General features: G+C 60.1%; 101 protein-coding genes and 2 pseudogenes (2 of these 103 cut by a window edge). 58 read left to right on the forward strand and 45 right to left on the reverse strand.

The features are described 5' to 3' along the window. On the forward strand, positions 1-745 hold the 3' portion of the coding sequence (locus IPM16_10635; GenBank protein MBK9123558.1) for a polysaccharide biosynthesis tyrosine autokinase. 980 nt of this gene lie to the left of the window's left edge; 745 of the gene's 1,725 nt are visible here — the last part of the coding sequence; its start codon lies beyond the left edge, outside the window; its stop codon occupies positions 743-745. Positions 746-824: 79 nt separating this feature from the next. Here the strand turns inward: IPM16_10635 and IPM16_10640 are convergent, their stop codons facing one another. Continuing rightward, a complete protein-coding gene (locus IPM16_10640; GenBank protein MBK9123559.1) occupies positions 825-1,532 on the reverse strand; it encodes a hypothetical protein in 708 nt (235 codons plus the stop codon). Positions 1,533-1,744: 212 nt separating this feature from the next. Between IPM16_10640 and IPM16_10645 the strand changes: the two genes are divergently transcribed. The 15 genes from IPM16_10645 to IPM16_10715 all read left to right on the forward strand — a co-directional run bounded on the left by IPM16_10645 (position 1,745) and on the right by IPM16_10715 (position 18,027). Next, entirely contained in the window at positions 1,745-2,725 is a 981-nt protein-coding gene (locus IPM16_10645) for a glycosyltransferase family 2 protein (GenBank protein ID MBK9123560.1), read from the forward strand. Next, a complete protein-coding gene (locus IPM16_10650) occupies positions 2,726-3,856 on the forward strand; it encodes a glycosyltransferase (protein ID MBK9123561.1) in 1,131 nt (376 codons plus the stop codon). Further along, positions 3,843-4,820, forward strand: a complete 978-nt coding sequence (locus IPM16_10655) for a glycosyltransferase family 2 protein (GenBank protein MBK9123562.1) — start codon at positions 3,843-3,845, stop codon at positions 4,818-4,820. Before IPM16_10650 ends, IPM16_10655 begins: the two co-directional genes overlap by 14 nt. Next, positions 4,817-5,626 carry a class I SAM-dependent methyltransferase gene (locus IPM16_10660; GenBank protein ID MBK9123563.1) on the forward strand — a complete coding sequence of 270 codons (810 nt, stop codon included), beginning with the start codon at positions 4,817-4,819 and terminating at the stop codon, positions 5,624-5,626. The genes IPM16_10655 and IPM16_10660 overlap by 4 nt, the downstream gene beginning before the upstream one ends. 4 nt (positions 5,627-5,630) lie before the next feature. Beyond that, complete coding sequence (locus IPM16_10665; protein ID MBK9123564.1) at positions 5,631-6,395, forward strand: FkbM family methyltransferase; 765 nt, start codon at positions 5,631-5,633, stop codon at positions 6,393-6,395. 9 nt (positions 6,396-6,404) lie between these two features. After that, a complete protein-coding gene (locus IPM16_10670) occupies positions 6,405-7,541 on the forward strand; it encodes a glycosyltransferase (protein MBK9123565.1) in 1,137 nt (378 codons plus the stop codon). Next, complete coding sequence (locus IPM16_10675; protein ID MBK9123566.1) at positions 7,534-8,673, forward strand: glycosyltransferase family 4 protein; 1,140 nt, start codon at positions 7,534-7,536, stop codon at positions 8,671-8,673. The genes IPM16_10670 and IPM16_10675 overlap by 8 nt, the downstream gene beginning before the upstream one ends. Next, on the forward strand, positions 8,664-9,803 hold the full coding sequence (locus IPM16_10680) for a glycosyltransferase family 4 protein (protein MBK9123567.1): 1,140 nt from the start codon (positions 8,664-8,666) through the stop codon (positions 9,801-9,803). Before IPM16_10675 ends, IPM16_10680 begins: the two co-directional genes overlap by 10 nt. Beyond that, on the forward strand, positions 9,800-11,140 hold the full coding sequence (locus IPM16_10685) for an O-antigen ligase family protein (protein ID MBK9123568.1): 1,341 nt from the start codon (positions 9,800-9,802) through the stop codon (positions 11,138-11,140). The genes IPM16_10680 and IPM16_10685 overlap by 4 nt, the downstream gene beginning before the upstream one ends. Before the next feature lie 31 nt (positions 11,141-11,171). Continuing rightward, positions 11,172-12,323, forward strand: coding sequence for a glycosyltransferase family 4 protein (locus tag IPM16_10690; protein ID MBK9123569.1), 1,152 nt, complete (start codon positions 11,172-11,174; stop codon positions 12,321-12,323). Between the two features lie 100 nt (positions 12,324-12,423). Further along, positions 12,424-14,166, forward strand: a complete 1,743-nt coding sequence (locus tag IPM16_10695; protein ID MBK9123570.1) for a carbamoyltransferase — start codon at positions 12,424-12,426, stop codon at positions 14,164-14,166. A 320-nt stretch (positions 14,167-14,486) separates the two neighbouring features. Further along, positions 14,487-15,410 (forward strand): glycosyltransferase, encoded by a 924-nt coding sequence (locus IPM16_10700; GenBank protein MBK9123571.1) that lies wholly within the window; start codon positions 14,487-14,489, stop codon positions 15,408-15,410. A 32-nt stretch (positions 15,411-15,442) separates the two neighbouring features. Next, positions 15,443-16,066 carry a sugar transferase gene (locus IPM16_10705; GenBank protein MBK9123572.1) on the forward strand — a complete coding sequence of 208 codons (624 nt, stop codon included), beginning with the start codon at positions 15,443-15,445 and terminating at the stop codon, positions 16,064-16,066. Next, a complete protein-coding gene (locus IPM16_10710; GenBank protein ID MBK9123573.1) occupies positions 16,054-16,824 on the forward strand; it encodes a hypothetical protein in 771 nt (256 codons plus the stop codon). Before IPM16_10705 ends, IPM16_10710 begins: the two co-directional genes overlap by 13 nt. A gap of 75 nt (positions 16,825-16,899) precedes the next feature. Continuing rightward, positions 16,900-18,027: an aminotransferase class I/II-fold pyridoxal phosphate-dependent enzyme gene (locus IPM16_10715; protein MBK9123574.1), complete on the forward strand. Its 1,128-nt coding sequence runs from the start codon at positions 16,900-16,902 to the stop codon at positions 18,025-18,027. Positions 18,028-18,070: 43 nt separating this feature from the next. On the opposite strand, the gene vanZ is transcribed toward IPM16_10715, so the two are convergent. The 3 genes and pseudogenes from vanZ to IPM16_10730 all read right to left on the reverse strand — a co-directional run bounded on the left by vanZ (position 18,071) and on the right by IPM16_10730 (position 21,550). Then, positions 18,071-18,469: a VanZ family protein gene (vanZ, locus tag IPM16_10720; GenBank protein MBK9123575.1), complete on the reverse strand. Its 399-nt coding sequence runs from the start codon at positions 18,467-18,469 to the stop codon at positions 18,071-18,073. A 303-nt stretch (positions 18,470-18,772) separates the two neighbouring features. Next, a pseudogene (locus IPM16_10725) lies at positions 18,773-19,875 on the reverse strand (IS3 family transposase). 85 nt (positions 19,876-19,960) lie between these two features. Continuing rightward, complete coding sequence (locus IPM16_10730) at positions 19,961-21,550, reverse strand: ISL3 family transposase (protein MBK9123576.1); 1,590 nt, start codon at positions 21,548-21,550, stop codon at positions 19,961-19,963. Positions 21,551-21,646: 96 nt separating this feature from the next. On the opposite strand from IPM16_10730, the gene IPM16_10735 reads away from it, so the two are divergent. From IPM16_10735 to IPM16_10760, 6 genes are all read left to right on the forward strand, one after another. Continuing rightward, complete coding sequence (locus IPM16_10735; protein MBK9123577.1) at positions 21,647-21,901, forward strand: PqqD family protein; 255 nt, start codon at positions 21,647-21,649, stop codon at positions 21,899-21,901. Further along, positions 21,873-22,331 carry a lasso peptide biosynthesis B2 protein gene (locus IPM16_10740; protein MBK9123578.1) on the forward strand — a complete coding sequence of 153 codons (459 nt, stop codon included), beginning with the start codon at positions 21,873-21,875 and terminating at the stop codon, positions 22,329-22,331. The genes IPM16_10735 and IPM16_10740 overlap by 29 nt, the downstream gene beginning before the upstream one ends. Before the next feature lie 13 nt (positions 22,332-22,344). Then, complete coding sequence (locus IPM16_10745) at positions 22,345-24,294, forward strand: hypothetical protein (GenBank protein ID MBK9123579.1); 1,950 nt, start codon at positions 22,345-22,347, stop codon at positions 24,292-24,294. 413 nt (positions 24,295-24,707) lie between these two features. Continuing rightward, entirely contained in the window at positions 24,708-25,442 is a 735-nt protein-coding gene (locus tag IPM16_10750; protein MBK9123580.1) for a hypothetical protein, read from the forward strand. A 181-nt stretch (positions 25,443-25,623) separates the two neighbouring features. Beyond that, on the forward strand, positions 25,624-26,352 hold the full coding sequence (locus IPM16_10755; GenBank protein MBK9123581.1) for a class I SAM-dependent methyltransferase: 729 nt from the start codon (positions 25,624-25,626) through the stop codon (positions 26,350-26,352). A 20-nt stretch (positions 26,353-26,372) separates the two neighbouring features. Beyond that, positions 26,373-27,560 carry a nucleotidyltransferase family protein gene (locus IPM16_10760; protein MBK9123582.1) on the forward strand — a complete coding sequence of 396 codons (1,188 nt, stop codon included), beginning with the start codon at positions 26,373-26,375 and terminating at the stop codon, positions 27,558-27,560. A 732-nt stretch (positions 27,561-28,292) separates the two neighbouring features. Here the strand turns inward: IPM16_10760 and IPM16_10765 are convergent. The 3 genes from IPM16_10765 to IPM16_10775 form a co-directional block, all read right to left on the reverse strand. Beyond that, positions 28,293-30,173 (reverse strand): recombinase family protein, encoded by a 1,881-nt coding sequence (locus IPM16_10765; protein ID MBK9123583.1) that lies wholly within the window; start codon positions 30,171-30,173, stop codon positions 28,293-28,295. 165 nt (positions 30,174-30,338) lie between these two features. Then, positions 30,339-30,605: a hypothetical protein gene (locus IPM16_10770; GenBank protein MBK9123584.1), complete on the reverse strand. Its 267-nt coding sequence runs from the start codon at positions 30,603-30,605 to the stop codon at positions 30,339-30,341. Between the two features lie 617 nt (positions 30,606-31,222). Further along, positions 31,223-31,426 (reverse strand): hypothetical protein, encoded by a 204-nt coding sequence (locus tag IPM16_10775; protein MBK9123585.1) that lies wholly within the window; start codon positions 31,424-31,426, stop codon positions 31,223-31,225. Between the two features lie 34 nt (positions 31,427-31,460). On the opposite strand from IPM16_10775, the gene IPM16_10780 reads away from it, so the two are divergent. The 9 genes from IPM16_10780 to IPM16_10820 all read left to right on the forward strand — a co-directional run bounded on the left by IPM16_10780 (position 31,461) and on the right by IPM16_10820 (position 41,403). Continuing rightward, positions 31,461-32,957 (forward strand): SAM-dependent DNA methyltransferase, encoded by a 1,497-nt coding sequence (locus tag IPM16_10780; GenBank protein MBK9123586.1) that lies wholly within the window; start codon positions 31,461-31,463, stop codon positions 32,955-32,957. After that, on the forward strand, positions 32,950-33,267 hold the full coding sequence (locus tag IPM16_10785) for a DUF4258 domain-containing protein (GenBank protein ID MBK9123587.1): 318 nt from the start codon (positions 32,950-32,952) through the stop codon (positions 33,265-33,267). Before IPM16_10780 ends, IPM16_10785 begins: the two co-directional genes overlap by 8 nt. Beyond that, on the forward strand, positions 33,267-33,494 hold the full coding sequence (locus tag IPM16_10790; GenBank protein MBK9123588.1) for a YgiT-type zinc finger protein: 228 nt from the start codon (positions 33,267-33,269) through the stop codon (positions 33,492-33,494). The genes IPM16_10785 and IPM16_10790 overlap by 1 nt, the downstream gene beginning before the upstream one ends. Before the next feature lie 35 nt (positions 33,495-33,529). After that, positions 33,530-33,757: a type II toxin-antitoxin system MqsA family antitoxin gene (locus IPM16_10795; protein ID MBK9123589.1), complete on the forward strand. Its 228-nt coding sequence runs from the start codon at positions 33,530-33,532 to the stop codon at positions 33,755-33,757. A gap of 52 nt (positions 33,758-33,809) precedes the next feature. Beyond that, the gene (locus tag IPM16_10800) at positions 33,810-35,165 is read left to right on the forward strand and encodes a restriction endonuclease subunit S (protein MBK9123590.1); all 1,356 of its coding nucleotides are present in this window, start codon (positions 33,810-33,812) and stop codon (positions 35,163-35,165) included. 8 nt (positions 35,166-35,173) lie between these two features. Beyond that, a complete protein-coding gene (locus IPM16_10805; protein MBK9123591.1) occupies positions 35,174-35,926 on the forward strand; it encodes a DUF4145 domain-containing protein in 753 nt (250 codons plus the stop codon). 85 nt (positions 35,927-36,011) lie between these two features. Next, positions 36,012-37,241: an AAA family ATPase gene (locus IPM16_10810; protein ID MBK9123592.1), complete on the forward strand. Its 1,230-nt coding sequence runs from the start codon at positions 36,012-36,014 to the stop codon at positions 37,239-37,241. Between the two features lie 18 nt (positions 37,242-37,259). Then, entirely contained in the window at positions 37,260-37,862 is a 603-nt protein-coding gene (locus tag IPM16_10815) for a DUF4276 family protein (GenBank protein ID MBK9123593.1), read from the forward strand. A gap of 70 nt (positions 37,863-37,932) precedes the next feature. Beyond that, complete coding sequence (locus tag IPM16_10820; GenBank protein ID MBK9123594.1) at positions 37,933-41,403, forward strand: type I restriction endonuclease subunit R; 3,471 nt, start codon at positions 37,933-37,935, stop codon at positions 41,401-41,403. An 18-nt stretch (positions 41,404-41,421) separates the two neighbouring features. Here IPM16_10820 and IPM16_10825 read toward each other — a convergent pair. The 13 genes and pseudogenes from IPM16_10825 to IPM16_10885 all read right to left on the reverse strand — a co-directional run bounded on the left by IPM16_10825 (position 41,422) and on the right by IPM16_10885 (position 55,142). Continuing rightward, positions 41,422-41,652, reverse strand: a pseudogene (locus IPM16_10825) (sulfatase-like hydrolase/transferase). Between the two features lie 3 nt (positions 41,653-41,655). After that, positions 41,656-43,287 (reverse strand): FAD-dependent oxidoreductase, encoded by a 1,632-nt coding sequence (locus tag IPM16_10830; GenBank protein ID MBK9123595.1) that lies wholly within the window; start codon positions 43,285-43,287, stop codon positions 41,656-41,658. Positions 43,288-43,294: 7 nt separating this feature from the next. After that, positions 43,295-44,080, reverse strand: coding sequence for a carbohydrate ABC transporter permease (locus IPM16_10835; GenBank protein ID MBK9123596.1), 786 nt, complete (start codon positions 44,078-44,080; stop codon positions 43,295-43,297). Between the two features lie 73 nt (positions 44,081-44,153). Then, on the reverse strand, positions 44,154-45,092 hold the full coding sequence (locus tag IPM16_10840) for a sugar ABC transporter permease (protein MBK9123597.1): 939 nt from the start codon (positions 45,090-45,092) through the stop codon (positions 44,154-44,156). Positions 45,093-45,156: 64 nt separating this feature from the next. Further along, on the reverse strand, positions 45,157-46,425 hold the full coding sequence (locus tag IPM16_10845) for a sugar ABC transporter substrate-binding protein (protein MBK9123598.1): 1,269 nt from the start codon (positions 46,423-46,425) through the stop codon (positions 45,157-45,159). Positions 46,426-46,564: 139 nt separating this feature from the next. Next, a complete protein-coding gene (locus IPM16_10850) occupies positions 46,565-47,608 on the reverse strand; it encodes a LacI family DNA-binding transcriptional regulator (GenBank protein ID MBK9123599.1) in 1,044 nt (347 codons plus the stop codon). A gap of 266 nt (positions 47,609-47,874) precedes the next feature. Continuing rightward, a complete protein-coding gene (locus IPM16_10855) occupies positions 47,875-49,254 on the reverse strand; it encodes a dipeptidase (GenBank protein ID MBK9123600.1) in 1,380 nt (459 codons plus the stop codon). Positions 49,255-49,264: 10 nt separating this feature from the next. Then, a complete protein-coding gene (locus IPM16_10860; GenBank protein ID MBK9123601.1) occupies positions 49,265-50,623 on the reverse strand; it encodes an amidase in 1,359 nt (452 codons plus the stop codon). Beyond that, positions 50,620-50,814: a hypothetical protein gene (locus IPM16_10865; protein ID MBK9123602.1), complete on the reverse strand. Its 195-nt coding sequence runs from the start codon at positions 50,812-50,814 to the stop codon at positions 50,620-50,622. The genes IPM16_10860 and IPM16_10865 overlap by 4 nt, the downstream gene beginning before the upstream one ends. Then, the gene (locus IPM16_10870) at positions 50,811-51,560 is read right to left on the reverse strand and encodes a carbohydrate ABC transporter permease (protein ID MBK9123603.1); all 750 of its coding nucleotides are present in this window, start codon (positions 51,558-51,560) and stop codon (positions 50,811-50,813) included. The genes IPM16_10865 and IPM16_10870 overlap by 4 nt, the downstream gene beginning before the upstream one ends. A 142-nt stretch (positions 51,561-51,702) precedes the next feature. Beyond that, positions 51,703-52,569, reverse strand: a complete 867-nt coding sequence (locus tag IPM16_10875) for a sugar ABC transporter permease (protein ID MBK9123604.1) — start codon at positions 52,567-52,569, stop codon at positions 51,703-51,705. 89 nt (positions 52,570-52,658) lie between these two features. Beyond that, entirely contained in the window at positions 52,659-54,008 is a 1,350-nt protein-coding gene (locus tag IPM16_10880) for an extracellular solute-binding protein (GenBank protein ID MBK9123605.1), read from the reverse strand. 90 nt (positions 54,009-54,098) lie between these two features. Then, positions 54,099-55,142 carry a LacI family DNA-binding transcriptional regulator gene (locus tag IPM16_10885; GenBank protein ID MBK9123606.1) on the reverse strand — a complete coding sequence of 348 codons (1,044 nt, stop codon included), beginning with the start codon at positions 55,140-55,142 and terminating at the stop codon, positions 54,099-54,101. Positions 55,143-55,272: 130 nt separating this feature from the next. Here IPM16_10885 and IPM16_10890 point away from each other — a divergent pair, with 130 nt between their 5' ends. The 3 genes from IPM16_10890 to IPM16_10900 are packed head-to-tail and all read left to right on the forward strand — an operon-like array spanning position 55,273 to position 57,720. Next, positions 55,273-56,142: a hypothetical protein gene (locus IPM16_10890; protein MBK9123607.1), complete on the forward strand. Its 870-nt coding sequence runs from the start codon at positions 55,273-55,275 to the stop codon at positions 56,140-56,142. Next, complete coding sequence (locus IPM16_10895) at positions 56,142-56,474, forward strand: hypothetical protein (protein MBK9123608.1); 333 nt, start codon at positions 56,142-56,144, stop codon at positions 56,472-56,474. Before IPM16_10890 ends, IPM16_10895 begins: the two co-directional genes overlap by 1 nt. A 4-nt stretch (positions 56,475-56,478) precedes the next feature. Next, entirely contained in the window at positions 56,479-57,720 is a 1,242-nt protein-coding gene (locus tag IPM16_10900; GenBank protein ID MBK9123609.1) for a mandelate racemase/muconate lactonizing enzyme family protein, read from the forward strand. 12 nt (positions 57,721-57,732) lie between these two features. Here the strand turns inward: IPM16_10900 and IPM16_10905 are convergent, their stop codons facing one another. Beyond that, positions 57,733-58,398: an RraA family protein gene (locus tag IPM16_10905; GenBank protein MBK9123610.1), complete on the reverse strand. Its 666-nt coding sequence runs from the start codon at positions 58,396-58,398 to the stop codon at positions 57,733-57,735. A gap of 616 nt (positions 58,399-59,014) precedes the next feature. Between IPM16_10905 and IPM16_10910 the strand changes: the two genes are divergently transcribed. Then, positions 59,015-59,635 (forward strand): hypothetical protein, encoded by a 621-nt coding sequence (locus IPM16_10910; GenBank protein MBK9123611.1) that lies wholly within the window; start codon positions 59,015-59,017, stop codon positions 59,633-59,635. Positions 59,636-59,976: 341 nt separating this feature from the next. Beyond that, on the forward strand, positions 59,977-60,222 hold the full coding sequence (locus tag IPM16_10915) for a hypothetical protein (GenBank protein ID MBK9123612.1): 246 nt from the start codon (positions 59,977-59,979) through the stop codon (positions 60,220-60,222). 525 nt (positions 60,223-60,747) lie between these two features. Here the strand turns inward: IPM16_10915 and IPM16_10920 are convergent. Continuing rightward, positions 60,748-60,900, reverse strand: a complete 153-nt coding sequence (locus IPM16_10920; protein MBK9123613.1) for a hypothetical protein — start codon at positions 60,898-60,900, stop codon at positions 60,748-60,750. Between the two features lie 36 nt (positions 60,901-60,936). Beyond that, positions 60,937-61,533, reverse strand: a complete 597-nt coding sequence (locus IPM16_10925; GenBank protein MBK9123614.1) for a hypothetical protein — start codon at positions 61,531-61,533, stop codon at positions 60,937-60,939. A 168-nt stretch (positions 61,534-61,701) separates the two neighbouring features. Here IPM16_10925 and IPM16_10930 point away from each other — a divergent pair, with 168 nt between their 5' ends. From IPM16_10930 to IPM16_10970, 9 genes are all read left to right on the forward strand, one after another. After that, complete coding sequence (locus tag IPM16_10930) at positions 61,702-62,763, forward strand: LacI family DNA-binding transcriptional regulator (protein ID MBK9123615.1); 1,062 nt, start codon at positions 61,702-61,704, stop codon at positions 62,761-62,763. Between the two features lie 125 nt (positions 62,764-62,888). Then, positions 62,889-64,187 carry a carbohydrate ABC transporter substrate-binding protein gene (locus IPM16_10935; protein ID MBK9123616.1) on the forward strand — a complete coding sequence of 433 codons (1,299 nt, stop codon included), beginning with the start codon at positions 62,889-62,891 and terminating at the stop codon, positions 64,185-64,187. A 90-nt stretch (positions 64,188-64,277) separates the two neighbouring features. Continuing rightward, the gene (locus IPM16_10940; GenBank protein ID MBK9123617.1) at positions 64,278-65,183 is read left to right on the forward strand and encodes a sugar ABC transporter permease; all 906 of its coding nucleotides are present in this window, start codon (positions 64,278-64,280) and stop codon (positions 65,181-65,183) included. Beyond that, positions 65,180-66,055 (forward strand): carbohydrate ABC transporter permease, encoded by an 876-nt coding sequence (locus IPM16_10945; GenBank protein MBK9123618.1) that lies wholly within the window; start codon positions 65,180-65,182, stop codon positions 66,053-66,055. Before IPM16_10940 ends, IPM16_10945 begins: the two co-directional genes overlap by 4 nt. A gap of 28 nt (positions 66,056-66,083) precedes the next feature. Then, positions 66,084-67,187, forward strand: coding sequence for a hypothetical protein (locus IPM16_10950; protein MBK9123619.1), 1,104 nt, complete (start codon positions 66,084-66,086; stop codon positions 67,185-67,187). Between the two features lie 54 nt (positions 67,188-67,241). After that, a complete protein-coding gene (locus IPM16_10955) occupies positions 67,242-68,573 on the forward strand; it encodes an amidohydrolase family protein (GenBank protein MBK9123620.1) in 1,332 nt (443 codons plus the stop codon). A gap of 82 nt (positions 68,574-68,655) precedes the next feature. Further along, on the forward strand, positions 68,656-70,155 hold the full coding sequence (gene glpK / locus IPM16_10960; GenBank protein MBK9123621.1) for a glycerol kinase GlpK: 1,500 nt from the start codon (positions 68,656-68,658) through the stop codon (positions 70,153-70,155). After that, the gene (locus IPM16_10965) at positions 70,140-71,561 is read left to right on the forward strand and encodes an NAD(P)/FAD-dependent oxidoreductase (protein ID MBK9123622.1); all 1,422 of its coding nucleotides are present in this window, start codon (positions 70,140-70,142) and stop codon (positions 71,559-71,561) included. The genes glpK and IPM16_10965 overlap by 16 nt, the downstream gene beginning before the upstream one ends. Continuing rightward, positions 71,558-72,793 carry an FAD-dependent oxidoreductase gene (locus IPM16_10970; GenBank protein ID MBK9123623.1) on the forward strand — a complete coding sequence of 412 codons (1,236 nt, stop codon included), beginning with the start codon at positions 71,558-71,560 and terminating at the stop codon, positions 72,791-72,793. Before IPM16_10965 ends, IPM16_10970 begins: the two co-directional genes overlap by 4 nt. Positions 72,794-73,100: 307 nt before the next feature. Here IPM16_10970 and IPM16_10975 read toward each other — a convergent pair whose 3' ends face one another. Together IPM16_10975 and IPM16_10980 are read right to left on the reverse strand one after the other, a co-directional pair. After that, positions 73,101-74,330, reverse strand: a complete 1,230-nt coding sequence (locus IPM16_10975) for an alpha-L-fucosidase (protein ID MBK9123624.1) — start codon at positions 74,328-74,330, stop codon at positions 73,101-73,103. Between the two features lie 533 nt (positions 74,331-74,863). Beyond that, positions 74,864-75,058, reverse strand: coding sequence for a winged helix-turn-helix domain-containing protein (locus tag IPM16_10980; protein ID MBK9123625.1), 195 nt, complete (start codon positions 75,056-75,058; stop codon positions 74,864-74,866). 79 nt (positions 75,059-75,137) lie between these two features. Between IPM16_10980 and IPM16_10985 the strand changes: the two genes are divergently transcribed. Next, positions 75,138-75,881 (forward strand): hypothetical protein, encoded by a 744-nt coding sequence (locus tag IPM16_10985; protein ID MBK9123626.1) that lies wholly within the window; start codon positions 75,138-75,140, stop codon positions 75,879-75,881. A gap of 13 nt (positions 75,882-75,894) precedes the next feature. On the opposite strand, the gene IPM16_10990 is transcribed toward IPM16_10985, so the two are convergent. Genes IPM16_10990 through IPM16_11015 form a run of 6 tightly spaced genes read right to left on the reverse strand, consistent with a single transcriptional unit; the run spans position 75,895 to position 82,876 of the window. Next, positions 75,895-76,623: an RraA family protein gene (locus IPM16_10990; GenBank protein MBK9123627.1), complete on the reverse strand. Its 729-nt coding sequence runs from the start codon at positions 76,621-76,623 to the stop codon at positions 75,895-75,897. Between the two features lie 2 nt (positions 76,624-76,625). Then, positions 76,626-78,413: an FAD-dependent oxidoreductase gene (locus IPM16_10995; protein MBK9123628.1), complete on the reverse strand. Its 1,788-nt coding sequence runs from the start codon at positions 78,411-78,413 to the stop codon at positions 76,626-76,628. Next, positions 78,401-79,897 (reverse strand): FAD-dependent oxidoreductase, encoded by a 1,497-nt coding sequence (locus IPM16_11000; GenBank protein ID MBK9123629.1) that lies wholly within the window; start codon positions 79,895-79,897, stop codon positions 78,401-78,403. The genes IPM16_10995 and IPM16_11000 overlap by 13 nt, the downstream gene beginning before the upstream one ends. Positions 79,898-79,914: 17 nt before the next feature. After that, the gene (locus IPM16_11005) at positions 79,915-80,817 is read right to left on the reverse strand and encodes an aldo/keto reductase (protein MBK9123630.1); all 903 of its coding nucleotides are present in this window, start codon (positions 80,815-80,817) and stop codon (positions 79,915-79,917) included. Next, entirely contained in the window at positions 80,814-81,845 is a 1,032-nt protein-coding gene (locus IPM16_11010) for an Ldh family oxidoreductase (GenBank protein MBK9123631.1), read from the reverse strand. The genes IPM16_11005 and IPM16_11010 overlap by 4 nt, the downstream gene beginning before the upstream one ends. Further along, entirely contained in the window at positions 81,845-82,876 is a 1,032-nt protein-coding gene (locus IPM16_11015; GenBank protein ID MBK9123632.1) for a Gfo/Idh/MocA family oxidoreductase, read from the reverse strand. Before IPM16_11015 ends, IPM16_11010 begins: the two co-directional genes overlap by 1 nt. Before the next feature lie 120 nt (positions 82,877-82,996). On the opposite strand from IPM16_11015, the gene IPM16_11020 reads away from it, so the two are divergent. The 7 genes from IPM16_11020 (at position 82,997) to IPM16_11050 (ending at position 90,150) form a co-directional block, all read left to right on the forward strand. Further along, positions 82,997-83,704 (forward strand): FadR family transcriptional regulator, encoded by a 708-nt coding sequence (locus IPM16_11020; protein MBK9123633.1) that lies wholly within the window; start codon positions 82,997-82,999, stop codon positions 83,702-83,704. After that, complete coding sequence (locus IPM16_11025) at positions 83,701-84,591, forward strand: dihydrodipicolinate synthase family protein (protein ID MBK9123634.1); 891 nt, start codon at positions 83,701-83,703, stop codon at positions 84,589-84,591. The genes IPM16_11020 and IPM16_11025 overlap by 4 nt, the downstream gene beginning before the upstream one ends. Before the next feature lie 53 nt (positions 84,592-84,644). Beyond that, a complete protein-coding gene (locus IPM16_11030; protein MBK9123635.1) occupies positions 84,645-86,276 on the forward strand; it encodes an ABC transporter substrate-binding protein in 1,632 nt (543 codons plus the stop codon). A 165-nt stretch (positions 86,277-86,441) separates the two neighbouring features. Then, positions 86,442-87,401, forward strand: coding sequence for an ABC transporter permease (locus IPM16_11035; GenBank protein MBK9123636.1), 960 nt, complete (start codon positions 86,442-86,444; stop codon positions 87,399-87,401). Positions 87,402-87,489: 88 nt separating this feature from the next. Beyond that, on the forward strand, positions 87,490-88,293 hold the full coding sequence (locus IPM16_11040) for an ABC transporter permease (protein MBK9123637.1): 804 nt from the start codon (positions 87,490-87,492) through the stop codon (positions 88,291-88,293). A gap of 1 nt (position 88,294) precedes the next feature. Continuing rightward, the gene (locus tag IPM16_11045; GenBank protein MBK9123638.1) at positions 88,295-89,386 is read left to right on the forward strand and encodes an exo-alpha-sialidase; all 1,092 of its coding nucleotides are present in this window, start codon (positions 88,295-88,297) and stop codon (positions 89,384-89,386) included. Continuing rightward, positions 89,386-90,150: a hypothetical protein gene (locus IPM16_11050; protein MBK9123639.1), complete on the forward strand. Its 765-nt coding sequence runs from the start codon at positions 89,386-89,388 to the stop codon at positions 90,148-90,150. The genes IPM16_11045 and IPM16_11050 overlap by 1 nt, the downstream gene beginning before the upstream one ends. A 27-nt stretch (positions 90,151-90,177) precedes the next feature. Here the strand turns inward: IPM16_11050 and IPM16_11055 are convergent, their stop codons facing one another. From IPM16_11055 to IPM16_11110, 12 genes are all read right to left on the reverse strand, one after another. Beyond that, a complete protein-coding gene (locus tag IPM16_11055; protein ID MBK9123640.1) occupies positions 90,178-91,455 on the reverse strand; it encodes a S8/S53 family peptidase in 1,278 nt (425 codons plus the stop codon). Between the two features lie 37 nt (positions 91,456-91,492). Next, positions 91,493-93,871 (reverse strand): tetratricopeptide repeat protein, encoded by a 2,379-nt coding sequence (locus tag IPM16_11060; protein ID MBK9123641.1) that lies wholly within the window; start codon positions 93,869-93,871, stop codon positions 91,493-91,495. Between the two features lie 280 nt (positions 93,872-94,151). Then, positions 94,152-96,470 carry a CehA/McbA family metallohydrolase gene (locus tag IPM16_11065; protein MBK9123642.1) on the reverse strand — a complete coding sequence of 773 codons (2,319 nt, stop codon included), beginning with the start codon at positions 96,468-96,470 and terminating at the stop codon, positions 94,152-94,154. Between the two features lie 59 nt (positions 96,471-96,529). Continuing rightward, positions 96,530-97,633, reverse strand: coding sequence for an exo-alpha-sialidase (locus IPM16_11070; GenBank protein MBK9123643.1), 1,104 nt, complete (start codon positions 97,631-97,633; stop codon positions 96,530-96,532). A 44-nt stretch (positions 97,634-97,677) separates the two neighbouring features. After that, positions 97,678-98,745, reverse strand: coding sequence for a zinc-binding alcohol dehydrogenase (locus IPM16_11075; protein ID MBK9123644.1), 1,068 nt, complete (start codon positions 98,743-98,745; stop codon positions 97,678-97,680). Further along, a complete protein-coding gene (locus IPM16_11080; protein ID MBK9123645.1) occupies positions 98,742-99,791 on the reverse strand; it encodes a Gfo/Idh/MocA family oxidoreductase in 1,050 nt (349 codons plus the stop codon). The genes IPM16_11075 and IPM16_11080 overlap by 4 nt, the downstream gene beginning before the upstream one ends. Positions 99,792-99,807: 16 nt before the next feature. After that, a complete protein-coding gene (locus IPM16_11085) occupies positions 99,808-100,728 on the reverse strand; it encodes a sugar phosphate isomerase/epimerase (GenBank protein MBK9123646.1) in 921 nt (306 codons plus the stop codon). After that, on the reverse strand, positions 100,725-101,555 hold the full coding sequence (locus IPM16_11090; protein ID MBK9123647.1) for a carbohydrate ABC transporter permease: 831 nt from the start codon (positions 101,553-101,555) through the stop codon (positions 100,725-100,727). Before IPM16_11090 ends, IPM16_11085 begins: the two co-directional genes overlap by 4 nt. A 35-nt stretch (positions 101,556-101,590) precedes the next feature. Next, positions 101,591-102,409, reverse strand: coding sequence for a sugar ABC transporter permease (locus IPM16_11095; protein ID MBK9123648.1), 819 nt, complete (start codon positions 102,407-102,409; stop codon positions 101,591-101,593). Positions 102,410-102,626: 217 nt separating this feature from the next. Then, positions 102,627-103,838 (reverse strand): extracellular solute-binding protein, encoded by a 1,212-nt coding sequence (locus IPM16_11100; GenBank protein MBK9123649.1) that lies wholly within the window; start codon positions 103,836-103,838, stop codon positions 102,627-102,629. 248 nt (positions 103,839-104,086) lie between these two features. Then, positions 104,087-105,022: an ROK family protein gene (locus IPM16_11105; GenBank protein MBK9123650.1), complete on the reverse strand. Its 936-nt coding sequence runs from the start codon at positions 105,020-105,022 to the stop codon at positions 104,087-104,089. After that, complete coding sequence (locus IPM16_11110; protein MBK9123651.1) at positions 105,019-105,588, reverse strand: SIS domain-containing protein; 570 nt, start codon at positions 105,586-105,588, stop codon at positions 105,019-105,021. The genes IPM16_11105 and IPM16_11110 overlap by 4 nt, the downstream gene beginning before the upstream one ends. A gap of 200 nt (positions 105,589-105,788) precedes the next feature. Here IPM16_11110 and IPM16_11115 point away from each other — a divergent pair, with 200 nt between their 5' ends. Next, positions 105,789-106,817, forward strand: coding sequence for a LacI family DNA-binding transcriptional regulator (locus IPM16_11115; GenBank protein MBK9123652.1), 1,029 nt, complete (start codon positions 105,789-105,791; stop codon positions 106,815-106,817). A gap of 143 nt (positions 106,818-106,960) precedes the next feature. Continuing rightward, positions 106,961-107,644, forward strand: coding sequence for a hypothetical protein (locus IPM16_11120; protein MBK9123653.1), 684 nt, complete (start codon positions 106,961-106,963; stop codon positions 107,642-107,644). A 295-nt stretch (positions 107,645-107,939) separates the two neighbouring features. On the opposite strand, the gene IPM16_11125 is transcribed toward IPM16_11120, so the two are convergent. Both IPM16_11125 and IPM16_11130 read right to left on the reverse strand, forming a co-directional pair. After that, positions 107,940-109,328 (reverse strand): phosphatase PAP2 family protein, encoded by a 1,389-nt coding sequence (locus IPM16_11125; GenBank protein ID MBK9123654.1) that lies wholly within the window; start codon positions 109,326-109,328, stop codon positions 107,940-107,942. Between the two features lie 184 nt (positions 109,329-109,512). Further along, on the reverse strand, positions 109,513-112,191 hold the full coding sequence (locus tag IPM16_11130; GenBank protein MBK9123655.1) for a hypothetical protein: 2,679 nt from the start codon (positions 112,189-112,191) through the stop codon (positions 109,513-109,515). Between the two features lie 214 nt (positions 112,192-112,405). Here IPM16_11130 and IPM16_11135 point away from each other — a divergent pair, with 214 nt between their 5' ends. The 3 genes from IPM16_11135 to nosZ all read left to right on the forward strand — a co-directional run. Further along, on the forward strand, positions 112,406-113,113 hold the full coding sequence (locus IPM16_11135) for a Crp/Fnr family transcriptional regulator (GenBank protein ID MBK9123656.1): 708 nt from the start codon (positions 112,406-112,408) through the stop codon (positions 113,111-113,113). A gap of 98 nt (positions 113,114-113,211) precedes the next feature. Next, positions 113,212-113,883, forward strand: a complete 672-nt coding sequence (locus IPM16_11140; protein MBK9123657.1) for a Crp/Fnr family transcriptional regulator — start codon at positions 113,212-113,214, stop codon at positions 113,881-113,883. 147 nt (positions 113,884-114,030) lie between these two features. Next, positions 114,031-115,343, forward strand: partial view of a Sec-dependent nitrous-oxide reductase gene (gene nosZ, locus IPM16_11145; protein ID MBK9123658.1) — the 5' portion only. Its footprint extends 679 nt past the window's final position; 1,313 of the gene's 1,992 nt are visible here — the first part of the coding sequence; its start codon is at positions 114,031-114,033; its stop codon lies off the right edge, out of view.

Genomic DNA, 115,343 nt, shown 5'->3' on the forward strand with positions numbered 1-115,343 from the left:
CATGCGCTCGGCGGCCCGCAAACGCACATACATCATCACCAGTGCCCAGCCTCAGGAAGGCAAGACCGTAACGGCGGTCAACATCGCGGCCACGATCGCGCAGTCGGGGCTGCGTGTGCTGCTGATCGACGCCGACCTGCGCCGGCCGCGCGTGCATGAGATGCTCGGGCTGGAGAATCAGGTGGGCCTGACGACGCTGCTCTTCGACGACCCGGTTGCGTCCGAAGTCATCAAGTCGGGCGAAGACGCCGGGCTGACGCCGGCGTTCTTGCAGTGTCTGCAGCCCAGCGGGGTCCCGGGCCTGCGCGTGATGACAAGCGGTTTCGTGCCGTCCAACCCGTCCGAGGTGCTCGGCTCCCGCACGATGCGCAGTTGGTTCGAGGTGATGTACAACGCGGCCGCCATCGACGCGATCGTGATCGACACGCCGCCATGCCTTGCTGCAGCAGACAGCATGGTCCTTGCCGTGAGCTCAGGCGGCAGTGTCGTGATCGTGTTAGATGCTGGAACGACCCGGCGTGGGGCGGCCGTGCGCGCGAAGGAGCAGTTCACCAAATTGGGCATCGAGCCGGCTGGGGTGATCGTCAACCGTCTCAACCCGCGCGACGAAGAGTACGGCTACTACTACGGCTACTATACGTCCGACAAGCCCAACACCCAGTCGCGGCGCCCGGACACGATGTCCAAACGGCCGGACACGCTGTCACGGCGGCCGGCTGCACCGGAGACGCAAGCCGGACGGTAAGCGCGCACAAGCCCGCAGCACATGACGAGGCCGCCTTGATTGGCGGCCTCGTGCGTTCCGTGTAGCGATCTGCGTTGGATTACTTCGGCGCGGGGACCGGCAGCAATGCCGGCGTCTCGCCCCCGAAGTTCACCTCGCCGAACAGTGGGATGTTGACCGGACCGCGCAGGCTCTCGCCGACGCGCAGGGCAGCGACGACAACGCCGTCGACCTCGATGAAGTCGCCGTTGTCCGTATCTTTGTTCTTGAACTTCAAGACGGCTTTGACCGGCTTGAGGTTGGCGGGAACGACCGCGGTCAGGTTCGGCTCGGTGTTCTGATCATCGGTCACAAAGAACACGTATTTCTGCTTGTTGCCGAACGCGTCGCGTAGGACGAGTTTCGCCTGCAGGTTGGGCAGGCCGGACACGTCGTTCAGGCTGGGCTGGAACCGGATGACATCACCCGCCTTGACCTTGACATCGGACAGGTCGACCGATGTCTTGAGCACCGTGTTCTCTCCCGCGCCCGAACTGATGAACGTGAACGAGCAGATGTACGGCGGCGCGGCGTCACAGCCGACATCGTCGCCGGCAGCGTTCTTGACTGTCCAGCCCGCAAGGCTGGGAGCGGCGCTGGAAGTGCCTTCGGTCAAGCCGACTGAGAAGTTGTAGTTAGGTGGCATCAGGTAGGCGATACCGGTAAAGGTGATAAACGTGCTTGACGTGCCTTGCGGCTGGCCGACGATGCCAATCCGGAGGTAATACTCACCGGGGTTGAGCGTCGCTAGCGATCGATTTGAGCGCAATTTCGAGGCAATCGCGTATGCCCGACAGTTAGTGCTTCAGCAATACCAGCTATTCCCATTCCTAGCCAACTGGATTAAGTCAAACCAGATCGATGGCGCTGCGCCCCGCAGACCTCGGACCATACGACCTCCGAGAATGACTCACATCGGTCACACTTTTCGAAGAGTCAAGGCGAAACTGCTTTCAATTAAACGTCGGTTCGATTAGTGGCATGCCCCCGTACATTTCGGTAGTAATTTGTACTTTCAATCGAGTAGACCTCTTACGGAAGGCTCTGGAGAGTCTCTCAAGACAAGATTGTGATGCCAATCGGTACGAGGTTATCGTCGTTGACAACAACTCGACAGACCTCACAGGTGAAATGGTGAGAAGCTGCTCTGCGCCGTTCGATGTACGCTACGTATTGGAGACGACGCAGGGCCTCTCCCACGCACGCAATCGAGGATGGAGAGAGGCACAGGGCGAATATATCGCCTATCTCGATGACGATGCGATCGCACCGCCGCATTGGCTGAGCCTTGCATCACAGATCATTGAGGCGCATAGGCCCGCGATGTTCGGTGGTCCAGTGCGTGAATTCACCGAGAAGGATCCGCCATTCTGGTACAAGCCATCTTACATGGTAGCTCTCGATCTAGACGAACCCCAAGTCCTCGGACCGACATATCTAGTTGTTGGATGTAATATGTTTTGCTCGAGGCGGATACTCGAACTTACTGGGGGATTCCACCCCGACCTTGGAATGCTTGGCAATCGAATCGGCTACGCGGAGGAAGACTTTCTCCAAAGCCAAATCAGATCGTTAGGCGGAGACAATGTTATCTTTGGACATCCTAACCTGTATATAGGGCATCTTGTTCGGTCGGAAAAGCTTACGTGGCATTGGATCATGCGCGATGCATGGTCGAAGGGGCGATATGCATGGAGACATCGAACACTTCAGTCAGGCGTTACTGTTATCACGCTTTCTTCGAGAGCAGCCCATTTCCGCTCGGCTGTGTTCAACACACTGAAGGCACTTTACGCAGCGGGTATAGGCGTATGGTTTCGCGACACAGGCCGATTTCAGTTTCCTCAGAACTACTTGTTCGAAAAGCTCCGGGTTTACTTGTTCATGATCGGCTATCACTTCGGAGCAGCAACATCCAGAGCGCGCGACTCGAAACGTCCAAACCTGCTGAACCTCGTCTAAATGGTGCGCATCCTCTACTTCCAATCGCATCCTGTATTTGGAGCTACGGAGAATTATCTAGCGCAGCTCGCCGAAGGCGTCGTCCGGCTTGGCCATGAGGTTCATTTGCTGCACCCGGATCATCCTGATGCGATTGCCGGTTTTGGTCACCTCCCAGCCGACGTCGTTGTTCTGCACAGGACGCAGACACAACAGACCAATGCATCTGTCGTCTCGTTGGTCAGGTATTGGAGCGGCGAAATCCGGCGGCTGCACCCTGAGATTGTCCACGTGAACGACCCATCGATCACAGGCGTACTCGCTGCGCGGCTTGCAGGCGTACGAAACATCGTCGTCACACATCATACGCCGGAGCTGAAAAGACGCTACAACACTCTAGGCAGGTTGCTAGAATGGCTCGCGTTCCGGTTCACTCGTCGGGTGATTTTCACCAGCCCGCAAAGCTTGGAGGCCGGAACGCAGTCGGATCGCATCCCGCTTGCGAGGGCGCACGCGATCCCATACGGTCTGGACTCCAAGTGGCTGGTTCCCGTCTCGTCGGTACAACGTGTGCGATGCCGAACAGCGCTCGGCGTTACAGGCGACGAACTACTGATTGTCAACCCGGCGCGGCTTGCAAGACAGAAGCGTCAGGACCTCTTGATACAGGCGGCTAGGCGTGTCGTCGACAAGTTTCCGCAGTGCCGATTTGCGATCGCAGGTGAAGGCGAGCTACGGACGGAGATCGAGCAGCTCATTCACGAATACCAACTTGTCGATCATTTCCGTTTGCTAGGGCATCGGCAGGACATTGTTGACGTCATCACCAGCGCTGACATCGTCGTAATGACCAGCGATTTTGAAGGCCTGTGTTATGCCGTTATCGAGGCAGCCGCCCGCGAGGTTGCGGTCGTTGCCACCGCTGTCGGTGGGATGAGATACTCAGTGTCCGACGGCGTCACGGGAAAACTTGTCCCTGCAGGAAGCGTAGATGAGATCGCTGCAGCCCTTGTTGAGCTGGTCGAAAACCCCCAGCTGCGACGGAGCTTTGGCATCAACGGCAGACAAAGGGCGGTCGAGTTGTTCAGTCTTGAGCGGATGATTACCGATACGGATGCAGTCTATCAGGAATTGCTGAGTGAAGACCGTTAGCCTTGATGTCGACAAGTCGTTGACCACCCCCCTCGTCAGCGCGATCATCGCTACGTATAACCGCCGCGACTACGTGTGTGTCGCCATCGACAGCGTACTTGCACAGACGTACCCGAGTGTCGTGTTGATCGTCGTGGACGATGGCTCAACCGACGGAACTGGCGACATGCTGCGCGAACGCTACGAAGATCGCATCCGTTATGTCTATCAGGCCAATCAGGGGCGGTCCGAGGCGCGCAACCACGGCATGCGCCTTGCCGCCGGCGAATACATCGCCTTTCTCGACTCGGACGATCTCTGGGAGCCGGACAAGCTCACGCGGCAAATCGCGTTCATGCGCGAGCATCCACATTATGGGATGACTCACACATTCACGTCGATCATCGACTCTGCCGGGGTCGGGGTGCCGGCGGACACGGCTGTGCGCTTGCAGGTGCACGGGGCCGGCCTGCGTTCCGGTTACGGTTACGAAGCGATGACGCGCCAGTGCACGATGTTTCTGTCGACGGTGGTCGTCCGTACCGAAGTTGCGGCAAGAATTGGTGAGCTTGATCCGTCGATACCCGCGTTTGAGGACTGGGACTGGTACCTGCGTGCGGCGCTTGAGACAGAGATAGGGACGCTCGCGCAGTCCTTGACGCGCTATCGTCGGCATGAAGGCAATTCCACCATGACCGAGTTCCTCTGCGGAGAGCGCGCGACGTCGCAGAAGCATCTGCGGCTGTGCGAAGACCTGCCCGAACCTGTCCGGTCGCGGGTCCAGCGCAACCTGTACGTGCATCTGGCCAGCGTGGCCTACAAAGAAGATGACCCGGACACATGTGCCGAATACATGCGCAAGGCCGCACAGTTTGACCAGCTCGTGTACGTTCGACCCCCGAACCTGCGCTACAGTGTGGCCGCGTTTGCGCCGCGCGCGCTTGTACGCCGGCTCAGACTGCTTAAACGATCGGTAGCTTCGTGACACTCACGTCCAATAATCCATCTCAAGGACTGACCAATCAGCAGCACGGCCACCCAGAACGGATCGTGCCGGACGAAACCGCCCCCGGAATCGTCGCAATCCACCTGAAGCGCTACGACTTCGCCCGCGGGTACGTCGCCGGAAAGCACGTTCTCGATGTCGCCTGCGGCGTGGGCTACGGATCGCACTATCTGTCTGAAGCCGCGGCATCGGTCACTGGCCTTGACCTCGACACGTGGTCCGTCGAATACGCCCGCGAGCGCTACGGCGATCGGCCGAGTGTCACGTTTGAGGTGGGCAATGCGCTCGATATGCCGTTTGAGACTGGACAGTTTGATGTCGTGTGCTCATTCGAGACGATAGAGCACGTGCAGGACGCGGATGCGTTTCTGCGTGAGGTCCTTCGGGTGCTGAAGCCCGGCGGGGTGTTCATTGTCTCAACTCCGGCCGCTCGGATCAGCACTCAGCGGCCAGACAACCCCCATCACGTGCAGGAGTGGTCTCCGAAGGATTTTGAACGCCTGCTTCGGAATTACTTCGCCGATGTGACGATTTACAGTCAGGCGAGGCGGACCACCCGGCTGGCGGAAGTCCTCAGGCGGCTCGACGTCTTCAAGCTGCGCGCACGGGTTCCGTTAGCGGTAACTCGTCAGGTTGCTGCGAGTGCCGGCGTCCGCACAATGGGCGATGTCGATCTGAACGACATTGAAATCCGCAGCGGGGTCGTTGAAGGGGCCAGCGAGTCCGTGGTAGTGTGTCGGCGAACTGGTGACGACACTCCGTATCTCTACGAAACGTTAAGGTGAGGCTGTGAGCTTGCGCAAGAAGATTCAGTACATCCTGTTCTCGATACGCTTATTCAAGAACTGGTGGGGAGCAGCTAGGCGCGCACTTGCGAACGAGCCGATCACACTACATATCCTGAGGGACGGCACGGTATTACACTCTAGTGACGACGTATTGGTTGTAATCGATGAGATCTTTGACAATCAGACGTATGGACATGCTGCAATACGTCCGACACTACAGGACCAGGTTATCGTCGATATTGGCGCGCATATTGGCTGCTATACCCTATGGGCGCGGAAGCACTCGAATGCTAAGGTCATTGCGTATGAACCACTCCCAGGTAACTTCGAATTGCTGAAGCAGAATATCGCGGACAACAATCTCGCTGATGTCGTTGCTCTAAACAAGGCGGTGTCGGCGACAAGGACGCCGGTTTGGATCTCTGTAGACAGAGTATCGTCAGGCAATCGAACGAGTATTGATCGCACAAGTAGCGACGACGGTATCTATGTAGACTCGGTGACATTGGACGATATTCTGAGAGACAACGACATATCCCATGTTGACTTGTTGAAGATGGACTGCGAGGGAGCCGAAGGCGCGATTATCCAAGCTGCCACCTGCGAACTTCTTGGAAGGATCCAGCGAGTTGTTATGGAATTTCACGACGATTGCTCGGTGCTGGACCATACTTCGTTGGACCAGAAGCTAAAGTCTTGCGGGTTTCACACAGAGATCCGATGGGACGGGCACTCACCTTACGGCTACATATTCGGAACTCGATAGCCGGGATTGATGAGAATCGCCTATCTGGTTCTCGGCAAGGACATCGCTGGCGGTGAGACAGTTTGTCTTCAGCAGATGCGAGCCGCACGGGAGCGTGGGCATGATGTCTGCATTCTGGTGCCAGAGCGCGGTACGGTTGCGCAAACCGCTACGGCTTCAGGGTTCGAAGTTTACGAGCTGGGGCTTCAGCGAACATTTCATTTACGCAGCGCACTTAAGCTGTCGCGGTTTCTCAAGAATTGGCGTGCCGACCTCCTTCACACACATACAATGGTTTCTGGAATGATTCTCGCCCGACTTGGGGCGAGGCTAGCGCGAGTTCCGCTGATTTCGCATGTACATGCACCAAACGTCTTTAGCCATAGGTTCATAGTGCGTTCGTTTCAGAGAATGCTCGATAGACTCACGTTGCCGCTATGTGATGCATTCATCGCAGTGTCGGAGGACACCTTTCGACGATTTGTTGCTCAGGGCGGGCCGATTACAACATGTGTTATTCCGAACGGAGTGACACTCCAGAAAGTCCAAGAGGTTTACATTTCGGGCGAGGTCCGCAGGCGGTGGAGTATTGGCTCTAAGGCGCAGGTTATCGGCTGTGTTGGCCGCCTAGAGAAGAACAAAGGGCAACTCGATATAGTCCGAGCATTTGCCCAAGTACAAAGAGCGGTCGAACAAGAGAAGCGCCTGTTTGTGGTCGGTAACGACACTAATCCCGAACAGGAATACGCAACTCAACTGAAACGTGTTGCGAAGGTCGAGGGTGTCTTGCAGGACATAGTTTTCGCGGGCTACCAACCTAACGCGGCCGAACTCATGCACGGCTTCGACATCTTCGTCCTGCCGTCCTATCGCGAAGCCATGCCGATGACGATTCTTGAAGCGATGGCAGCCGGCAAGCCAGTTATCGCGACGTGCGTGAACGGCGTCCCAGAGGTCGTAGCCGATGGGGAGACAGGTATTCTCGTTGAGCCGGGCGATGTAAAGGCGTTAGCTGACGCGCTCCTCAGGTTGCTGCGCGATAGAGATCTTGCTCTGCGTATGGGCGAAGCGGGCCGCCAAAGGGTCCGAGAGCACTTCTCGCTTGAGAAACTGCACGAGAGGCTGTTCGCGATTTACGACGAAGTTGTTGCGAAGCGTCGTGGCTAAGATCGCGATCGATGCGACACCCATATCGCGTACCGGGAAGGGACTTTCCCGATTCCTTGTAGGCCTCTTGGGTGCGGTTGCTGATTACATGCCGCAGCACACATGGATTGTCTTCGTCAACGCGAGAAATGATCATCCGACACTGCCGGATGCATCTCATATCCGGTATGTCAGCGTGCGGCCGCGCAATTCAATCCAGTGGGATGCAATCCAGTGTTCATTGGAGCTCAAGCGTCACAACGTCGACCTACTATTTAGCTGTTCCGACCGCCTGCCGCTACTTCATCGGAAGCCCATGCTGCTGTATTTGTTTGAACATCCGCGTCACCGTCATGAGCTGCAGCGCCCTCGTGCGGCGTGGTATGCACGTGCCAGCATGCGCTTTACCGACCTGCTGTTTCCGCTTTCGGTCAAACGGTCGAAGCGCATTGGGGCAAGCTCGCGTGCAACGCACGATGACCTGTCCAGCAGATTCAGCCTGACATCTGCGCGGATCGATGTCATCTATCCGGGGCGCGAGGAAGAATTCCAGCCCGCTGAAGACCCAATCCAACAGCGTTCTACAAGGGCGCGGCTCAAGTCGCCGGATGGCTATATCCTCCACTTCTCGTCTGTCTCAGACCCCCGTGACAACACCGCAGTTGCGCTGCGGGCGTATCACCAATCCCGTTCAAGGCACCCACATAACCTGAAGCTGGTCGTAGCAGGCAGCGCAGACCCAGCGAAACAGGGGCTATCCGAGGTCATCAGCGTGCTGGGTATCGAGAACGACATCATTTGGGCAGGGTTCATTCCTGAGTCTGAGTTGGCAGACACGTATCGCTATGCAACGATCTATCTCGATACGTCGCTGTACGAGGGGTTCGGTTACCAGGTGATTGAGGCCATGGCGTGTGGAACGCCAGTTGTATGCTCCAATGTGACTTCGCTCCCTGAGGTTGTAGGGGATGCTGCGATTACGACCGCGCCCGATGATGTTGAAGGCTTTTCTGCTGCTATCGCACGTATTCTGTCTGAGCCGGACCTTGCGTGGTCAATGCGCGAGCGGGGGCTAAAACAGGTTGAAATGTTCTCTTGGGCGTCGTTTTGTGCGTCGCTCCAGCAGTCGATAAATCGGGCACTATGCGAGTAGCAGTACTGACTGAGATTATCTCGCCATATCGGATTCCGCTGCTCAATCGACTGGCGGAGTATCCCGATATCGACCTCACTGTGATATTTCTTTCGGAGACGGAAAGACTTCGCGAGTGGCGAGTTGAGAAAGAGAAGATCAGGTTTAAGTACGAGGTGCTGCCCGGTCGCGTAGTGACGAAAACGTATCAGAACGGGTCGTTGTTCCTCAATCCATCCATTGTAACTGCGATCAGCCGCGGCAACTTCGAGACTGTAGTCATTGGTGGTTACCATCACCCTTCATATTGGCTTGCCCTTGCATACTGTAGGCTCCGGAGGAAGACCACAGTATTGTGGAGCGAAAGCACATCACGCGACAAGCGGAGTGGTAGTCGCAGCAGGGAGATGGTGAAGCGAGGGCTAATCTCGGTATTTGATCGATACGTGGTGCCGGGTACTGCTCAGCGGAGCTACCTTGAGGAATACGGAGTGAATCCTTCGTTGGTATGGATCGCGCCGAATGCCGTGGATTCCGCCCACTTCGAACAGCGGAGTGTCGAGTTCGCAGCTGAGAGGAACGAGATCAGGGGCGCTCTTGGGCTTTCCGGTGTTGTCATACTCTTTGTGGGACGCATCATTGACGAGAAGGGTGTTCAGGACCTCTTGAGGGCGTTTCAGAGTCTTGTTGATCAGGGTCAAGTAGCGACACTCTTGATTGTCGGCGGAGGGCGTGATGAGCAGAAGTACCGCGAGTATGCGAAAACCTACAGTCTTCCGGTCGTCTTTGCTGGCTTCCAGCAACAAGAAGACTTGCCGAAGTTCTATGCAGCTGCGGACATATTCGTCCTGCCTACGCATTCAGATCCATGGGGTCTAGTAATTAACGAAGCGATGGCTTGTGGTCTGCCGATCATAGCGTCCAGCGCTGCCGGTGCGGTCCAAGATATGGTTCATGCCGGTGAGAATGGGTATGTTCACGAGCCTCAGGACGTAGTCGAACTCGCGAGGCACCTAAATACGTTGATGTGCTCACCGGAGCAGCGGGAGCGCATGGGCAAGCGATCTAGGGAGATCATTCGGTCGTTCACACCAGAGCTTTCTGCAGCGGGATTTCGTGATGCAATCCTAGAGATGAGACACAAATCTTGACAAATCAGATCCGCTCCGGTGGCACATACCTTAGGTTGCTTGCAGTGCCAATCGCGCTCGTCCTGCCGGTCGCTGCCGTCATTGCTGCCGGTGTTATAGGGTGGGAGTATGTGATTGGCGCAATTGCCCTTCTGTCTTTGGTGACCGCTGGTTTGACTGACACCCGCTGGATCATTCTGTCGATTCTGGCGGTGTTTGCGATCAATCACACGTCACTTATTGGGGGTTCGCCCGCGACACAGATTGCCCGCTGGCTTGTATTGGGATTCGCAGCCGTGGTCGCACTCCTAAGGATTCTATCTGATCGACCTCCAAGGCGATTCCATTCTTTCGATTTACTCGCAATCATGTTCTTGGCCCTTTGCCTCGCCTCGACATCTTACTCGTCCGATCCTTCACTGACCTTTCAACGTGCGGTCTCGCTGGTTCTCCTATACCTCGCCGTGTTTTGGCTGGGCTGGGACTATGCCAATCGAGACGGGAGTGAAGCAGTTGTTAGACTGCTGATTATATCGGCAACCTTGATTTTTGGGGCGAGTGCGCTTTATGCATTTTTCCCTGCCGCTTGGCAGTCAAACGGTCGCTTCATGGGAGTATTGCCGAATCCAAACACAATCAGTCTGCTTGTTGTTACGTATCTGCCGTTGCTCATCTGGGGTACTTTCAAGTATCGATCGTTCTGGACGCTGATGGTCCTCATTGTTGCTGCCACCGCCCTCGTGCTGTCACAGTCGAGGAACGGCCTGATAAGTGCCGCATTCGGAGTGGTATTTCTACTGTGGCAGGTGCGTCCAAAACGACTCGTGGCTATTGTCTCCATCGCATTGCCTATATTGGTGATCGTAGTTGCGACAACGTCGATTGAAGAGATTGTGCTTGGCGCACCTGTTATTGGACGATTTCTGGACAATGCTGGTGGAGATATCTCGAGCGGTCGGTTTCAGAGTTGGGGCTCCGTGTTAGCACAGATCCAAGTCCGACCACTGTTCGGACACGGATTTGGCATTGATTCACTGGGTTTGGTGCAGTGGTCCCCAGGTGTCACCCAGTTCGTCGGCGTGCACAACACGTATCTTCAGATTCTTTACCAAGTCGGTCTAGTGGGAGTAGCATTTGCCTTTGGGCCGCTTCTGGCCCTGCTAGGCTTGAGTCTGACGCGTTCGGGGATCGAGGAACTTCGGTTGGAGCATGTGCTTCTAACGGTTCTTGCATCAGGGCTTGTCGCTGCAATATTCGAGAACTGGATATTTGCTGTGGGCAACGCTTTTGCATTTCCATTCTGGATTTGTGTAATGCTTCTGCTGAGAGTGAAGTGGTACGCAGACGGTGTCAGTTGATATGAGAATCCGTACTTGTCGGGTGCTCATCTTGATCGACCACTACCTGCCCGGAACGCGGTCGGGTGGACCTGTACGCACCATCAGCAATCTCGTGGAAGCTCTTGGTGACGTTATTGAGTTCAAGATCATCACACGTGATCGCGATCTCGGCGACTCGAAGCCATATGATTCAGCAGGGCTTAGTCGCTGGCAACGCCTTGGTAGATCCAGTGTGCTTTATCTACCGCCACGAGATCTTGTGCCGTGGCGAATCGTGAATCATATTCGAGCGACTACCCACGACGTCATACTATTGAACGGCGTTTTTCCGCCCAGTGTGCTCAGCGTATTGTGGGGTCGAAGGTTTTTCTGGTCTACTGTCCCGGTGGTGGTGGCTCCACGCGGACACCTTGAAACGGGTGCTCTCAGCCTCAAGTCACGGAAAAAGAGACTCTTCCTGCTCGCAGCACGGACGCTAGGAATCTACTCGAACGTCTTATGGCTTTGTGCATCGGAGTCAGAGAGGCAAGATGTGATCCGTGAGTTTGGAACCCGAGTGAGACCTCGGATTGTCGTGATTCCCAATTTCGCTTGGAAAGCTCCCGAAGCCAAAATCGTGGGCCGCTCGCAAAAGATCAAGGGCGCGTTGAGAGTGGTCTTCCTGTCGCGAGTATCCCGAAAGAAGAACCTGACACTCGCATTGGATGTATTGAGTTCAGTTGCGGGCAATATTCAGTTCGACTTATACGGGCCGATCGAAGACGAAACCTACTGGTCGGAGTGCCGCGAGATGATCAAGCGTCTCCCAGCCGGAGTAGTCGTGAACCACAGGGGATCGGTCGAACCAGACAAAGTAGGCACTGTATTGGCGCAGTATGACCTATTCATACTGCCAACGCTCGGCGAAAACTTCGGCCATGCGATCCTTGAGGCGCTATCTGCAGGATGCCCGGTTCTGATCAGCGATCGAACCCCGTGGAACGACGTGAACCAGCACGGCGCCGGATGGGCGCTTCCGCTCAACCAACCCGAGAAATTCCGCGAGGTCGTTCAAATGCTGGTCGATGCTGACGACGAAACGATGAGTAAATACCGTCAGAATGCTCTGAATTACGCCGCCGACTACCTCGCAAAGTCTACCGCCGTGGACGACATGCGGAAGTTCCTCCTCGAAGTAGCCGCTTCAGGTCGACAATCGTGAATCGACCCGGTTCGATCAGCCAGGCAGACCCCGAATTCGCGTCAGGAAAACAGGTCTTGCGCGAACCCAATTGCCCAACACGACAGGAATATGACGGTCGATGGCTGTAATTCTCGGAATCAATACGCACCACGCTGGATCATCTGCCGCGCTTGTCATCGACGGCGTGCCAGAAGCTGCTGTAGCGGAGGAGCGCCTCAACCGCGTCAAGTACTACGCTGGGTTTCCTCGCCAGAGTATCCTCAAGGTCATGGAAATGGCGGGTGTGCAGTTCCGTGATCTCGATTACGTAGCGCTCGGACGCGATGCCAGCGCGAACCTGAACAAGAAACTCGAATACGTGATCCGGAATCCGAGCAAACTGCTCAACCTCGTGCGAATTCGCGGCGCTCGCACCGCCCTTGGGGATTTGAAGAGTCTGATCGCAGCAGAGTGCGCCGTGCCTTTGAGTGAGCTCCGATTTGAGCAGATCAACGTCGAACACCACCTCGCTCACATCGCGAGCGCCTACTTCATCTCTCCTTGGGACTACGCCGCGGGCTTCAGCATGGATGGCTCTGGAGATTTCGTGACCTGCATGTTGGCCGAATGCCGCGGACACGACATTCACGTCAAACAGCGCGTCTATGTCCCGCACTCGCTCGGTTCGCTGTATTCGATGGTCTGTCAGTTCATTGGCTATGGCAAGTACGGTGACGAGGGGAAGGTCATGGGCCTCGCGCCGTACGGACAACCGGCCTACCTGGACACGTTCAGAGATATGGTGTCAGCGAACGGCAAAGGGTTCGAACTTAACCCTAAGTACTTCATGCCTTTCGGTTCAAATCAAGGTGTGGAGATGACCGAGAGCGGTGAGATGGAGGTCCTGCGACATTATGCGGACCACATGGTCGAGTTGTTCGGTCAGCCGCGCGCGCCGTACTCCGAGATCACCCAACGTGATATGGATCTGGCGCACAGCCTACAAGCAGTGTTTGAAGATGTGTATATGCACATGCTCAACGCGCTCCACCAGATGGTGCCGTCGGATCGAGTCGTCATGGCGGGTGGCGCGGCTCTCAACAGCGTCGCTAATGGCAAGCTGTTTGAACATACGCCGTTCAAGGAGACGTGTATTCAACCTGCGGCGGGAGACGAAGGGCTCGCGCTTGGTGCGGCCCTTTACGTGAGCCAGTCCGTCCTTCGCGAGCAGAGCCGGTTCGTGATGACCAACTCGTATCTGGGACCGGAGTTCTCACGCACAGAAATGAAGGCCGCCCTCGACCGTGCCGGCGTGGAGTACCGAGAACTCACGCGAGACGACTTGCTTTCAGCAACCGCTGCCGAAATCGAGCAGGGAAACGTCGTCGGATGGTTTCAAGGGCGAATGGAATGGGGACCAAGGGCTCTTGGCAACCGGTCTATCTTGGCGCATCCCGGCCGCGGGGACATGAAAGACATCCTGAACGCCCGGATCAAGCGGCGTGAGTGGTTTCGGCCGTTTGCGCCGGTTGTGTTGGCTGAGCGTCAGAATGACATCTTCGAACACACGCATCCGTCGCCATTTATGCTACACGTGTATAAGATCAAGCCGGAATGGCGTGAGCGACTGGCTGCTGTGCGTCATATAGACGATACGGGGCGTCTCCAGACGGTCTCCCGGGACGAGAATCCGCTGTACTACGACCTAGTAAAGATGTTTGGCGAACGAACCGGCATACCGGTACTGATCAACACGAGCTTCAACGAGAACGAGCCGATCATATGCACGCCTGATGAGGCCGTCGACTGCTATTTGCGGACTCGCATGGACGTGCTTGTACTCGGTGACTTTTTCTGTGTGAAGCCACATGTCCACGTGTAATGCACTCGCGTGACTGCGTGACTGCGGCCTCCGGCGTACCCCGGCTGATCGTCATCAGCCAAGTTGTCTCTGACAACTTTGTTGATTGGCTGAGATCGTACGCACGTGTCGAGGGGCCGGTCGAACTCTGGACTGGGTCAACATGTTATCCCGGTGGAGCACCGATACGTGTACGGCCCATGCCGCGTTACGATCGATCATCGAAGGGCGCGCGGCTGGCGAAATGGCTTCACTTCACGATAGTGGCAGGGTGGCAACTGCTTAGGGCACCGCGCAGAGTATCGGTCTTGGCGATTACCAATCCCCCCCTGATGCCACTTATGCTGGTGGTTTTCCACGCTGTTTTGGGCCGCAGGTACGGTGTCATCGAGTACGACATCTATCCGCAGATAATGGCGGCGATGGGGTTGGTACGCGGAAATGGGTTCGTGTATCGCATTTGGTGGCGTTGGCACGCGTGGGCGTTGATGCGCGCTAATATTGTGATCGCCATCGCGGACGAGATGGCAGACGAACTGCGCTCCATGGTGAGGACAGGGTCTGTGAATCTTGTCACTGTGCCGACATGGACCGATACGGACCGTATCCGACCAATACCCCGAACCGAGAATCCGTTCGTCAGGTCGCTCGGCCTCGAAACCGACCTGTGCATCATCTATTCGGGTAATCTGGGTGAGACACATGCGATCGAAACGATTGTGGAGATTGCGGGTAGACTCATCGCCCGTACACATATCCGATTTGTTGTCATTGGCGATGGTTCAAAGCGGCCAATTGTTGAGGACGCGATCGAATCAGGGCGGGCACCCAACATCACGCTGTTACCGCCACAGGAATCGGCTGTATTCCCTCTAGCGCTGGCCAGTGCCGACATCGCGTTCGTGACTCTCGCGGACGGCTATGAGCGACTGTCGCTGCCGAGCAAGACGTACGACATGATGGCGGCAGGCTGCGCGATCATTGGAATCAGTCCGTCATCAAGCGGACTGGCCCAGCTTCTCGAAACTCATGCCGTCGGCCGCAACTTCGAGCCAAGCCAAGTTACTGACATCGTGGCGTGGATCGAAGAGATTGCGGGGAACCGGTCCACGCTGGAGGTTCATCGGCGCGCTGCCCGTAATGCCGCGGAGGCACACTTTGGCGCTACAGTCTGCCAGCCTGCGATGACACGGGCCATCAGTAGAATCTGGCCCATACTTAGGCCTAGGGACAAGAAGCGAAACGGGTTGGCGGGGCAGAGGTGAAATCGAAAGCGGTACGGACTCGAGTTCATCTTCTGAAACGACTGCTCGATCTGGTCCTTTCCTCAATAGGATTAGTCGTGCTGTCGCCTCTCGTTGCGATTCTTTCGCTAATGATCGCAATCCGTCTCGGCCGGCCGATCCTCTTCACCCAACAGCGCCCCGGACTGCACGGAAAGTCGTTCAAGATCTACAAGTTTCGCACCATGACCGATACGCGCGATGCAGACGGGAATCTCCTGCCCGATGGCGAACGCCTCACGCGGTTCGGGCGCTACCTACGATCCACGAGCCTCGACGAGTTGCCGGAGCTGCTTAATGTCCTCAAGGGCGACATGAGTCTGGTCGGACCGCGTCCGCTGCTGATGCATTATCTGGACCTGTACACGCCAGAGCAGGCGCGGCGTCATGAGGTCAAGCCGGGAATCACGGGCTGGGCGCAGATCAACGGACGCAATGCGATCAGTTGGGAAGACAAGTTCAAGCTGGACGTTTGGTACGTCGACAATTGGTCGCTGTGGCTGGACATCCGTATCCTCGCGCTGACGGTGTGGAAGGTGATTCGCCGCGAAGGGATCAGTGGCCAAGGAGAGGCGACGGTCAAGTACTTCCAGGGACAAGGACAAGTGGAACGGAAAGACGAACAATGGTTGAGTTGAAGGTCATCTATGCCGGCGATCGCGATATCAGCGTATGGGTGCTGGAATACCTAATCTCAGCCGGTACTCGGCCAGTTGCGCTACTGATACCCAGTGAAGATCGCGCCAGCCACACGCGTGACTTACGTTCACTGTGTTCCCATCTGCCTCCTAACGCGATCATGGAAGGAAAACGATTCCGCGAGCAAGCCAGTGTGGAGTATCTAGAGGCACTGGCGCCCGATCTGATCATTTCGGTTCATTTCCCATACGTAGTGCCAATAGAGGTATTGTCGATACCACGTATCGGCGCGCTTAACCTGCATCCAGCCTTTCTACCCTACAACCGAGGATGGCATACGCCGTCTTGGGCGCTTCTGGAGGAGACGCCAATCGGTGCGACACTCCATTTCATGGACACGGGGGTCGACACAGGGGATATTGTCCACCAACGCGAATATCAGCCTTCGCCTGCCGACACCGCGCATACACTGTATAAGAAGCTACGAAAGCTGGAACTGGATGTCTTCGTTGAGGTCTGGCCCTCCATCGCTGACGGCAGGTTTCAACGGCGGAAACAGGTCGGAGCAGGTACCGTACATCGCCGAAGTGAACTCTTCGATCCCGCGGTTCAGGAACTCGCGCTTGACGAGTCGTACCCTGTCCGGTCGCTCCTGCGGCGCCTGCGCGCACTGACGACCAATGACATCAAGGAATCCGCGTATTTCCGCGAAGATGGAAAGACCTATCGGGTCCAAGTGAGCATTGCCGAGGAGTGATCGTCGGGTTCAGCTTGAGTACCTCAAGATGATCTACTACTGGATTGCCTACGGCGTCTGGTCGGGTTGAGTCGCGTGACTGACCGAATCTACCTCTCTCCACCCCACATGTCGGGCGCTGAGCTGGAGCTCGTCACGCAGGCATTCGCCGACAATTGGATCGCGCCGGCGGGGCCGCACTTGGCCGAGTTTGAACGCCAGTTCTGTGCCCTCACTGGCGCGAAGCACGCCATAGCCCTGTCGTCCGGGACCGCGGCGATTCATCTGGCGCTGCTCGTCCTTGGCGTCCAGCCGGGCGATGAAGTGCTAGTCTCCACGCTGACGTTTTCCGGCAGCGTCAACCCGATCCTGTATGTCGGAGCCAAGCCGGTCTTCATAGACAGCGAAGAGCATTCGTGGAATATGGATCCGAACCTGCTCGCCGAGGCGATCCGCGCGCGTGCCGCACGAGGGAAGCTCCCCGCAGCGGTGATGCCGGTCCATCTCTACGGGCAATCGGCGGACATCGGGCCAATCCTTGACGTGGCCGAACGATATGAAACTCCGGTCATCGAGGATGCCGCTGAAGCGCTAGGTGCAAGCTATCGAGGGCGTCATCCGGGGACGTTCGGACGTCTCGGTGCATTCTCCTTCAACGGGAACAAGATCATCACGACATCGGGCGGCGGTATGCTAGTGTCGAACGACAAGGCGCTAATCGATCACGCGCGAAAACTGTCGACACAGGCACGTGAACCCGTTCCGCATTACGAACACACCGAGATCGGTTACAACTATCGCCTGAGCAATGTGCTAGCGGCGATCGGATGCGGTCAGCTGACCGTGCTTGAAGACCGCGTGCGACGCAAGCGCGAGATCTACGAATTCTACCGGGAGCGGTTGAGTGACCTGCCGGGATTGACCTTTGTCGATGAAATGCCCTACGGCCGCCACACGCGATGGCTGACCGTCATGCTGGTTGATCCGGCACAATTCGGGGCTAACCGCGAACAAATCCGGCTCCACCTCGAGAGCCACAACATCGAGTCGCGGCCACTGTGGAAGCCAATGCACCTTCAGCCTGTATTCCGGGATTACGAGGTCGTAGGAGGTTCCGTTGCCGAGTCGTTGTTCGAACGCGGTCTGTGCCTGCCTTCCGGCACGGCGTTGACCAACGAACAGCTCGATCGGATCGTGTCGGCGATACGTGAGATGAGGAATTAGCAGGGCGCCATCGTCCTAAGCCGCGCAACCGCTTCAGGTGTGATCATGCCTCGGTGTGAGTAAACTTCATCCGCCGAACTACCCACAACCCCACCCCTACCCCAACGCAATGCGCGGCGAAGTCGAGCACTGTGGCGCCGCGTGAGGGAATCCACAGTTGGGCGAGCTCCAATGCCGCGCCGAGCGCCACCACCAGCACGCACGTCAGCACGAGCGCACGCTGAACGCCCAGAAAGGGTCGCAGCGCGCCGAATACCAACACCGTCTCGACGAACGCCATAAACAGATGCCCGAGCGCATCGGTCAGCTCACTCGCTCCGAACGCGGTAGACAGATCATCCGCCAGCGACGCTTGTCCGGGTGAAAGCATCAGGAAAACGAACAACGCGGTCCATGCCACCGCTGCGGCGATTCGAATAGGGACGGGTATACGATCGATCATGAGCCCGATTGTACGCCACAACGGCATGCACCACCCCCCGCATCACATCCCCTGAGCCACCGCCTGCAATACTGCCGGTCACGTGATCGACGCCTTCGAATCCCCAACTGACATAATCCCATACACCATACCAACGTCCGCGCCTTGCCCGAGACGGATGGGCATTGCTTGCGGCCCTCACATTTGTTACAATCAATATTATGGTGCGGCGCGAATTGTCATCGACTAAGCCGCGACAAGTCACTCTACTGAGTCGCGGTGCGCTCATGATCTCCATCCTCACCGGTAACCACCCCGTAGTTGCTACCAGTCAAAAGTGGAGTCTGGCGTGGCCGATGCGGCGTACTGAGCAGGGGGTAGCCCACCGAGTGCGTCGTGCGGCCGGTCGTGATTGTAGCGGGCGATCCATTCGTCGGTCAGTTGGCGCACCTCCTTGAGCGAGCGAAACAGATGCATATCCAGCACTTCCTCGCGATAGGTCCGGTTGAAGCGCTCGATAAACGCGTTCTGGGCGGGCTTGCCGGGCTCGATGTAATCGATCTCCACGCCGTGCCGCTGAGCCCAGTCCGTCAGCAGACCGGAGAGGAACTCGGGGCCGTTGTCGACCCGGATCCGCAGCGGGTAGCCGTGCCACGCCGCCAGCCGATCCAGCACCCGCATCAGTCGCAGCGTGGGCAGCGAGGTGTCGATTTCGATGGCCAGCACCGCCCGGTTGAAGTCGTCGATGATGTTGAGGGTGCGAAAGCGCTGGCCGCTGACCAGCGTGTCGTGCATGAAGTCCAGCGACCAGCAGGCGTTGGCCCGAAGCGGAACCGTCAGCCGCTGCGGAGACCGCTTGGGCAGCCGCTTGCGCCGTCGCACACGCAGGTTGAGTTTCATCGCACAGTACACCCGATACACCCGTTTGTGATTGATCCGATGGCCGTGGTTGCGCAACCATCCATACACCTTGCCGAACCCCCAGCGCGGATGGCGGTTGACCACCTGCCGCATGAGCTGCGTCAAGGCCGCGTCGTCGCGCGCCTTGCGTCGGTAACGATGGGTCGAACGGTGCAGTCCCACGATCCGGCACGCCCGCCGCTGGCTGAGCGTGTGCTCCGCCTGCGCTTCGTCGGCCAGCTCGCGTCGCCGTTCGACCGTTACAGCTTTTTTTCGACGATCTCCTTCAGAATCTGATGATCCAGGCTCAGCTCCGCGTACATCCGCTTCAGCCGCCGGTTCTCCTCTTCCAGCTCGCGCAGCCGCTTGATGTCGGCGGCGCTCATCCCGCCGTACTTGGCCTTCCAGTTGTAGAAGGTCGAGTCGCTGATGCCGTGCTCGCGACACACCTCGGCCGTCGTCTGCCCGGCTTCCGCCTGTTTGAGGATCTTGAGAATCTGGGTCTCGCTGAACCGCGATTTCTTCATGGGAAAGCTCCTGTTTGGTCTCAGTCTACCGGAACTCTCCACTTTTCACTGGTCGTCTTTTCGGGCTCTTGCTCACTTTGTGTGCTCATGGGGCGTAGAGGATCCTCAAGCGCAAGAGGTCCAGTTTGGCGCGACCGTACATCTGTCGTTTGAGCATCTTGAGCCGGTGGATCTGGCCTTCCGTCTGACCGTTGCTCCACGGCAGTTCGAGGGCAGCTCGGACCGCAGCGAGGTCCTGTGAGATGGAGGCGGCAAAGTGCCGTAGTGCCGCTACCGGGCTGTTAGAGCAGGTGTCAACCCACGCATTCAATCCATCCGGTTGCATCTGGCGGACCATGGTCATGAAGTGCTGAGCCAACGGGTACAAACCCGCCAATCCGGCATCCTGCTGAAGACGGGTCAGAACGGCGGAGTCCTCGGGGGACAGCTGGGTAGGATCGGCGGTCAGGACACGCACACACGTCGGCAAGGTCGGGAGGCGAACCTCCGTCACTGCATCGGACGACACCTGTGGATTGTGGGGGCGGTGGCGCTGGTTGTGCACCCATTTGGCGACTTGACCGGACGCGCCGGGATAGCCGCGGTCGCGAAGCTCGCGCCACAGCTGCTGCGCGTTGGTACAGCCCGCGGCCACGCGCTGTTTCAGATAGCCGATAAACGGGTCCAACATGCTTGGGACGTAGGCGCTGCGGCGTTCCGGAACCGTCTTGGCATGATACAGGCGATGCACCTTACCGCGACTCATCCCCAGTACGCGGGCAATCCGCCGTTCGCTGTGCCCGTGCTGGCGGAGCTGCTGGACCTGAATGTACTCACGCATCCGCCGTGCCCGAACCGCCGCGCTCGTACGCAGATCGGACGCCGCCCGTGGGAACTTCTCACGAGGTGCGTTCGCATAGGCGGAGGACTGGACTTTCAGGGTCATGCGCGGCAGGCGCTCGAGCAGTACGCGCTGCACCATCTCCGACAGGTTCTTCAGCAGGTGCCAGCGATCTGCAACCTGGATCGCCCACGGTGCACCCTCGGCGACCGCCTGCGCGTACTGTTGGGAGCGGTCGCGCGCGACGACTTGAACCTGAGGGCAAGTTCGCAACCAGTCGACCACCGTTTCCGCGTCGCGGTCTTCCAGTAGGTCCACTACGCGGTGGCGCTCGAGATCTACCACAATGGTGCCGTAACGCTGCCCCTTCCGCTTGGCCCAGTCGTCGATGCCGATAATGGTCGGCGACGGCGATGGCGCAATGGGATGTTGGCGCACGATGCGCAGAAGCGTCGCGCGACTGACCGCCAGGTGCAGTTGGCGCGTCAGGCGCGCACCAGCCTGTCCGCCTGCAACCTGTCCGATGTGCCACAACACCGTACTAAGCCTGGCCGTGCGGCGCGCATGTCGGGCCACCACGCCCGGGATCTCTTCCACAAACGTGACTTGTGGACACTCCGGATTGCGACAGCGAAAGCGTTTGGTTCGTACGCTCAATATCACGCCGTGTTCGCCTATGGGCAGATCCTTCACGAACCGCTGACGATAGCTGTGAATGCTCGTTGACGTCACGCCGCAGACCGGGCAGCAACACGCATGTGTCATTGTCTGCACTTCGACCTGGCACATTCCATCCTGCTGCGTGATATGCTCAACTCGACACTGGGGTGCCTGGAGGTAGGGGAATTCGACCATCGTGTTTTCGCATCACGATAGCCCACTTCCTTCTCCCTGCACACAAAGTGAGCAAGAGCCTCTTTTCGGGGATGGTTACCCACCCAACGCGTCCGCATCCCTGAAGGTGTCCTGTTTAAGGATATCGCCGGTGAAGCCGTTCTCCTGAATCTGAATACCGAGACGTACTTTGGCCTCGACGAGGTCGGTACCCGAATGTGGCAGGTCGCGACGACCTCCGAGACCCTTCAGCACGCCTACGACACGCTGCTCGAAGAATACGACGTCCAGTCGGACGTACTACGTGCCGATCTGATGCGCTTGATCGATGAGCTGGTGAGCGATGGCCTGCTGGAACTCGTCTTGCCGTAACGGCTGTCACTTCCGAGCGCGTCCCGCCAGCGAGCGCCGCCAACTGCTACAGGCACTGCTGCTGCTCTCATTGGTAGGCGTGCTGCGTCGGGTACTGCGATTCAGCCGGCTGTGCACTCTGCTCAGCCGATGGGCCGCCGCCCCCAATAACGCCCCGCTCTCCGCGGTCGACCAAATGCACCACATCGCGCAAGCCGTGCAAACGGCATCCGCTTGCGCTTGGCCGCGCCCGAACTGTCTCGATCGCTCGCTGACGCTGTGGTTCATGCTTAACCGTCGTCGCATCACCAGCGAACTGGTCTTTGGTGTCTGTTACGCCGACGGTGCGTTGGACGCACATGCGTGGGTCACGGTTCAGGGTTCGGTGCTTAACGACTCGCCGGATGTCGCCGAGCGCTATGCTGTGATTCACCCTCAGGCAATGCCTTGAACGGAATCCTCCGATGAGCGCAACTGCCGCGCTGTTTCGGCGTGACGGTGCGCCGGTCGATCAGGCCGAATTGCAGCGCATGGTGGATGCGATGCGGCGGCGCGGGCCGGACGGTCAGCGGGTGTGGTCCGACGGATGCGTCGGACTTGGCCATGGCGCGCTGTTCTCGACCCACGAGGCCGAGCGAGAGAATCAACCGTGTTCACTGGACGGCAAGGTGTGGATTGCCGCCGACGCGCGGATCGACGGTTGGGACGACCTGCGCCGCGCGCTCGAGGCGAAGGGGCGGCAGGTTCCGCGCGACGTCACTGATGCCGACCTGATCCTTCACGCCTACGCGGTATGGGGCGAGGCGTGCGTCGAGCACTTGATCGGCGAGTTCGCGTTCGTCATCTGGGACGGTTCGCGCCAGCAGATGGTGTGCGTCCGCGATCATATGGGTAACCGGTCGCTGTACGTCCACATGACCGACTCGCTGTTCGCGGTCGCTTCGGACGTCGGCGCGCTTCTCACCGTGACCGGAATCCCGAACCGCATCAACGAGGGCCGGATCGCCGACTACCTTGTCGAGTACCTTGAAGGCATCGACTTCACAACTACGTTCTTCGACGGGATCGAACGCCTGCCGCCTGCCACCTGCCGGGTCGTGACGCGCGATCGCTGTCGTGATCGCAAGTACTGGGCGCAGAACCCAAAGCGCGTGATACGGTTCAACAGGGACGCCGAGTACGTCGAAGCGTTTCTCGACGTGTTCACCAAAGCGGTGAGCGACCGGCTGCGCGCCCCCGAGCGGGTCGGCTCGATGCTCAGCGGCGGAATCGACTCGTCTTCGATCGTAGGCGTCGCGCGACGTCTGCTGCAGAAGCGCGGACTGCCGCCGCTGCCGACGTTTTCCGCGATCTCCGAGGACGAGACCGATGTCGAGACGCAGGTCATCCGTGCGGCGCTGACGATAGATCACCTCGAACCGCACCTGCTTAAGCCCAGCGGACTCGCAGAGCTGTACCCCGAGATGGAACCGCTGTACACCGAGACGCACGACCTGTTCGACACGCAAATGCCGATTCCGCAGGCGATGTATGTGATGGCGCGCCGGCGTGGACTGAAAGTGGTCTTGGATGGCGTCGCTGGCGATCTGGTCACCACGCTGGGCGGCAACCACATCCGGTTCCTGCTGCGATCCGGACGGATTTGGGACGCGATCATCGAGGCGCAAGGACATGGCCGGTTGTACCATCGCTTCCCGGAGTCGCCGTGGAAGATCCTATTCACGAGCGCGAAGGCGACCGTCGCGCCGGAATGGTATGGGCGGTGGCGGATGCGGACGAGCCGCACGCTCCGTGCCGAGGCCGCGCGTAAAGAAGCCTTCATCCGTCCCGAGTTCGCGGACCGGATAAACGTCGTTGAGCGCATGCGTCGCTATGACGAACACCACGTGTTTTCTCGAACCCAGCGCGAAGATCACGTCCGAAGGCTCACGCAGCCCTATCTAACGGCCGCGCTCGAACGCTACGACCGCGTGGCCGCATTCTATGGAATCGAGGCGCGGCATCCGTATCATGACGTTCGATTGATGGAGTTTTGTGTAGCTCTAGACTGGTCACTCAAGGATCGTCGCGGATGGTCGAAGGCGCTGATCCGCCGGGCGATGGAACCGTATCTGCCAGATGATGTGCGGTGGGCAACGCCGCGGCAGAACTTGTCGTCAGAGTTTTGGCGTTCGCGGAATCAAGCGGTGGCTGCCGATGAGTCATCAGTAATGACGCGCGATCATCAATTAGCGTTGGCTCGATACATGGACGTGGACCGTGTTCGCACCGTCTGCGCACGCGGCTGGCATGTCGAATCAGATTCCGATCGGTGGAAGTTGTTCGCGCTTTTGAGTTGGCCGTGCTTTTTACAAAACAGACCCGGCCCAAATATCGCCGATGTCACAGTCCTTGATGAGATCACTACCGGATGACATAATCATGATACGATTGGTAAGTTATATTCGTTCGAACTCCGATGCGGAGGAACATTGATGTCCGACGCGGACAAGCGGTTGCGGCCAAAGCCCACGATGCCCAGAATTCAGAAAGCATACGCTTCGCCTAAGCTTCACAGATACGGATCGATCCGTCGATTGACGCGCTCAGGCAGCATGAATGGAAGCGAAAACACTCCCAGCGGAATGATTGGCCCAGCCTTCATGGCCTGAACGTACCCTTATTCGGACCAGTAGCACTTATTCGACCAACCGTTAACTCAAGTAATTGCCTGGGTTGACTCGAAGTGATTAGAAACGGCGTGGGTATTGGTGGGAGTACACGCAATAAGCAAAGGTTGATCGACGACTCGGTCTGGGCGTCGTTTCACAAGCTGCTAGATTGCTATATGATCCGATTCCCCGAATTGGCGGACTTCGTCATCCACGACAGCGGCGAGATCCAGTGCTCGCCGCAGCCAAACGCCCCCGAACACACCGTCGAACATCTGTTATACGATCACGTGATGCCGCGTGTGTTGTCTCACGAAGGGCGCACGGTGCTGCATGCGGCGGCGGTGGACATCAGCGGGCACGCCATAGCCTTTCTCGGTGACACAGGTTGGGGCAAGTCCACGCTGACAGCCAGCTTCTGGCGTGCGGGACACGCGCTCGTCAGCGACGATTGCGTGGTCGTTTCGAACAGCGAGCCGATCACCGCAGCCGGCATCTATCCCGGCATGCGCCTGTGGCCGGACTCCGTGGAGGCACTCGGCACATCCGAGGACGAATCGACACCGATGGCGCACTACAGCAGCAAGCGGCGCATCGCTGTAAACGCCGAGCAAGACGATGTACGGACCAATCCCATTCCACTGCTGAACGCTTATTTGCTCGCGCCGCCGGACGAGCCCGAGACCGCGATTTCGATCACAGAGATTCCACCTCACGAGCGCGTGATTCATCTGCTTGAGCACTCGTTCCGCCTCGACCCAACCGATCGTGAGCGTAATGCCGCCGAATTTGAACGACTTACAGCGCTGGCCGAGCGGCTCCCCATGTACCGCCTGCAATATCCCCGACGCTACGACGCGCTGCCGGATGTTCGCGCGGCGATACTGGCGCACGTGGCATCGATCGAGTAGACCACGTCTACACGAGCATCTGAATTCGTGCTACCGCCCACGCCGATGGTAGTATGTGAGCGGGATACGTGCCGCGGGTCGCGCAAAGTATGGGATCTGTCCTGCGCATTGCCTGTTGCGACGGACGATTAGGGGTCACATGATTCGGGTCTACTACGTCGTTGATCGCCTATGGAACCTCATGATGAACGGTCTGACGGCGGTGTATCAAGGGGTTTGGCTGGGCCTTCTGTCCGGCACGCATCTTCGCGAGATCACCGCACGGCATTACGCAAAGGCCGACTCGTATCGATCCGACGATCACAATCTGCAGGGGTTCTTTGATTGGGAGGTCGGTGTCTTTCATCGCTTCTTCAGGGACTGTCAGACCATCATGTTGGGCGCGGCCGGCGGGGGACGCGAAATCGTCGCCCTCGCCAGGCTGGGCAAGACCGTGTCGGCGTTTGAATGCCAACCAGCGCTCGTCGAAAGCGCGCGCCATCTGCTCAAGGCTCGCGCCATCGACGCCGAATTGGTGTTAGCCAAACCCGATCACGTGCCCGCGTCGTTCGGCAGCTTCGATGGGCTGATCCTCGGCTGGGGCGGTTACGCTCATATTGCTGGACGCGGCGCACGAATCGATTTCCTCAAGCAGTTTCGTACGCACGTCGACACGGGCGGCCCGATCCTCATCTCGTTCTTTGTGAACAGCGCAGTCTCAAGAAAGATGCGCTGGACATTTCGGATCGCGAGAGTCATTCGCCGGATCCGCCTGAGCCGCGAGCCGGTCGAGCTGCGCGATGCCCTGTGCAACCGCTACGAGCACTACTTTACTGAGGACGAGGTCAGGGCGGAGCTGGAAGCGGCCGGCTTCGAGCTGGTCTACTACGCGGCCGAGCCCTTCGGCCACGCCGTCGGCCGCGCGGTCTGACGCGCCTCGCCGCCTTCCCCATGTCCCGCCAAGCCACGCCCGACCGAAGCTCGCTGCAACTGATCGCCGACGTACTCGTCGGCCGTCGCGTGGCATCGGATGTCGACGCAAACGCGTGGCCGCAGATTCCCCAACGGGCGGAGCATCACGGCCTCGCGCCGATGCTCTATGCGGCGCTGCGTCTGCAGGACCTGCCGGGCGAGGCACAGCCCGCACTTCAGTCGCTCGCTGTGTCAGTTCGCCAACATGCCGTGCACTGGATGCTGCTCGAACGGGCGCAGGTCGAAATCGCGCAGGCTCTCGACCACGCCGGCATCCCGGCGATCTGGCTGAAAGGCGGAGCGCTCGCGCACACCCTCTACCCCGATCCGGCGCTGCGCCCGATGGTCGATCTCGACGTGCTGGTGCCATTCGATCAGCGCGAGGACGCGCTGCGCGTCGTGCAGTCCACCGGCTACGACTTCTACGAGATGGACGAGTCGCTGCTGGGTCGCTCGGACAATGTGCTTCGGCAGAAACTCTCGCATCACTACCACCTGCGCGACGGTCCTGGCGGTCACGTCATCCTCGAGCTGCACTTTCGTCTGCTATCCTATGACGATTCGTCGCTCTCGCTGGACGATCACGCGTGGTTCTGGTCGCAACGGACCCCGGTGCGTCTTTCCGACGGCACCATGCTCGACACGCTTTCGCCCGACGCCCATCTGCTCTATCTCTGCGCACATGCGTTAATCCAGCATGGCCGGGATGACTTCCGCCTCTTGCGCTATCTCGACATTCACCTATTGATCCAGTTCTCCTACATCAACTGGACAGTGGTGACCGAGCGGGCGATCCAGCTGGGCTGGACACCGGCGGTGGAGGAAACGCTGCGGATGTGCAGGGACTACTTCGCGACGGAGTTGCCCGAGGATGTTCTGCACAGGTTGGCGCAGTCCCGATCCGCGCTGGGCGTCGAGCGGGTCGAGCGCATGGCGGGCGCCGGCAACCGCTGGGAGCGCGTGCGGACTAACCTGCGTGCGCTGTCGGTTCGCGAAGCGATTGTGTATGCCGCGCAGATCGTTATCCCGCGGCCACCGTACATGCGCAGCCGGTACCGCGTTCCTGAAGGCAGACCCGTCTGGCCATACTATCTGCGCCGCTGGGCCGATCAGGGAAGCGAGGTCGCAGCCTCGACGTGGAAGTGGCTAACCGGGCGGTATCGGTAGCGCGCGACTCCACGCGGTCGTCTGCAAGACAACGATGAGGACGCGACACGATCGGGACGACGCATGGCTCGGCGAGGCAATGATTCACTATTACAGCAACGGGTGCCGGTTTCAAATGGACGCCCGCACCTCCCCTACTCCGCCGATGCAGTCATCAAACCGCCGACAGGCGCGAACGCACACAGGTGCATTCCGTGGGCGGGGACGCTCCCGCCCACATGCCACATCGCACCGCAAGGCGCGATGTGGGTGCGCCACGTAGAGGCGCACGTCAGCCCCCACCGGCGCCTGAGGTGGCAAGCTTTTAGCTTGCGGGTTAGCCTAAGGTGGTCCGGGAGCCCAGTGACCGGTAGGAGCACGGGTCGAAGCGACGTGTTGCACAACCACCCGCTGGCACCTTAGGCTAACCGACCCCCAGCCTACACGAGCGTTGGCACCCTGCAGGTCAAGCGGCGCCATGGCTGCCGCAAAACCGGCACTTGTGATTGGTAGCAACAATGGGGTTGACACCGCCATGCTTCCGTGTGATCCGTGCCGTTTGCGCGCGTTTACAGCAGCATACTGACCTAAGGGCGGACCTTTCGTCCGGTACTACCCTGACGACTGTCTTTTTCACGCACAATCTGCCATACGCGCGCCGTTGATAATTTGTACTCGCACGAAATCTGTTTGAGCGTCCAGCCCGCGGCATAGAGTTCGCGCATGCGCGCGTTGCGCTCGGTTTTCGGCGCGTTAAGCGCATTGTCGGGCCGTGTTGGTTCTGAAGCCGTATAGAGCCAGCGCAGGATGAATCCTGAGGCGGATCCGAGCGATGGGATACCGCCCGAAAACGCGCCCGTTGGGGTCATAAATCGCTTCATCACTGTCAGGTGTGGTGAAGCGGTTTTTCGTTCCCTCAAGCTCCCCGTGGCCGTTTGATCCGTCCTCAGGATCGTCAGGCCCGTCGTCATCGTCAAACAGCTCTGCTCGCAGACACAGGTATTGGTCCGCCCAGGGATGCAGTCGGAAATCCACGATTCTTCCATCATCCAGGTCAACGACGAGGTACTCAAACAGACTTGCAGCGAGCCGAGATCTTTCGTCGCTATCCGCGTCGGCCCACAGATCGATCAATCGGCTGAACGCCGCCATCACGTGTTCCAGCTCGAGCGCCTTCTTCTGGTGATCCGTTGTCCGCGCTTCCCAGAACGCGATCTGCCGCTCGCGATCTCCGCGATCCCGATAGAACTCCTCAGCCGTGATGACCGCGTTCTTATACAGGTCCAGCAGATTCGCCAATTGTTGCTTGAGTACGGCAATGGCGGCACGCCGCTCGGCTTCGAAGCCCTCGCGTTCTACGTCGGCCTGACTCGTCCGCAGCGCCAGTTCCAGCATGAGCTGATGGGCTTCCGGCTTCAACGTCATGAGCTGCACGAGCCGCAGGAAGTCGCCTTCGATCTGGTCTGCGCGCACCGATCGCCGGGTACACCCGCACCGTACGCCTTCCGCGTGCCGGTAGCGCGGACGATCCATGTTCGTCCCACTCAGGCGCGATCTGCGCCGCAGATTGCCTTCCTCGCGCGCGATCGCTTCGCATCTGGCGCAGTACAGCAACCGGAGCAGTCCGTACGGATACACCCGATCGACCGATCCGGTCGGACGTGTCGTCACACTGCGCTGCTCCTGCACCCGTGCCACACGGCGAAGGAGGTCGAGGCTGAACACGGCGCGCCCGGTATCGTACAGGACCGCGGCGTTGTCTTCCGTCTCGTGTGCCACTCGCTCCTTGGCCCGACCATCCGTCACGATGCCTGCGTACTCACGCCAGTTGGCTACGACGCGGCGCACGTCGTCACTGCTGAACAGTCGCGGAATCCCCCACCGATCCCGGAACGCCCATCCTTCGCGGGTGAGCGATTTGGCGATGCGGCTGTAACCACCCTTGTTCTCGGCGTATAGCTCGAGGACCCGTCGGGCTGCGTCGTGGTAGCTCCGCCATACGGCCCCCTCAACAGGGGATTCGCCGCCGCTCTCTCCACCTTGCCATCCGCCCGCGGGCAGTTTCCACGCGCCGGCCCCCGACGGAATGAGATAACCATGCGCGTTTCGCACCGTTCCGAACGGCGGCATTCCGACCGTGATCTGCCTGCTCTTGCGGTGCCGGATGCTGTCGCTGGCTCGCCGTGATCCGTCTAGCGCGTACATCTCATCGATGAACGCCTGCATGAAAAGACTCATCCGTCCGTCCGGCGTCTTGATGTCCATCATGCGGTCGGACACCGCGACGTACAGTTTCACGTCGCTGCTGGAGAGTTCGTCGAACAGCTTCAACGCACGCCACGTATTGCGCATGGCTCGCGAGGTATCGTTGACCGCCAAGACGGCGACGTCCGGGTCATTGACGCGCGCCTTCAGAAGCAGCCACTGCGGGCGGTTGCTCTCCTTCGTCCCGGACTTGTGCTTCTCGGCGTCGGCGTACCACTCGGGTATCCAGCCGTACTTGTCACAAGCCGCTTGTAGGTTGGCGCGTTGCCGTTCGGGGCTCTTGAGGTCGGACTCGTTCTTCGTCTGGGAGAGGCGGATGTAACAGAGGGCGACGCGGCGTTCGATGTGCGAAGGGGGATTCCGTTTCATGACAGTCTCCGTAGATAGCAAATGGCACGCCCCCTGCCGACCTGCTAGAGTCTGTCGGTAGGTCGTGCGCTAGGACACATAGTGCAGGACCAGAACGCCGGGGTGTTGACCGCACTTCGGCGTTCGCTTTGGATGCACTCACAGTAATCCGATCGCGAATCCGTGTCAAGTTTTCGCGGCGTGCCGATCGCGGTTGAGTTGACGCACGAGCAGCTCGCTCACGACCTGCAGGAAGTGCGCCAATCCATCGACAACCGATTGTTCAGAATAGCCGGCTTCACCTGACAATTCGGACATCTGCTCACCGATATGTTGGGCGAATCGCTGGAAAACTTCGGCAGTGGGGACGAAATACACGGTCTGAACCGATGCGAGATTCGTCTCGTGCGCTGCGCCGTTGTCTTTGTGCTGGTCTGTGCTCGTGCGAACCAAGCTGTCCCTCATTGATATCTGGACAACTCAGTTTGTCATATCGCGGTCCGCCAACCTGTCGATTTTTCGACTTTCTGCAGAGTAGTTTTTCAGTTCCGGGTGCGATTCTTCCGCCGCGTGTAGATGACGCTTTGATCGTATCCCCGTTTACTATGGCGGTACGGCAGCTCTGACTGGCTCGGCACTGCTGGCATAGCTAGACATTGGCCTGAACGGCGAGCCCTTCTGGCTTGTACGACCACGTTCGGCAAGACCCGACAGAAGTTAGGTGCCGACTTGCGTGTCACACGCCGATTCGCGCCACACGAACTTCGAACGCACGCAGGTGCGTCATGTGGGCGGGGACGCTCCCGCCCACATGCCCCATCGCACCGCAAGGCGCGATGGGGGTGCGCCACGTAGAGGCGCACGTCAGCCCCCACCGGCGCCTGAGGTGGCAAGCTTTTAGCTTGCGAACGGTCCCGCCGCTACGCCAACTCCATAGACGGCAATCTCGGCAGCCTCCAATGCACCCGTCTGCGACGGCTGCATTGCGGCGGGAGCGTGGCATCGCGCCAGCGATGCGGCGCTGCTGTCAAGCGGCGCCATGGCTGCCGCGCCACCCATGGCTTACAGGTCTACCAACAGACACCGTTGGCCGTCGCCTGAGCGTCGCTGGTGCGGACGATAAACGTCGTCACCATGTCGTCGCAGTTCGGCACAACAACGCCCCATCCCCGGCACTCCGCGCCATCCTCAATGGCGAAATAGTCTGTAACCGGATACTCTAAGGAGTAGACTTGGTGGGCGGTAGGACCGCGCTTCGCAAGGGTTACGGACACGGTGACATCCAACGCAAACGGCCTGAGCGCCGAGATGAAGGCGACGCTGTGGGCGGCCGCCGATAAGCTGCGCGGCAACCTCGACGCCGCCGAATACAAGCACGTCGTGCTGGGCCTGATCTTCCTCAAGTACATCTCGGATTCGTTTCAGGAGGTGTACGACCAACTGGCAATGGAGCCCGACGCCGAGACGTACAACATCCCCGAGGACCGCGACGAGTACGCCGCGCGCAACGTGTTCTGGGTGCCGGCGGAGGCGCGCTGGAAGACGCTGCAAGGCGGCGCAAAATCGCCGCAGATCGGCGTGGACATCGACAAGGCGCTGGCGGCGATCGAGCGCGAGAACCCGACTCTGCGCGGCATCCTGCCGCAGAACTACGCGCGCGCCGACCTCGACAAGCGGCGGTTGGGTGAGCTGGTCGACCTGATCGGCGGGATGGCGCTGGGCGGCAGCGAACGGCGCTCGGCCGACATCCTCGGCTACGTGTTCGAGTACTTCCTGGAGCGCTTCGCCGCGGCCGAGGGCAAGAAGGGCGGCCAGTTCTATACGCCCCGGCCGGTGGTGCGCCTGCTGGTGGAGATGCTGGAACCGTACAAGGGGCGCGTGTACGACCCGTGCTGCGGCAGCGGCGGGATGTTCGTGCAGTCCGAGGAGTTCGTGGAGCGCCACAGCGGGCGCGTGGACGACATCTCGATCTACGGGCAGGAGAGCAACCCGACGACGTGGCGGCTGGCGCGGATGAATCTCGCGATCCGCGGGATCGAGAGCAACCTCGGCCCGCACGCCGCCGATACCTTCCACGCCAACCTGCACCGCGACCTGCGCGCCGACTTCATCCTCGCCAACCCGCCGTTCAACATGAGCGACTGGGGCGGCAATCTGCTGTCGGACGACGCGCGCTGGCAGTTCGGGACGCCGCCGGCGGGCAACGCCAACTTCGCGTGGGTGCAGCACATGATCTACCACCTGAGCGCGACGGGCCGGGCGGGCTTTCTGCTGTCGAACGGGTCGATGAGCAGCAACACCGGCGGCGAGGGCGCGATCCGGCAGGCGATTGTGGAGGCCGACCTGGTCGACTGCATGGTGGCGCTGCCGCCGCAGTTGTTCACCAGCACTCAGATCCCCGTGTGTTTGTGGTTTATCAACAAGCGCAAGCCGGCCGACCGGCAGGGGCAGACGCTGTTCATCGACGCGCGCCAGATGGGCGAGATGGCCGACCGGACGCTGCGCGTGCTGACCGACGACGAGATCGCGCGGATTGCCGGGACGTACCACAACTGGCGGACGGGCGAAGGCGAGTACGCCGACGTGGCCGGCTACTGCAAGAGCGCGGCGCGCGACGAGATCGCCGGGCATGGTTACGTGCTGACGCCGGGGCGGTACGTGGGCGCGGCGGAGGTGGAGGACGACGGCGGGCCGTTCGAGGAGAAGATGGCGCGGCTGACCGAGACGCTGTGGGAGCAGTTCGCCGAAAGCGCGCGGCTGGAACAGGCGATCCGCGACAACCTGGCGGGGTTGGGCTATGAGTGACGGGCCAGACTATGCCGAACTCCGGCGCATCTTTGAGGCGAAGCGGTACATACTGACGGCGCATGCGTCGAGCCGCGCGATCGAGCGTGATATCGACGATTTTGAGATCGAGGAGGCGGTAATTGCCGGCTCGGTGATTGAGGACTACCCGGACGACAAGTACAGCCCGAGCTGCCTGATCCTGGGGCGCACGCAGAGCGGGCGTATCCTTCATGTACACTTGTGTTATCCACCCAAGGTGAAGGTCATTACCGTGTACGAGCCGTCCCCCGACGAGTGGGAACCGGACTGGAAGACGAGGAAGCCGTGATGGACGAATGCCTGTACTGCAAAGGTCAGTTGGAAGAGAAGCGGGTGTCCCGCGTGCAGGAGTACCACGGGCGCTGGTACCTGATCGAGAACGTACCGGCGCTGGTGTGCCGGCAGTGCGGCGAGACGTTCTACACGCCGCAAGCCCACAGCCTCGTGCTGCGCCTTGTCCGCGAGTCGGCCGAGCCGGTGCGGACGGAGCAAATGGCCGTACTCGATGCATCGTGAGGCTAACCGAGACGCTGTGGGAGCAAGGACACCCCATGAAGTGCGTAATTTGCAGACAAGGAGACACCCAACCCGGTACCGTGACCGTGACGCTGGAGCGCGGCGGGACAACGCTGGTCTTCAAGAACGTGCCCGCGCAGGTGTGCGCCAACTGCGGCGAGGCGTATGTGGACGACGACACCACCCGTCAGCTTCTGGAGGCGGCCGAAGCCGCGCTGAAGGCAGGCGTGCAGGTGGAAGTGCGCGAGTTCGTGGCGGCATGACCACCCGCACGGCTGGAACAGGCGATCCGCGACAACCTGGCGGGGTTGGGCTATGAGTAGTTCCCAAACTCCAGCCGGAGTTGAACCGATTTTCGGGATGCTTCCCGAGAATTGGACGTATTCAACGCTAGGGCAGCTTGTCGATCTTGGAAGTGCAAGTCTTCAAACCGGACCCTTCGGAACAAACCTCCTTGCCTCAGAATACAAGCGCGAGGGGATACCGGTAATTGCGGTCAAGAACATCGGCGTCAACGCGATAAACATTGATGATGATACTCCTCGGGTTGACGAGAAGACATTTCGACGACTCGAGACATATCGCATTGCCGAAGGAGACATCCTTTTCGGCCGGAAAGGCGCTGTCGATAGGCGAGCTTATGTAAACATTTCGCAATCAGGCTGCCTCCAAGGGAGTGACTGCATTCGGTTACGACTCGACGCACGTTCTTTTGATCCTAAATATGTTTCGTATGTTCTCGGAACGCCGCAATACTTGGCTTGGATTACGCAGAATGCCGGTGGAACTACTATGCCCTCATTGAATCAGACGATTCTTCGAAGGGTACCACTTCCCCTCCCTCCCCTCCCCATCCAGCGCGAGATCGCGCACATCCTCGGCACGCTGGACGACAAGATCGACCTCAACCGCAAGATGAACGCGACGCTGGAGGCGATGGCGCGCGCGCTGTTCAAGTCGTGGTTCGTGGACTTCGATCCGGTGCGGGCCAAGGCCGAGGGGCGCGATCCGGCCGGGATGGATGCGGAGACGGCGGCGCTGTTCCCCGACGGGTTCGAGGACTCGCCGCTGGGGGACATCCCGCGCGGGTGGCGGGTCGGGACGCTGGGGGAAGTGAGTGAAAAACCTCAATACGGGTATACAGCGTCGGCCTCTGATTCCCCTATTGGTCCAAAGTTTCTGCGTATTACCGACATCAACAAAGCGCCATGGATAGACTGGCAGAATGTCCCCTACTGCGAGATAGCCACTTTGGAGATGGAGAAGTACCGCCTCAGGTTCGGTGACATTGTGATCGCACGTATGGCAGATCCCGGCCATGGAGCTTTGGTCGAAGAGGATGTAGAGGCGGTCTTCGCTTCATACCTGATTCGATTCCGGCCTCGCAGGACGGAGTATGCCCGATATCTTCAATACTGGCTTCGTTCATCGCACTACTGGTACATCGTCGATGGCTTCAAGACCGGCACAACGAGAGCGAGCCTTAATGCGCAAGTACTGAGCGGATTCAGCTTACTTGTACCGGATGTTCGTGTTGCCAAAGCGTTTGACCTAGCTGTCGGTGAATTGCGTAACAAGATCGTCGCGAACAACAGCGAGTCGCGCACGCTGGCCGAACTGCGTGACGCGCTGCTGCCGCGGCTCATGCGCGGGGAGTTGGTGGGGGTGTAGGGGGCAATATGGGGCTTCCATCTAGTGTTGATGTCAAGATTCGTGAGCAGTTCACGACATTGATCAAAGATGGTCCGGGACTCGTGTCGACGATGAAAGCCGAAAATCGACAATCCAGGTCTGAGCCCAAGACCGTGATGGGTAGACCTGTCCTCGACCTTACCGGAACAGAGTACCATAGTCAGGGAATGGCCTTCGAGGCTTACCGAACGCAAGCAATAAGCCTACTGCGGCTCGTCCTATCCAAAACGGATCGAATGCAGCAGATCACAGCGGACTTCCGAGGATTACCGCAGCGGTCATCTTCTGTCGAGTTCATCACTGGGACATTGATTGGATTGCAAAAGGACTATGAAGCGGGATTGCTGGACGACTTATCCATCATGATCGAGGCGGAAATCGCGTCCGACTACATGGGACAGGCTGAGCATCTTCTTGGTGAAGGCGTTCCCGGTCAAAATGATTATGTGCCCGCGGCAGTACTTGCGGGTGCAGTCCTTGAAGATGCGCTGCGTCGTCTGTGCGAGCGACAGGAACCGCCGATCTCAACCCGCAAGGACGATGGCGAACCGAAGAAGCTTGTGATCTTGGTTGACGGTCTCAAAGCGGCGGGACTGTTCAATGAACTCAAGGCGAAACAGCCTAGAGCATGGGCTGACATTCGCAATGCAGCGGCACACGGCAGGTTTGACGAATTCAAGCGCAGCGACGTGGAGGCGATGTTGAAAGGCGTGAGGGACTTCCTCGCGGACTACTTGTGATGGGTTCTGCGTGGTGGCTAGAAGCGCCGCGTCTCATGCGCGGGGAGTTACAATATGTGCGGTTAAGTCGTGAGGACACGAAAACATGATTGACGACATTTCAGAGACGGTACCACGCATCGAGAGCATCAAAGTCAAGAACTATCGGGTTCTGCGCGATTTCGAATTGACTTCGATAACGCCACTGACAGTCCTTCTCGGACCGAATGGGAGTGGCAAGTCAACAGTGTTTGATGTTTTCGCATTCCTCTCCGAATGTTTTACTGTTGGACTGCGCAAGGCGTGGGACAAGCGAAATCGCTTTCGAGAGCTCAGAAGTCGCGACTCAAATGGACCGATAGAGTTTGAGTTGAAATACCGCGAACAACCAAACACGCCGATCATTACGTATCAACTCTCAATCGACGAGACGCTGCATGGTCCTGTTGTCTCCCGAGAACGTCTCCAATGGAAACGTCAATCGTATGGCGCGCCGTACAGGTTTCTGGATTTTGAGAACGGGCGTGGAAATGTCACTTCAGGCGAGACGCCGGATACTCCGGCCGAACGAGTAGAGGAGACTCTTTCAGCACCGGATGTACTCGCGGTCAACACGTTGGGTCAGCTTGCAAGGAATCCCCGGGTCAACGCTCTTCGCCAATTCATTACTGGCTGGCATCTCTCGTATCTTAGCGCCGATAACACGCGCGGAATACCCGAGTCCGGATCACAAGAGCGCCTTTCCGAGACAGGAGACAATCTCCCTAACGTTATCCAGTACCTGAAAGAACAACATCCCGATAGGCTGTCCGCGATTCTTAAGCTGCTGTCCCGGCGCGTTCCCAAGCTAGAGCGCGTGGACGCAGAAATCATGCCCGATGGGCGACTGCTACTACAGATAAAGGATGCACCATTCGACCGCCCAATAATGTCGAAGTTCGCATCGGACGGCACACTAAAGATGTTGGCATATCTGACCCTGCTTTACGATCCTGAACCGCCGAGACTCATTGGTATTGAAGAACCTGAGAATCAACTCCATCCGAAACTTCTCCGCGGGCTGGCTGAAGAATGCCGTACAGCGTCGTCAAGAACACAACTTATGGTCACGACACATTCACCGTTCTATGTCAATGGCTTGAGACCCTCAGAATTGTGGATTCTCTATCGAGATGATGACGGTTACACGCGTGCCGCGCGAGCGTCTGAGCTCGATGGAATCACAGACCTAATCAGGAACGGCGCGCTATTGGGTGACCTGTGGATGGAGGGCTTCTTTGGGATTGGTGATCCCTTGACAAATTCTGGCGGACCTAAGCGCCGTAGGACCGTCTAGGTGCAAGAGGTCCACAACATGCTTCTACACTTCTATGTTGAGGAAATGTCTGCCGAAGTTGCGCTGCTCGAGTTGGTGCCAAAGGTTCTTGCTGGACTTGACTTCGAGTACGACATATTTTCGTTTCAGGGTAAACCGGCGCTTCTGCGACACCTTCCAAATCGGCTCAAGATCTACAAACATCGACCCGGTGATGATTGGCGCGTATTCGTCTTGGCCGATCGAGATTCCGATGACTGTAAAGAACTCAAGAAGGAACTGGAGCGGATAGCCGCAAGTGTTGGGCTTGAAACCCGTACGGCGTCTCCTGACAGATTCACAGTCGTGAACCGAATAGTGATCGAAGAACTGGAGGCTTGGTACTTCGGTGATGTGGATGCGATTGTCGCTGCGTACCCACGTGTTAGCCGACACCTCGCGTCTCAACGGCGATTTCGGGATCCGGATGCAGTACCCGGTGGAACATGGGAACAGCTTGAACGATTGTTAGTGGACTACCATCCCGGCGGCCTAGAAAAGATCCGTGCCGCACAAGAGATATCGGTGCATATGGATCCACGGCGAAATCGATCGAGAAGTTTTCAAGTCTTCCGTGATGCCTTGCTCGACGTATTCAAGTGACCAATAGTAGCCGCGGATTGCTGCAGCACGACGCGCGCATTAATGCCGTCGCCCAACGGAGACTTGGCCCATGAAGCCGTTCAACGAGGACACCGTCGAATACGCGGCGATCGACTGGCTGCAGCAGGCCGGCTGGGAGTACGTGCACGGCGGGGTCATCGCGCCGGGGGAGCCGGCCGCCGAACGGACCAGCTACCGCGAGGTCGTCCTCGAAGGCCGGCTGCGGGCGCAGCTCGACCTTATCAACGCGCACATTCCCCCACTGGCGCGGGCCGGGGTCTTCGATGACGTCGTGCGGCGGGTGCTGCGCACCGACAGCCCGGACGTCATGCAGAACAATCACGCGTTCCACAGGCTGCTCACCGAAGGCGTCGACGTCTCGTACAAGGCCGATTCCGACACGCGCTACGACAAGGTCTGGCTGATCGACTTCGCCAACCCGGCGAACAACGGGTATCTGGCGGTGAACCAGTTCACGGTCGAGGACGTCAACCCGAAGTCGAAGTCGAAGACCAACCGCCGGCCGGATGTGGTGCTGTTCGTCAACGGGCTGCCGCTGGTGGTGATCGAACTCAAGAACGCGGCCGACGAACAGGCGACGATCCACAAGGCGTACAACCAGCTGCGGACGTATCGCGACGACATCGCCGGGCTGTTCCGCTACAACGCGCTGCTGGCGATCTCGGACGGGATCGAGGCGCGGGTCGGGGCGCTGGGCGCGGGCTGGGAGCACTTCAAGCCGTGGCGCACGGTGGACGGCGGTGAGGTCGGCACGCCGACGCTGGAGACGGTCGTCCGCGGCGTGTTCGCGCCGGAGCGGCTGCTGGACATCACGCGCAACTTCACGGTGTTCGAGCGTAGCGAAGCGCGGCTGATCAAGAAGGTCGCGGCCTATCATCAGGTCTATGCGGTGAACAAGGCGGTCGAGCGCACGGTCACGGCGACGGCCGCGGCCGGAGATCGCAAGGTCGGCGTGGTGTGGCATACGCAGGGCAGCGGCAAGAGCCTGTCGATGCTGTTCTATGCCGGGAAGATCATCCAGCATCCGGCGATGGAGAATCCGACGCTGGTGGTGCCGACCGATCGGAACGATCTGGACGATCAGTTGTTCGGGACGTTCGCGGCGGGGCAGGAACTGCTCCGTCAGGAGCCGAAGCGGGCGGACAGCCGCGAGCATCTGCGCGATCTGCTGCGGGTGGCGTCGGGCGGCGTGGTGTTCACGACGATTCAGAAGTTCATGCCGGATGACGACCGGATGGCGTATCCGCTGTTGAGCGACCGGCGCAATATCGTATTCATCGCCGACGAGGCGCACCGGTCGCAGTACGGGTTCGAGGCGCGGATGACGCGCGCGGGCGAGTTCAGCTACGGGTTCGCCAAGTATGTGCGCGATGCGCTGCCGAACGCGTCGTTCATCGGGTTCACGGGGACGCCGGTGGAGACGACCGATGCCAATACGCGCATGGTGTTCGGCGAGTACATCGACGTCTACGACATCCAGCGCGCGGTCGAGGACAAGGCGACAGTGCCGATCTTCTACAAGGCGCAGCTGGCACGGTTGAAACTGCGCGAGGAGCAGCGGCCGAAGATCGACCCAGACTTCGAGGAGATCACCGAAGGCGAAGAGGAGACGGCCAAGGAGCGGCTCAAGACCAAGTGGGCACAGCTCGAGGCGATGGTCGGCACGTCGGAACGACTCGAACAGGTCGCGCGGGACATCGTGACGACGTTCGAGGAACGGCTGGAGGCGATGGACGGCAAGGGCATGATCGTGTGCATGAGCCGGCGCATCGCGGTCGACCTGTACGATCAGCTGGTGGCGCTGCGGCCGGATTGGCACGCGGACACCGACGCCGACGGGTTCCTCAAGGTGGTGATGACGGGCAGCGCAAGCGATCCGCCGGCGTATCAGCCGCACGTGCGGTCGAAGACGCAGCGCAAGGCGCTCGCGGAGCGGTTCAAGGACCCGGAGGACGGGTTCAAGCTGGTGATCGTGCGCGATATGTGGCTGACCGGGTTCGACGCGCCGTCGCTGCACACGATGTTCGTCGACAAGCCGATGCACGGCCACGGGTTGATGCAGGCGATCGCGCGGGTCAACCGGGTGTACAAGGACAAGCCCGGTGGCCTGATCGTGGACTACCTCGGCATCGCGACCGATCTGCAGCAGGCGATGAAGGCGTACACCGAGGCCGGGAGCGGTCAGCCGGCGTTCGACCTCGAGCGGGCAATCACGGTGATGCGGGACGCGTACGACGTGGTCAAGTCGATGTTCCACGGCTTTGACTACGGCGCGTTCTTCCGCGGCGAGCCGGCGCAGCGGGTGCAGGTCATCCCCAAGGCGATGGAGCACATCCTGAAGCTGGCCAGCGGGACTGGTGACGAGAACAAGAAGCGGTTTATGGACGGCGTAACGCGGTTGTCGCAGGCGTTCGCGCTGTGCGTGCCGGACGAGTCGGCGCTGCGCATCCGCGATGATGTGGCGTTCTTTCAGGCCGTGCGCTCCCAGTTCGCCAAGTCGACGCCAGTCGACGCGCGGACGAAAGAGGATTTGGACGGCGCAATCAAGCAGTTGGTGTCGCAGGCGGTTGCGTCGCCCGAGGTGATCAACATCTTCGAGGCGGCGGGACTGAAGACGCCGGACGTCGGAATCCTGAGCGACGAATTCCTCGAGGATGTGAAGCGCCTTCCAGAGCGGAATCTGGCGCTCGAACTGCTGCGCAAGCTGCTGCAGGACGAGATTCGTACGCGGTCACGGCAGAACGTGGTGCAGGCGCGGTCGTTCGCGGACATGCTGGACAAGACCATCCGGCGCTATCAGAACCGTACGATCGACGCCGCGCAGGTGATCGCGGAGTTGATCGCGATTGCGAAAGACGTCCGCGACGCGCAGGGACGCGGCGAAGAGCTGGGGCTGAGTAACGACGAGCTGGCGTTCTATGACGCGCTGGCCGAAAGCTCCAGCGCACGCGCGGTCATGGGCGACAAGCAGCTGGCGATCATCGCGGTGGAGCTGCTCCAAAACGTGCGGCAGAACGTGACGATCGACTGGGCGGTGAAGCAGGCGGCGCGGGCGCGGCTGCGGGTGCTGGTGAAGCGGATCTTGCGCAAGTATGGCTATCCGCCGGACCTGCAGGAGGACGCCGCGGATCTGGTGCTCGAACAGGCCGAGCTGATCGTAGGGGGCCGGAGGATCAAACGGGCTGTGCGGCGCTTCGAACACCATCCACAGCATGAACGGCGCGTCTGGATCGCGCTGAGACAGAAAGCGCACCGACGGTTCGATGATCCAGCTTGTGTGGGTGTATTCGTCCGGTACGCTGCTCACGGCTGGATAGACCTCGTTACCGCCCAGACCATGCCCGCGATACAAGCCGCCGTAGCCGTTGTCCTCCAACCAGTTGACATAGTCGTCCGGGTGCAGCGTGACGTGATCGAAACCGAAGCGCGCGCGCTCGGGATAGAAGTGCATCTTCCCGATTGCCTTGGTCTGGTACCCGGCTTCGCGGCTCAGCCGATACGGCAAGCTGTGCTCGGCTAGAATCGGGGTACGCGGACCGGCAAGGAAGTTGTAGGGCATGCCGTGCCGCGACCCGCTCTGCCCGGTCAGCATAGTCGCCCGCTGCGGCATGCAGATCGGGCAGTCGGCGTAGGCGCGCCGAAACCAAAGGCCCTCGTCGGTCAACTGGTCGAAGTGCGGGGTCATGACCGGGTGACGGCTGTTGGCGACACCGAGGCAGTCGCCGCGCCATTGATCCAGAACGATGAAGACGATGTTAGGTGACGCCATCGGCTAGATCCCCAGCGGGTCCATCTTGTCGCGCGGAGTCAGCCGCAAATGATCCGGCCACTGCAGTACGAACCCGTGCTTTACGGTCAGTTCGCGCTGAAAGTCGGCGAGGTGCGTCGCGTCGCCGCGCACAGCACGCGGCGCGACACTGTGGGCGAGGCAGTAGGCCGCCAACGCCCCCGCCGCCTCCCCGATGTTCCATTCCACCGGATGCAGCCGATAGCACCCGTTGGTGATGTGCGTAACGCCCAGATTCTTGCACGCCGGCAGCAGATTCTCAACGCGAACAGGGATCAGCGCACCCAACGGAATTTGAAACGGCCAGTTGGTGATGTCGACATAGTTGCGCCGGTAGCTCGGATGCAGGTCGATCCGGTAGCTCCCGATCCCAACGGTATCTGCGAACGGCTCCGCGCCGCGTAAGCTCCCGCGCGCCTCGACACCGACATGCTGCTCGAGGACCGTGAACTCCGCCCGGATACGCCGGCTCTCACGGACATACGGCGCCTGTGCAAACTCGTCGCTTGAGCCGAGCAGGTCACCGCGTGGGCGCAGGCCGGGATAGCCTGCACCGCCGTCCGGGCGCGGAGCCTCGGTCTGCATCCAATACAGCATGGCAAGGCTCAGGCTGCGTGCGCCGTCCAGCGCCGCCTTGCGCGCCGCCGCGTCGACTCCGGGGCCGACGGCCGGTTTGAGCCAATAGTCGATCTGGGGCCAGTTGACGACGACCACGTCACTCGGGTAGAACCCGTCGGGATAATACTTGCGGTACAGAATGCGCCGGTAGTGCCACAAATCGCTGCCGATCGCGTCGTCGGTCGGGCCGGTAAACATCGGGCGAGTCACCGGCTCAAGCGTAACGGGGTCACTGGTCGTCCAGCTCAGTTGAGGAGCAGGCCAGAACGGGGCCTGATAGCCGCGCCAAAAGTCGTATCCGGCGGGCCTGGCGATCGTGAAGTCCTCGCCGAGATGATAGTCGACCGCGAAGCACCACGAGATCGACTGCTGATCGAGCGGGTCGGCGTCACCCGGCAGCGCATGCGGTTCGGCTGTTTCGGCCTGGCTCTCCGCCCCCGTGACGTGTTCGACGTTTGCGAGTTCGAGCAGGTCTCCCAGCTCGGTCGCGTCGAGGACATACCGAGCCGCAATGACCACCTGATCGCCGGTGTTGACATCCTGCATCGTGACGCTGGTGATGCGATCTCCGTCGCATTCGGCGGCAACCGGGACGCAGCGCAGCAGAATGGTCAGCCGCTGACTGGTTTGATACGGGGCCAGCATCGCACGAATGACGCTGTGCGCGATTGCGGGCTCGTGGCACAACGGTGAGACGTTGCCCATGCCCGGGTTGAAAAAGCGCCGGGCGTTGGCCGCGTCGGTGAGCGGGTAGTAGCGGCGATACGTCTCGCGGATGCCTTCCCGCAGCAGGCGATAGCTGGCCGTGCAGCCTGTGCCCTCGGAGTCGATCCACGGGTTCTCGTCCGGAGGAACCCCTTGTGCGGTCAATTGACCGCCTACCCAGTTCGTCTCTTCAGTGAGAATGACGGTGCGTCCAGCACGGAGCGCTGCCAATGCTGCCGCAACGCCCCCCAGGCCCCCGCCGACGATCAGAATTTCTGTATCCAGTTCTCTCACGGCGACTCTATCCTTTGACACCCGAAGACGCGAAGCTTTCCACAACGAAGCGTTGTGCGAATACATAGAAGATCAAGATGGGCAGCACCGACAACGTCGTGGCCGCGAGCTGCACTTCCCAAATGGGCTGACCGAACTCGTCGGTGAACCCGCGCAATGCCAACGGAAGCGTAAATTGCTCGACACTGCGAAGGTAGACCAGCGGTTCGAGGAATGAATTCCACGTCGTCAGGAACGTGATAATCGCGACGGCGCTCAGGACAGGGGTCGCAATCGGCATCGCGATTCGCCAGAAGATGCCCCATCGACTCAAGCCGTCCAGAAACGCGGCTTCTTCCAGCTCCTGAGGAATCCCCAGAAAGTGCTGGCGCATCATGAACGTCGCGATGACGCCATGAGCACCGAAGACCGGGAAAATCAGCAGCGGCCAATGCGTGTTGTCCAGCCTCAGGGATTGCACGACATTGAATTTCGGGATGATCGTGACTTCCTCAGGCATCATGAGGGCACTGAGCAGCATGAGAAACAGCAGTCCGCGGCCGATAAACCCGATCCGCGCGAAGGCATACCCGGCAAGCGACGAGAAGAACAACGTCCCGGCAGTCACCACCACCGCAATGTAGACACTGTTGAAGTACTGCTGCGCGAACGGCTGAAGCTCGAAGACGCGCGCGTAGTTGCCCCACTGCCAATTGATCGGGAGCAGCGTGGGCGGATACGCGAAGACCTCAATCGCCGGCTTGAGCGAGCTGCCCATCATCCAGACGAACGGGAACACAAACGGCACGACCATGACGGATAGCACCAGGTACAGCCAGATGTGCTTCCGAACGGATAACGCTGCGCGGTACAGGGGCCGGTTCACCCTACACCTCGCTGTACACAAAGCGCTTGCGCAGGAACCACTGCGTGAGCGTGGCGACCAACGCGATCGCAAACAGGATCACCGCAAGCGCACTGGCGTAACCGGTGTCGAACACCTTGAACGCTTGAAAGTAAATGTAGTTGACCAACACCATTGTGGCGTTCGACGGGCCGCCGTTGGTCATCAGGACGATATGGTCAAAGACCTTCAACGACCCTACTACGGTCAGGACGGTGACGAGCAGGATCGTCGGGGATAGCAGCGGTACGGTGATGCGCCGGAAGCGGTCAAATGCTGTCGCGCCATCGACCTGCGCGGCCTCGTCATACTCGCGCGGAATACTCTGCAGCGCCGCCAGCAGGATGATCATGTTCAGGCCGACGTTCTTGAGCGCCCGCGTGAAGATCACCGAGAACATCGCCCAGTTGCCATCGCGCAGCCAATTCGGTCCGTCAATCCCGACCGAGTCGAGCAGCAGGTTCAACGTCCCGTTCTCACCCTGCAGGATGAACTTCCATACGATCGCCCACGCGGCGGCGGATGTGACAACAGGTGCGAAGAACAACGTGCGGAAGAACGTCACGCCGCGAATGGCGCGGTTAAGCAGCACCGCCAGCACCAGCGCCAGCACGACGTTCAGCGGCACCAACCCCAGTGTGAACACCAGGCTGTTGATGAGGACCTTGGTAAACAGCGGGTCGCCGCCAAGGATGTTCTGATAGTTGGCAGACTCCACGTATTGCCACGTGCCCGTAAGCATGTTGCGGTCCTGGAAGCTGTACAAGAAGACAGCGACCAAGGGAAGCAGGACCGTAAGCACAAAGCCAACGACCATCGGGCCGACGAAGACGTAGCCGAACAGCGCATCACGCACTTTCAGGCTCAAGTGCAGCGGTCGCAAGAGGCTGGATGGCCGGGCAGCAGAGGTGTCGAAGTTCATGGGCGTACGCCTCTCGTGGCGCGGAGGGGCGTGATACCCCTCCGCGCTGCTTGGCTGTCAGATTCTACCGGTTCAGCAGGGGCTGAATGGCGGCGCACATTTCATCCATGATCGCCTGGATATTGGCGTCAGCCACCCAAAGCTGATCCCAATACGTCCGAGACGTCAAGTCGATGGTCGGGAAGTTCGGATGTGCAGGCAGCACGCGTCCGGTCAGGGTTGGATCGATAACGGCGGTCTTCATGCTCTCGGCGGAGATCGTCGGGTTGGCAGTGTATAGCACGTCGGTCGCCAGGGCGGACGCGCGGATCGGCGGGAAGAACTCGGCGATCTTGAGCGTGTTCTCCTTGTTGGTCAGGAACTTGACAAAGTCAATGGCGATATCGCGGTTCGGGCTGTTATTGAACACGACGATTGCGGCCTGACCAATCACGTCGACCTTGCCGGCAGGGCCTTCAGGCAGCGGGGCGATGTCCCATCCGAAGCTGGCATCGGCCAGCGGTCCAACCCGGCTGAGCTGCCCCATCAGGACCGCTGCCGTTCCAGTGTAGAAGTCAACGACCTCGCCCGGTGCTTCCACGCCGCGATCGACGAAGATCATGTCGTGGAACTTCTGGACCCCGGCGACACTCTCCGGGCTGTTGAGCAAGCAGTTGTTGTCGGCATCCCACGCGTCGCCGCCGTATGCCCAGATGAACGGGATCACGGTGTGCCAGACGCGTTCGCCGCTGTACAGCGCGCCGTTGATGCTCTGTAGACCCGCGACACCGGTCTCCTCACGGATCGCCTTCATGGCCGCGGCGAGGTTGTCCCACGTGTACTCGCCCTTCTCCAGCATCGCATCGGGCGCATCGACGCCCGCGGCGGCGAACAGGTCGCGATTGTAGATGAGCAGAAACGGTGAAGTCGAGAATGGCACGCCGTAGACCCCGTCGCCAGCCAGCCATAGCCCCATGCCGGACGGCGCAAGGTCGGCGTAGTCGTACTCTGCGTCGCTGGTCAGCGCCGCGCCCATGTCAGCTAGGATGCCTGATTGCAGCCACGTTGGAGCCACGTTCTCGGTCAGCCAGCCGGCGTCCGGCGGGTTGGTCCCGCTAAGCTGCAGCGGAAGTGTGGTGTTGTAGTCGGCAAAGGGGATGAACTCGAACTGCACGGTGACGCCCGGATTGGCGGCCATGTATTCCTCAGCGATGGCCAGGAACGTCGCCGAACGGTCGGAGTCGACCGGAATCCACTGGGTGAAACGAACAGTGACCGGTTCCTGTGCCGCGGACGTGAGCGCGAAGGCGAGCAGCAGAACCAGAATGACAAAGAAGCGGTTCATACGAAGCATGGGTCGTGTCCTCCAAGATATGGGTCTATCGATGTCGATGTTGGACGGTCTGTGTAGATGTTTGGCCGTGCGCTCCTCCTTAGCGATAAACCGCTTAATCAACCGGGCAAAAAGACCGACGCATGCACCGAACGGTCGGTTAGCGAAGGTCGCGGACGGTCTGTCCGGGAACGGGCGTGCAGCTCAACGTTGCACGCAGCGGAAGCCTGATCTGGGACTCGTCGCCGTTCAGCCATTCCTGCAGCATCCGAAAGGCCAATTGGCCCATCTCACGCCGAGGAATGCCAAAGGTCATCCAATCCGGAATCTCCTGGGTCGGGTTGAGCGGGTTGCCAAGGACCGCCAGCGAATAGTCAGCCGGGCATGATAGCCCAAGTGAATCAGCGCATTGCATGATCCGTAGTCCGAGCATGTCGTCCTCGGCAATCAAGGCAGTCACGCCATCGTCAATCCACGCTTGCACCGTATCTGGCATGATGCCTTCTGGCACTCCGCGCCACATCCATCCGTCGCGCAGCAGTACCCCTGCCCTTTCAAGACCTTGGTGCACGCCGCGTTCACGGTCCCGACTCGCCTCAGTCGTGCGGATCGATCGCACATAGACGATGTTTCGGTGCCCTAGTCCGATGACACGATGGACCAAATCTTCTGAGGCTGATGCGTAGTCCGCCGCGACGTACGAAAGCGACTCCGTCGATGACTCGCGGCGGCCGATATACACGAATCGGTAGCCGTCACGCACAAGCTGATCGACTTCGGATCGGTCGCCGTGACCCAAGAGAATCGCACCATCCGCACGTAGAAGCCGATTGACCCCGTGCTGATAGATCCTGCGCTTACTGCCCTGCGCCGATCCGGTTACGAGCAGAAGATCGTATCCGAGCCGATCGGCCTCTTCTTCGATTCCGATCAAGAACGGATAGTAGAAGCTGCTTGAATCGATCGGGAAAATCGACTCGAACGTGAACACAGCGACGATCCGGTTGTGGCCGCCGGCCAACCGCTGCGCAACCGGATTCGCCACATAGCCTAACTCGCGGACAGCCGCCCACACCTTTTGCTGCGTCGCCTCGCTGACCCGCACACGCTCGCCGACGACATTGTTCAGCACGACCGAAACGGTCGCCTCGGACACACCGGCGTGGCGGGCAACATCACTGATACGAGGTCGGATGGGTGGCATAGTGTTCCATATGATTAAGCGATTTATCACAAAGGATAAACCGCTTAATCAGACTTGTCAAGAAATGCACAGTCGTTGCGCCTCCAAAACGGGTTGGGCGGCTTGTGCCGCATACTGCGCTAATCAACATCGGGATTTCGGGATTCGCACATAACAAAAAGCCGCAATGCCGCCTCCAGACACAGCGTCAGGCACGGGTGGCCCAGTTCACGCAACCTGTTAGGCGACCGTCGTTCGCGTGTTCGACTTTGGGGCTGAACTACCGTTCAAATCACTGGCCTGTATGCGCTCAACCCTTCATACAGGTGAATCGCCGTACGAATCCCCTTGCGTAGGCACTCCAAATAGAACCGTTCGTTGGGGCCGTGCACGCGATCTGAAGGAAGCCCATATCCCGCCAGAATGATGGGCACGTCCAACACACTTGCGAATGTACTCAATATCGGCAAGGAGCCACCCTTGCGCATAAGAATGGGCCGGACACCGAAGCCCTTTTCGTAGGCGTCCATGGCGATCCGCATTGCCGGGTTATCGGCGGCTACCACCACCGGCTGACTCGATCCAAGCACGCGAAACTCGCTGCGCACGGTCGGTGGCGTGAGCTCCGCGACCCGGGCGCGCAGCAGTTCGGCAATCTCGGCCGGGTCCTGATCGGGCACAAGGCGGCAGCTGATCTTGGCGAGCGCACGGGCCGGGAGTACGGTCTTGCGGCCCTCGCCCGTCCACCCTCCGACAATTCCGTTGAACTCGAGCGTCGGCCGCGCCACAATGCGTTCGCGGAGGCTGAAAGCGGGTTCGCCCCATGGTGCCGGAGCACCGGTTTCGGCCCGCAGCTCGTCATCCGAATACAGGCCAGCAAGCTCTGCGCGTTCAATCTCCGAAAGCGGCTGTACCCGATCGTAGAATCCATCAACCGCGACCGATCCATCCGCGCGATGCAGCCCGGCGGCGATCTCGCACAGCGCCTGTATCGGGTTGTGAACAACCCCGCCATGCTGTCCGGAGTGTAGGTCGAAAGCCGGACCAAACACCTCCAGTTCGGCATAAAGCAAGCCACGAAACGCCGTCGAGATCGCAGGCTGTTCAAGGCTTAGCATCGTCGTGTCAGAGATGACGACGACGTCCGCTGCCACGCGGTCGCGCTGAGACTGTACGAACGCTGCTAGACCCGCCGAGCCGACCTCCTCTTCGCCCTCAATCACGAACTTAACGTTGATCGGAAGCTGTCCGTCGTGGGCGGTCAGCAGCGCTTCGATGGCTGCGAGATTGATGAAGACCTGCCCTTTGTCATCAGCCGAGCCACGTGCGACGATGTGGCCGTCCATCACGAGGGGATCAAATGGGTCGTGCTGCCACTCGCTCAACGGATCGGCAGGTTGCACGTCGTAGTGGCCGTAAATGAGCACCGTAGGTGCATTCGCTGCCCGCAACCACTCTCCGTAGACGATCGGATGCCCGTCCGTGGCCACGACTTCGACCGTATCCATGCCAATCGCACGTAGTTTCACGGCGGTCCACTCGGCCGCACGCTGCATGTCCGCCTTATGTGCCGGCAGCGTGCTGATGCTCGGGATCCGCAGATACTGCTTGAGTTCGGTCAGAAACCGCGTGAAGTTGCTGTCAGCGTAGGCGATGGCAGTCTGCATGGGACGGTCCTCAGAGCGGTGGGTGCCGGAGATGCCAGTCCGTCAACTGCTCGACGGCGAGGCTGACGCGATACAGCGTGTCCTCGGCGCCGTGCGCCGCCGCGAACTGCGCGCCGATCGGTATTCCGAGTTCCGAGAACCCACATGGGACCGTAATGGCGGGATGACCCGTCAAGTTGAACGGCACGGTGAATACGGTGTTCATCCCCCGCCGGTGCTCGGACGGCCTACGCGCCGCCTCCGCTGTGACGTAGGGAGAGGTCGGCATGGCGATGACATCGACGGTTCCCAGCGCGAGATCGACGTTGCGGCGGACCTGACGCCCCAACTCCAACATATGAAGGTAGTCGACCGCGCTGATAAACGCGCCCTGCATCGCGTAGAGTCGGGCGCTTCGGCCGAGATCGTTGAACTGGCGCTGGAGCGTGACTGCTTTGGACGCGTGATGTTCGGCGTACATGGCGACAAAAGTCGCCATCCGGGACTCGGCCATGCCGGGTATAGAAACCTCGACAACCTGCGCCCCGGCAGCTTCAAGCGTTTCGATCAGTGACCTGAAGGCTGAGCGGATTTCAGGTTCAGCGGGCGATGTGTCGATGTAACGCCACGGCACACCGATCCGGAGCCCTCGCGGGCCCGCGGTCGAGATTGTCGGTGGGGCTTCGCCTGCCATGACTGACGTGAGCAAGGCGGCATCTGCCGTGGTTCGTGCCAACGGGCCGATGACCTGAAAGTTCGAATACGCCGTATGTCCTTCCAGGCTGACGTGGCCGTTGGTCGATTTCATCCCGAACGCGCCAGCTTGAGCGGCAGGCAGGCGCACGGATCCGGCGCTGTCCGTGCCGATCGACGCCGCGCCAATTCCGGCAGCGACCGCGACGCCTGAGCCGCTGCTGCTGCCGATCGCAACGTAATCTGTGTTGAACGGCGTGCGCGGGCGCGGATAACGGTCATCCTCAGACGGAATTCCGAAGTACTCGTTGCAGTTGGCCTTTGCCAGCACGATTGCGCCCGCTTCGCGCAGTCGCGCAAGCGCGAGCGGTTCGGCATCCGGCACCCAGTCCCCGAGGGTCCTGCTGTTGGCGGTCGTCCGTATACCCTTCGTTGCCATCACATCCTTGACGGTAATCGGAATTCCGAGCAGCGGTTTCCCGTCAGCGCTACCTGCCGCCATGGATCGGTCGGCCTCGGCTGCGGCCGCGCGGGCGTGGTCGTAGGCCACCGTGATCACGGCGTGCAGTAAATTGTTCAGGGCATCGGTGCGGCGCAAAAAGTGTTCGACGATCTCAACCGCGCCGATTTCGCGGCGGCGCAGTATGCGGCTCAGGTTCTCGATTGACTCGTAGTGCAGCGGCGTGGTCATGGTCATTCGCCCGTCGCCGTTTCGGACAGCGGCGCACCGCTGAGGACGCGCTGGCTGACAAGCGCGGCCAACTCGCGCAAATCGCTCACCATGGGATACAGCTGTGCCAGCGTTTCGTCGTCTGCGTCTGGAAAGAGTGCACGCGCAACGGTGATGAAATCGTCTTCTGAAAGTGGGACTGCGGCGGGTGAAGTCATGACTTGACGGCTCCGAGTGTGAGACCTTGCACCAACCACCGTTGAACGATGATTGTCAGGACGATGATCGGCAGAGAGAGCATCGAGGCGACAGCAGCGACGGCGCCAAAATCCAGCTGCTCGAAGCCCATGAAATTGAACACGGCGAGCGGAAGCGTCGTGGTATTCGAGCCGCCAAGAATCAACACGAAGATGAAGTTGTTCCATGACGTGATGAAGGCAAGAATGGTCGTGACGACCATGCCGGGCAGGCTAAGCGGCAGCGCAATCCGCAGAAACACGCCAAGCTGCGTGCAACCGTCTACTTTTGCCTGATCCTCAATTTCAATGGGGACGTCTTCGAAGAAGCTGATCATCACCCAGATCACCAATGGCAACGTCAGAATCAGGTGGCTCAGAATCAACCCGATATGGGTGTCGATGAGATCTAGCCGCTGATAGATCACAAACAGCGGCAGCATAAAGACGATGGTCGGGACCATGCGCATCAGCAGTATCGTGAGCGCAAGCCTCTGCATCCGATAACGGGCGACCACATAGGCAGCGGGCAGGCCGATCACGAGGCCAAGCATGACGGCGCCGGCGGCCACGATTGCGCTGTTAGCCATCTGCTTGAAGAACGGCGTCTTTTCCAACACGTTGGCGTAATTGTCGAGAGTCGGCTCGAAGATCAACACCGGAGGATATACGGTGACGTCTTTCGCCTCTTTGAATGACGTGATCACCATCCAGACGAAGACGAACATGAACGATGCCAGGAACGCGAGTACGAGAAGGCGAAATGCGATCTCCCCGATCCAGTGCTCGACCTGTTGGCGCAGGGTCTTTGGGGCGGGTCTGGAACGCCTCATCACCGCATCGACGCTAGTCATCCCTGACTCCTCAACACTACACCCATGACCGTCGACGCAGGCCCATCCAGAAGAACGCGATCACCATGACGAGCAGCAGCAGCACGGTGAGGATCGCCGCGCCGTACCCCAGATCGAAGAACTGGAATCCCAGCGCATACCCGTAGACGTAGAGCGTCTCGGTAGCGCGAAGTGGGCCTCCTTTGGTCAGTACCCAAATGATCGGAAACTGCTTCAGGGTGTCGATGATCTTGAACAGCGCGGCGGTCGCCAGCGCGGCGCGAAGCATCGGGAACACGACGTAGGCGAACATCTGAATGCGATTCGCGCCGTCGATCTGCGCCGACTCGAGCGGTTCGGTTGGCATCGAACGCAGGCCAGCCAACACGATCAGCATGACGAACGGCGCGCTCATCCAGGTCTCAACGATCATTATCGAGAACAACGCGGTATTGGGGCTGGCGAGCCACAGGCTTCGTTCGAGTCCGATGCTTTCCAGGAAGTAGTTCAAAATGCCCTGATTGGGGTTGAACATCGTGCCCCACATCAAGGCCGACGCAACCGGCATCGAGACCATGGGCAGGATGAACATCGTGCGGACGGCGGTGACACCGAGAAACGATCGGTTGAGGATCAGCGCCATGATGGTGCCCAATACCATCGAGCCCGCCACCGACCCGCCGCTGTATAGCAGAGTGCGCCACAAGCCGTTCATGAAACGCGAGTCGCGCGGGAGCAGTTCGTACCAGCGCAGCCCGACATCGGTGTAGTTGATCGTCGACGTCCCGTAATCACGTGTGCTCATCAGCAGCAGGCTGATGAGCGGATAGGCAAGGAACACCGCCAGCGCAATCAAGGTCGGCGTGACCATCATCCACGGAAAGAGTCTGTGACGAAGAAGCATCGAATACGCTCAGTTCCTTAGGTTGCGGGGGTTCGTGATGAGGGCGAGCGGTTCTCACCGCCCACCCTCACCTGAAAGCTCAGGCTGCCTTACTGCTGACGATCGTAGAGCATGTCCAACTCTTCTTGCGCCAACTGCAGGGCCGCCTCGATATCGCCACCAATGATCGCGGTCTCGATGACCTGACCAATGATGTCGCGGGCCCGGCCATTGTCGATGATTGAGGCCGGCGCGAAGCCCGACGTGGGATAGCACAGCCCGGATGCTTCCATCTGAGCGGCCCAGTACTCCTGACCGGTCTGGTTCAGTGACGAGGTGAACTCTTCGCTGGACCACGGCGCACTGCGCGCGGCAACGCGGCCTGCCTGCAGATAGGCGAGCTGGGGTTCAAAGCCGGTGATGTACTGGATGAACAGCCACGCCGCTTCCTTGTCAGGCGAGAACGTCGAGATCGAAACGGCAAACGGACGGATCGGCGGGCACGGATCGGTGTTGCGGAAGTCGTCCGGCCCCGGGCCGTCGGGGATCACCGTGAAGCCGACTAGGTCGACTACGCTGGAGACTGCAGGATCGCTGATGTTGCGGGGATTCACACCGAGTTCAATCGTGAACGCGGCGTTTCCAGTCAAGAACTCATTGGTCGTCTCAGGGAAGGCAAACGCGGTCGCGCCGACCGAGCCGGACTCGCGCAGCGTTTCGCCGTACCACGTAAAGGCAGCTAGGTGCTCCGGCGTGTTCAGGGTCGGGCGACCTTCTTCGTCCTGCCAGACTGCGCCGAACTCACCCATCACATACGAGTACGCCGACGTGGCCGACGCACCCTGACCGCGGGCTACGAAGCCGGGGAGCGTGTTGCCGCTGGCCTCCCAGATCTGCCGCGCCGCTGCACCAAGTTCCTCGAAGGTCGTTGGCACTTCGATGCCATACTCTTCCAGCACGTCCTTGCGGTAGAACAGCATAGGACCAAGCTGCCGGTCAGTCGGGATACCGATAACCTGACCATCGAACGTCACGCCTTCGCGGTTGTAGTCGACGAAATCCGTCTCCCAATTGAAGTCTGCAGTCGTTAGCTCGGGATTGGCGATGTAGTCGTTAAGCGGCTGGACCCAGCCGTTCTCCGTGAATTCGACGCCAAAGCGCTGAGTTTGGTTGTAGAAGATGTCGAGATCCTCGTTGTTAGCCTGCATCTCGACGCGAATCTTGTCCCATGCCTCGGCCTCCGGCAGGACCTCGAGTACGACGGTCATGCCTGTCAACTCTTCGAAAGACTCGATGAATGGCCGGGCGCTGTCAATCCACGGGCCCTGAATCATGATTGCCCGCAGCTCAGTACCCTCAAAACGGCGCCAGTCGAACTCATCCTGACCGAGTGCTGCAGGCGCCACGACAAGCAAAGCGATTAGAACGATCAAAGGTGTAACCCGGCGAAGAATCCTCATTATGTGCTCCTCCTAGGAACTAAGGCCCGCTTCGATGACGGTGTGACGGTGTGTGCGCGGTTCACTACAATGCCGTTCCCCTTTCGTTACCTATTGGTCTATTCCGCGTGGTTGGCAGCTCTCGCGGACGAGAAACCGCGAGTCCATCAACTGCTCGACTTCTGCAAATGGGCCGACCGGTTCGTCGCTCTTCCGCTGCAGTTCGGCATGGACAAACGCCGCCAGGAGCGTGTCGACTGCGACTCGGGCCAACTCCTCAATCGGTTTGGTCATGACTGTCAGCGCGGGGCGCATGAGGCCAGTCCAGCGCGAGTTATCGAAACACACCAGCGAGATGTCGCGCGGGTAATGCATATCAAGCGCGGTCAGCGCTTGCAGCGCGCCGAGGGTAGCAACGTGACTGCCGGCGATCAGCGCTGTGGGACGACTCGGCATCGTGAGTAGTTCGCGTGCTGCGCTCTCGGCCGTCTCGACGGCGAACGTGGAGCTGGTCATGAGCGTGGGGTCGGCACAGACTCCGGAGTCGGACAACGCCGAGAGATACCCGGAGACTCGTGCCGCCACGGCGGATGTCTCCGGGATGAGGCTGATCAGGCCAATGCGCTCGTGTCCGAGTTCGAGCAGATATCGCGTGACGTCGTAGCTTGCGCGAAAGCTGTCTACGCCAACGAACGAGCCGATTGCATTCTTCGGCTTCCGGTCGATGAACACCAAGGGCGTTCCAAGCCGGTGAAACTCGTCGTAGATGGGTTGGTCGTGGCCGGTTGGCGTGATGATCACGCCGTCGACTCGCTTGTCCAAGAGCTGCTCGAGGTTATACGCCTCTCGTTCGACCTCTTCGTACGTGTTGCATACGAACAGGTTGTAGCCTTGTCTCGAGAGCAGTCTCTCCAGATCGTAAAGAAGCATGGCAAAGAACGGACTGGTGACGTCCGCGATCACGACCCCAATCGTCTTGTTGCGGCTTGTCGTCAGGCCACGCGCTATCGCACTGGGACGGTAATTGAGATCCTGCACGACTGACAGCACCAGGTCGCGGGTCTCGGGCAGGACGCGACGCGTCCCGTTGATGACGTGCGAAACGGTCGCCGTGCTGACGCCGGCGCGTTTAGCTACATCTTTGATCGTCACCATAAGTCCAATCCGCGTAATCGGTTGCGTAATCGGTTAACTGCCGTTACACTATTCTTGACCATTTCAGATGACTTGTCAAGTTGACCGAAACCATCGCTCCGCTTGATCGTCGCCATCCGGGAGTAGAGGCATGGATCCGTACCGCGCCGCGTTGTTGGCCCATCCCCAGCTCAGTAAGTTCGACCCACTCGGCCGTATCCTGCTCTATGACGACTTCGATCATGGCATCAACGGGTGGACGGCCCTGATCGGAAACTACGAGCACTCGCTCGACTCCGTGCTGCCTGACTACCGTGACATCCGCCCGCCGATGCTGAGCAATCAGTCGATGTGGGATACCGGGACTGCCGGCTCGATGGAAGGCACCTATTCACTCAAAGTCGCCACGCGCGAACGCGCCAACTCGCTCGGTGTCGCGATCAAGCGCCACACCTTCCGGTCGCGTGGCCGGCTTCGGCTCGAGTGCTACTTCACGTTCAAACCGGAAGCCAGCGAGCTTGTTTTGTCTGAGCTTGACGTTCGAGCATTCGGCGTGCTCTTCGACCTTCAGGACGGGCGCAACGCCCAGCTGCGTTGGATGCCTCACCTGCGATACCTGAATGCCGCCAACGGGAAGCGCATCGCCCGGTGGCAGTTCAAGCCCAAGACGCGCGAGTTCCACAAGATCGGCGACTCTGGCAAGACGGTGTCGCACTTTCATCTCGGCCCAGAAGGCTGGATGGATGTGCCGATCGAACCGCAGGAGTTGTGCTACAACGAGATCGCCACGAAAATGAACTGGCACTACCTGCGAATCGACCTCGATCTCGAGTCGCGCCGTTTTCTCGGCTTCCGCTGCAACGATGTCGAATACGCAGGGGACGAGCTGCAGACGATACAGATTCCTGCGATGCCCAATTTGCTCTGCATGTTGAACGTCGGGTTCTGGATCGAGGCGGATACCGAAAAACGTGCGTTTCTGTATGTCGATTCGGTGCTGCTGTCTGGGGAGATCGACTGATGACCACGCGGACGAGCTACACCGCAGTACTCGAGCGAAACACGGTATGGGAGGGAAGCTTCGCGACCGAACCCTACGAAGGAGCTTGGGCGAGCGAAGCGGTGTTCTTCGTGAGGACGCTGGCCGCTGGCGCCGAAACGACCGCGCGCGTCCAAATTTCGCCCGACGGCATCCACTGGTGCGACGAGGGCACGCTGCTTACAGTTCCCGGCGAGGCGGAATCGCTGGCGTTTTGCCGTGTGTCACACTTTGGCGGATGGCTGCGGCTTGCAGGCACGATCCCCGCCGGGCAGAAAGCGACTGTCATTGTGTACCTGTGCTTGAAGGAATAGCGGTATGAAGATCACGCGGCTCGAATCGTTCACTGTGGCGGTCCCGTTCAAGGCGCCGATCCTGAGCGCGTTCGGCGTCAGCTACCCGGCTCGAATTCGCACGTTCATCCGCTTGCATACCGACGAGGGGCTGACCGGCATCGGAGAGACCGGCCCGAGTGCCCTGCACTACGTTAATCGCGAGAGTCTGATCACACGGTTTGACAAGAGCGTCGCGCCGGCGGTCGTCGGTGAAGACCCGTTCGACTTCAACTGGATTCGGCGCAAGCTGTATAACAGCGGTGACGCCGTGGCAGTCGAGATCGCGTGCTGGGACTTAATCGCCAAGAAGGCCGGCGTGCCACTCTATCGACTCTTGGGCGGTCACGGCGAAAAAGTGGGCGTGCCGGTCGCTGGTTACTGCTTCTTTCGAGCGCCCGCCCGCGATGGAACGGGAGGGGTCACACCTGACACGTTTGTCGACCACTGCCTCAGCGTGAAGGCCGAAGGCGGCTACTCCGTGCTGAAACTTAAGTTCGGGTCAAATCGGCCAGAGACTGAAGTCGCGCTTGCGGCCAAACTGCGCGCCTCGGCCGGGCCGGAGCTTGGGATGCGCGTGGATCCGAACGGTTCATGGTCGCTGACCACCGCGCTCCAGATGCTGAAACGCCTTGAGCCAATCGATCTTGAATACATCGAGGAACCGATACGTGTGCAGGGGCCAGCCGATGCCACAACGGCGACCGCCTTGTTGAAGCGGCTGCGCAGCATCAGCGCGACGCCGATCGCGGCAGATCACTGCTACCGGACCGATCTGCTTGCGCAGATCATCCGCGAGGACGCTGCGGATGTCGTTCTGGCCGACGTATTTGGCGCCGGTGGCATTGAACCCGCGATTAACTTCTGCCGACTGGCGGGTGCGTTTGGGCTCGGCGTTGCCATGCATAGCGGGGCCGAGCTGTGCGTCGGGCAAGTTGTCAAACTGCACGTTCACGCCGCGATGCCGGACGTCGTCACGCACGCGGGAGATTCGATCTATCCTGAGTACGCCGATGGCGTACTGCAAGGCGGCAAGCTGCAGATCAGAGACGGGTCGATGGCTGTTCCGCAGACGCCCGGACTTGGCGTTGACCTCGACCCGGTTCGGCTTGCGCGCTGGGAACTCACGGCGGACTGGCATCGCGAGCTGGACGCGTTCTGGGATCACACCAAGGCGATGATCGGCGTCACGTATCCAACATCGGACATGCTTATGCGGCATTACTAGTGCCTCGACGCTCTAGCTCCGCAACTTCTTCCGAAGCGTGTCCATTACAGCATCCGCCTCGGCCATAGCGGCCCGCGCGGAGGCCACGGTCGCGCCCGGCTCATGCAGCGCGCTCAGGATAATCTGCTCAGCGACGACGAATGCAGCGGCAGCATCTGGAACGCGGTCCGCAATACTGCGAGGGATCACCGCAACGCCGTTCAGGTCGGCGTGGATCAGGTCGTCGGGATAGACGGTTAAGCCACCCACGCGCACTGGCGTGTGCACGTCAAGAATGTGGATGAATCCATGTGACGGCACCGCGCCATCGGTAAACACCGGAAAGCTCAGCCGCTCGACCTGATCGAGATCACGCCCCGGGCCGTTGGTGATCAGCCCGACCGCGCCGAACGTGCGACACGTGGTGCACATGATTTCGCCGAACGTCGCGGCAACCGGCGGCGCGTCGAGGTCTTGAAACACGACGACTGCAGGCCCGGACAGCTCACCAAACCGGTCGACCTGTTGGGTCAGATGATGATAGGCATCGCCCTCTTTGCGGGGCGCTGCGGTTCGGCACGTCGCAGTTGCCGCAAACCCGACCATCGGCGGCAGTTTCGGGAATACCGCACGAATTGACTTATCCGTGAACCCGGTAGTATGGGGCTGCACGTCGAACAGTTCGATCACATTGCAGATCGTAGGCGTGTCGTATACCTGCTCAGTTTACGTCAGAGTGCATTCCAGTCCGTCATCGCTGTTACCCTTTTTTCGCTGCGAAATGTGCGTCGTACAGGTACTGGCAGGTCTATGTGTCCGTCGTCAAAGCATTTCGGACGTACAATTGATATGAACACTAGACATGCAGTGTAGTGGGGAGAATTGGTGATGACTGAGTCTCTCACGCCTCTGAAGATTAGGCCGCTCGTCGCCATTGTCGTCCTTATTTGCCTCGGCATGACACCCACCCACGCACAAGATGACACCGAAATCCACTTTGCCAGCGATGATAGTGCTGTCCATTTCAACTATCCGAGCGAGTGGACTATGGAAGCGCAATCCAGCACGTTCAACCAAGCCTATCGATTCGAACTCTGGACTCAGTCCAGCACGATCGCAGCCTTCATTACCAACGAGGATCGAAGTCGCATAGTGCTGGAAATCACCAATCCGCTCGCGCTTGGATATACGGATACATCTGCCTCTCCACGAGTCTATCACGTCCTCTGCCGCAGCAGAGCTTCGTGTCGCGGGCTATCCGGCCTTTCGTGTTGTCCCTGCTGTATCTTCCATGCCGACGCAAGCACCGCTCGCGATGAGCGAGAACTTCGGTGCACCGGTACCCGTCACCCCTATGGGAGCTGGCAAAGAGGTCTTCGAAGGCATCGTGTATGTGATCGTGCGTGATGACGGCTGGATAGTGCACGCAGACTTGGCCGCGCCACCCGACGAGGTCGCCAGCGGGGAGACCGTGATGCTGGGCTTACTTGAGTCCCTCGAATTCGATGCGCAGGCGGCCGCAATACCTTTTGAGCGCAACCTCCCAGTCTATGACGTGAGCGGGGTAACGCTGGATCAGAACTTCACGAGCGATGACATGCTCTTTTCGCTGCAATACCCGAGCACGTGGGGAGCTGCCACCTATAACATGATTGGTGCCGAGCAGCAGGTTGGTGCTGGCCTGTCATTTGCCGATCCTGACGCTGGTGTGGAGCTGAATGTCGTTGTGATTGACGTGACCCGCAACGAAATGGGGCTGCCGCTCGATATGGATACGCCGCAGGAGTTTATGCGTGCGGCACGGGAAGCGAGATCAGATGTGATAGGCCCGGGTAGGCTCATCGAGATCTCTGAGTTTCGTATCGCGGAGAACGATGCGGTCAGCTTCATTACTCAAGTCGAAGACCACTATACGCAGACGGTCGTTTCGCTCTGAATGACACCTGGGTTGCGGCGGCAGATGTTCAGGCGAATACGCTTGACATGGTTGAACGGCTTGGGCAAGAAGGCGTCGCGGCGCTTGGATCTCTCCGCTTCGCGCTAGGCGAGTCCTATATCATCAGTCCGGTCCTTCGTGTCGAACTCCCACCACGGTGGGTCTTCGAACGCTACGCAAACGAAGGAGACTACTACGGATTCGACTTACGACCTCCTGGAATTGCTGATCCTGTGGGACCAATGATCCATATTGAACTTGCGTACCTACTGACATGACCCGACCTCAACCTGCTATGTCGAACGCAGGGGTTAGCCGCCCCGCTTGAGATGATCGCTGCTATGGACGGTCAGACTGAAGGCGAGGCGCAATACAGGACCGTCGGCGACCATGAAGTGGTGGTCGTTCATCGCCAACAGCAAGACCCTTCCTACTACTTTGACTACAATGCACTGGTCTTGAACGAGACTTGGTTCTTGCTTTTGATCGGTGGTGCTTCGTCGAGGAAAGTCCTTGATGCAATCGCGGATGATATCGACCAGCTTCTTCTGCAGGCAGAGTTCACCTTACCTGAGGAATCACCCTAACTTGCACGTGGGTTGCTGCTCGTTGTGACGGTATCGGTAACTATCCCGTTGTTGCTACCAGTCAGACGTGGGGTCTGGCGTGGCCGATGCAGCACACTGACCTAAGGGCGGACCTTTCGTCCAGTACTACCCTGACGACTGTCTTTTTCACGCACAATCTGCCATACGCGCGCCGTTGACGATTTGCACTCGCACGAAATCTCTTTGAGCGTCCAGCCCGCGGCACAGAGTTCGCGCATGCGGGCGTTGCGCTCGGTCTTCGGCGCGTTAAGCGCATTATCGGGCCGTGTTGGCCTTGAAGCCGCATAGAGCCAGCGCAGGATGAATCCGGAGGCGGATCCGAGCGATGGGATACCGCCCGAAAACGCGCCTGTTGGAGTCATGAATCGCTTCATCACTGTCAGGTGTGGTGAAGCGATTCTTCGTTCCCTCAGGCTCCGCGTGACTGTCTGATCCGTCCTTCGGAACGTCAAGACCCTCGTCATTGTCAAACAGTTCTGCTTGTAGACACAGGTACAGATCCGCCTACGGATGCTGTCGGAAATCCACGATCTTTCCGTCATCCAGGTCAACGACGAGGTACTCAAACAGATTTGTCGCGAGCCGAGATCGTTCGTCGCTGTCCGCGTCGGCCCAAAGATCGATCAATTGGCTGAACGCCGCCATCAGATGTTCCACTTCGATCGACTTCTTCTCGTGCTCCGGTGTCCGCGCTTACCAGTACGCGATCTTGCGTTCACGGTCGGATCGATCGCGGTAGAACTCCGCCGCCGTAATCACCGCATTCTTGTACAAGTCCAGCAGGTTCGCCAATTGTTGCCTGAGTACGGCAATGGCGGCACGCCGCGCGGTTTCGAAGGACTCGCGCCAACTGGCTACGATGCGGCGCACATTGTCACTGCTGAACAGTCGTGGGGTCCCCCACCGATCCCGGAACGCCCATCGTTCGCGGGTGAGCGACTTGGCGATGCGTCTGTAACCACCCTTGTTCTCGGCATATAGCTTGCGGACCCGCCGGGCTGCATCGTGGTAGCGGCGCCACACTGCTCGCTCCACCGAATCTTCGCCGCCGCTCTCCCCACCCCGCCATCCGCCCGCGGACAGTTTCGACGCACCGGCCGACGAGGGAATGAGATGCCCTTCCGCGTTGCGCACCGTTCCGAACGGCGGCATTCCGACCGTGATCTGCCTGCTCTTGCGGTGCCGGATGCTGTCGCTGGCCCGCCGTGATCCGTCTAGCGCGTACATCTCATCGATGAACGCTTGCATGAACAGGCTCATCCGTCCGTCCGGCGTCTTGATGTCCATCATGCGGTCGGATGCCGCGAGGCAGACCTTCGTGGCGCTCGTTGAGGGTTCCACCGCTAGGCAACAGCCAATCTCTTGACAACATCTATTCGCGTACGCTAGATTCCTGAAAACGTTTCCGGTACCGATACCGGTAACGATAACACCTTTTGAATGCGACAAGGGCTAGCCATGAATCAGCACGAAGATGCGCCGCGTGATCTCACCATCGTCGATATTGCACGCGAGGCGGGAGTGTCCGTAACGACCGTATCTAGAATTCTCAATGGCAAGCCGGATGTCGCTCAACGCACGAGAAACCGCGTTCTGGACGTCATCAAGAGAACAGGGTTCACGCCGCACGCACAGGCGCAGCGGCTTCGCGCCGGCAGCACGCGCACGATTGCGGTCGTCTTTCCGCTCTCAGAGCCCCACTCGATGCAGAACATCACCCAACTTGAGCTGAACTTCATGCTTGGTGCCGCAACTGCCGCGGGCGAAGAGAACTACTTCATCAACCTGCTGAGCACGCCGATGACTCCTGAGACGCTGCTGGGTCTGTACAAGGGCAACATCGTCGATGGACTGGTGCTGATGGAGATCAGCATGCAGGACTGGCGTGTAGAACTACTTCGCGAGCATCGGCTTCCGTTCGTCATGATCGGACGCACGGACGACAACACAGGACTGGACTACGTCGATCTCGATCTGGACGATGCGGTGGAGAACGCGTTCGACTACTTGGTGGGCCTCGGCCATTCCAACATCGGCTTTCTCACTTACGGCGCCGTACCGCTTAACAGGGGCCTCGGCCCAGCGGTGCGCAGCATGCAAGGCTACGAGAACGCCGTTGGCAAGCACAACATTCCCGCGCTGTATCGCCATGTCGGTTATGCGGTCCAAGATGCCATCGAGGCTTGCGAGGACCTTTTTGCTCAGGAACCGGGCCTGACCGCTGCCGTAACCGTGCTCGATACGATGGCGATCGGGTGCATGCGTGCGCTGCACGACCGGGGCATGGCTGTGCCTGACGACTTCTCTCTCGTCGGCATTACATCGGAGAACTTGGCGCAAATGGTCGTTCCCGCCTTGACCTCGATCGACTTCTCCGCATCCGGCATGGGCTACACGGCGGTCAAGATGCTAATCGAACGGCTTCAGGACGCCGAATCGGAGCCGAAACAACTGCTGATGTCGGCACAGCTTATCGAGCGCGACAGCACCGGGAGTGCTCCGCCTCGAACCGATCGTTGAGTCGCCGCGAGTTCGCAACGTTTGCAGTGACTGCTCAACAGAATACAGGAGGTGTCTATGGAAAGAAGAAAGGACGTATCCGGTAGCGCGCAGATCAAAAACTACTCGACTGAAGGAGGTTCCACATGAGCAAGCGCACACGTACCGCAGCAAGGTTGCTCCTTATTGCAATTGTCGCCTTAGTCGTCGCCAGCATAAGCCCGTTCGCTCAGGGTGAAGCGATCACGCTCCAGTTCTGGTTCCTCTCAAGCGGACCTGAGAACTTGGCGCAGATGGAGCGCGCAGTTGATCGCTTCGAGGCACTGAACCCGAATGTCACGGTCGAAATCACGCCGTACACATTCGACGAAATGGTCCGTACGCTGCCGCTTGCGCTCAACGGAGGGACAGGCCCCGACGTCCTCTACGTTAATCCGCTGTCGCAGGGTCAGGACCGCTATGCGCAGGCAGGGCACCTTGTCGATCTGACCGAGATCGCAGAAGAACGCGGCTGGCTCGATCGCTTCCCCGAAGAAACTGTCGCTTATAACAATAAGGGTACACCGGGGCACATTTTCGGCATGCCGTATGCCACGAATACCATCGGTGTCTACTACAACAAAGAGATCTTCGCAGAGCTCGGGCTTGAGATTCCTACGACCTTGGAGGAGTTCGAGGCGCTCATGCAGACCGTGAAAGATGCCGGGTACGAACCCGTCTCGGTTGGAGGACGAACCGGATGGCCGCTTGAGCACGTTTGGTCGCAGCTATCGCATACCAACGCCCCACTCGAGCTTTTCGCCGGCCTTGAAAGTCTCAGCCTCGACGCCAGCTATACCGACCCGCGCATCGTGGAGTCTGCGGAACGGTTCGGCTCGTGGTGCAGTTCGGGGTTCTTCAATCAAGGCGCGCTCGCCACGAGCTATCAGGAAGCCAACGACCTGTTTATCAATCGCGAAGTCGTGATGAACATCGGCGGCAGTTGGGCCGCGGTCAACTTCGAGCAGGCAGATTTCGAGGTGGGATTCTTCCCAACGCCGCAGATGAACCCAGACCTGCCGTGGAATGGTGGTGGTCAAGCGCCGGCAAATAACCTTACGGTGACCGTATACGCCAATCATCCCGACTGGGCTATCGAGCTGATCGACTACTTGCTCAGCGAAGACAACATGCGGACATTCTTCTCCGAGGGTATGCTGGTCGTCTACCAGTTTGACGAGGTCCCCGAACCGCAGACACAGCTGCAGCGCGAAATGTACGAGGGTATGGCGATTCGCGGTCCAGGGTACTACATGGGGGTCGTCAACGCTGAAGTCGGCAGTGCGATCTTCGCCCAGTTGCAGGAACTGTGCGGCGGCACCGTCACTGCTCAGGAAGCGATGGAGAATATCCAGGCCGTTTACGACGAACAGGCACAGCTTGCCGCCGAGGAGGCAGGTTCCTAATTCGCGGCACCGGGATGGGGCTGAGAAACTTTCAGCCCCGTCCACCCCATAGTCTGCAATTCCAATCGTGCAAGCGAGAATAACGTGATCATGGAACGTCAGGCACCCAACAGGCCCATGCAGCCCCACTTCGTTGCATATCTGTTCATTCTGCCTGCCTGCGTCATGTACACACTGTTCTACATGTATCCGATGCTCGAGTTGGGCAGGCTCAGCCTCCTGCGTTGGGATGGCTTGGGAGTCCAGCGGTACGTCGGATTCAACAATTACGGCCAGCTTCTGAACGACTCGATTTTTTGGCAAGCGCTCCAGCACAACATTGTTTGGGTGATCGGCGCAATGATCATCCCAGTTACCGGCGGGTTGATGATCGCCATCCTGCTGGTCCGGTCGAAAATGAAAGGCAAAGTCCTGTTTCGGACGCTGTATTTCATTCCACAGGTGCTTTCGTCCGTTGTGGTCGCGATTATCTGGGGCTGGATTTACAATCCGACGTACGGGGCTGTAAGCACTGTGTTGACCGGGATAGGGCTCGAGTCGATCCTTCCTGCGACGGGCATCCTCGGCAGCCAAGACCTCGCGTTGCCTGCCTTGTTCATCGCGTGGAGTTGGGTGCATTACGGCTTTACCATGGTCATTTTCATCGCCGGATTGTCGAATATCGATGAGGTGTACTTCGACGCCGCGAAAGTCGACGGCGCGACCATTTGGCAGCAGCTTCGCTACGTCCTGCTCCCGTTCCTGCGCGGTCCGCTTACGACAGCGGTGCTCGTCACCGCGATATCCGCGTTTCAGGTATTCGACCTCGTGTTCGTAATGACCAATGGCGGCCCCGGGCGATCGACCACCGTTACTACGCTCTATATGATCAATAACGCGTTCTTCTTCCAGAAGGTGGGCTACGGCGCAACGATTGCGGTCGTGTTCAGTGGAATCCTGTTCACGCTGTCGCTGCTGTTCCTGCGTCTGCGAAACGCGTTCGGAGACACGGCATGAGTGCGAAAACGATTGAGTCGGTGACGACCGAAACCACCGCACACCCTGACCGCAACCTCAGGCCTTTGGGCTTCACCGTGCTGGCGCTGGTCATCTCGCTGGTTTCAGTCGTGCCGCTGATTTGGGTCGTCTCCACGTCGTTGAAAACTGGCGCCGAGGTCACTGCTGCTCCGCTGGCGCTACCGACGGCCCTGAATTGGGACAACTACCCGAGGGCGTGGGAGCAGGGCCGCTTTGGAACGTACTTTGTCAACAGTGTTGTCGTATCCGCCGTGGTGGTTATCGGAGTTCTCGTGCTTTCGCTGATGGCCGCCTATGCCTTTGCGTTGATGAAGTTTCGCGGACGAACGCTGCTGTTCGTCTATTTTCTGGTTGGCCTGACCATCCCGCTAAGCGTTCTCGTTATCCCGATCTTCTATCAGATGCTGGAACTCAAGTTGTTGAGCACGCTTTGGGCGCTGATCCTGCCCCAAATCGCGACGGGGCTTCCGTTCGGGATTCTGCTTCTCCGCAGCTTCATCCGGGATATTCCCAGCGAAATTCTGGATGCCGCACGGGTGGACGGGTGCAGCAGGATTCGCATGCTTCTCCATATCGTGACGCCACTCACAAGACCTGCCTTGCTGTCGCTGCTGATCTTCAACTTCATGTGGAGCTGGAATCAGTTCATGTTGCCGTCGTTCCTGATCCAGCAGGATTCGATGCGGACGCTTCCCGCCGGGCTTCGGTTCTTCATCGGGCGCTACAGCAATGACATTCCGCTGCTGATGGCCGGGGCTACGATCAGCTTCTTACCGATCCTCATCGTCTATGTCATCTTCCAGCGGCAGTTCATTCAAGGAATCTCCGCTGGCGCGCTAAGCGGTCAGTGATTTAACACTGCGGAGGAGAGGAGTTCTCATGTCGAACACGCTGCGCACCCTGCACATTCGCGGAGATTCGCACGCGATGGGTCTTGCTCACGGCGAAGAATTCGCTGCCGAAATCCGTTCATTTGCTGAACAGCGGATGCAGCTCTGTTTGGCGCTGCCCACAGACGGACCTACTTTGACGCGTGACGTCGTCCTCGCCGATGTCGCTGCCTGTGTGCCGTATCACGAGCGTTATGCACCGGAGGCGATGGCCGAGATGCGCGGGATCGCACACGCAAGCGGCTTATCGATCGAGGAGGTCATCATCCTCAGCGGCTTTACCGACATAGTCGATCTACTGGGCGCTCAACATGCCCTTTCGCAGGCGGCCGCATCGGCGCCTGTCGATGACTGCACCGCGTTCGTCGTAAGCCCTCAAGCGAGTGAGGGACCCGGCCCGTACATTGGACAGACCTGGGACATGAATCGAGAGGCGAGCCCGTACGTCCTTATGCTGCGCGCGGAACCCCACGACGGACCGAACTATCTGACGATGACGGTTACCGGCTGTGTCGCCATGATTGGAATGAACGACGCCGGTATCGCCGTAGGGATCAACAACCTGTCCGCGACAAACGGGACTCCTGGCGTCAATTGGACGGTGGTCGTAAGACGCGCACTCTCTCAGGAGAAGATCGAGGAAGCAATTGCCACGATCGTTGAGGCGCCACTTGCCGGTGGGCACAACTTCTATCTCGCAGATTCACACGGCCGCTGCGTCAATATCGAGGCCATGCCCGGCAAGCACTTCCTCGAGGAAATCCGCACAGGAGCGTTCGTACATACGAACCACTGCCTGTCACCGCACACCCGAAGCGTAGAATCCTTACCCGACGCGTACTCTGCATCCAGCACGCACCACCGCCACCAGAGGGCGACCGAGCTATTGAGTCGCGATCTCATCAGTGTAAGCGATTTGGTCGCGCTGACGCGGGATCACAGTGCAAACCCCGGAGTATGCGTGCACGTCGGCCCCGGCAACGTCAACAACATAGAGTCAAGCGCAGCCATCATCATGTCGCCGGTCACTGGCGAGTTGTGGGCTGTAAAGGGCAATCCTTGTCTGGGTGAGTACGAGCATCTTGTACTCTGATTGCCATGCTGGGCCAGGGAAGATTAAGGGCTTCTTTCGCCAAGGAGGGTACTAATGCTGCATAAACCGTCACCCGTATTTGACGATCTCATGACGCAAATCGAAAGGATACCGGTCGTCGACTGCCACGAACACATGGCAGGCCCCGGCTACATGTTTAGAGGTACGGAACCAATTGCGGCTCTGCTCGGGGACTACTACTGGCATGATCTGCTCTCGGCCGGCGCCGAACGTAGTGTCGTGGCGATGCTCCGCGATAACAGCGTTCCGACCGAGCAGAAATGGTCGTTATTCGAGCCGATATGGCGCAAAACCGAATTCACCGCGTATGCGCGCGTGACGCGTATGGTAATGCGCGATGTCTATGGTGTCAGCGAAATGAGTCTGTCAGGGCTTCGGCGTGTCGCAGAGCAGTTGCCGCAACGCACCGAGCAGACCTATTGGGCGCACCTCGACAATGCCAATATCCGGGTCGTGCTTGCCGACGCATTAGGATGGAAACCGGGGGACTTCGGAGCTTTCTTGAGTGGGGAGCAGACCTTCCCCGACCGCTGGCGCGCGTTCATACCGCTGCCGCTCTTCCACACGTTGAGCCATCACGATACCGACGCCAAGGACTGGGCCGGTGTGCAGCGCATCGGCGGGTGGGCGGACCGGCACATCACGTCACTCGACGAGTACCTCGAAGCGGTCTACACCGTTCTTCAGCGCGCGCAGGCTCGCGGAGCCATCGGGCTTAAGGACCAGTGTGCATACAACAGATCGCTCCACTACGAAGTCGTCCCGCGCAGCGACGCCGAGCGGATCTTCAACAAGTTGATGGCAGATCCACGTACGGTGTTCGGCTGGCCCGACTCTAAACCATTGGACGACTACCTGTTTCATCAGTTCATGCGATTCGCGCGCGAGCTTGACATGCCGGTCCAAATCCATACCGGCCACATGGCGGGGATCTATAATCGGGTCGACCGCGCGAACGTGCAGTTGTTCGCGACCGTGCTTGAACTGCATCAGGACGTAAGATTCGACCTCTTCCACGGCAACTGGCCCTACGACGGCGATATCCTGTTCTTGACCAAGAACTATCCGAATGTCCGGCTTGATCTGTGCTGGCTCTACATCATCGACCCGATCAACGCGATCGAAATGCTCAAACGCAGCATCGTCTCCATTCCGCATTCGAAGATCCACGCCTTCGGTGGCGACTTCCAAGATCATCCGGAGTTCAGCGTAGCCAGCCTGAAGATTGCGCAAGAGGTCGTGACAATCGCCTTGTCCGAGCTGGTCGAGACACGTTGGCTCACTATCGAAGACGCCCAGCGGATCGCGGCAGACTGGTTCTTCCACAATCCCAACGAATTCTTCCGGCTTGGCCTAGAGTTCTGAGCCCGCAACTTGAGGATAGTGGCACAACGCTGTACATTCCGTGTCGACCGGGCTGCCAGACTTCTCACTTGAGGATCAACGCGTGACGCAGAAATTCATCCTCGGGATTGATCAGGGAACAACAGGCACATTTGTTGGGCTCATGGATGAAGCGGGGAGTTTTGCTGCGAATTCGTACCGTACGCACCGCCAGATCTATCCGCGACCCGGGTACATTGAGCACGATCCCGTTGAACTTTGGCGCAACGTGGTCGACCAGGTCAACGAGGTCATGACAAGGGCCGGTGTCGGTTCCGGTGCGATTGCCGGCATCGGCATCGCCAATCAAGGCGAGAGCGTGGTGCTGTGGGATGCGGCGACTGGCACGCCGCTCTACAACGTGATCGTGTGGCAAGACACACGCACGCAGGAGTCGCTCGCCCCGCTTGCCGCAGATGTCGATATCGCACGCTACGTACACGAGACCACGGGCTTGCGGATTGACGCGTATTTTTCGGCCAGCAAGATACGCTGGCTGCTTGAGAATGTGGATGGTGTCACGGAATGTCTCAGCCGCGGGTCGCTCAGGTGCGGCACACTCGACACGTGGATCATTTGGAATCTCACTGACGGCCAGGCGTATCGGACCGATCCCTCCACCGCCTCTCGCACGCTGCTGTTCGATATTCATAGAGCAATCTGGGACGACAAACTGCTGCAGTTGTTCAATGTCCCAGCCGACATCCTGCCTGAAGTCGTCCCGACTACTGCGACATTTGGCTATGTTCAGCACGCCGCCGTTGCCTGTCGTGGCGTCCCGATCGTCACCAGCATCGTCGACCAACCTGCGGCGATGGCGGGTCACGCCTGTCTGGATTCCGGAATGGTCAAGGCAACCTACGGCACGGGCTGCTTCATCAATATGAATACGTCCGACTCCGCGGTCGACAGCCCTTCGGGTCTATTGACGATGCTTGCGTGGACCCGCAATACCAAGACGACCTACGGTCTCGACGGTGGCGTTCTGACCGCCGGGTCTACGCTGAAGTGGTTGAGCGACAAATTGCGCTTCACGGCGTCACCCGATCAAATCGACGATCTAGTCGCTGGAGGTGTGGATAAATCACCCTTGTGGATTCCCGCGCAAATCGGGCTCGGTCCTCCTTACTGGGCACGCATGATGCGCGGGGCTTGGCTCGGAATCGGTCTGGAAACTCGCCCCGCCGATCTGATCTACGCGGTGCTTGAGGGCATCGCATTGAGAGTTGTGCAGATCGTGCAGACCATGGAACGGGATGCCAATCTCACCATGCCTAGCTTGCGTGTCGACGGCGGTTTGACCCACAGTTATGCACTCATGCAGCTTCAGGCCGACCTGCTCGGACGACCGGTTGAAGTGCTCGCGGATACGCAGGCGACGGTCCGTGGAGTCAGCTCGCTCGCCGCGCGACAGGTCGGCATGTGGACCGATGACCATCAGATCGGCTTGCATGCGCAGGCCGCCCGCACCTTCGAACCATCGATCTCAGCGGACCACCGCGAAGCGCGACTGAACCGCTTTGCACGCGCCATTGATCATGTGATCGCATTGGGGCAGCTGTGAGCGCACATCCACCCGTATTCGATGTCGTCATTATCGGCGCAGGAGTCGTTGGGTGTGCAATTGCGCGCGAACTCTCGCAGTACACGCTGTCGGTCGCGCTCATCGAGGCTCAAAACGATGTCGGAAAAGGGACGTCGAAAGCGAACACCGCCATCCTTCACACCGGATTCGACACCAAACCCGACTCGCTTGAGTCCCGACTGCTGCGACGAGGTTATCGGCGTTTGTTGGAGTATGCGCCATCCGCGGGCATACCCATCGAACGCTTAGGGGCGATACTCATCGCATGGGACGAGACGCAGGCGGCGGCACTCGACGACCTTTGGCAAAACGCGAACCGGAATGGCGTTATAGATGCCGAGATTGTTTCAGCCGATGAGATCTACCGTCTTGAACCGAACCTCGGCTCGGGAGCCATCGCCGGCATGAAGATCCCCGGCGAGTCCATCATCTGCCCGTTCACGCCTCCGCTCGCCTTCGCTACAGAGGCTGTGGTCAACGGCGTGACCCTCATTCGAGAGTTCGAAATCGCTGCAATTGAGAGACAAGCGCCTGATTTCTATGCACTGCGCTCAGCCAATGACACTGTCTGCGCACGGTTCATCATTAATGCTGCGGGACTGCACGCCGATACGATCGACCTCATGCTCGGTCATGAGACCTTTCACGTCACCCCACGGCGCGGTGAACTGATCGTATTCGACAAGCTGTCACGTCCACTGGTTAACCACGTCCTCCTGCCTGTACCTACGGCAGTGAGCAAAGGTGTACTCGTTAGCCCAACAACCCTCGGGAACGTCCTCCTCGGCCCAACCGCACAGGATATCGAGGACAAACACAACACGAATACGACGGCGGACGGAATTGCGGCACTCCTCGAAGCCGGCAGGCGCATCATGCCGGCGCTGATCGACTACGAAGTGACTTCCAGCTATACCGGACTTCGCGCGGCAACCGAACACCGGGATTACCAGATCACCGCGTACCCTGACGAGAGCTACATCTGTGTCGGCGGGATTCGGTCCACCGGCCTATCGGCGTCGATGGGCATTGCCGAATACGTTGTAGAGCTGCTTACCGAGCAGTGCGGCCTCACCCTCTCAAAGAAACCGGATTATCAGCGCGTCCGGATGCCGAACATCGGTGAGGCGTTCGAGCGACCGTATCAGTCCACCGAGGCGATTTCCCGTGACCCCGCCTACGGACAGATCATATGCTTCTGCGAACGTGTGACCTTGGGCGAGATTCGGCACGCGATGTCCAGCCCACTCCCACCAAGGGACCTCGATGGACTGCGTCGCCGCACACGCGCGCAGTTGGGGCGCTGTCAGGGCTTCCACTGCTCGGCCACGGTCAAGTCGATTCTCGACACCACGCTCGAACGATCGGCAGGTGAGGCACAATGAGACGCGTTGATGCGCTGGTCATCGGTGGTGGTCCATCAGGCCTTGCTGCGGCAATCGCGATGCGAAGGAACGGGATCAGTAACGTCGTGGTGATCGAACGGGAACATGAGGCCGGTGGCGTCCCACGCCACTGCCATCATACCGGCTTTGGTATACGCGATCTGCGGCGCGTCATGAGGGGTCCAGGCTACGCCAAGAGATACGTCGAGCTGGCCGAGAAGGCAGGTGTGCAGATCGTCACCGACACGATGGTGACCGGATGGTCCGGTGCGGACTCGGTGCAGACCACATCGCCGACAGGCCTTGAAACGTACGCAGCGGACGCGATCGTATTGGCGACGGGATGCCGCGAACGTCCGCGGTCGGCGCGGCTTGTCGCCGGATCGCGGCCCGCGGGCGTCTTTACGACCGGCGCGCTGCAGCAGTGGGTGTATCTGCACAGTCACCCAATTGGAACACGTGCCGTCGTCGTCGGCGCCGAACATGTGAGCTTCTCAGCCGTGATGACGCTCAAGCACGCAGGCGTGGATGTTGCCGCCGTGATTACGGAGCATCCGTTTCACCAGTCAATCTGGCCATACACTCTGATCACAACGACGCGCTGGCGGGTACCTGTGCTAACCAATACTGCGCTCCAGGCTATCCACGGCCGGCACCGTGTAGAGAGCGTCGAGGTCATAGACGCCGCTGGCGCCAGTCGCAGCATCCCCTGCGACACGGTCGTGTTCACCGGCGACTGGGTGCCCGACTACGAGTTAGCGGCCAGTGGAAATGTTCGACTGGAAGGTGCGAATCGCGCGCCCGAAGTCGACACGAGCCTGCGCACGTCCACACAGGGAGTCTTTGCGATAGGTAACCTCGTCCATCCCGCCGAGACCGCCGATTTGGCGGCACTCACCGGCCGCTTCGTCGCGCAACACGTCCGCAAGTACCTGGAGGCCGGACATTGGCGAGGTCAAGAGGAGGTGCGGATCGAGACGTCAGATGCGATTCAGTGGGTCAGTCCTCAGGTGATCGACACCACGTCGCCCAGCGCGCCGAACAGAATGCTGAGTCTGCGCGTAAATCGCGTGCTTGAGGGAGCCACGATTTCAATCATCCATGACGGTAGGTCGCTCTGGCGGCGTCGGTACCGGCGCTTGGTCCCCAATTTGCCTATCCACGTTCCCGGATCGTTTCTCAGCGCAGTCCGATCAGGAGACACGATACGACTTGAAGTCGGAATACGGTAAGAGCGAGCGGGATAGCAGCACCATCCCGGGATAGCGCCCAGCGATATCTCCGTGAAGGCGTGCCCGAAAAATCCACCGATCAGGCCACCGCGCTTGTTCTTGTACACCCCATTGACCCGCGCGATCGCCTGCATCAACCCGTGAACGCGCATCGGCTTGTCGACATACATCGCGTGCAGCGACGGCGCGTCGAACCCAGTCATACATCGCGCACGATCAGCAATGCGCCGCTCTGTGGGCTAGATAACCGGCGCCTGTGCGCTTTGCGGACCGTCATGGACGACGGGCAAACCTCCTGAAACACAATTCACTGCAGCGCGATGACTGTGTCATAAGGGTCACAGCGTTCCTCCGGAACCCGTAGAACTGCCATGTCACCCCGCCGTTCGAAGAACGCCGGCGCACCGTCCGCCAGGAATCGCGCCGAGGTGATCGCTTCCGATACGCCGTCGAGCACTATTTCGTCGCTCAGATGCTCAAGGATGTGGACGTAATGGGTATCGCCGCGTCGCGTGCTGACGGCGACCGCCGTTGCCGGAATGCCGCCCTTTCGCGTCCCGTAGACCGCCTCTCCATTAACCTGAAGCCAGTCGCCGACTCGATGCAACCGACTGACCTGATCGGGCACGATTTCGCCAAGCGGCGTGGGTCCCACATTGAGGAGATAGTTTGCCCCCATGCTCGCGCTGCGCACCAACAGATGGATCAGCCGCCGCGTCGACTTCGTGTTGTGATCGGCCGCGGAGTAGCCCCAGTGATCGTTGATTGTCATGCACACCTCGATGGGGAGCGCGTGGATCTCCGTCGTGTTGAAGCCGGCCGTGTTCATGCCCGGCAAATCCTGCTCAAATCCCTGAATGTCCTCGCCGGGTAGCGGCGCTTCGTGACGATTGTTGCTGACGACTGCGTTCGGCTGGAGCGTGTGGATCATCTCATACAGCGCATCGTACTCGAACGACCCGCCGGCGACGAAGTAGGCATTGGCTTCGGTGATCGGGTGGCGGGGCCAATCCCCGTCAAACCACATGCAGGCAATCTCACCATAATTCGTACAAAGTTCACGCACCTGCCCGTGCAGAAACCCGACGTAGTCCGACCATGCCAGCCCGCTCTCGGTACGGAAACGATAGGCCGGGTGATGCCAGTCAAGCAGCGAACTGTAGAATCCCAGCTTCATGTCGCTGCGACGGGCCACTGCATCCGCAAGTTCTCGGATGGGGTCGCGCCCGAACGGTGTTGCCGTCACCTTGTAGTCGCTCAGCGCGGTGTCATACATGCTGAAGCCGTCATGGTGACGGCTGGTAATGACGATGTACTTCTGGCCGGCATCGGCGGCTGTGCTCACCCATGTTTCGGCATCGAAAGCAACCGGGTTGAACTGATGTACGAGTTTCCGATATTCCGTAACTGGAATCTGTTGGGTGTGCATGACCCATTCTTCGACTCCCAGAATCGAATACAGCCCCCAGTGAATGAACATCCCGAAGCGGGCGTTCTGAAACCACTGCAACCCTTCCTGCGATGCCTGCCTGGCCATACGTCATCTCCACAGTGAGACCCTAATCCCAGGTAAAACCCCGGGTGTAACACTACACGGTTGCTGACGCACACATTCTGCCAACGACGATGACGCGTGCACATTTGCCCGTCGCTGTGTGTAGAGGATACTTCGTATCCGGTATACATGCATGTAGTCTGGCATCAGTCGCCGGCGTCCCGCTGACCCGGTCTCTGGGGCGGACCAGTTTATGCTGCCTGGTCACCGGGCTCTTTACTCTAGACCGATCTTCTGACAAATCCACCAAACAAACCTCTGGACTCTGTAAACCTGTCGGCGCTACAGGATCGAGCCCACCTGAATAACGGGAATACCGAAGCCGTTCTCAGCACCAAAACGTTGTCAGCCCAAGGCTTCAGTCAAACATCGAAAATCTGTTCTTTGTCGAGGTCCACTAAGACGTACTCGAACAGGTGACGGACTATACGCTGCCGGTCGTCATCGTCGCCTCGTGTCAAGCGCCCTCGAAACCGCGTGCTCAGACGTCGGCCACGACAGAATGACTTCGTCCTTCACTGCATCTGCAGCCGGTATCCCACACCCGGCTCGGTGATCAGAATCTCAGGCATGGCCGGAACCTCCTCGATCTTCTGCCGGAGCTGGGCGAAATACACGCGCAGGTAGTGGGTCTCCTGCACGTATTCGGGTCCCCACACCTCGCGCAGAATCTGCTGGTACGTGAGCACGCGTCCGGCATGCCGGATCATCAGGCGCAGCAGCGCATACTCGGTTGGCGACGGCTTCAGCGATTGCCTTGCAGTCAAGGCCGAAGGCGGTTACTCCGTCTTGAAGCTCAAGTGCGGTTCGAACCAGCCCGAGGCCGAGGTGGCTCTTGCGGGAGATTTACGGGCAGCAGCCGGACGCGAGACCGGCCTACGCGTGGACCCAAACGGATCATGGTCGCTTCCGACTGTGCTGCGCCTGCTCAAGCGCCTTGAATCTCTCGATCTTGAATACATCGAAGAGCCAATCCGTGTTCAGGGACCAGCCGATGCCACGACGGTGACTGCCTTGCTGAAGCGAATACGCGGCATCAGCGCGACTCCAATCGCGGCAGATCACTGCTACCGAACCAATCTGCTTGCGCAAATCATCCGCGACGACGCTGCGGATGTGGTCCTGGCAGACGTGTTTGGCGCCGGTGGCATCGAACCCGCGCTCAACTTCTGCCGATTGGCGAGTGCGTTTGGGCTCGGCGTTGCCATGCACAGTGGTGCCGAGCTGTGCATCGGTCAGGTTGTCAAACTGCACATTCACGCGGCGCTGCCGGACATCGTCACGCACGCGGGAGATTCGATCTATCCTGAGTACGCCGATGGCGTACTGCAAGGCGGCAAGCAGAAAGTCAGCAATGGGGCGATGGCAGTTCCACAAGCGCCCGGACTCGGTGTCGAACTCGACCCGGATCGGCTTGCGCGCTGGGAACTCACGGCAGACTGGCATCGCGAGCTGGACGCGTTCTGGGATCACACCAAGGCGTTGATCGGCGTCACGTATCCAACATCGGACATGCTGATGCGGCACTACTAGCCGGTGTGTGCGCCTAGACGCTCAAGCTCCGCAACTTCTTCCGAAGCGCGTCCATGACAGCATCCGCCTCGGCCATAGCGGCCCGCGCGGAGGCCACGGTCGCGCCCGGCTCATGCAGCGCGCTCAGGATAATCTGCTCGGCGGCGACAAAAGCGGTGGCGGCATCTGGGAGGCGGTCCGCAATACTGCGAGGGATCACCGCAACGCCGTTCAGGTCGGCGTGGATCAGGTCGTCGGGATAGACGGTTAAGCCACCCACGCGCACTGGCGTGTGCACGTCGAGGATATGGATGTACCCGTGCGACGCCACCGCGCCATCGGTAAACACCGGAAAGCTCAGCCGCTCGACCTGATCGAGATCACGCCCCGGGCCGTTGGTGATCAGCCCGACCGCGCCGAACGTGCGATAGGTCGTGCACATGATCTCACCGAACGTCGCGGCGACTGGCGGTCCATCGAGGTCTTGAAACACAACGACAGCAGGGCCAGACAGCTCGACAAACCGATCGACTTGTTGGGTCAGATGATGATTGGCATCGCCCTCTTTGCGGGGCGCCGCCGTACGGCACGTCGCCGTAGCCGCGAACCCGACCATCGGCGGCAGTTTTGGGAACACTGCGCGTATCGATTTATCCATGAAGCCGACCGTGTGTGACTGCACGCCGAATAGTTCAACGACGTTGCAGATCGTCGGCGTGTCGTATTTGCTCAGGTCATGGCAGAGTGCATTCCAGTCCGTCATCGCTATTCCCTTGTTTTCGCTGCGAAATGTGCATCGTATAGGCGCTGGCAGGCCTGCGCTCGCGTCAAATCATCGCCGTACGCAGCATCTGGCAGCGCATCATAGCTGTCGAAGAACCCGCGCGCGCCGCACCATTGGACGGCGCTGACCCACCTTGCATCGGTCGTCATATCGACGTCGTTGAAGAAGCAGATCATGACGCCGCGATCAAGCAGCCTACGCTGCAGCATGTCGATGTCAAGCTGCCCGGGCGACGTGCCGGACTCGAGGGCGAGCACGGCAGCAAATCCGACAACCTCTCCGATGTGCATCTGCAACGTGTTCTGTCGCAGGACTCCCCACGCCACGTGCGTTACCGACACGCATACGGCGACCAACAGATTGTCGATGTGCTCAGGCAGCAGCACGCGATACGGCACGCATCCGGGCCGCGACTGTTCCATCAGGAACATCTGCCCGTCGGGCAGCGTCCCGGGACGGCGCTCTGCCGAACACGCCAGTGAGTCCAGCGGGAAGTCCGTGAACGCGATGCTGTCCGCGTACGTGGGAGCGCGCAGCTTCCCGGGCGCCAGCGAGGCGTCGTATTCCGTGAACGTGTATCGCCCGACAATCCGCCGGCCCTCACGCGCATAGATGTAGTCCGGAAATCCAGCGCTTTCCGTAAACTCGTCGGCGGCGAGCCCCCACTGACGCGCAGACGCCCGCAGGTCTTCCGGCATATCCGGATCGTTCTGCATGAAATACAGGATGCCCAGCGCATGATCGCGGTGCTGCCGTGCGATGGCGCGCCGGGTCTCCCAGTCCGCTTCGGGATAGGCGTAATTGGCGCCGGGAAAGGTCGCCGCATTCCAACTGCGCTTGCGATTCGGCAGCGGATGACCATGAATGATGTGGTCCCGCGCGACCATGTCGTGCGGCGAGTCCGTCAAGAAGCGGTTATGCAGCGCGTACGGGACGCCAGCATACTGATCGGGAGACTGCGCGATGGCGAGATACGCTGCGCGGTCATACGCCGGGGGACGTTCGATCGGTAGGCGATTGGCCGGGTCGTCAGTCAGGCACACGCGGTAGCTGTACGCCTGGATGCGGTGATCGCCCTCACCCGTGCTGCCGCTGAACAAGCCCATCGTCGTCCACTTGGGATACAACCTCAGTCGACCTTCCGCCGCATCAATCGGGAATTTGCCGTGCAGCCACTGCGTGAAGATGCGGCCCGCATGTGTCTCGCCGTACTCCGTGCGCGACTCACGCCCGACACGGTACGGCACGCCGGCCAGCGCCGCAAAGTCGCCTTCGTCGCTGGCGTCGACAAACACCCGCGCTTCGAGGCGCGTACGTGTTCCATCTGAGAACGCCGCAACTGTCACGGCATTGAGGGTGCGTCCGGCCCGCTCGACCGAAACCGGATGAACGCCCCGCAGCACGGTGATGTTCGACTGCTCGGACACCAATCCTTCGATGATCTCGCGCGCCACATGCGGCTCAAACGTCAAGAACGGATCCTGCGGATTGAGCGATACGCACGTCTGGTACTGCGGGCTGTCCTCGCCGTAGCGGGTGCGGTAGTACGACTTGACGCGATTCCGGAATTCCTCGATCAACGGCGCACGAACGCCGGGGAAGTGCGTCTCAAGCGCGCCCAACGACGGAAACGAACCCCCAAGCGCGCTTCCCGTGCACGTGATGACGACGCGCAATCCTTCGGCGGTGGCGCGCACTGCAGCACACACGCCCGCCATCGTTTCGCCAATTACGACGAGGTCCGTGCGAACTGTCGTTACTTCACCCACGCGTGTACACCTTGACTGGCGGCATCGCGATCGCCGGTCGTGGGGGGTTCATCCTTCGGGAGTTGGCCGATCATCGCGATTGCGTCCCAATTCGGTTCGCCCAACGACTGGCGCAGTTCAGCGCCCTGATCGATCAACGTGTTTCGCAGCACACTGGGGCTGATATCCCGCGGCGATTTGCCCGCCTTGACCGCCAGCGCCGCTGCCGTCCCGACCGCCTGCCCTTGCGACATGCAGATCGGGATGACGCGTGTGCTGGCAACACCCTCATGCGTGGCAGATAAGCACTTGCCCGCCATCATCAAGCCTTCGACGCCGCGTGCAATCAAGCTGCGGATGGGGATGTCGTAGGTTTTTACGTTGCGGCTTTCGACCCATGTGCCGGCAGGGCGATGAATGTCGATGTGGTATCCACCCAGCGCAACGCCGTCTTCGAACTCCCGGCCTGCGACAAGGTCATCACCCGTCAGGACGTAGTCACCCATAATCCGGCGGCTCTCGCGCACACCGAGCATCGGCGCGATCTCGCGCAGCTCCGAGTTCTCGAATCCCGGCACCCAGTTCTTGAAGAAGCGCAGGAGCTGCGGAATCTGCTCGTACACCCGCACATACGCGTCGGTCATGCTGGTGACACTGGTCGGATCCAGCCCGAGCACGCGCGTCATCACGACCAGATACTCGTCATCGCGATGCAGCTTGACGCCGACAACGCGCGACTGCGGCACATCGTGGTCGCCGGCTTGACGCGCCTTCTCGACAAGCCCCGCGAACCCACCGCAAATGATCACCTTCATGCGGTCAAGCCGCGCAACCATTTTCTCAAAGAGGTCGGGATACGGAACCAACCACTCGCGGTACTTGAGCTCGGGATCCTTGCAGCCATCGACGAAACCCTGCCGGTTGACCCCGCCGATCTTGAACACCAATGTCGGAGCCTGAACCAAGCCGTCGCCGGTGCGGCCCTTCTCCCACTCCGCACCGCCGCGCGCCGCCACGTCGCCATCGCCGCTGCAGTCGATCACAACATCGGCAAGGATCGCCTGGCGCCCTGATTTGTGCTCGACCACGACACCTGTGATCCTGTCTCCTTCGCGCAGCGTGTCGACCACCTGCGTGTGCAGCATCAGCTTCACGCCCGACTCGATCATCATCTCCATCAGGAGAATCTTGTAGTGGTGACTGTCGACACTGATCGCAGATGAACACTTCGGGTCAAGCTCGAACGGAGATGCGGCATTGCGTGCCCACAGCCGCTGCACGATTTCGCCCGGCAGCCCCTTGATGATCTGGCGATAATCCTGATCGTGGAACCCGAGCCACGGCAGCGTAGCCGAGATGCCGCCGAGAAAACCGTGATACTCGATTAGCAGTGTTTCCGCGCCGTTGCGGGCCGCTGAGAGCGCGGCGTTTATGCCCGCTGCCCCGGAGCCGACCACGACGACTTGGGTACGAAGTGTTGAAAGCATGTGGTGAAGTCTCCCCATATTTTGGTCGCAACGGGTTACTCTTGGGGCACTTTAGGCGCAAGTGCAGCACTCAGCCGGTGTTTCGCCTCCGCGAGAACATCTGCTGGCAGCACGCCGCGTTCGGCAGCGGCGACGTTGTCGCGCAGATGATCCGGGTCGATGGTCGCAACAATCGCCGTATGCACATCGGGGTGACTGAGCGTGAAGCGCAGCACAAACGCGGTTCGCGTCTCGCCGTCGAGCAGGTCGTCAAGGCCTGCGCGCTCCCACAGACCATCTGCACCACCCTGCTCTGCTTTGCCTTGCGCCGCGCCACCGCGAATGATCGTACCGAGTCCGTGCGCCGCTGCCTTGGTGAGCCAACTGCCGTAGTGCATCTCGTAGGCGGAGTACGGAAGCTGTACGGTGTCGAACGCATCGAAGTGAGGTGCGAACGCCGTCATTTGTGGCTCGGTAACGGACAATCCTATGAAACGCGCCTTGCCCGCAGCACGTGCGTCTTCAAGGGGCCGGACAAGATCGTAACGCACGAAATCGTCATACGTCGGTGTGTGGAGCTGCAGCAGGTCGACACGATCGGTGCGCAGACGGCGCAGGCTTTCGTCAATCGAGTCGCGCAGAAAGTCGGGCGACCAGTTGCGGGGCGTATCGTCCCAACTGCCCATGTCCTTAAGCTGACATCCGAATTTCGTGGCGATTAGATACTCGTCGCGCCGGTGGCCGATAAATCGCCCGATGAACTCCTCGCTCCGCCCGTAGATGCTGGCCGTGTCGATGAAGTTGATGCCGGCGTCCAAGACGGCGTTAAGTATCCGCTCTGCCTGCTCGTCGGAGACTGGACGCCCGTTCCAGATTCGCGGGGTCGCGCGAAGCTGACCGGCACCGTACCCGAGCACGGTCACTTGGAGCCCTGTACGGCCAAGCTGACGCGTGTTCATACCGTCACACCCAACGACACGGCGAGCGCGCTCAACTCAGCCCATGTCGCGTCAGGCACTGGAATTCCAGTCACGGCACGCTCAAGCGCTGCTATCGATTCCGGCTCGCCCGGCAGCAGCACGCGCTCGACACCATCCAGCGGCGTCGACCCACGAATCCTGTCCAGCAAGGTGCGAACCTCGTCGTCGAACTCGTCACGGTCAACGAAGTACGCAACATCGAGCGCAAGAATCAGCGTGGGATTGCCCGGCCGATAGTTGGGCGATGAGGCGGGCGTAAACCCGGCCAACAGCGTCGGGATGATCTCCAGCATCAGCGCCAATCCGCCGCCCTTGTGCAATCCAAACGGCAGCAGCACACCATCGTTGTAGAAGTCGTTCGGATCGGTGGTCGGACTTCCGTCATGAGTGATCAGCATGCCCGGCGGAACACGTTCGCCTTTGTCGCGCGCAAGCTGAACCTTGCCAATGGCGATGCCGGACGTGGCGAAATCTAGCACCAGCGGCGCACGCCCCGTGGTCGTTGGCACTGCCCATGCCATCGGATTCGTGCCGAACATACGCTGCCTGCTGCCGAACGGCGCAACCGAACCGCCGGCGGACGCGCCGCTAGCCAACACAATGCCGATCAGGCCCTGTGCGGCGATGCGTTCGGCGTACTCACCCGCGCGGCCAATGTGATTGACCCGGCGTAAGGCTACGGCGGCCATGCCGTACTCGGCGGCACGGTCCGCGGCAAGGTCGGCCCCAAACGATGCCGTGATCTGACCAAATGCCCATCCTCCGTCGACACGCGCAAGCGCGCCGCGTGTCGACTCGATCGTGGGACGGGCGGACGCGACGAGCGAGCCATCGCGGATCTTGCCGACGTACTTCATCAACTGCTGCACGCCGTGAGAGTCGTGACCGCGCAGGTTCGTTGTGACCAGCGAGGCCGCCACCGCGGACGCGATGTCCTCAGGCGCACCCGCTGCCATGAGCAGTCGGGTGGTGAAATCCCTCAGTTCGTCAGCGGCGAAAACCGGCATCAGTCCAGCTCCACGACGCGACCCGTGTCCCACGACTCCATGACAGCGCGGGCGACTCGAAGCGCTGCAATGCCTTCCGCAGCGCCAACCAGCGGCGTTCCACCTTCACGGACGCATCGGGCGAAGTCTTCCAGTTCGTCGGTCAGCGCCGTCGTAAAGGGATGCGGACCGGTGACTTCAAGCGGCCTGATCGTGGGTCCGTCTACCTTCGCCTGGGCCGGTGGAACGACCTCTTCCCACAGCAGTTCCTGCCCAAATCGCTTGAAGTGGAGGGCGCCTTTCGTGCCGAACAATACGAGCTGACTAACGTAAGCCGAAATCTGGTGTGTGCTGTAGGTAACGAGCGTGCCATCCTCCATTTCGAGGATTGCCGACGCGGCATCCGGCACGGTTGCAGGCGCTGCCCGGCGCGTATACGCGCCGAAAACCCGCCGGACGGGCCCAAAGAAGTAGGCCAACAGGTCGAAATAGTGAACGGCGAGCTGATCGAGCGGCCCGCCCGGCGCTTTGTCGGCATCCATGTACCAGCTGTCCGGGTCGCGGTTGTTGAGCAGAGGCGCGCCGTGCATCGCCGCGGCCAGAGCCACGCGACCCAGCGTCCCGTCGTCGATCATCTGCTTAACCATGTGTGCGGCGCCGGTACGTCGTCCCTGCATGCCGACCGCAAGGACCAACCCGCGCCGAGTGGCTTCCGACTGCATTTCCCGAGCTTGTGCCACCGTATTTGCGATCGGCTTCTCGACCAGCACGTGTTTGCCGGCACTCAGCGCCGCCATCGTCTGGTCATAGTGCAAGAAGTTGGGCGTGGGCAGGAGGACCGCCTCAGTCGACGGATCGCCCAGAATGTCATCATAACTGGCGTACACGCAACCGCCGTACTGTTCGACAATAGCGTGCGCGTTCGCGAAATCGCGACTCGTGACGCCGGCGAACTTCAGGATGGGCGAGGCCGCTGCCGCGTTCAGCAGCGTTCGTCCCCAACGGGAGGGAGAGACGATGGCAAATCGTACTGGAGAAGAAAGAGTCGTCATGATGTTTATTTGACACATATCCTACAAGTGGATAACATCAGCATACCTTAGTGGCTAGCGTCCTGTCAAAAACTGGCGACCGGGCCCCGCTCTTGGAGAGACCCCTTGTGCGCGAAACCAATCATCCCACTTAAGCGCCCGCCCCTGCTCTACCGCGAAGTACAGGATGCGATCCGTGAGTACATCCTGCAGAATCGGCTGCAGCCCGGCGACGCGCTTCCCGCTGAGGGCGACCTCGCACGGCAACTCGGCGTAAGCCGGAATTCGGTGCGCGAAGCGGTGCGCTCGCTCGAGTCGCTCGGCGTCATTGAGACCAAGCGCGGAAGCGGCCTGTTTGTCTCGAGCTTCTCGTTCGATCCGATCCTCGACAACTTGCAATACAGCCTGCTCTCAAATCTGACCGAGCTCTCCGAGCTGCTGCAGGTCCGGCGGGTTCTCGAAGTCGGTATGATCGAAACAGCCATGATCGCAATGACGCCTGAGCGGATCGAAGCGATCGCCGAAACGGTCGACGCGATGGGTGAGCGTGCGGCGAAAGGCCTGCCGTTCGTCAAAGAGGATCGAGCGTTCCACCGTTTGCTCTTCGAGCACGTCGGCAACAGTGTGCTGGTTCGCCTGCTCGACATCTTCTGGCAGGGGTTCAACAAGGCCTCGCAGTACGCGGATATCGCAGACGACGAACCCATCTGGACTCACGGCGCGCATCAAGCGATCGTCGACGCCATCGTGGACAACGATGCCGAGCGTGCACGAGTCGCGCTTGCAGAGCACTATGCCGGACTTGCACGTCGTATCCAGCGGGCTTCCCAGAGACGGAGCACAGAATGACTGGCAAGTTCACGGGTATCATCCCGCCTGTGATCTCGCCGCTGACTCCCGCAGGAGAAATCGACGTGGCCGGCCTTGAGAGTCATGTTCACCGGCTCATTGACGGCGGCGTCCACGGTCTGTTTGTGCTTGGCAGCAGCGGCGAAGGTCCACTGCTCACAAGTTCGCTTGCCAAAACTCTGATCCGGCGCACCGTTGAGGCTGTGGATGGGCAGATTCCTGTGATCGCAGGTGCTTTGGAGCCTTCCACGGTTCGCACGATCGAGGCGATCGAACTGGCCGCCGAATGCGGGGCCGACGCAGTGGTGATCACGACCCCCTACTACGTCGAGACCGACGACGCTGGTCTGCGTGCACACGTCCGCGAAGCCGCGGAGCGTTCCCCACTGCCGGTCGTGCTCTACAACATCCCCAGCAAGACGCACCACAACATGACGCCATCGATCGTGGCCGATGTCATCGATCTGGAGAATATCGTCGGCATAAAGGACAGTCACGGGGATTGGCCGCAGTTCGAACAGCTTCTCGCCCTACGCGGGCCGGACTTCGTTGTACTTCAAGGCGCGGAACGCTACGCGGCGCAATCGCTGCTTGCGGGTGCGGACGGGCTTGTACCCGGATTGAGCAACGTCGCTCCGCGCCTGTTCGCCGAGATGTTCGACGCGGCGCAGGCAGGCGACCGCGAACGCTTGCTCGCACTCCAGTCGGATGCCGACGCCTTGGGAACGCTTCATACATACGGTCACTGGCTTGCGTGCTTGAAGTACGCCGTTTCACTTGTTGGCCCGACGCAGCCACATACCTTCGCCCGGGTTGTGCCCCTTTCTGATGCGGCACGTGCGACCATCGAGTCACTGGTAAGACGGCAGCAAGGAGGTCCAGAATGAAATAACCCCGCTCCGAACATCATTCCTCCAAAAGATCCTCAAAGGAGTCAGACATGAAGCCCGTATCCGCCCGTTCATTGTTGTTCGTCTTGCTGATCGTCAGTTTGTTCACCATTTCCCTCGGAACCGTCGCCCAAGAAGGCACCAGCATTCGCGTTTTTGCGAACGACCGGCCTGACCCGACGTTTATCGCCCACGGCGCCATCACCGGCACCAACGAAGCACTGTTCAACGCCTTGCACTGCTCATTGGTCAATCTCGATGAGAACTATTCGATCCAGCCCGACCTAGCCGCTAGCTTTACGCTCAGCGAGGACGAGACAACATACACGTTTGCGCTGAACCCGGACGCCAAGTGGCACGACGGAACGCCCGTGACCGCCGCGGATGTCGAGTTTACTTGGGTGGCTTACGCGACTCCCGAGGCCATTACCGGATCGCGCATCCGGCCGTTGGTCATGACTTCGATTGTGGGCGGCGCAGATGTCGTCGCGTCTGCAGCGGAAGCACCATCATACGCCGATACGACCAAGTATGCCGGAATCGAGATTGTTGATGACCACACCATCACGTTCACGCTCACTGGACCCAACCCGCTGTGGCTAATCACTTCCAGCCAAAGCCCGAACGGGTACATCCTGCCCAAGCACATCCTCGCCGATATCCCGTATGCCGACTGGAAGACCCAGCCGATCTACGGTGCGGCGCCGCTAGGCTGCGGTCCGTTCCAGTTCGTGCAGCAGATCGAGGGTCAGTTTGTCGAGCTAGGGGCGTTTGCCGATTATCACCTCGGCGCGCCCGAGATCGACCGCGTGTTCTTCATGAACTGGCTGACTCAGGATGTCGGCATCGCGCAGATCGAGTCCGGTGAGCTGGACGTCATGCTCGGCCTGACGCCGACCGATGCCGATCGCCTCTCGCGCGAGACCGATGCGCAGATCCTGACCACGCCGTCAGCGGCAGCCTACCAGCTTTCGATCAACACGTTCCGCATCACCGATCCGCGGGTACGTCTCGCGATGGCCTACGCTCTTGACCGCGAAGCGATCTTGGATGCGATCTTCCTCGGTCAGGGACGGGTTCAGGAGTGCTGCTTCCTGAACGATTGGGCCATCCCCGAAGGTCAGACGCCGTATCCGTACGACCCGGACATGGCCCGTCAGCTGTTGGCTGATGCGGGATGGGACAGTAATCGAGAGTTGAGCGTCCTGTTCCCGACGGCTTACCGCTTGTCCGATTCCCTGCTGCCGATTGTGCAGCAGCAGCTCGCTGAAGTGGGTATTCGGACGATCATCGACCCGCAGGAGCAGACCGCGTTCCGCGAGAAGCTCATCACCAATCAGGATTGGGACATCTTCTTCAATCAGGGCGCGAACATGCTGCCCGATCCCGGCAGCTTCACGGTTTGGGAATGTCCCACGGGCGGCAAGCCGCAGTCCGGTTGGTTCTACTGCGACGACAAGATGGCGGACCAGTACGTGATCGGAAGGACGACGGCAGATTTCGCCACGCGGCAGGCTGCCTATCAGGCGATCCAGACGATATTCTACGAAGAGATGCCGACCGTGAACATTGCCGTGCCGTATACGATCTTCGCCGTACAGCAGCGCGTTCAGGGGCTGACGCCGACTGCCAACCGCGCTGCCTCGACGTGGAACATTTACGACTGGACGGTGACGGAATAAGCATCCCGGAGCGTGCTGTTAGCCTGCGAGCCGACTGCACGTGAATCAGGGTACATCTTACCTTGCGAGCTGGCTTCTAGATGAGGCCAGCTCGCAGGGCCTCTATCTGCTGCCGTACGACGAGTGCGGGAAACCCCGTCCCTTGAGGTTGACTGCGAGACAGTAATGCGACAGTACTTCACACGTCGGATTCTACAATCAATCCCTACGCTCCTGCTGCTGACGGTCGTCACGTTCGGATTCATTCAGGCGGCGCCGGGGGATTACGTAGATGCCATGATCGATCCGGCGACATTGACCGAAAACAGCGCCGAAGTTCTGGCGAGGCAGCGCGCCACCTTAGGCCTCGACCAACCGATCGTCATCCAGTACGTGCGCTGGGTCGGGGAATTGGCGCGCGGGAATCTCGGGTTCTCGTTTGTCCATAAGCGCCCCGTTCTGAGCATGATCGGCGAACGCCTGTGGGCAACCGTACAACTCGGCGGGCTGGCGATCCTCGTCGCCGTCGTCATCGGCGTCAGCGCTGGCATTGTGAGTGGAATGCGACCGTATACGCCATTCGACTATGTGGTATCGGTCATCAGCTACGGTGCCTGGTCGTTTCCCAATTTCTACCTCGGCATGATTCTAATCTACATCTTTGCGGTCGAGCTGAAGGTACTACCTTCGGCGGGCATGCTTACTCCGGGCGTCGATAGCTTTGGCGACCGGCTGAAGCATTTGATCCTCCCCGTCACCGCGCTGAGTGTCCAGTTCATCGGGCTGTTTGCACGCCAAACCCGTTCGGCCGTGCTCGAGGTCCGCGCAGAGGACTTCGTCACAACTGCCCGCGCCAAGGGCCTACGGCCACGGCGCGTGACACTTCGCCATATCGTGCCCAATGCGTTGATTCCGGTGGTCACCGTTATCGGCTTGTCGCTCCCGATTGTGATCACGGGTGCGATCGTCACCGAAATGGTCTTCGGATGGTCAGGCATGGGCACCATGATGATCAACGCCATAACGGGCCGCGACTATCCCGTCGTCATGGGAACGGTTCTCGTCATAGGAATAGTGGTACTGCTCGTCAATTTCGTTGTGGACGTCACGTATGCAATCATCGACCCGCGCATCCGCTACCAGTAGCACGGGCCCAGCGCTCCCCCGTTCGCTAGCCAGCGGCGATCGCGACCTGCCGCGCAATCGTGCGCTCCGCAAGTTCGTTCGAAACCGAATGGCAGCGTTCGGCCTCGTCGTGTTCGCGGCGATCGTAATCGTCGCCGTAGCCGCGCCGCTGTTCAGCGATCAGACCCCATATCGCACGGACCTCCGCGCAGTACGTCAGGCGCCTAGCGAAGCGCACATTCTGGGCACCGACATTGCCGGACGCGATATCTTTACGCGTGTTATCTACGGCGCGCGAATCTCGTTGACTGTTGGCATCGGTACCGTTGCCGTTTACGGAATTCTCGGGGTGATCTTCGGGCTTGTATCGGGTTTCTATGGGGGTTGGATCGACGCCGTCGTTATGCGGGTCTGCGACACGCTGATGTCCGTGCCCACGCTGCTGGTGGTCCTCATGCTCGTCACCATTACGGAGCCAAGCCTCACGAACATCATCATCGCTATCGCGATCAGCCGCTGGCCCGGCGTAACGCGTCTCGTACGCGGACAGGTATTGGTGGCCAAGCAGTTCGAGTACGTCACAGCCGCACGCGCGCTGGGAGCATCAGGCGCGCGCATCATGACGCGGCACTTGCTGCCGAACATCCTCGCGCCGGTGATCGTCTCTGCAAGCTTTGGAATGGCGTCCGCCATCCTCGCCGAAGCGTCGCTGAGCTTCCTTGGCGTCGGCATCCGGCCGCCGGAACCAAGCTGGGGAACGATGCTCAACGAGGCGCGTGCCCTCAGCGTATTGGCTGAGATGCCCTGGTTCTGGATTCCGCCGGGGATCATGACCGCTGTCACGGTATTGTGTATCAACTTTGTTGGCGATGGATTGCGCGACGCGCTTGATCCACGTATGAAGGAGATCTAGTGTGATTCTCGTGCCCTCAACGCCGGAGTATCCGCGTAATGACGAAGCCAGCGCGGTGCTCCTTGCAGACGGGGGAATGCTCGTGGTGTGGTCGCGCTTCAAACACCTTAACCGTGGTTCCAACGGTTCGCGTGCGTACGACCCGGTCACCGGCCTGCCCGGCACTGCCCTCAACAGCGACAACGCTTCCTCGGACATCGCTGCAATTGAAACACACGACGGCGGTCATACGTGGTCACCACCGCGCACGTTGATAACGAACACCGCTGGCCTCAACGTCATGAATCCCGGCCTGGCTCGCCTCAGTAATGGGAACCTCGGACTCCTGTACAACTTTCGCGAGTCCACAATTTCCGCGTGCCGCCTGTATCGGACCTCGTCCGACGAGGGCCATACATGGTCTGAGCCGGTTGCGTTGACATCGGAGGGCTATCAAACAGGATGCAACGACCGTCTCACGGTATTGTCCAGCGGACGCCTGCTAACCGCGCTCCACGTCACCGATGATTGGCATTCGCATCATCTATTCACCCGCGTCGCGCGTTCCGACGACCACGGACAGACCTGGTCCTTCAGCGATTCCATCGAGCTACCACCCGTGTCCAGCTCGGGTGAGTCGGGGGCTTGGGAAGGCGATCTGGTCGAACGGGCAGACGGATCGGTGCTGCTGGTGCTGCGGACGGCCATGGGCACATTGTTTCGCGCCGAGTCGCACGACAGCGGTGCGACGTGGACCGAGTTGCGTTCGCTGGAAGTCGTGTCCCCCGTCGCACCTGCCGTGATCCGCCGGATTCCCGGGAGTGATCGACTGCTGCTGATATGGAACTGGAATTACAACGTCCACCAAGCGATGGCTGGGACGAGATGTCCGCTTGCCTACGCGGTAAGCGACGATCACGGAGCATCGTGGCCTCATCTCCAGCGGCACACACTCGAAGATGATCCTGAGTTCACGTGGGCCTATCCCAGCTGTACGTTTGTCGGCGGCGAGGCGTGGATCACTTACTACGAGTCCCGCGCTGACGATCCGTTCGGTCCGCGGTCGCTGAAACTCCGTCGGCTTCCGGTGGACTCGCTATTGGAGGGGTCGTGATGCGCGAAAACCGGGTTCGCCAAAGACTGCTTGCCGGTCAACCCGCATTTGGGATTAATCTCCAGATTGATTCCCCGTGGCTGGTCGAAATGATCGGGCAGGCCGGATTCGATTATGTCATGCTGGATATGGAGCACGGGTTTGCGCGCATGAACCTCCCGGTGCTAATTCTGGCCGCCGATGCGGTTGGGATCACACCGATTGTCCGTGTGGCGGACCACAACCGCGCAGACCTACTCAATGCCCTCGAGTTCGGGGCCGGTGGAGTTCAAGTTGCGATGGTCGATACGCCAGAACAGGCACGCGAACTAGTACGGCAAGCCAAGTATGCGCCCATTGGCGAGCGCGGTTTTTCGTCCGTTACGCGCGCCGCCGACTATGGCCGGGAATCACTCGCCAGCTTCGCCAGCAAGGCGAACGACGAATCACTGCTGATCCTCCAACTCGAGACTCGGCGCGCGCTTGACAATGCGGCGGCAATCGCCGCCATTGACGGCGTCGATATGGTGTTCTTCGGCCCGGGCGATCTGTCTCAATCGCTGGGTCTGTTCGGGCAGGAAGCTTCCAGCGCAGTACGCGACGCCATTGTGGAGGCGATCGGAAGCTTAGGGAGTCGAGTGCACGTGTCGACCAGTGCATTCAGTGCCGACGACGTGGCGTTCTGGAGGCAGCACGGCGTAAACACCTTCCTCACATCGAGCATTACCCCCTTACGCCGCGCGCTGGACAGCATTCGGCAGGAGCTTGACAACGGTGCCGGTTGAAGCCGGGCGCGCGCCGGGGCGCTAGCGTCACCCGCGGCAGTACTGTCTCACGGCGTCGGCAAGCAGCGCATTGTCGAACGACCCGCGCGCAAGTACCGGCGTATTCCCCCGGCTCCGGCAGGCGGGTTCGGTCTGGGTTAGGTCCAAAGCGATGAGCAGGCTCACCACTGGCGCGGCGAACGACGTACCCGCCCGGTACTGTCCATCCTCGAAGTGAAACCACGCGCCGGGAACGCTGATGTCGCCGTTGTTGCTGTGCAACCAGAAGCGCAAGTCCTCTCCTTCGTTGGCGCTGACGCTAACCACTTCCGGCCAACGCGCCGGATAGAACGGCTGGCGCTGCTTGAAGTTGCCCGACGACGCGACCGGCACAACGATCACGTCTCGAAAGTCGCGCAAGTAGTCGCGGAGTGGGTCGGCTTGAAGCGCGGTGTTGTTGAACAGCCGCAGTACGGACAAGTCGCGACTGCGGAAAGCCGGGACGTCACGCGCCGGAGTCGGCGGGATCTCGCTGCCCTCCGGCCGGTTGGACCGTGACTGAAGCGATTGGCTGCCCCGAGGCGACTCTTGTTCGAGGCTCGTCAGACCGGTTTCGTCGATGTAGCCGACGCGCGCATCTTTGAGGATAGAGCGAACATAATCGGGATCGCCGCCGACGTGTTCAACGAGGGAGAGCCGGGTATTGCCCTGACGCGCATCGGCAAAGTCGGCAAAGTCGAAACCCATTTCCCGATCCGCACAGGGGATGAAGATAAAGCTCATGTTGAGGACAAAGCGGCCGATTCCTCGGGCGCTGAGGTCATCGATCGCGGTCCGGAGTTCCGGTAGGATCAAGTCGGAGCGATAACCCGCCTCGTCGGCGATGTTGACCTGTTGGAGCGTGATGAGTCCGGCAGAGTCCGGCACGAGCTGACCGACAAGCTGCTGGAAGACCTCCCAAACGAGCCAGCCGTGCGAGGCCGGGAGATCGCCAGTGCCGTCGGAGGAAAAATCGTCGATCACCAAGATCGCGACCTGTTCGGCCCCGGGTTCGGCATATTGCAGAGTCTCGATGATCCACTCCGGGCTGGCATCCAAACCTTCGGCGACTATGTCCTCACCCTCAGGCGTAAAGCCTGCTTCACTAGTTTCGCCCTCAGCGCCAGCGGTCCCGCTGAAGGCCTGCCCGAGTACTTGATCAGGCGTCAGGGTGCAGTTGCCGGCGGAGGTGCTGCGGCCCTGCGCGCCAGCCACAGTCAGACTGAAGAAGCAGGCGCAGAGCGTACACATCAGGCAGAAGAGGGTTCTCTTTGACGGGGCCAACATAAGCGCGTCTCCTGACTGGCTAGAGGCTGCTGCTTGCTCAATTGCCACGATAGCCGTTGTCGGACATGAATTGTAGCAGATCATCGGCCTGGGCTTTCGCCTTGACCCCCTGCCAAAGCTCGAGCGCCCGGTCAAACGCGTCCTGCGCCCGACTGCGGTCATTCAAGCGGTGATAATCTTCGCCGATCGAACGCAGTACACCGGCCTCCCAATAGTGATTGCCTTGTTCGACCGCGAGCTGTAAGGCCTCGTGATGGGTCGCCAATGCCCGCTCCAGCTGACCGAGCTCATGCTCACATGAGCCGCGATTAAGGAGCGACCAGAACTGAATATCGGACAAGCCGAGTCCGGCGGCGATGCGGGCGGCCTCGTCAGAGAGGTCGCGGCCACGCTCGTAATCGGGGATGGGTTGGTTGATGAACTGGTAGCCGCGATGGTGCAGCACGAAGCCGAGGGCAAAGTCATCGGCGATTTCACGGGCAATGGTCTCAGCGTGTTCATAGTAGCTGTCGGCATCGGCGTCATGTTGACTGAAGCGTACTTTGCCGACGACGGCCAACAGGATCGCCTCACGCCGGCGGTCGCCCAATTGCTGTGCGAGTCCCAGCGCCGCGGTGTAGGCTTCCAGCGCACGCTGACTGTCGCCGACAAAGTCGGCGTAGGCATTGCCCAGCTTGCTCAATAGATAGTGGGCGGTCTCGAGGTCGGCTCTAGCCTTGGCCGCGCCGACAGCACTGTGGATGAGCTTCAAAGCGAGTGCTGTGTATCCGCGCGCGGCGAAGTACGGCCCGTCTACGGTCAGCGTCCGCATGACATCGATAAAGAGATCGTCGCGCTGGGTGTCGCTGGCCGCCTCAGCCGCCTCTAGGATGTTGCTTTGTTCGACATCGAGCGCGTCGAGATCGTCTTTGTAGGTCACGGCGTAGTCGCGGCACGCCTCGATAACGGCCAGCGCGCCGGATCCGCGGTTCAGGAACAGGTTTCTGGCGTAGCTATAGGCAAGATCATGGACGCGGAAGTAGGTCACACGATTCAGAGTTCGTTTACTGACCAGACCGCGCAGGTCAAGCTGGCCGAGTGTATCGCTGACAGCATTCGGGTCGAGATTCATTACCCGCCCTAGGAGCTCGGGCGTAGAGCTCGGTTCGAACAACCCGCCCAAGCCGACAAACACGTCGAACAAGGGCTTGGACAGGGCGTCCACGCTGGCATCGAGAAGGGATTTGATGCCCGTACGCCCAAGTTCGCCGAAGTTGGCTGGCATGCTAAGGTCATGCGGCGCCGCTTCGATGCGGCGCAGGAGTTCGGTCGGAGAAAGTTGGTAGACCTTGAGCGATTTGCTTGCGATCTCCAGCGCAAAACTGTGATGACCGAGCACGTCGCACAGGCGGACGGCGTCGGGGTCGGCGCTGAAATCGCGCCCGCGGACGTGGAGGCCCAGCAGCTCAAGCGCCTGTTCGGGCTTCAACTCGCCGACTTCGACAATCTCATCCAGCGGAAAGCGGTGGCGGGAAGTCACCAGCAGCGGCGTGCTGCGGGGCATGGCCTTGACCATCCGTGCGAGGGCCGCCCCGTTCCAGATATCGTCCAGTACCAGCAGCACCTTCGCATCGGCCAGAACACGGCGGACCACTTGAAGGCGTTCGTCGCCGCTTGCGCTGGCGATGGCTTGCTGAACCCCGAAAGCACGGCCTATGGCTTCAAAGAGCATGTCAGCGTCGACAGAACCGGCCTTAAGCCAGAGGACCGGGCCCTTGCCATCGGCGACATGCTGAGCGGCTACGGTGGCTGCCAGCGCCGACTTGCCCATGCCACCGAATCCGCGCAACAGCACATGACTCTTCTCGTCGAGCAGTCCGGCAACTTCGGCAACAAGATCGTCGCGGCCGATCAACTTTCTGGGCTGTTCGGGCACGTCGTCGGGGCTTTGGGCGAGGACCGCGTTAGTCGCGCTGTGGTATGCGATCTGTCGATCGATCAGCCATTGGTCTACTGAACGCGTAAACTGCTGTTTCAAGTCCTCGACGTCGGTAAACCAGCGGGGCGTGATGCCGAAGCGGACATCGCTGTGCCGGTCGAGAAAGGCTTGGAGGCGCGGATCACGTTCATCCGGATTCATATTCTTGACGTACAGGTGGCGTTCGATACCCAAGGCCGTCGCCTGCTCGAACTCGTCAATCGTCCACTCGCCGTACTCGTTCCAGAACAGGCCGACATACAGTGCCGAGTTCTGCAGCGCCTCCAGATAGACGTCTCGGATCGACTTGTTGCTGGCCGGAGCATTCTGCTCGAAGGCCCAAGTACGCAGCCGAAAAGTGTCGCGATCCAACTCGGGCAGCAAGTCTTGAAGGGCTTTGCGCTCTGGCGCGAGCTCGCGCATTTTGGAGCTGATGAAAATGAACAGTTCGGTCGCCATGGGGTTGCACGCTGTCGAGGGTGAAAGACTGATTACGGGATAGTACGCGATATAGCAGACGCGTACAAATGGAGCCAAGCCCCGGAGGACAGACTCAAGCGCACTTTGAGCGAGGAATACCGCGTATTGTCATCAACGTCGCCGCCGAGCGGTTCCGATAACAGCCTGACCGCCGGTTGGCGCATCTCGCGGCGCGGGACGCCGACCGTCATCCAATCGTGCGCAACATACGTCAGGTGGTGCGGGTTGCCGAAGTCGCCTCTGAAGCCGTCGTACCGGCCTATCGATGCGTCACGTAATCCACCCAGATCGGGCTGCTCCACGCCATATTGCCGTCGCTCTGGGTCACCCGTGCGTAGTAGTAATGGTGTTCGCCGGGGATGATGATCCGGTCGAAAAGCTCAAACTCGACAGACGAAATGTCGGCGCCCGGCACGAATTGCATGCCACCGAATGGATGACCCGACCGGATGATATCGACTGCCTGCAATCCCGCCGTTCCTTTGACCGCGACGGTCAATCGGGGCGGCGTGGATGTGGCCAACTCACTGCCCATCAGGTGATCGTTTACGCGGAAGTTGAGTACGATGGGAACCCCGCTGGTGGCGTAGCAACGCCGCTGCCAAATCGCGTCGAAGATCGCGTCCCGCGTCAGATCGGACGCAAGAACCGCCGTCATGCCGGTGCGATATGCGTCCTCTTTCCACCCTACCCGTGTGCCCGCGGGTACGTAGCTGTCCCGTCCCTCGGGCTCGGTCGCGTGCCAACGCAGGCCGTGACTGTCGCTGCCGCCGACAAAGCCAAGCCGGTGACCCATCGCCAGCGCATCGAGCACGAATTTGTCCGGGTGAATGTGGTCGCGCCGGTAGCCGATGGGAAGGTTGCCGCCGTACTCGAACCGGCCGTGCGTCGAGCAGATCTCCGCAACGCGCTGAAGGTTGGGGTCGTGAGCGTTCCAGTCGGTGCCCGCCCACGATGTATGATGCGGGATAACGAGCGCCTGTTCGCCCCACAGCCGCTCCAACAAGCGCGCGCCGCTGCGCAGGCCCGGATCGGCATAGCTTGCCAGCCGAACATCCTGAGTCCGACAAACGACGTGCCGATGCCCTTCGCCTACCCGAATCCCTTCCGCCGCGTGCTCGGCAATCGCGGGCGATGTCCATTCGTAGCCGTACATGGCGATGAATCGCCCGTCCTCGCTCACGCGAGCGGCGATGTTCCAGAAGGTCGCCAGCTCCGAGGGTGACAGGATGATCCCGTCCAGATAGTCGTGCTCGGTAAGCGTCGCAAAGTCGTACCCGTACGCATCGCGGTAACGGTGGTAGATTTCATCGACGTCGTTGGTCGCGTCACCATACGCCGAATGCGCGTGCAAGTCGCCAAAGTAGATTGAAAGCGTATCGCCAGTCTGCGTCTGAATCGTCGGACGCGGTTTCGGTGCGGTCGTGACGGCCCGGGCGGGAACGGGTTCGTGCGGACGCAACAGCGGCGGCGCGCCCTCGTTCCCGTCAAACGCGATCCGCTGGATCTGCGCGCCGTACAGGCCCATCGACACAACGTACTGCGGATTGCTGCCTACGATTCGGGCGCGCGGCTTCCAACTGCCCCAGTGTTTCTGGTCGGTCGTATACAGCGGCGACCACCCGTCAGCCCCGCACGTAGCCAAGCGCAAGGTGTGCGCGGCCTGTCCATACAGCACGACCTTGCCAGTCGGCGACAGCGAGACGGCGGGAAACTCCCAACCCTGAAACGAGTCGTCGTGATACACGTCGCGTTCCGGCTGTTCGGGGAGATCATAAAGCTGCTCGCCGTCGTAGCAGCGCACGGCGCACCACTTGGTCAACCACCATGGATCGCGCCGCGCGGTGTTGACGTTGGTGGCATAGGCGATCCACAGCCGACCTTGTAGGTCTGCCGTGAGCGCGGGCTGGAGCGCTTGGTAGCCACCCGAGCTCACCTTGACCGGCGCGCCGGGCTCGTCGATCCGCTGGATGTATACATCGTAGTGACCATCTTGATACGCATCATACGCACACCACACCACTCCGCCCGGCGTCACGGCAAGGGCGGGTCGGCATGCCCAGTCCGACGCCGCGGCAATCGACACGGGCACCGTCCATGCACCGCCGACTCGGCTGGCCACCATTAGCCGGGTGGCCGACGCGTCCACGGCTTCGAACACGAGCCATACCCGGTTTTCGACGGCGAGCAGTCGTGGATGGAAAAGCCCCTCGTCGCTGCGCCAGATGACGGTCTCCGCGCCTAAGGATTGGCCCACAAGCTCGCGTGCGATCAAGCGGTATTCGCCGGATCGGCGGGCAGCGTGCACGCCTACGATCGTACCGTCCATCAAGGCCGCAATCGCGGGTTGACACTCGATCCCCTGATGCGCACTCCACGCGACTATATCGCCAAAGCCGCTATCGGAGAACGTTCGCGCGCAGACCCGGTCGCCGTCCAGACTTTGCTCGGTCCAGATCAGCCACCCCCCTCCCTCGGTCAGACAAACATCGGGCTCGATCGAGGTCTTGTTAAGTACCGGCACCGGAACGCTGATCCGCAGGTCCGGTTCGTCAACGATCTGCTGTGCGAACAACATGGTGTCTCCGTCGCCAAGGGCGATCCAAAAGAGTGGTGATAACTTTGCAGCCGCGAGGCTCAACCGGGCCGCAACAGCCGTTCAACCTCGTTCATCGGCAAGACATGCCCGACCAGCGGCTGCGACTCGTCCGGCTGGGACTGCTGCCAGATGGCGAGAATGCCCTCCTCAAGTGTCAATGTCGACACATATCGGCTCGAACCGGTCCCGTACGGCGAAACGAACAGCGGAGCCAACCGCGAAAGGCGCTGCATGTCGCGGGTCGGTAGCGGGCCGCCGACGAACGCACCGCCCAGTTCTTCACAGGAGTACCCGCGCGGTCTGCGCCGGGCATTCGGGTTCTCGTCCAGTTTGCGCAGGCACTCTGCGCCGTCATAGAAGTAGACGAAGCGCGGCGGGCCGTCGGCGAATGCGCCCAGTGCCGGAACCGCCAATCGCCCCGTCACGCGCGTCGCGGCGATGTCCCAAGTCGGGCCGCGAGACGCAGCCTCCCAGTCAACGATGTCGAAGGGCGAGGCACCCGAACGCCGGATGGCAAGCCCGGTATTGCTGGACGCCCACGTGAACGGATGCGAGCAGAAGATGAGCCCCGTATCGCCATCCGGCATGTTGAAGACGGATGGATCCTTAACGTGCAGGTATTCGGGCAGATCGTGGTTCGCAATCACCGGTTCCATGCGTGCGGGGTCAAGGCTGCTCACTGACGGCGCCGCGATTCGATCAATCGACCAGACGCCGGTGCCGGGCTTCTGATACTCGGCCAGACCGTCGGGATACGGGATGTCTTTCTCGGACGAGACGAACAGCTCGATGGATCCGTCCAGCAAGGCGTGAAGCGATGTCCCCTCGATCGACACCACCTCTGCTCCGGATTGGCTGAGATCGGCCTTGCTGAAGCTGACAATCTTGCGGAAGGTCCGGCCGCGATCTTCCGAGGCGAACACGGCGCACTCCAGCCCGCGTTCACCCGCGCCCAGCCCGGTTCGCGAATCGCCGTAGTTGCGGTAGCGTCCGCTCAGCAGCAGCGTACCGTCGGCGAGCTGGATCAGGTTGCCGCCGCCAAACCAATGGCCCGTCGATGGACGGTACGCGGGAACCAGCACGCGGGCGCGCCCCTGATCGATCAGGGCGGTCAGGAACCGTGTAAGCGCGCGCGCCTGCACGTCGCTCAGGGCGTAGACAGTCGTTTGTGAAACGCTTATCGGGGTTAACCTCGGTTAGTGTGCTCGGCGTGCCAATCAACGACCACGCCGAGATAGTCCGTTTTGCGATTGAGCAGGCCGTCATACGCCGCTGGCAAGGCTTCCGGCGCGATCACATGTGTCGTGACAGCGTTTACGTCGACCCGCCCGTCGCGCAGGAGTTGGATCAAGTAGGCGAGGTTCGACTCGACGGACACCGGAATGCCGAGACCCGCATACGGAGGCAGGCGCCACTCCAGCGCGCCGCGGACCGTAAGCCAGCGCATGTGAATATCGCGGAAGGTCCGGTTCAGGTCGCCCGAATACGGCACGCGGGGAGATCCAAGCAGGATCACCTGTCCCGTGTCGGCGCACGCCGCGACGCATGTCTCGGCCACCGCGCTGTGCCCGACCGCCTCGACCGTAACTTCTGCACCGCGTCCATGTGTCAGTTCGCGCAAAGCCGCGAGCTGCTCCTCTGGCGGGACATCGATGACGTGCTCGACGCCAACCTGCAGCGCCCGGTCGCAGCGCATGCGGACCGGATCGAGACCGATGACGCGGAGTCCGGCATGGCGGTACAACTGCGCGGCAAGGTTGCCCACGACGCCAAGCCCGAACACGGCGACCGTATCGCCCGGGCGGCACTGCGTGAGCTGCGGGCCGTGGATGGCGACCAGCGCCATGCGCAGCATGACCAGTTGTTGGGCGGAGATGTCATCGGGGACCGGGTAGATCGCCGTGACCGGCTTGCCCGAGGCCATATCATCATAGAACTGATGCGACGCGTGCTTGCCAAAACAGAAGACGCGGTCGCCTTCCCGGACACGATGCACCGACGACCCGGCCCGCTCAACACGTCCGACCAGGCCATAGCCGGGCCGGAACGGGTACGCGTTCCAGCTTCCGGGCGTACACACTCCCGGCGCAGTCGCCGTATAGATCGCCAGCTCGGTGCCCGGGCTGACTACTGTTGCGTCGGCCGCGATCGCGCACGCCGTAGGGGGTAGGTCGTTCAAGTCAAAGGTTTCGGCCGCGATCTCCAGCCGATTCTGATCGGGCACGACTGCATAGCGGGATGCGACAGCGGTCATGTGCGAGCCACCTCTACCGGCATACCACTCAACGACGATTGTCGTGCGGCCTCCATCACCTGCACCTGCCGGCCAAGCTCGTCCAGCGTCACCGGCGCGGGCGCATCCCCAGCGATCGCCCGCCCCACGCCGGCGTAGAAGCCGCGATAGTCTCCGGGCGCGATCTCCAATTGACCTTCGATGGCCAGCCCGTGTTCACCGCCCAGCACGATGCGGCCGGTCTCCGGCGCGATGCTCCACGCCGGGTCGTTCGGATAAATCCCTGCGCGCAGCAGCGCCTCCTGCGGGTCGACCCCTTGCTTCTCGAACGCGCCGTTCGTGCCGCGCAGTGTGAAACGCGGCGCGCTCACGCCGTTGAGGACGTCTGTCTCAAGGACAATGTTGAGACCATTGCCGTATGTCATCAGCACGCGAAACGCATCGTCGACCGTGCACCCCAGCCGGTGAATCATGATCTGGGCGAAGACCGACTGCGGCATCCCGAAAAGCTGGAGCGCCTGATCGATCAGGTGCGGCCCGAGGTCGTTGAAGACGCCGCCCAATTCCTCGGGCCGGTCGCGCCACACACCCCGTGGTTTCGGTCGGAACATGACCCAGCGCGACTCGAAGTAGTGAACCGTCCCAAGCATTCCGCTGATCATCAACTGCCGTACGGCTTGAAAGTCGCCGTCCCAGCGCCGGTTATGAAAAGGAACTGCCAGCTTACCTGCCGCAGCGGCCGCGTGTTGGAGCGTATCCACCTCGCGGAGCGATACCGCCGCGGGTTTTTCAATCACTACGTGCTTGCCAGCCTCGAGCGCCGCAAGCGCATGGGGCATGTGCATACGGTGCGGTGTCGCGACCACGACCAGATCGACATCGTCAGCGGTGAGCACGTCCTCGACGGTCGGCACGATTCGCGTACCGGGCAGGGCCGCCTGCGCTTCCGCCCGGGTCGTTGCCACGACACGAACATCGAACTCGGACAGCGCGCGAAGGTACGGGACGTGGAAGCAGCGCCCGGCAAGCCCGTAACCCAAAACTCCGGTTCGAATTGGGGTCGTCATCCGTAAACCTCCGTGTTCATGTCGTGAGTGTCGCGCCCGTGGACACCGAGTCCCACGCAGCTCGAAGATGTGTCACACTGCGCCGCAGTCCGTCCAGCACGCGTTCGGTGCTGCCGAGGTAGGCGTTCGCTTCCAGTTCGATCATCACGCCGCCGCGATAGCCACCAGTGCGCAGACCGCCCAGCAATCGCGCCCAGTCCAGATCGCCTTCGCCCGGGATCCGGAACTCCCACCACGGCGCACGATTCTCGACGACACCTTGCGGGGCGGTTTCCTGATAGCGGTAAGGCATCGTGATCCCGTGTTCGGCCAGCACGTCACGCTTGACGTGGCTGTCTTTGGCATGCACGCTCAGGATGTGGTCGGCAAACTCGGCGAGCGGCGCATACGGGTCGATCATCTGCCACAGCAGGTGTGAGGGATCGTAGTTGAGGCCGAAGTTCGGGAAACTCTGCGCTGCGTCAAACAAAGGCCGCCACGTCGCCGGCCCCAAGGCGAAGTTTCCGGTGGCCGGGCAGAACTCGAGCGCGAACCGCACGCCGGTCTGCAGACCCTCCTCAAGCAGCGGCGCCCAGAAGTCAAGCGATGCGCGGATGTTGTCTTCCAGCGGCCAGTCTTTCCGGGCGCCGACCGACATGGTGATCTGCGGCACGCCAAGCAGAATCGCAAGGTCGAGGAGCCTGCGCGTCTCGCGCGTGAACTCAACCTGCTTGGCGCCGTCTGGCGTGAGGACGTTGCGCGCGTAGATCAACGAGGCGACTCGCACCTCCCCCTCGGTGACGACGCGCTTGAAAGCGGCGAGGTCGCGCTTGACCGAAGGCCCGACCTCCATGCAGGTCAGGCCGGCCTCACGGGCGATCGCGACGGCTTCGTCAATGGTAGTCGAACCGAGGCAGTTGGTGACGAACCCCCACTCGACCTGCGCCTCTGCGCTCACTTGAGGGCTCCCATCGTCATGCCGCGCAGGAGCTGCTTTTGCGTCAGCAGGTACACGATCAGCACCGGGATGACCGCGAACACCAGCGACGCTGCGAGAACCGGGTAGTCGATGAAGTACTCGCCGTACAGCTTGGCAAGGCCGGAGCTGAGCGGACGCAGGGCCGGGTTGGTGACCAGCGTATAGGACAGCGCGAACTCATCCCAGAAGAAGACGAATTGAAACAGGCCGACGGTCAGCAGGCCTGAGCGGCTCATGGGCAGCGCGACGTACCAGAACGTCTGCCAGATGTTTGCGCCATCGGTCAATGCCGCATCCATGATCTCGCCGGGCAGCGACTCGAAGAACGCGCGGAGGATAAAGATCGTGAGCGGAAGTCCAATGGTCGCGTATACGATCGGCAGCGTGTACGGCTGGTTGGTCATACCGAGCTGGCGCGTATTCAGGAACAATGGGATGAGCAGCACCTCGGCGGACAGGATCAACCCGGCGATGAACAAGTTGTAGATCGGCTCACGCAGCGGGAACCGGAAGCGCGCCAACGCATACGCCGCCAACGCCCCGACCGACAGGTTGAGCGCCAGCGCCGACCCGGTGATGTACAGGCTGTTGAACAGGTGCCGCCCAAGGTCGACTTCGTTCCACGCCTTGACGTAGTTGTCCACTGTGAACGACCGGGGCAGCAGAAAGATCTGGTATGTGTCGCGGAACTCGGAGACCGACAACGAAACGAAGTACATGAACGGCGCCAGCGTCATCGAGGTCAATAGGAACAGGATGACGTACGCGATGATTTTGATCGGGAGGGGGACTTCTTTCCAGCGCATCGGCAGCTCCTGTGTCGAATTTCGCCCGGGCGTGATCAGTCGATGCTGAACCGTCTGGTGAAGTAGCTCCGCACCAGCGCGATCACGACCAGCACCAGCAGGATGAGATTCGCCATCGCACTCCCTAAACCGAGATCGTTGTACGTGAACACGGTCTTATAGAGGTAAGTGTTGATGACTTCCGACGCATTGAATGGCCCACCGTTGGTGAGGATGAAGACCAGCGTAAACACGCGAATGGCGAGGATCGTGTACCAGATTCCAACGATCAGGATAATCGGGCGGATCAGCGGGATGATGACGTAGCGCACCGTCTGGAAGGTTGTCGCGCCATCGGTCGCCGGCGCGTCTTTGAGGTCCTCAGGAATGTCAAGCAGCGCCGCGCCGAACAGAATCACGCCGTATCCCAGCCAGCGCCAAATGAACACCCCGATTACAGAGATGAGCGCCAGATCGGGATTGCCCAGCCAATCTGCCTTGAGTGCGCCTAGCCCGACGGAATCAAGGATTTGGTTGAGTAAGCCATTCTGCGCACTGAACACGCGGGAGAAGGCCAAGCCAACCACGATCGAGGGCGTGACGACAGGCAGAAACAACATGATGCGAAAGATGCCTGCACCCGGCATACCGCTGTCCAGCATGAGCGCGAGGAACAGCGCCAATCCCATCATGATCGTGAGTGACGCGGCGATGAAAATGAAATTATTGCCGACGGCGTTCCAGAACAGCGGGTCGTCAAAAAGGATCTCGTAGTTCTCAAGCCCAACCCACTCCGGCGGGCGAAACCCGTTCCAGTTGTGAAAGCCGAGAAAGAAGTTATACGGGATGGCGAAGACTTCGATGATGAGGAACATCGCCAGCGCGGGAAGGATAAATAGGTATGCAGTCCGCGTGTTACTCCGCCGTACGGGTTGAGCCCGTTCCGCGGTGCCTGCTCTGACTCTAGAAAACCTCTTCAGCGACATTCGAATTTGCCACTCGATTCATCAACAGGGAGGGTGACAGCACGGCCCAAGGGGACAAGGAAAGCCGCCACGGCAGCTCTCCTTGTCCAACCCCACTGCGCATAGACTAACGCGCGCGGTCCGCAGCACGCAGGACATCGGCCGGGGCCGCCTGTCCCGTAATCACGCCTTGGATGACCTGCGCCATTGCGTCACGGGCAGCACGATCGAAGATGTCACGCGGCACTGCCGTGGCCTGGCCAGCGCACAACTGCTGAGTCACGTAATTGGCTTCGGGGAACGCCTCTTCGCCTGCCGGGCCCGCCGGACAGAGGCCGACGACCTTCACGGCCTCATCCTGCCCGTTGATCGTCACCCAACGGATGAAGTCGACCACGATGTCTTGATGTTCGGAGGACGCCGAAGCGACCCACGTCCCAGCCATACTGCCAAGTGCCGCCGGGCGAGTGCCTTCGCCGATACCCGGCACCGGGAACACGCCGATCTCAAACTCCGGTTCGAAACCGAGGATCGCGTTCACGGCCCAGTTGCCGATGAAGTAGATCGAGATGTCGCCCTCAGCAAAGAGTGCGTTCATCTCGTCAAGGCTCAGGGCTGTCACACCCTCGACCCAGATCTCGTTGTACGGCGAAATCTGCTCCATCAGGCCGATTAGCTCGTCGGTCTGCCAGTCCGCCTCGTCCAAGTCGGCCGCATGGAAGGCTTCTGGGTAGAGCTGCTGGCCCCAGTTGAAAAACAATGTGGGCGCGTGATCGTTGGCAGACGCCCAGTACGCTGCCGCGCCGTAACCCGCTTCGCGCAGAGCTGCCACAACGTCGACCAGTTCGTCCATCGTCTCCGGCACTTCGAGCCCGAGTTCTTCGAAGCGATCCTTGTTGTACAGCGCCTGAACGTTGTTGGTCGCCTGCGACATGCTCAGGATTTGGCCGTCGATGGTGAGGTAGTCGAGCGAGCTTGGATACAGCGCCGCTGCCCACTCCTCGTCCACGAATGGCGTCAGGTCCAGCGAAAGGCCGTTTTCGTAGAACGTCTTGACCTCGCCCAACGGCAGGGCTTCCCAAATGTCCGGGATTTCGCCACCGATGAGGGCCGCGGACAACGTTTGATCATAGTTGGCGCGCGGGATCAGGTTAATCGCGATCGTGACGTTGGGCGCAAATTCTGCCGTGTAGTCGGCGATCCAGCCCTCGTAGACTTCCAGCTTGTTGGCCGTCCACGTCCAAAGATTGATGGTCACCGGATCCTGTGCACCCGTCGGAATTCCAGCCAACAGGGCAAGAAGGATAGATAGTGCGACGATAAGCTTTATCGATTTCACAGGTCCCTCCCTATACTCCTACTTACTTCGTTGCGATCGTTCTACGGTCTTCGCTCGATATTATGCCGTACCTTTCTCCTCCTTGGCCGCTTACGTTGCAGCCCCTTCCCATTGTGTCGACCGGTAGACGTCGTCAGCGTGCATGACGACGACAGACAAACGAAATCGTTGACCGCGCGACCATTGCGCTGGAAGCCGCGCGGCCGCAGTACGCTTGACCACGGTCCCGCGTCTGCAGCACGATGGTGCTAGCTGAACAGCGCCGCCCCACCCCATATCCCCTCGTTGATCCCGAGCATCGATCGTGCGAGCCGAACACCTTCACCTTTTCCGAGGCTCGCGGCTGTTACCGTCGCCTGAACGGTCGACCACCAATGGCTCCCCGCGCGAGAGACGCCTCCGCCAACGACAACGCACGCGACGTCAAGCAGGTTGATGGCGTTGGCGATACCGATACCCAGATGGGCAGCGGCTTCCTTTAATACGGCAATTGCCAGCGGGTCGCCGGCATCCGCCGCTGACGCGACATCGACGGAGGTCAGATGTTCACACTCACACAAGCTGCTGGAACGATATTCGGGATGCGTCAGCAGTTCGAGTGCGCGACGCGCGATAGCCGGCCCTGCGGCAAGCGCCTCCAAACACCCTCGTCGCCCACACGTACAAACCGGCCCGTTGGAAACGATCTGCATGTGTCCGATCTCGCCGGCCATGCCGTGCGCGCCGGGAAACAGGTCGCCGTTGAGGACCAATCCGCCCCCGATGCCAGTACTGACAGTCACGTACAGCAAGGATTCGCAGCCCTTGCCAGCGCCAAATCGCCACTCGCCCAGCGCCACCGCGTTGGCATCGTTGGCGATACGAATCACGTCCACACCGAATGCACTGCCGAGCCGTTCCGCCAACGGGAAATCCTCCCATCCAGCGACGTGCATCGACCGCAGAATCCTCCCGTCGAGGACGTGACCGCCAAACGAAACGCCGATGCCAACGATCGGTTCGGTTTGCTCAAGCCGACGCGCCAGCGCGGTCATCGCAGAAAACGTCGACTCCGCGCCACCCTCGGCGGGTGTATCGGTGCGCAGCGCATGCACAAGCGTACTTTGTTTGAGGTTGACCACGCCCGCGGCCAACTTCGTACCGCCGAAGTCGAGCGCGAGGACATGCTGCGGAGGTTCGGTCATCTCGTCAGACTCGATCGAAACACGTCCACCCAGTAGTGCAAAATCGCGACGTGCGCGGTCTCGACAATCCCGTAGTCACGGCTTGGTACGACCATGCACACATCGGCTTCGGTCTGCATCATGCCGCCATCGATGCCGGTCAGCGCAGCGACCATGCCGCGCTGTTCGCGTACCCAGCGGCTCGCATGTACGATGCTAGGAGAACTGCCACTTACGCTGATGGCCAGCAGCATATCGCCCGCCCGCCAGAGCGACTTGAGCTGCTCGGTGAATACCACTTCGTAGCCGACATCGTTCGCCCACGCGGTTAGAGCCGCGATGTTGTCCGTCAGCGATACGATTCTCACACGGCGCTGATCGGGTGCTGTGACGCTCTGCTTGGTCAGGTCCAGCGCAAACGCGGTCGCCGTGGTGGCGCTTTGTCCGTTGCCGATGACGAAGATCGTGCCACCGCGCTTATAGGTGGTGAGCAACAAGGCTGTGGCCGCGGCCACGGCGTCGCCGCGCACGGAGTCGAGACTGGCAGAAAGCTGACGAAAGTAAGTGTAGATCGGAGGCGCGACCATAAAGGTTGTATCACAATTCACTTCGGACGAGCCGCAAACATTACAGGAAAATCGTTTGCATTACCTGCTATCGAGAATAGCCCGCGCCATGCGACTTGTCAACTACTCTCGCTCAAAAGATCGCCAGATCGGGCGCGGTTGACGACGGTCCGGGGACATGCCTATAATCGAATGCAACCGATTCAATAAGCCCAACGAATATGTCTCAACGCAAAACCGTCACGATTTCGGATGTCGCACAGGCGGCGGGCGTCTCGCCCGGCACGGTCAGCAGAGTCTTGAATCAGCGCGGCAGCGACGTCAAGATCAGTGAATCGACACGCCAGCAGGTGCTCGAGGCCGTGCAGCGGCTGGGCTACCGGCCAAACCTGTTTGCCTCGGCATTACGCACGCAGCGCACCGGCGTCATCGGCGCAATCGTCCGCGACATCAACGACCCGTTCTTCGGTCTGCTCACGCGTGAACTTCAGCAGGTCGCACGTCATGCTGGCTTCGAGCTGCTGCTGGGGCACGCTCAGGACGATCTCGACATCGCCGAACGCCAGCTTGCCGTGATGACGAATTGGTTCGAGGGTGTGCTCTTGATCGGCGACATGGCCGGCGATCAGGAAATCATCGCCCGTCTGAACGAGTCGGATACACCGTACGTCAGCATCGCCCGCGGCATCAACGGCGACGGTGCGTTCGTCAACATTGATGACTCGACCGGAATTCGCCAGGCCATGGATTACCTTGCCCGGCTCGGTCACCGTCGTGTCGCGTTCGTCGGCACGTTGGAGCGCGTGGGTATTCACAGCCGCTTCGTCGCATATCAGGAGTACGTCGCTAGTCACGACTTCGTCTGGCATCCGGACTACGTGCGATCGTGTGCCAACGGCCGCGAACAAGGAAACCATGCGGCGCTCGCATTGCTCAGGCTTCCCGAACCGCCTACGGCGATCGTGTGTGCGACCGACTTGCTTGCAGTCGGCGCGATAGCAGGGGCCTGGAGTGTAGGATGGCGGGTTCCGGACGCAGTCTCGATCATCGGCTTTGACGACATTGAGGAAGGCGCGAGCACATTCCCCCCGCTGACGACCATCCGGCAACCCGTACGAACCATGGCGAGTGCAGCGCTCGAGCTGCTCACAGCCTTGATGAATGACGATGATCTCGCTATGGACGAATCGCACGTGCTGATTGGGCCGACCCTCACCGTCCGGCGGTCGTGCGCGCCTCCCGCTTCCTAGGCACAAGCTGCCCCAACTGCGCGACAACCTGACAAGTCGGCTGCCCCACCATACGCCGTCGGTCGAACGGTTTCAGTGGTAAGATGGCGAGATAGGCGACACGGCCGTCACAGAATTGACCTGCTGACAACCTGAGGACGAGCATGGCTAATTCCCTTCGTGTGGCACTCGAGACCGGACCCAAAGGCAAGAGAGTCGTGGCTATGGCGCCCGATTGGCCTGGTCTTGAACGCGGCGGAAAGACTGAGAAATACGCGCTTGAAAGGCTGCAATCCTATCGTCCACGTTATGCCAAAGTGGCGAAGCTAGCCGGGATGAGCAACGAGTTTGCAGCGGCCACCGACATTGAGGTTGTGGACACCTACGTGGGTACCCCATCGACCGACTTCTGGGGCATTTCGTTTGCGTTCTCCAAGTTCGACACTCAGGCCATGTCGAACAGCGAATTGGAACGCGAACTCGCCTTGCTGCAGGCCTGCTGGGCGTTCTTCGACGACGTGCGATCGCGCGTGTCGGCCGAACTGCAAGCAGGGCCACGCGGAGGCGGGCGCAACCGTGACCGGATCGTCCGTCATACCCTTCGCGCAGAGCAGGATTGGGCGACCAAGGTCGGCATCTCTATCCCCGAGGATGATGAGATATTGACCGACGAAGCGCTGAAAGCGTATCGCGAAGACTACTGCAGTGCGATTCGCGAGTACCACGCGCAAGGCAAGTTGGCCGGCAAGGTGGCGAAATGGCCGCTCCGGTTTCTGATCCGGCACTCTGCGTATCACATGTTGGATCACGCTTGGGAAATGGAAGACAAGGACCTGACGGGTCGCTGACTGTTGCTGTCTGCGGGTCAATAACGGCAGAAAGACCGATAAATTGCGCCCGGCCGCACCGCCGATGCCACTCATGCTCCACAACGAACTGGTATGTAGCCGGCCGGTTGTGGTGAGTCGACTCGGCTCCAGCCGACATGAAGAAGTGTCGAACTTCGTACCCTGACCGGGCCGGCAGCACCCAGAGCGTAGCCAGCGCATACATCAAGAGAGGCGGCGATCGTGTGTCGCCACCTCTCGCGGTATTGTGCAGCGCACCATGCCCTATCAGGCGCACTTTGTTCGCTGGAGCTGCTTACTCGGCCGTTCCCCGCGCGATGACGGCATTGGCGACCTCATGCGCGAGTGCTTCACCGGCGACGATGTCGCTGCGGAAGTGGATCCCAGCCCAGAGCCTTGCCTCCCCCGCCTCATGCGCTGCGCCAATCACTTCTTCGGTGTTCACCGGGAAGTAGTGAGCCAATACAGCAGCAACCGACATGGAGTGACACGAGTGCGCCGAGGGGTAGCTCGGGTGATTCGGCGTTGGGAAGACAGTCGTGTAGGTCGGGTCGTACTGGAACGGCCGAATCGCCCAGTATGTGTATTTCGCGTTGAAGCAAGCGATCTGCGCGTCGTAGCCGGCAACATTCATCAGCGCGTAGACCTGTGCGGCCATTGGCGCGTTGTTGTCCCAACGGGCTTCCAGGATCATCCGGCTGGCCGTGTCGTTCCAGATCTTGTTGTTGAAGCGCGCACCGGCCCCGTATTCCGCGTACATCGCTTTGACCGTAGTGACCGGCGTGCGTTGGAAGTTGCGCAGTTCGTCCATCTCAGCGGCCAGTTGATCCGAGTCGAAGGCGGGCGGGGGCGCTGGGCGGAACTGCTCAGGTGAGGACAGCGCCCATGTTTGCCAATGCGCTGACTGCGGCGCAACCGGATTCTCACCCGTCCATCCCGTCGGATCGGTTGGCACGGTCCCGGTCCACGGCTCGGACGACCCATCGGCTTGACCACGCGCGATGGCCAGTTCGGCGACCTGCCTGCCGAGTTCCATCCCGGCCTCGACATCGCTTGGATATTCGACGCCGGCCAGCAGGCGAGAGTTGACCGCCGCCTGCGCCTGCGTTTCGAAGTACTCGGCGTCTTCCGGGAAAAGCCACGCGAGCACGGTGGACGCCGCCGCCGCGGTCGCCGCGTACTCGGATGGATACGACGGACTGGGTGGGTTCGGGATGACCGTCTCCAAGCTGCCGTCGACCTCACTGGGCCGCGAACGGTTATACGCGTATTTGCTGTCCCATGCTGCGACCGTCGCGTCATAGATGCTGACGTGAACGAGCGTCAGAACACGGCTGGACGAAGCGCCCGGAATGGCGCGCTTGCCGATCGCACCCATCGTAATCTGGTTCCAGCGATACGACGGCGGCCCCGCATTCCAGTAGGTGATCTGCTGTAGGGCGGCCTCGTCGCGCTCGCCAGCCATGGCCGCAAGCTCGGCGATTTCGTCCGCTGTTGCGGCGTCATCCTGCGGCGCATCCACGCGCAGTTGATCGGCCGAGTCCAATAGCCAAGTCGGGTATGCGTCGCCCACCCGCCGGTTCGGCGCCTCGTCTTCCATTGCGATCGCCGGTACGGCGACCATCGATATGCTCAGGAACAATGCCAGAACACCAATCAATAGTGCAGTTCGTCGGACACTCATCGCGTTCATCTCCCTATGGTTGCCATATGCAGCGCGCTACTGAACGAGTCTGCTGTCCGACGACAATTGCCCGGATTCACGATCTAGGCTTTCGCAGCCGGACCAGCATTGCACGACAGCCTACCGGCAAATGGGGCGAACTGTAGTCACCCAAAGGGAGAATTTCTCGACCAGAGTGGGCGAATTATGGAAGGAGATACGACTCGCGGGCGCGCTGTACCGCGCCAGTGCGATTGGTCGCGTCAAGCTTGGCGTAGATGTGCTGAATGTGCTTCTTCACCGTGCTGACCCCAATGAAGAGCCGCTTGGCGATTCCGTGGTTGGTCAGCCCGTCTGCGATGAGGGCGAGCACTTCCAGTTCGCGGGGAGACAATGGATCAGGGAGCGATAGCCTGACGTGTCTTGTCGCGACGCTGTCTGGGCCGGGAAATTGCCTTCGGATTTCGATCATCACATCATGCAAGTTAAGCTGCTTGCCACGCGTCCAAGCCGCCGCAAATTCCTCCGATCCAACGGTCTGTTCCAGCTCGCCCCGAAGACGTGCCAGCAGCGGCCACTGCTTCATCCAACTTGACTCTGCAATTGGATGTGATAGGGCTAAAGCCAACATTTCAGCTGCGCGGATCGGATAGCCCTGATGTGCGAGTATGATGGAAGCAACAGGCAAGCTGGCGATTTCCCCAACCACCCCTTGGACGTTGCTAAGATACCGAAGTGCAGTCGAGAGCTGGGCACGCGCCTCTTCATACTGTCCCAACCCGCAAAAGGCGACGGCCAAGCCCCACGCCGCAGACTTTTGGATGTCGTCATGTGTCGTGGCGGCAACCGCTTCCAGACACAGCCTTCTGCCTTCGACATACTCCCCGTTCATGCTGGCAAGCAGGCCGGTTGTAGCGAGCCCCAAGCCGATTGGCGAGGGATAGCCAATTTCGGTTCCGAGCCTAATGGCCTCGACAGCGGCGTCATGCGCTTGAGGGAAGTCGCCTCGGAAGAAGTAGACCTTCTGACCGAGATAGCCGTAGCCTGTGGCAACCATCGCCAGATTGCCCATCTCCTGACCAAACTCGACTTGTTCCATCCATAGGCGTTCTGCTTCCGAAAAGTGCCCTAATCGTCCCTCATGCAATGCCATCAGGGCCAATGACCATCCTATTCCGACATGATCACCGATCTCACGCTGTAGACGCAGAAGCTCGTCAGTACGAACTTTCTTTCGTTCCCAATCTTCTTGGTGGTCGAATGTCACGCGGCTAAAGAGTGTCCGTGCGGTACCATAGGCATCGCCGAGTTGGCGGTAGATTGACAGGCATTGCTCAAATAACCGTACCGCCTCTGTATATTCTTGGTGGGCATATGCCACGTAAGCCGTTTCATACAAACAGAGGGCAATCTCTGCGCGGTCATTGTATTTGTCGGCAATCGTAAGTGCCGTTTCAAGGCGCGGTCGGGGATCGTTATCACGACCCGACCGCGCAAGCAGGCGACCCCACAGACGCTCTTGAGGTTCCCCCTGCTGATGAACGCAGCGTTCTGCGGCGTACAGAAAGAGCGCATTACATTCGAGTACGCGGTGCCCGTTGCGCGAATACGTGAACAGCCCATCAATCATCTGCTCGACATAGTCCATGCGCCCGTGTTCTGCTGCCCACATCCACGCTCTTCGCAAGTTCTCGAAGTCGGTGTTGATCTCGGGGATTGCGACGATCTGTCGGTGCCCCTTCAAATCCTCGACTCGCTCCTGAATGAAAGTTGCGTAGTAAACGCAGTGGTTCTCACTTGTGCGTGAGTCGGCCCCTGCGGCTTCGAGTTTCTCTTTCGCAAACTGTCGTAGAAGATCATGAAGATCGTAACGGCCGCGGTCATCGGTCTGCACGAGTGACTTGTCAATCAATGCAGCAAGATCTTGCAGCGTGGCACCTGCCACTTGCTGGGCGGCATCCATCGTGAACCCGCCACGAAATACCGATAGGGCGCTGAAGCGTGCTTGGTCACCCTCAGCTAACAAGTGCCACGAGTGTTCGAATACGGCGCGCATACTTCGGTGACGATCCGGCATGTCGCGCTGTGAGGTTGATAGAAAGGCCACACTGCGCTGGATTTCGTCACCAATGGCCCGTGGATTCAACGTCCGTGTCCAGCTTGCCGCCAGTTCCAGCGCCAGCGGCATCCCGCCGGTCAGCCGACAGATGCGCCCAATCTCGTGCTTGTACAAGTGCGGCGAGAAATCCGGCTTAACCCGCTGCGCTCGTTCGACGAAAAGCTGCACTGCCCCGTACCGATCGAAGTCCTCCAATCCACCATCAGGCGGCGTGTCCAGCCCTCGTACCGGCCACAGATACTCGGCTTGCAGGTGAAGTGGCTCGCGTGATGTGACCAGAAGTTTGACATGCGGTGCACCGTTCAGGACATCCGTAACAAGGCCAACACCATCCAGTAGATGCTCGAAGTTGTCGAGGATCATAAGGATCTTCTGCCCGCGCAGGTATTCAACGAGCTGTTGCGCGTCGGTGCTTCCATGGAGCTGCAGCGGAAGCATTTCGACTATTGTCGTGACTAAGTCGTGGAACGAGCGTAAAGGCTGGAGCAGAACAAGATAGACGTCATCGAAAAGTTCTTGTCGTCGGGCAACCTCAATCGCAAGCCGTGTTTTCCCGATGCCGCCCGGACCGACCAGAGTCAACAGGTGACAGTCAGGCGCTCTCAACAGCGCGATTATTCTTGCAATCTCATCTTCTCTCCCTAGGAACGACGTTGGCTGCGATGGGAGGTTGAGGCGCGTCGTCGGTCCTGCCCTCATAAGCGGCCCCGTGCCTTTCAAAACCGCCGGGAACGGCAACCCCGTCTTGAACGGGTACTTACACATTCCCAGCTGTGCTCTGATCATTGCATTATACTGAACTCTACAGATGGCGTCGCTGTAATGCCCACAGCTAAGACGACACCCGCTAAAGGATGGGGAGTGAGAATCGGACTCGGGGAGGGCCGCATAGGCATCTGCCGTTTGCTGCACAGCACTGACGGCAGACGGTTCGCCATAATGCGGTAAAATGGTGTGAGGTTTGTCGAGGTGAAGTCGAATGCCGCACACCATTCCACGGGTTACCGTACAAGACCTCCGGCAGATTCCGGCGTTCGAAAAGCTGCCTGAGGACGATCTAAACGCATTGTCTTCAGTCATCGTCACGCGCCACTACACACCCGGGCAGATCATCTTCCTCGAAGGGGAAAAGTCTCGGTCGCTCTGGTTTGTGCTGGAAGGTCGCGTCAAGATCATCAAGCAGTCCGAGAGCGGACGTGTTCAAGGGCTGTGTATGATGGATCGCGGCAAGTGCTTCGGAAGCTGCCCGCTGTTCAGCATGAATCGAAACCCGGCAACGGCTGAGGCCCTTGACGACGTCACGCTCTTCGTCATCCCGGCCGATACCGTCGCGTCGCTGACCGAGCGCGATCCCAAGCTGGTCAAAGCCCTCACCCACATTTACAGCCAGCGTCTCCAGCACCTTGCAAAGGTCAGCGAGGTGTTGGGCTCGTGGACCGTTGCTGACCGCATCAACGACTGCCTCCTGACCTACGCCAGCCCGGCGGAGGGCGCGGACGCCTACGTCGAGCTCACCCACGAGCGGCTGGCGGCGCTTGCCGGAACCGTTCGTGAGGTCGTGACACGTCATCTCAATGTGCTAGAACGTCATGGCGCCATCCGCAGTGAAAACGGGCGAATTACGATCTTGAATCGCAGTGCTCTGGTCCCACCTTGCAGCTGCGATGACGCACAACCGCATCCGTAATGTGACTTGGATCACATTACAACCGCACGGTGTTCCCGTACGATTAGGTCACATCAGCACAGGACAGCGATGCAGGCAAGATGGTCAGCGGAGCGATATTGTCAGATATCAAGCTCGCTGCCGAGCTAAGTCCACGCACGCAGCGCACGATTGCAGAAAAAGCTGTGCAGGCGGATTACGAGCCCGGTATCGAACTCTACCGACAGGGAGACCCTCCCAGCCCGGTACATATGCTGCTGTCTGGACGGGTTAAGCTGTATCGGCAGTCGCGGGATCGCTGCCAGATCCTTGCCCTGCCCTCCGCTGGCGATAGTATCGGTGCCGAATCGCTTCCCACCGGCGGCACCAGTCCATACACCGCAACGACCCTCACCCAAGTGCAGGCACTCGTGATCTCAACCGAAGATCTTCAAATGCTGCTCGACGAGCTGCCCGACTTCCAGGAAGCATTCTTGCGCTTGATTACCGAACGCCTCAAGCAGTTCGTCACGCTGGTCCACGACCTCGCCTTCCGCGACGTCACCTCGCGGCTGGCGATGGTCCTGGTCGCGCGCGCCGAAGTCGAAGGCCGGCCACAGGATGGCGGCGTCGTCTTCGATCGACTGCTGTCGCAGCAGGAATACGCGGATGTCGTCGGGACAGCGCGTGAAGTCGTCTATCGCACCTTCAAACGCTTCGAAGACGATGGTCTTGTGAGCCTGTCTCGCCGGCACATCCTTATCCGCGACCTCGACAGCTTGCGGCTGATCGGACAGCAGGAAGCCCGCTAGTCCGCACATTGTGAAATTCGCCACCCGCATGTGACTTGGGTCACATCTGACTTGCACATCTCGATTGATGATGAAGATGCGGAAGTACTGCAATGGCAGTACGACAAGCGCGCATCCGTAACCGCATCATCAGGGAGATTTCAAGAGATGTCCGGTCGAATACCTTCTTCAAGAGTTGTAGCACTAGGGGCGATCCTCTTCGCGGTCGTCGTACTCGCGGTGGCAGTCGGGCCGAGCGCACTTTCCAGCGCGCAGGGCGATAGCACCAATTGGCAGGTGATCGCGGAAGAACGCGGCCTCACCGAAGCAGACCTGCGGGCCGCCGTAATGACATACACGCCAAGCGGCGTGCTCGACCCGTATGTCATGTTCGCTTCTGGCGGGCACAGCGGGCAGATGTTCGTGATCGGTATGCCGTCGATGCGCCTGCTGCGCACCGTCGCGGTGTTTACGCCGGAACCGTGGCAGGGCTATGGCTTCGGGGCTGGCGAAGAGGTGCTCGCCGGTGGCGACATCAACGGGCGGCAGGTCCGCTGGGCCGATACGCACCATCCGGCGCTGAGCGAGACGAACGGCGACTACGACGGTCAATGGGTCTTCATTAACGACAAGGCCAATGGCCGCGTGGCGGTGATCGACCTGCGCGACTTCGAGACCAAGCAGATCATCAACAACCCGCTCTTCCTTAACGATCATGGCGGCACCTTCGTCACCCCCAACACCGAGTACATCATCGAAGGTGGCCAATACGCGCAGCCGCTCGGCACTGATTTCGCGCCGCTGAGCGACTACGAGAGCAGCTACAAAGGCATGATCACGTTCTGGAAGTTCGATCGCGAGGCTGGGCGGATCGATCCCAGCCAGTCGTTCGCGATGGAACTGCCGCCGTACTGGCAGGACCTGTGCGATGCCGGCAAACTGGTTTCCGACGGGTGGGTGTTCTGCAATTCGATCAACACTGAATTGGCGACAGGCGGCATCGAGAAGGGCAATCCGCCGTTCGAAGCTGGCGTCAGCCGCAACACCACCGACTTCATGCACATCATCAACCTGAAGGCTGCCGAAGCGGTGTACAAGGCGGGCAATACCGTCGAAGTCGCCGGCATGCAGGTGATCCCGCTGGACACGGCCGTTGAAAACGACCTGCTGTTCTTCACGCCGGAGCCGCGCAGCCCGCACGGCGTCGACATCGCCCCGGGCGGCGACTTCATCGTCGTGTCCGGCAAGCTCGACCCGCACGTAACGATCTACAGCTTCCAGAAGATCATGGACGCCATTGCCGCCGGAACCACCGAAACCGATCGATATGGCGTGCCCATCCTGTCCTATGAGAGCGTCCTCGAAGCGCAGGTCGAAGTCGGCCTCGGGCCGCTGCACACGCAGTTCGGGCCGGACGGCTACGCCTATACCAGCCTGTTCCTCGACAGCGCCGTGGCGCGCTGGAGCATCGGCGCCGAGGG

This window comes from Candidatus Flexicrinis affinis (genome assembly GCA_016716525.1).
GTDB classification, from domain to species: domain Bacteria; phylum Chloroflexota; class Anaerolineae; order Aggregatilineales; family Phototrophicaceae; genus Flexicrinis; species Flexicrinis affinis.

Bases quoted from the DNA above. Each gene is read 5' to 3' on its own strand.
- IPM16_10800 (MBK9123590.1), top strand. From the start codon at position 33,810: ATGAGTAGTTCCCAAACTCCAGCCGGAGTTGAACCGATTTTCGGGATG.
- vanZ (MBK9123575.1), bottom strand. From the start codon at position 18,469: ATGATCGATCGTATACCCGTCCCTATTCGAATCGCCGCAGCGGTGGCA.
- IPM16_11135 (MBK9123656.1), top strand. From the start codon at position 112,406: ATGCCGCACACCATTCCACGGGTTACCGTACAAGACCTCCGGCAGATT.
- IPM16_10975 (MBK9123624.1), bottom strand. From the start codon at position 74,330: ATGGCCAGGCAGGCATCGCAGGAAGGGTTGCAGTGGTTTCAGAACGCC.
- IPM16_10815 (MBK9123593.1), top strand. From the start codon at position 37,260: ATGCTTCTACACTTCTATGTTGAGGAAATGTCTGCCGAAGTTGCGCTG.
- IPM16_10895 (MBK9123608.1), top strand. From the start codon at position 56,142: ATGACCACGCGGACGAGCTACACCGCAGTACTCGAGCGAAACACGGTA.
- IPM16_10755 (MBK9123581.1), top strand. From the start codon at position 25,624: ATGATGAACGGTCTGACGGCGGTGTATCAAGGGGTTTGGCTGGGCCTT.
- IPM16_10935 (MBK9123616.1), top strand. From the start codon at position 62,889: ATGAGCAAGCGCACACGTACCGCAGCAAGGTTGCTCCTTATTGCAATT.
- IPM16_11130 (MBK9123655.1), bottom strand. From the start codon at position 112,191: ATGTGTAAGTACCCGTTCAAGACGGGGTTGCCGTTCCCGGCGGTTTTG.
- IPM16_11050 (MBK9123639.1), top strand. From the start codon at position 89,386: ATGCGCGAAAACCGGGTTCGCCAAAGACTGCTTGCCGGTCAACCCGCA.
- IPM16_10805 (MBK9123591.1), top strand. From the start codon at position 35,174: ATGGGGCTTCCATCTAGTGTTGATGTCAAGATTCGTGAGCAGTTCACG.
- IPM16_10680 (MBK9123567.1), top strand. From the start codon at position 8,664: ATGCGAGTAGCAGTACTGACTGAGATTATCTCGCCATATCGGATTCCG.
- IPM16_11120 (MBK9123653.1), top strand. From the start codon at position 106,961: ATGGCTAATTCCCTTCGTGTGGCACTCGAGACCGGACCCAAAGGCAAG.
- IPM16_10865 (MBK9123602.1), bottom strand. From the start codon at position 50,814: ATGACTTCACCCGCCGCAGTCCCACTTTCAGAAGACGATTTCATCACC.
- IPM16_11075 (MBK9123644.1), bottom strand. From the start codon at position 98,745: ATGACCGCTGTCGCATCCCGCTATGCAGTCGTGCCCGATCAGAATCGG.
- IPM16_10915 (MBK9123612.1), top strand. From the start codon at position 59,977: ATGGACGGTCAGACTGAAGGCGAGGCGCAATACAGGACCGTCGGCGAC.
- IPM16_11000 (MBK9123629.1), bottom strand. From the start codon at position 79,897: ATGGGGAGACTTCACCACATGCTTTCAACACTTCGTACCCAAGTCGTC.
- IPM16_11015 (MBK9123632.1), bottom strand. From the start codon at position 82,876: ATGACGACTCTTTCTTCTCCAGTACGATTTGCCATCGTCTCTCCCTCC.
- IPM16_11040 (MBK9123637.1), top strand. From the start codon at position 87,490: ATGGCAGCGTTCGGCCTCGTCGTGTTCGCGGCGATCGTAATCGTCGCC.
- IPM16_11055 (MBK9123640.1), bottom strand. From the start codon at position 91,455: ATGTTGGCCCCGTCAAAGAGAACCCTCTTCTGCCTGATGTGTACGCTC.
- IPM16_10870 (MBK9123603.1), bottom strand. From the start codon at position 51,560: ATGTTCGTCTTCGTCTGGATGGTGATCACGTCATTCAAAGAGGCGAAA.
- IPM16_10810 (MBK9123592.1), top strand. From the start codon at position 36,012: ATGATTGACGACATTTCAGAGACGGTACCACGCATCGAGAGCATCAAA.
- IPM16_10850 (MBK9123599.1), bottom strand. From the start codon at position 47,608: ATGCCACCCATCCGACCTCGTATCAGTGATGTTGCCCGCCACGCCGGT.
- IPM16_10785 (MBK9123587.1), top strand. From the start codon at position 32,950: ATGAGTGACGGGCCAGACTATGCCGAACTCCGGCGCATCTTTGAGGCG.
- IPM16_11035 (MBK9123636.1), top strand. From the start codon at position 86,442: ATGCGACAGTACTTCACACGTCGGATTCTACAATCAATCCCTACGCTC.
- IPM16_10990 (MBK9123627.1), bottom strand. From the start codon at position 76,623: ATGACGGACTGGAATGCACTCTGCCATGACCTGAGCAAATACGACACG.
- IPM16_10760 (MBK9123582.1), top strand. From the start codon at position 26,373: ATGTCCCGCCAAGCCACGCCCGACCGAAGCTCGCTGCAACTGATCGCC.
- IPM16_11060 (MBK9123641.1), bottom strand. From the start codon at position 93,871: ATGGCGACCGAACTGTTCATTTTCATCAGCTCCAAAATGCGCGAGCTC.
- IPM16_10880 (MBK9123605.1), bottom strand. From the start codon at position 54,008: ATGAGGATTCTTCGCCGGGTTACACCTTTGATCGTTCTAATCGCTTTG.
- IPM16_11095 (MBK9123648.1), bottom strand. From the start codon at position 102,409: ATGTTCCTCATCATCGAAGTCTTCGCCATCCCGTATAACTTCTTTCTC.
- IPM16_10670 (MBK9123565.1), top strand. From the start codon at position 6,405: ATGAGAATCGCCTATCTGGTTCTCGGCAAGGACATCGCTGGCGGTGAG.
- IPM16_11115 (MBK9123652.1), top strand. From the start codon at position 105,789: ATGTCTCAACGCAAAACCGTCACGATTTCGGATGTCGCACAGGCGGCG.
- IPM16_10780 (MBK9123586.1), top strand. From the start codon at position 31,461: ATGAAGGCGACGCTGTGGGCGGCCGCCGATAAGCTGCGCGGCAACCTC.
- IPM16_11080 (MBK9123645.1), bottom strand. From the start codon at position 99,791: ATGACGACCCCAATTCGAACCGGAGTTTTGGGTTACGGGCTTGCCGGG.
- IPM16_10710 (MBK9123573.1), top strand. From the start codon at position 16,054: ATGGTTGAGTTGAAGGTCATCTATGCCGGCGATCGCGATATCAGCGTA.
- IPM16_10885 (MBK9123606.1), bottom strand. From the start codon at position 55,142: ATGGTGACGATCAAAGATGTAGCTAAACGCGCCGGCGTCAGCACGGCG.
- IPM16_10795 (MBK9123589.1), top strand. From the start codon at position 33,530: ATGAAGTGCGTAATTTGCAGACAAGGAGACACCCAACCCGGTACCGTG.
- IPM16_10740 (MBK9123578.1), top strand. From the start codon at position 21,873: ATGGCCTGCTGGAACTCGTCTTGCCGTAACGGCTGTCACTTCCGAGCG.
- IPM16_10950 (MBK9123619.1), top strand. From the start codon at position 66,084: ATGTCGAACACGCTGCGCACCCTGCACATTCGCGGAGATTCGCACGCG.
- IPM16_11025 (MBK9123634.1), top strand. From the start codon at position 83,701: ATGACTGGCAAGTTCACGGGTATCATCCCGCCTGTGATCTCGCCGCTG.
- IPM16_10925 (MBK9123614.1), bottom strand. From the start codon at position 61,533: ATGATGGACATCAAGACGCCGGACGGACGGATGAGCCTGTTCATGCAA.
- IPM16_10835 (MBK9123596.1), bottom strand. From the start codon at position 44,080: ATGGTCGTGCCGTTTGTGTTCCCGTTCGTCTGGATGATGGGCAGCTCG.
- IPM16_10695 (MBK9123570.1), top strand. From the start codon at position 12,424: ATGGCTGTAATTCTCGGAATCAATACGCACCACGCTGGATCATCTGCC.
- IPM16_10945 (MBK9123618.1), top strand. From the start codon at position 65,180: ATGAGTGCGAAAACGATTGAGTCGGTGACGACCGAAACCACCGCACAC.
- IPM16_11005 (MBK9123630.1), bottom strand. From the start codon at position 80,817: ATGAACACGCGTCAGCTTGGCCGTACAGGGCTCCAAGTGACCGTGCTC.
- IPM16_10750 (MBK9123580.1), top strand. From the start codon at position 24,708: ATGATCCGATTCCCCGAATTGGCGGACTTCGTCATCCACGACAGCGGC.
- IPM16_11010 (MBK9123631.1), bottom strand. From the start codon at position 81,845: ATGCCGGTTTTCGCCGCTGACGAACTGAGGGATTTCACCACCCGACTG.
- IPM16_10645 (MBK9123560.1), top strand. From the start codon at position 1,745: ATGCCCCCGTACATTTCGGTAGTAATTTGTACTTTCAATCGAGTAGAC.
- IPM16_10860 (MBK9123601.1), bottom strand. From the start codon at position 50,623: ATGACCATGACCACGCCGCTGCACTACGAGTCAATCGAGAACCTGAGC.
- IPM16_10970 (MBK9123623.1), top strand. From the start codon at position 71,558: ATGAGACGCGTTGATGCGCTGGTCATCGGTGGTGGTCCATCAGGCCTT.
- IPM16_10845 (MBK9123598.1), bottom strand. From the start codon at position 46,425: ATGCTTCGTATGAACCGCTTCTTTGTCATTCTGGTTCTGCTGCTCGCC.
- IPM16_11030 (MBK9123635.1), top strand. From the start codon at position 84,645: ATGAAGCCCGTATCCGCCCGTTCATTGTTGTTCGTCTTGCTGATCGTC.
- IPM16_10730 (MBK9123576.1), bottom strand. From the start codon at position 21,550: ATGGTCGAATTCCCCTACCTCCAGGCACCCCAGTGTCGAGTTGAGCAT.
- IPM16_10745 (MBK9123579.1), top strand. From the start codon at position 22,345: ATGAGCGCAACTGCCGCGCTGTTTCGGCGTGACGGTGCGCCGGTCGAT.
- IPM16_10900 (MBK9123609.1), top strand. From the start codon at position 56,479: ATGAAGATCACGCGGCTCGAATCGTTCACTGTGGCGGTCCCGTTCAAG.
- IPM16_10790 (MBK9123588.1), top strand. From the start codon at position 33,267: ATGGACGAATGCCTGTACTGCAAAGGTCAGTTGGAAGAGAAGCGGGTG.
- IPM16_10650 (MBK9123561.1), top strand. From the start codon at position 2,726: ATGGTGCGCATCCTCTACTTCCAATCGCATCCTGTATTTGGAGCTACG.
- IPM16_10955 (MBK9123620.1), top strand. From the start codon at position 67,242: ATGCTGCATAAACCGTCACCCGTATTTGACGATCTCATGACGCAAATC.
- IPM16_10700 (MBK9123571.1), top strand. From the start codon at position 14,487: ATGCTGGTGGTTTTCCACGCTGTTTTGGGCCGCAGGTACGGTGTCATC.
- IPM16_10820 (MBK9123594.1), top strand. From the start codon at position 37,933: ATGAAGCCGTTCAACGAGGACACCGTCGAATACGCGGCGATCGACTGG.
- IPM16_10840 (MBK9123597.1), bottom strand. From the start codon at position 45,092: ATGAACTTCGACACCTCTGCTGCCCGGCCATCCAGCCTCTTGCGACCG.
- IPM16_11110 (MBK9123651.1), bottom strand. From the start codon at position 105,588: ATGGTCGCGCCTCCGATCTACACTTACTTTCGTCAGCTTTCTGCCAGT.
- IPM16_10855 (MBK9123600.1), bottom strand. From the start codon at position 49,254: ATGCAGACTGCCATCGCCTACGCTGACAGCAACTTCACGCGGTTTCTG.
- IPM16_11105 (MBK9123650.1), bottom strand. From the start codon at position 105,022: ATGACCGAACCTCCGCAGCATGTCCTCGCGCTCGACTTCGGCGGTACG.
- IPM16_10940 (MBK9123617.1), top strand. From the start codon at position 64,278: ATGGAACGTCAGGCACCCAACAGGCCCATGCAGCCCCACTTCGTTGCA.
- IPM16_11125 (MBK9123654.1), bottom strand. From the start codon at position 109,328: ATGAGTGTCCGACGAACTGCACTATTGATTGGTGTTCTGGCATTGTTC.
- IPM16_10765 (MBK9123583.1), bottom strand. From the start codon at position 30,173: ATGAAACGGAATCCCCCTTCGCACATCGAACGCCGCGTCGCCCTCTGT.
- IPM16_11065 (MBK9123642.1), bottom strand. From the start codon at position 96,470: ATGTTGTTCGCACAGCAGATCGTTGACGAACCGGACCTGCGGATCAGC.
- IPM16_10875 (MBK9123604.1), bottom strand. From the start codon at position 52,569: ATGCTTCTTCGTCACAGACTCTTTCCGTGGATGATGGTCACGCCGACC.
- IPM16_10890 (MBK9123607.1), top strand. From the start codon at position 55,273: ATGGATCCGTACCGCGCCGCGTTGTTGGCCCATCCCCAGCTCAGTAAG.
- IPM16_10980 (MBK9123625.1), bottom strand. From the start codon at position 75,058: ATGATCCGGCATGCCGGACGCGTGCTCACGTACCAGCAGATTCTGCGC.
- IPM16_11090 (MBK9123647.1), bottom strand. From the start codon at position 101,555: ATGCGCTGGAAAGAAGTCCCCCTCCCGATCAAAATCATCGCGTACGTC.
- IPM16_10930 (MBK9123615.1), top strand. From the start codon at position 61,702: ATGAATCAGCACGAAGATGCGCCGCGTGATCTCACCATCGTCGATATT.
- IPM16_10910 (MBK9123611.1), top strand. From the start codon at position 59,015: ATGAGCGAGAACTTCGGTGCACCGGTACCCGTCACCCCTATGGGAGCT.